At 63.3% G+C, this 112,135-nt stretch carries 112 protein-coding genes, 2 tRNA genes and 1 other RNA gene (2 of these 115 cut by a window edge); 61 read left to right on the forward strand and 54 right to left on the reverse strand.

Annotated features, from left to right (window positions below):
* The 8 genes from phnC to phnG all read right to left on the reverse strand — a co-directional run.
* Positions 1-241: the start of a phosphonate ABC transporter ATP-binding protein gene (phnC, locus tag BSG19_RS06300; RefSeq protein ID WP_092986029.1), read on the reverse strand. 626 nt of this gene lie to the left of the window's left edge; 241 of the gene's 867 nt are visible here — the first part of the coding sequence; the start codon lies at positions 239-241; its stop codon lies off the left edge, out of view.
* Positions 242-364: 123 nt separating this feature from the next.
* The gene (locus BSG19_RS06305) at positions 365-982 is read right to left on the reverse strand and encodes a DapH/DapD/GlmU-related protein (protein WP_092986031.1); all 618 of its coding nucleotides are present in this window, start codon (positions 980-982) and stop codon (positions 365-367) included.
* A complete protein-coding gene (phnL, locus tag BSG19_RS06310) occupies positions 982-1,698 on the reverse strand; it encodes a phosphonate C-P lyase system protein PhnL (RefSeq protein ID WP_092987237.1) in 717 nt (238 codons plus the stop codon). Before phnL ends, BSG19_RS06305 begins: the two co-directional genes overlap by 1 nt.
* 63 nt (positions 1,699-1,761) lie before the next feature.
* Entirely contained in the window at positions 1,762-2,535 is a 774-nt protein-coding gene (gene phnK / locus BSG19_RS06315) for a phosphonate C-P lyase system protein PhnK (protein ID WP_092986033.1), read from the reverse strand.
* Entirely contained in the window at positions 2,532-3,431 is a 900-nt protein-coding gene (locus BSG19_RS06320; protein ID WP_092986035.1) for an alpha-D-ribose 1-methylphosphonate 5-phosphate C-P-lyase PhnJ, read from the reverse strand. Before BSG19_RS06320 ends, phnK begins: the two co-directional genes overlap by 4 nt.
* Entirely contained in the window at positions 3,428-4,531 is a 1,104-nt protein-coding gene (locus BSG19_RS06325; RefSeq protein WP_092986037.1) for a carbon-phosphorus lyase complex subunit, read from the reverse strand. The genes BSG19_RS06320 and BSG19_RS06325 overlap by 4 nt, the downstream gene beginning before the upstream one ends.
* Before the next feature lie 3 nt (positions 4,532-4,534).
* A complete protein-coding gene (gene phnH, locus BSG19_RS06330; protein WP_092986039.1) occupies positions 4,535-5,125 on the reverse strand; it encodes a phosphonate C-P lyase system protein PhnH in 591 nt (196 codons plus the stop codon).
* Positions 5,122-5,583: a phosphonate C-P lyase system protein PhnG gene (gene phnG, locus BSG19_RS06335; protein ID WP_092986041.1), complete on the reverse strand. Its 462-nt coding sequence runs from the start codon at positions 5,581-5,583 to the stop codon at positions 5,122-5,124. The genes phnH and phnG overlap by 4 nt, the downstream gene beginning before the upstream one ends.
* Positions 5,584-5,696: 113 nt before the next feature.
* Here phnG and phnF point away from each other — a divergent pair, with 113 nt between their 5' ends.
* The gene (gene phnF / locus BSG19_RS06340; protein WP_092986043.1) at positions 5,697-6,431 is read left to right on the forward strand and encodes a phosphonate metabolism transcriptional regulator PhnF; all 735 of its coding nucleotides are present in this window, start codon (positions 5,697-5,699) and stop codon (positions 6,429-6,431) included.
* A 10-nt stretch (positions 6,432-6,441) separates the two neighbouring features.
* Here phnF and BSG19_RS06345 read toward each other — a convergent pair whose 3' ends face one another.
* From BSG19_RS06345 to BSG19_RS06365, 5 genes are all read right to left on the reverse strand, one after another.
* Positions 6,442-7,287, reverse strand: coding sequence for a DeoR/GlpR family DNA-binding transcription regulator (locus tag BSG19_RS06345; protein WP_092986045.1), 846 nt, complete (start codon positions 7,285-7,287; stop codon positions 6,442-6,444).
* Positions 7,288-7,609: 322 nt separating this feature from the next.
* Positions 7,610-8,557: a D-ribose ABC transporter substrate-binding protein gene (locus BSG19_RS06350; RefSeq protein WP_092986047.1), complete on the reverse strand. Its 948-nt coding sequence runs from the start codon at positions 8,555-8,557 to the stop codon at positions 7,610-7,612.
* Between the two features lie 130 nt (positions 8,558-8,687).
* Positions 8,688-9,746 carry an ABC transporter permease gene (locus BSG19_RS06355; RefSeq protein ID WP_092986049.1) on the reverse strand — a complete coding sequence of 353 codons (1,059 nt, stop codon included), beginning with the start codon at positions 9,744-9,746 and terminating at the stop codon, positions 8,688-8,690.
* Between the two features lie 2 nt (positions 9,747-9,748).
* Positions 9,749-11,344, reverse strand: coding sequence for a sugar ABC transporter ATP-binding protein (locus tag BSG19_RS06360; RefSeq protein ID WP_092986051.1), 1,596 nt, complete (start codon positions 11,342-11,344; stop codon positions 9,749-9,751).
* Positions 11,341-11,997 carry a DUF2291 family protein gene (locus tag BSG19_RS06365; RefSeq protein ID WP_092986053.1) on the reverse strand — a complete coding sequence of 219 codons (657 nt, stop codon included), beginning with the start codon at positions 11,995-11,997 and terminating at the stop codon, positions 11,341-11,343. The genes BSG19_RS06360 and BSG19_RS06365 overlap by 4 nt, the downstream gene beginning before the upstream one ends.
* An 889-nt stretch (positions 11,998-12,886) precedes the next feature.
* Here BSG19_RS06365 and BSG19_RS06370 point away from each other — a divergent pair.
* From BSG19_RS06370 to BSG19_RS06420, 11 genes are all read left to right on the forward strand, one after another.
* Positions 12,887-14,539, forward strand: a complete 1,653-nt coding sequence (locus BSG19_RS06370) for an FGGY-family carbohydrate kinase (RefSeq protein ID WP_092986055.1) — start codon at positions 12,887-12,889, stop codon at positions 14,537-14,539.
* A 10-nt stretch (positions 14,540-14,549) separates the two neighbouring features.
* On the forward strand, positions 14,550-16,061 hold the full coding sequence (locus tag BSG19_RS06375; RefSeq protein ID WP_092986057.1) for a glycerol-3-phosphate dehydrogenase: 1,512 nt from the start codon (positions 14,550-14,552) through the stop codon (positions 16,059-16,061).
* 10 nt (positions 16,062-16,071) lie between these two features.
* Positions 16,072-17,013, forward strand: coding sequence for a sugar phosphate isomerase/epimerase family protein (locus tag BSG19_RS06380; protein ID WP_092987238.1), 942 nt, complete (start codon positions 16,072-16,074; stop codon positions 17,011-17,013).
* A 147-nt stretch (positions 17,014-17,160) separates the two neighbouring features.
* Positions 17,161-18,120, forward strand: coding sequence for a sugar-binding transcriptional regulator (locus BSG19_RS06385; protein WP_092986059.1), 960 nt, complete (start codon positions 17,161-17,163; stop codon positions 18,118-18,120).
* 146 nt (positions 18,121-18,266) lie between these two features.
* Positions 18,267-19,484 (forward strand): CHASE3 domain-containing protein, encoded by a 1,218-nt coding sequence (locus tag BSG19_RS06390; protein ID WP_170865887.1) that lies wholly within the window; start codon positions 18,267-18,269, stop codon positions 19,482-19,484.
* Between the two features lie 47 nt (positions 19,485-19,531).
* Positions 19,532-20,800: an arsenic transporter gene (locus BSG19_RS06395; RefSeq protein WP_092986063.1), complete on the forward strand. Its 1,269-nt coding sequence runs from the start codon at positions 19,532-19,534 to the stop codon at positions 20,798-20,800.
* 101 nt (positions 20,801-20,901) lie between these two features.
* A complete protein-coding gene (gene abc-f / locus BSG19_RS06400; protein WP_092986065.1) occupies positions 20,902-22,524 on the forward strand; it encodes a ribosomal protection-like ABC-F family protein in 1,623 nt (540 codons plus the stop codon).
* 179 nt (positions 22,525-22,703) lie between these two features.
* Positions 22,704-23,573, forward strand: a complete 870-nt coding sequence (locus tag BSG19_RS06405) for a glycine betaine ABC transporter substrate-binding protein OsmF (RefSeq protein WP_092987239.1) — start codon at positions 22,704-22,706, stop codon at positions 23,571-23,573.
* A gap of 98 nt (positions 23,574-23,671) precedes the next feature.
* The gene (locus BSG19_RS06410) at positions 23,672-24,838 is read left to right on the forward strand and encodes an ABC transporter permease (RefSeq protein ID WP_092986067.1); all 1,167 of its coding nucleotides are present in this window, start codon (positions 23,672-23,674) and stop codon (positions 24,836-24,838) included.
* Entirely contained in the window at positions 24,835-25,773 is a 939-nt protein-coding gene (locus tag BSG19_RS06415; protein WP_092986069.1) for an ABC transporter ATP-binding protein, read from the forward strand. The genes BSG19_RS06410 and BSG19_RS06415 overlap by 4 nt, the downstream gene beginning before the upstream one ends.
* Positions 25,770-26,573 carry an ABC transporter permease gene (locus tag BSG19_RS06420; protein ID WP_092986071.1) on the forward strand — a complete coding sequence of 268 codons (804 nt, stop codon included), beginning with the start codon at positions 25,770-25,772 and terminating at the stop codon, positions 26,571-26,573. The genes BSG19_RS06415 and BSG19_RS06420 overlap by 4 nt, the downstream gene beginning before the upstream one ends.
* A 124-nt stretch (positions 26,574-26,697) precedes the next feature.
* On the opposite strand, the gene BSG19_RS06425 is transcribed toward BSG19_RS06420, so the two are convergent.
* The 6 genes from BSG19_RS06425 to BSG19_RS06450 form a co-directional block, all read right to left on the reverse strand.
* Positions 26,698-26,940, reverse strand: a complete 243-nt coding sequence (locus tag BSG19_RS06425) for a hypothetical protein (RefSeq protein WP_092986073.1) — start codon at positions 26,938-26,940, stop codon at positions 26,698-26,700.
* A 112-nt stretch (positions 26,941-27,052) separates the two neighbouring features.
* Positions 27,053-27,784, reverse strand: coding sequence for a TfuA-like protein (locus tag BSG19_RS06430; protein WP_092986075.1), 732 nt, complete (start codon positions 27,782-27,784; stop codon positions 27,053-27,055).
* A gap of 10 nt (positions 27,785-27,794) precedes the next feature.
* Positions 27,795-28,964, reverse strand: a complete 1,170-nt coding sequence (locus tag BSG19_RS06435) for a YcaO-like family protein (RefSeq protein ID WP_092986077.1) — start codon at positions 28,962-28,964, stop codon at positions 27,795-27,797.
* Positions 28,965-28,969: 5 nt separating this feature from the next.
* Positions 28,970-29,173, reverse strand: coding sequence for a hypothetical protein (locus BSG19_RS06440; RefSeq protein ID WP_092931565.1), 204 nt, complete (start codon positions 29,171-29,173; stop codon positions 28,970-28,972).
* Between the two features lie 100 nt (positions 29,174-29,273).
* Positions 29,274-31,154: a hypothetical protein gene (locus BSG19_RS06445; protein WP_139274736.1), complete on the reverse strand. Its 1,881-nt coding sequence runs from the start codon at positions 31,152-31,154 to the stop codon at positions 29,274-29,276.
* 8 nt (positions 31,155-31,162) lie between these two features.
* Positions 31,163-31,612 (reverse strand): helix-turn-helix domain-containing protein, encoded by a 450-nt coding sequence (locus tag BSG19_RS06450; protein ID WP_092986083.1) that lies wholly within the window; start codon positions 31,610-31,612, stop codon positions 31,163-31,165.
* 817 nt (positions 31,613-32,429) lie between these two features.
* Here BSG19_RS06450 and BSG19_RS06455 point away from each other — a divergent pair.
* The 3 genes from BSG19_RS06455 to xth are packed head-to-tail and all read left to right on the forward strand — an operon-like array spanning position 32,430 to position 34,272.
* Complete coding sequence (locus BSG19_RS06455) at positions 32,430-33,224, forward strand: SDR family NAD(P)-dependent oxidoreductase (RefSeq protein WP_092986085.1); 795 nt, start codon at positions 32,430-32,432, stop codon at positions 33,222-33,224.
* Between the two features lie 60 nt (positions 33,225-33,284).
* A complete protein-coding gene (locus BSG19_RS06460; protein ID WP_092986087.1) occupies positions 33,285-33,464 on the forward strand; it encodes a hypothetical protein in 180 nt (59 codons plus the stop codon).
* A 34-nt stretch (positions 33,465-33,498) separates the two neighbouring features.
* Entirely contained in the window at positions 33,499-34,272 is a 774-nt protein-coding gene (gene xth / locus BSG19_RS06465; RefSeq protein WP_092986089.1) for an exodeoxyribonuclease III, read from the forward strand.
* 57 nt (positions 34,273-34,329) lie between these two features.
* Here the strand turns inward: xth and BSG19_RS06470 are convergent.
* Positions 34,330-34,405, reverse strand: a tRNA-Ala gene (locus BSG19_RS06470).
* Between the two features lie 251 nt (positions 34,406-34,656).
* A complete protein-coding gene (locus BSG19_RS06475; RefSeq protein ID WP_092931577.1) occupies positions 34,657-35,049 on the reverse strand; it encodes a TIGR02300 family protein in 393 nt (130 codons plus the stop codon).
* A 288-nt stretch (positions 35,050-35,337) separates the two neighbouring features.
* On the opposite strand from BSG19_RS06475, the gene cmk reads away from it, so the two are divergent.
* Both cmk and rpsA read left to right on the forward strand, forming a co-directional pair.
* On the forward strand, positions 35,338-35,970 hold the full coding sequence (gene cmk / locus BSG19_RS06480) for a (d)CMP kinase (RefSeq protein ID WP_092986091.1): 633 nt from the start codon (positions 35,338-35,340) through the stop codon (positions 35,968-35,970).
* Positions 35,971-36,107: 137 nt separating this feature from the next.
* The gene (rpsA, locus tag BSG19_RS06485; protein WP_092986093.1) at positions 36,108-37,814 is read left to right on the forward strand and encodes a 30S ribosomal protein S1; all 1,707 of its coding nucleotides are present in this window, start codon (positions 36,108-36,110) and stop codon (positions 37,812-37,814) included.
* A 118-nt stretch (positions 37,815-37,932) separates the two neighbouring features.
* On the opposite strand, the gene BSG19_RS06490 is transcribed toward rpsA, so the two are convergent.
* Positions 37,933-40,251, reverse strand: a complete 2,319-nt coding sequence (locus BSG19_RS06490; protein WP_092986095.1) for a hypothetical protein — start codon at positions 40,249-40,251, stop codon at positions 37,933-37,935.
* Positions 40,252-40,536: 285 nt separating this feature from the next.
* Here BSG19_RS06490 and BSG19_RS06495 point away from each other — a divergent pair, with 285 nt between their 5' ends.
* Positions 40,537-41,919 carry a nicotinate phosphoribosyltransferase gene (locus BSG19_RS06495; RefSeq protein ID WP_092987240.1) on the forward strand — a complete coding sequence of 461 codons (1,383 nt, stop codon included), beginning with the start codon at positions 40,537-40,539 and terminating at the stop codon, positions 41,917-41,919.
* A gap of 125 nt (positions 41,920-42,044) precedes the next feature.
* Complete coding sequence (locus tag BSG19_RS06500; RefSeq protein WP_092986097.1) at positions 42,045-42,386, forward strand: DUF6665 family protein; 342 nt, start codon at positions 42,045-42,047, stop codon at positions 42,384-42,386.
* An 8-nt stretch (positions 42,387-42,394) separates the two neighbouring features.
* Here BSG19_RS06500 and BSG19_RS06505 read toward each other — a convergent pair whose 3' ends face one another.
* Positions 42,395-43,021, reverse strand: coding sequence for a ribonuclease D (locus tag BSG19_RS06505; protein WP_092986099.1), 627 nt, complete (start codon positions 43,019-43,021; stop codon positions 42,395-42,397).
* 154 nt (positions 43,022-43,175) lie between these two features.
* On the opposite strand from BSG19_RS06505, the gene BSG19_RS06510 reads away from it, so the two are divergent.
* Positions 43,176-43,493 (forward strand): hypothetical protein, encoded by a 318-nt coding sequence (locus tag BSG19_RS06510; RefSeq protein ID WP_092986101.1) that lies wholly within the window; start codon positions 43,176-43,178, stop codon positions 43,491-43,493.
* 128 nt (positions 43,494-43,621) lie between these two features.
* On the forward strand, positions 43,622-44,653 hold the full coding sequence (locus BSG19_RS06515) for a hydroxyacid dehydrogenase (RefSeq protein WP_092987241.1): 1,032 nt from the start codon (positions 43,622-43,624) through the stop codon (positions 44,651-44,653).
* Positions 44,654-44,683: 30 nt separating this feature from the next.
* Here BSG19_RS06515 and BSG19_RS06520 read toward each other — a convergent pair whose 3' ends face one another.
* From BSG19_RS06520 to BSG19_RS06545, 6 genes are all read right to left on the reverse strand, one after another.
* Positions 44,684-44,896: a hypothetical protein gene (locus tag BSG19_RS06520; protein WP_139274737.1), complete on the reverse strand. Its 213-nt coding sequence runs from the start codon at positions 44,894-44,896 to the stop codon at positions 44,684-44,686.
* A 64-nt stretch (positions 44,897-44,960) separates the two neighbouring features.
* Entirely contained in the window at positions 44,961-45,170 is a 210-nt protein-coding gene (locus BSG19_RS06525; RefSeq protein ID WP_092986105.1) for a hypothetical protein, read from the reverse strand.
* Between the two features lie 327 nt (positions 45,171-45,497).
* Positions 45,498-45,584: transfer RNA gene (locus tag BSG19_RS06530), tRNA-Leu, on the reverse strand.
* A 121-nt stretch (positions 45,585-45,705) separates the two neighbouring features.
* A complete protein-coding gene (locus BSG19_RS06535) occupies positions 45,706-47,148 on the reverse strand; it encodes a phosphomannomutase (protein WP_092986107.1) in 1,443 nt (480 codons plus the stop codon).
* 130 nt (positions 47,149-47,278) lie between these two features.
* The gene (locus BSG19_RS06540) at positions 47,279-47,704 is read right to left on the reverse strand and encodes a YqaA family protein (protein WP_092986109.1); all 426 of its coding nucleotides are present in this window, start codon (positions 47,702-47,704) and stop codon (positions 47,279-47,281) included.
* Entirely contained in the window at positions 47,701-47,991 is a 291-nt protein-coding gene (locus BSG19_RS06545; protein ID WP_092986111.1) for an Rdx family protein, read from the reverse strand. The genes BSG19_RS06540 and BSG19_RS06545 overlap by 4 nt, the downstream gene beginning before the upstream one ends.
* Positions 47,992-48,208: 217 nt before the next feature.
* Between BSG19_RS06545 and BSG19_RS06550 the strand changes: the two genes are divergently transcribed.
* The gene (locus BSG19_RS06550; protein ID WP_092986113.1) at positions 48,209-48,658 is read left to right on the forward strand and encodes a DoxX family protein; all 450 of its coding nucleotides are present in this window, start codon (positions 48,209-48,211) and stop codon (positions 48,656-48,658) included.
* Between the two features lie 63 nt (positions 48,659-48,721).
* On the opposite strand, the gene infB is transcribed toward BSG19_RS06550, so the two are convergent.
* From infB to rimP, 4 genes are all read right to left on the reverse strand, one after another.
* Entirely contained in the window at positions 48,722-51,382 is a 2,661-nt protein-coding gene (infB, locus tag BSG19_RS06555; protein ID WP_092986115.1) for a translation initiation factor IF-2, read from the reverse strand.
* 106 nt (positions 51,383-51,488) lie between these two features.
* Positions 51,489-52,220, reverse strand: a complete 732-nt coding sequence (locus BSG19_RS06560; RefSeq protein WP_092986117.1) for an RNA-binding protein — start codon at positions 52,218-52,220, stop codon at positions 51,489-51,491.
* Between the two features lie 5 nt (positions 52,221-52,225).
* Positions 52,226-53,848, reverse strand: a complete 1,623-nt coding sequence (gene nusA, locus BSG19_RS06565; RefSeq protein ID WP_092986119.1) for a transcription termination factor NusA — start codon at positions 53,846-53,848, stop codon at positions 52,226-52,228.
* Positions 53,849-53,930: 82 nt separating this feature from the next.
* Positions 53,931-54,566, reverse strand: coding sequence for a ribosome maturation factor RimP (rimP, locus tag BSG19_RS06570; protein WP_092986121.1), 636 nt, complete (start codon positions 54,564-54,566; stop codon positions 53,931-53,933).
* A gap of 308 nt (positions 54,567-54,874) precedes the next feature.
* On the opposite strand from rimP, the gene BSG19_RS06575 reads away from it, so the two are divergent.
* Positions 54,875-56,506 (forward strand): MFS transporter, encoded by a 1,632-nt coding sequence (locus BSG19_RS06575; protein WP_092987242.1) that lies wholly within the window; start codon positions 54,875-54,877, stop codon positions 56,504-56,506.
* A gap of 10 nt (positions 56,507-56,516) precedes the next feature.
* Here BSG19_RS06575 and BSG19_RS06580 read toward each other — a convergent pair whose 3' ends face one another.
* Together BSG19_RS06580 and recR are read right to left on the reverse strand one after the other, a co-directional pair.
* Entirely contained in the window at positions 56,517-57,770 is a 1,254-nt protein-coding gene (locus BSG19_RS06580) for a lytic murein transglycosylase (protein WP_092986123.1), read from the reverse strand.
* A 1-nt stretch (position 57,771) separates the two neighbouring features.
* Positions 57,772-58,377 carry a recombination mediator RecR gene (gene recR, locus BSG19_RS06585; protein WP_092931615.1) on the reverse strand — a complete coding sequence of 202 codons (606 nt, stop codon included), beginning with the start codon at positions 58,375-58,377 and terminating at the stop codon, positions 57,772-57,774.
* A gap of 89 nt (positions 58,378-58,466) precedes the next feature.
* Here recR and BSG19_RS06590 point away from each other — a divergent pair, with 89 nt between their 5' ends.
* Positions 58,467-59,084, forward strand: coding sequence for an MOSC domain-containing protein (locus BSG19_RS06590; protein WP_092986125.1), 618 nt, complete (start codon positions 58,467-58,469; stop codon positions 59,082-59,084).
* A gap of 85 nt (positions 59,085-59,169) precedes the next feature.
* Entirely contained in the window at positions 59,170-59,718 is a 549-nt protein-coding gene (locus tag BSG19_RS06595; RefSeq protein WP_092986127.1) for a hypothetical protein, read from the forward strand.
* Positions 59,719-59,729: 11 nt separating this feature from the next.
* On the opposite strand, the gene BSG19_RS06600 is transcribed toward BSG19_RS06595, so the two are convergent.
* From BSG19_RS06600 to ffs, 3 genes are all read right to left on the reverse strand, one after another.
* The gene (locus tag BSG19_RS06600; protein ID WP_062471082.1) at positions 59,730-60,053 is read right to left on the reverse strand and encodes a YbaB/EbfC family nucleoid-associated protein; all 324 of its coding nucleotides are present in this window, start codon (positions 60,051-60,053) and stop codon (positions 59,730-59,732) included.
* A 58-nt stretch (positions 60,054-60,111) separates the two neighbouring features.
* Positions 60,112-62,043 carry a DNA polymerase III subunit gamma/tau gene (locus tag BSG19_RS06605; protein WP_092986129.1) on the reverse strand — a complete coding sequence of 644 codons (1,932 nt, stop codon included), beginning with the start codon at positions 62,041-62,043 and terminating at the stop codon, positions 60,112-60,114.
* Positions 62,044-62,160: 117 nt separating this feature from the next.
* An RNA gene (ffs, locus tag BSG19_RS06610) (signal recognition particle sRNA small type) lies at positions 62,161-62,257 on the reverse strand.
* 175 nt (positions 62,258-62,432) lie between these two features.
* Here ffs and BSG19_RS06615 point away from each other — a divergent pair.
* Complete coding sequence (locus BSG19_RS06615; protein WP_092986131.1) at positions 62,433-62,840, forward strand: HIT domain-containing protein; 408 nt, start codon at positions 62,433-62,435, stop codon at positions 62,838-62,840.
* Positions 62,837-63,805: an NAD(+) diphosphatase gene (nudC, locus tag BSG19_RS06620; protein WP_092986133.1), complete on the forward strand. Its 969-nt coding sequence runs from the start codon at positions 62,837-62,839 to the stop codon at positions 63,803-63,805. Before BSG19_RS06615 ends, nudC begins: the two co-directional genes overlap by 4 nt.
* 84 nt (positions 63,806-63,889) lie before the next feature.
* Here the strand turns inward: nudC and BSG19_RS06625 are convergent, their stop codons facing one another.
* The 3 genes from BSG19_RS06625 to BSG19_RS06635 form a co-directional block, all read right to left on the reverse strand.
* Positions 63,890-64,951, reverse strand: a complete 1,062-nt coding sequence (locus BSG19_RS06625; RefSeq protein ID WP_092986135.1) for a porin — start codon at positions 64,949-64,951, stop codon at positions 63,890-63,892.
* 176 nt (positions 64,952-65,127) lie between these two features.
* Positions 65,128-65,982, reverse strand: a complete 855-nt coding sequence (locus BSG19_RS06630; RefSeq protein WP_092986137.1) for a prephenate dehydratase — start codon at positions 65,980-65,982, stop codon at positions 65,128-65,130.
* Positions 65,979-66,743, reverse strand: a complete 765-nt coding sequence (locus BSG19_RS06635; RefSeq protein ID WP_092986139.1) for a 3-deoxy-manno-octulosonate cytidylyltransferase — start codon at positions 66,741-66,743, stop codon at positions 65,979-65,981. Before BSG19_RS06635 ends, BSG19_RS06630 begins: the two co-directional genes overlap by 4 nt.
* A gap of 176 nt (positions 66,744-66,919) precedes the next feature.
* Here BSG19_RS06635 and BSG19_RS06640 point away from each other — a divergent pair, with 176 nt between their 5' ends.
* Entirely contained in the window at positions 66,920-67,588 is a 669-nt protein-coding gene (locus BSG19_RS06640) for a c-type cytochrome (protein ID WP_092986141.1), read from the forward strand.
* 139 nt (positions 67,589-67,727) lie between these two features.
* Here BSG19_RS06640 and BSG19_RS06645 read toward each other — a convergent pair whose 3' ends face one another.
* Complete coding sequence (locus BSG19_RS06645) at positions 67,728-68,672, reverse strand: AEC family transporter (RefSeq protein ID WP_092986143.1); 945 nt, start codon at positions 68,670-68,672, stop codon at positions 67,728-67,730.
* A 131-nt stretch (positions 68,673-68,803) separates the two neighbouring features.
* Between BSG19_RS06645 and BSG19_RS06650 the strand changes: the two genes are divergently transcribed.
* Both BSG19_RS06650 and BSG19_RS06655 read left to right on the forward strand, forming a co-directional pair.
* Positions 68,804-69,076 (forward strand): DUF982 domain-containing protein, encoded by a 273-nt coding sequence (locus tag BSG19_RS06650; protein ID WP_170865888.1) that lies wholly within the window; start codon positions 68,804-68,806, stop codon positions 69,074-69,076.
* Between the two features lie 160 nt (positions 69,077-69,236).
* Positions 69,237-69,500: a BON domain-containing protein gene (locus BSG19_RS06655; RefSeq protein WP_244529121.1), complete on the forward strand. Its 264-nt coding sequence runs from the start codon at positions 69,237-69,239 to the stop codon at positions 69,498-69,500.
* Positions 69,501-69,524: 24 nt separating this feature from the next.
* Here the strand turns inward: BSG19_RS06655 and BSG19_RS06660 are convergent, their stop codons facing one another.
* Together BSG19_RS06660 and rsmI are read right to left on the reverse strand one after the other, a co-directional pair.
* Positions 69,525-69,890 (reverse strand): YraN family protein, encoded by a 366-nt coding sequence (locus tag BSG19_RS06660; RefSeq protein ID WP_092986147.1) that lies wholly within the window; start codon positions 69,888-69,890, stop codon positions 69,525-69,527.
* Entirely contained in the window at positions 69,887-70,819 is a 933-nt protein-coding gene (gene rsmI / locus BSG19_RS06665) for a 16S rRNA (cytidine(1402)-2'-O)-methyltransferase (protein ID WP_092986149.1), read from the reverse strand. The genes BSG19_RS06660 and rsmI overlap by 4 nt, the downstream gene beginning before the upstream one ends.
* A 231-nt stretch (positions 70,820-71,050) precedes the next feature.
* Here rsmI and dnaN point away from each other — a divergent pair, with 231 nt between their 5' ends.
* Complete coding sequence (dnaN, locus tag BSG19_RS06670; protein ID WP_062471044.1) at positions 71,051-72,169, forward strand: DNA polymerase III subunit beta; 1,119 nt, start codon at positions 71,051-71,053, stop codon at positions 72,167-72,169.
* A 49-nt stretch (positions 72,170-72,218) separates the two neighbouring features.
* Here dnaN and BSG19_RS06675 read toward each other — a convergent pair whose 3' ends face one another.
* Positions 72,219-73,127, reverse strand: a complete 909-nt coding sequence (locus tag BSG19_RS06675) for an agmatinase (RefSeq protein ID WP_092986151.1) — start codon at positions 73,125-73,127, stop codon at positions 72,219-72,221.
* 192 nt (positions 73,128-73,319) lie between these two features.
* On the opposite strand from BSG19_RS06675, the gene pmtA reads away from it, so the two are divergent.
* The 5 genes from pmtA to BSG19_RS06700 all read left to right on the forward strand — a co-directional run bounded on the left by pmtA (position 73,320) and on the right by BSG19_RS06700 (position 76,643).
* Positions 73,320-73,916 carry a phospholipid N-methyltransferase PmtA gene (pmtA, locus tag BSG19_RS06680; RefSeq protein ID WP_092986153.1) on the forward strand — a complete coding sequence of 199 codons (597 nt, stop codon included), beginning with the start codon at positions 73,320-73,322 and terminating at the stop codon, positions 73,914-73,916.
* Positions 73,917-73,923: 7 nt separating this feature from the next.
* A complete protein-coding gene (locus tag BSG19_RS06685) occupies positions 73,924-74,520 on the forward strand; it encodes a histidine phosphatase family protein (protein ID WP_092931651.1) in 597 nt (198 codons plus the stop codon).
* Positions 74,513-75,226, forward strand: a complete 714-nt coding sequence (gene pyrF, locus BSG19_RS06690) for an orotidine-5'-phosphate decarboxylase (protein ID WP_092986155.1) — start codon at positions 74,513-74,515, stop codon at positions 75,224-75,226. The genes BSG19_RS06685 and pyrF overlap by 8 nt, the downstream gene beginning before the upstream one ends.
* A 37-nt stretch (positions 75,227-75,263) precedes the next feature.
* Complete coding sequence (locus BSG19_RS06695) at positions 75,264-75,551, forward strand: DUF1330 domain-containing protein (RefSeq protein WP_092986157.1); 288 nt, start codon at positions 75,264-75,266, stop codon at positions 75,549-75,551.
* 111 nt (positions 75,552-75,662) lie between these two features.
* Positions 75,663-76,643: a complex I NDUFA9 subunit family protein gene (locus tag BSG19_RS06700; RefSeq protein WP_092986159.1), complete on the forward strand. Its 981-nt coding sequence runs from the start codon at positions 75,663-75,665 to the stop codon at positions 76,641-76,643.
* Between the two features lie 529 nt (positions 76,644-77,172).
* Here the strand turns inward: BSG19_RS06700 and BSG19_RS06710 are convergent.
* Positions 77,173-77,979, reverse strand: a complete 807-nt coding sequence (locus tag BSG19_RS06710) for an undecaprenyl-diphosphate phosphatase (RefSeq protein ID WP_092986161.1) — start codon at positions 77,977-77,979, stop codon at positions 77,173-77,175.
* A gap of 195 nt (positions 77,980-78,174) precedes the next feature.
* Between BSG19_RS06710 and BSG19_RS06715 the strand changes: the two genes are divergently transcribed.
* The 17 genes from BSG19_RS06715 (at position 78,175) to BSG19_RS06795 (ending at position 94,518) form a co-directional block, all read left to right on the forward strand.
* Positions 78,175-78,867 (forward strand): glutathione S-transferase family protein, encoded by a 693-nt coding sequence (locus tag BSG19_RS06715; protein ID WP_092986163.1) that lies wholly within the window; start codon positions 78,175-78,177, stop codon positions 78,865-78,867.
* Positions 78,848-80,023, forward strand: coding sequence for a tRNA epoxyqueuosine(34) reductase QueG (gene queG / locus BSG19_RS06720; RefSeq protein WP_092986165.1), 1,176 nt, complete (start codon positions 78,848-78,850; stop codon positions 80,021-80,023). The genes BSG19_RS06715 and queG overlap by 20 nt, the downstream gene beginning before the upstream one ends.
* Complete coding sequence (locus BSG19_RS06725; RefSeq protein WP_092986167.1) at positions 80,023-80,895, forward strand: SDR family oxidoreductase; 873 nt, start codon at positions 80,023-80,025, stop codon at positions 80,893-80,895. Before queG ends, BSG19_RS06725 begins: the two co-directional genes overlap by 1 nt.
* Positions 80,896-81,291: 396 nt before the next feature.
* The gene (locus BSG19_RS06730) at positions 81,292-81,615 is read left to right on the forward strand and encodes a septal ring lytic transglycosylase RlpA family protein (RefSeq protein ID WP_170865907.1); all 324 of its coding nucleotides are present in this window, start codon (positions 81,292-81,294) and stop codon (positions 81,613-81,615) included.
* A 186-nt stretch (positions 81,616-81,801) separates the two neighbouring features.
* Positions 81,802-83,091, forward strand: a complete 1,290-nt coding sequence (locus BSG19_RS06735; RefSeq protein WP_092986169.1) for an RsmB/NOP family class I SAM-dependent RNA methyltransferase — start codon at positions 81,802-81,804, stop codon at positions 83,089-83,091.
* 161 nt (positions 83,092-83,252) lie between these two features.
* Positions 83,253-84,533, forward strand: a complete 1,281-nt coding sequence (locus BSG19_RS06740; protein ID WP_092986171.1) for an imelysin family protein — start codon at positions 83,253-83,255, stop codon at positions 84,531-84,533.
* Between the two features lie 35 nt (positions 84,534-84,568).
* Positions 84,569-86,161, forward strand: a complete 1,593-nt coding sequence (locus BSG19_RS06745) for a di-heme oxidoreductase family protein (RefSeq protein ID WP_244529122.1) — start codon at positions 84,569-84,571, stop codon at positions 86,159-86,161.
* A complete protein-coding gene (locus tag BSG19_RS06750) occupies positions 86,161-87,294 on the forward strand; it encodes an imelysin family protein (protein WP_092986172.1) in 1,134 nt (377 codons plus the stop codon). The genes BSG19_RS06745 and BSG19_RS06750 overlap by 1 nt, the downstream gene beginning before the upstream one ends.
* A gap of 12 nt (positions 87,295-87,306) precedes the next feature.
* Positions 87,307-88,416 carry a DUF1513 domain-containing protein gene (locus tag BSG19_RS06755; protein WP_092986174.1) on the forward strand — a complete coding sequence of 370 codons (1,110 nt, stop codon included), beginning with the start codon at positions 87,307-87,309 and terminating at the stop codon, positions 88,414-88,416.
* Positions 88,417-88,564: 148 nt separating this feature from the next.
* Positions 88,565-89,017 (forward strand): TspO/MBR family protein, encoded by a 453-nt coding sequence (locus BSG19_RS06760; RefSeq protein ID WP_092986176.1) that lies wholly within the window; start codon positions 88,565-88,567, stop codon positions 89,015-89,017.
* Positions 89,018-89,143: 126 nt separating this feature from the next.
* Positions 89,144-89,596, forward strand: a complete 453-nt coding sequence (locus tag BSG19_RS06765) for a PaaI family thioesterase (RefSeq protein ID WP_092986178.1) — start codon at positions 89,144-89,146, stop codon at positions 89,594-89,596.
* Positions 89,597-89,625: 29 nt separating this feature from the next.
* The gene (locus tag BSG19_RS06770; RefSeq protein ID WP_280142399.1) at positions 89,626-90,255 is read left to right on the forward strand and encodes a 5'-methylthioadenosine/S-adenosylhomocysteine nucleosidase; all 630 of its coding nucleotides are present in this window, start codon (positions 89,626-89,628) and stop codon (positions 90,253-90,255) included.
* Positions 90,256-90,340: 85 nt separating this feature from the next.
* On the forward strand, positions 90,341-91,918 hold the full coding sequence (gene guaA / locus BSG19_RS06775) for a glutamine-hydrolyzing GMP synthase (RefSeq protein WP_092986180.1): 1,578 nt from the start codon (positions 90,341-90,343) through the stop codon (positions 91,916-91,918).
* Positions 91,919-92,212: 294 nt separating this feature from the next.
* Positions 92,213-93,274, forward strand: a complete 1,062-nt coding sequence (locus BSG19_RS06780; RefSeq protein WP_092986182.1) for a succinylglutamate desuccinylase/aspartoacylase domain-containing protein — start codon at positions 92,213-92,215, stop codon at positions 93,272-93,274.
* A gap of 3 nt (positions 93,275-93,277) precedes the next feature.
* Positions 93,278-93,628, forward strand: a complete 351-nt coding sequence (locus BSG19_RS06785; protein WP_092986184.1) for an ArsC family reductase — start codon at positions 93,278-93,280, stop codon at positions 93,626-93,628.
* Between the two features lie 16 nt (positions 93,629-93,644).
* Complete coding sequence (ybaK, locus tag BSG19_RS06790; RefSeq protein WP_092986186.1) at positions 93,645-94,118, forward strand: Cys-tRNA(Pro) deacylase; 474 nt, start codon at positions 93,645-93,647, stop codon at positions 94,116-94,118.
* Between the two features lie 82 nt (positions 94,119-94,200).
* Positions 94,201-94,518, forward strand: coding sequence for a DUF6074 family protein (locus BSG19_RS06795; protein ID WP_092987249.1), 318 nt, complete (start codon positions 94,201-94,203; stop codon positions 94,516-94,518).
* A gap of 5 nt (positions 94,519-94,523) precedes the next feature.
* Here BSG19_RS06795 and BSG19_RS06800 read toward each other — a convergent pair whose 3' ends face one another.
* A complete protein-coding gene (locus tag BSG19_RS06800) occupies positions 94,524-95,078 on the reverse strand; it encodes a 2'-5' RNA ligase family protein (protein WP_092986188.1) in 555 nt (184 codons plus the stop codon).
* Between the two features lie 141 nt (positions 95,079-95,219).
* Between BSG19_RS06800 and BSG19_RS06805 the strand changes: the two genes are divergently transcribed.
* Positions 95,220-97,478 (forward strand): heavy metal translocating P-type ATPase, encoded by a 2,259-nt coding sequence (locus tag BSG19_RS06805; RefSeq protein ID WP_092986190.1) that lies wholly within the window; start codon positions 95,220-95,222, stop codon positions 97,476-97,478.
* Positions 97,479-97,565: 87 nt separating this feature from the next.
* Here the strand turns inward: BSG19_RS06805 and BSG19_RS06810 are convergent, their stop codons facing one another.
* From BSG19_RS06810 to BSG19_RS06820, 3 genes are read right to left on the reverse strand one after another with little or no spacing between them, the layout of a single operon-like run.
* Positions 97,566-98,003 (reverse strand): D-erythrulose-4-phosphate isomerase, encoded by a 438-nt coding sequence (locus BSG19_RS06810; protein ID WP_092986192.1) that lies wholly within the window; start codon positions 98,001-98,003, stop codon positions 97,566-97,568.
* A 35-nt stretch (positions 98,004-98,038) separates the two neighbouring features.
* Positions 98,039-98,806, reverse strand: coding sequence for a triose-phosphate isomerase (locus BSG19_RS06815; RefSeq protein ID WP_092986194.1), 768 nt, complete (start codon positions 98,804-98,806; stop codon positions 98,039-98,041).
* A gap of 30 nt (positions 98,807-98,836) precedes the next feature.
* A complete protein-coding gene (locus tag BSG19_RS06820) occupies positions 98,837-99,595 on the reverse strand; it encodes a DeoR/GlpR family DNA-binding transcription regulator (protein WP_092987251.1) in 759 nt (252 codons plus the stop codon).
* A 237-nt stretch (positions 99,596-99,832) separates the two neighbouring features.
* On the opposite strand from BSG19_RS06820, the gene pncB reads away from it, so the two are divergent.
* Positions 99,833-101,137, forward strand: coding sequence for a nicotinate phosphoribosyltransferase (gene pncB, locus BSG19_RS06825; RefSeq protein WP_092986196.1), 1,305 nt, complete (start codon positions 99,833-99,835; stop codon positions 101,135-101,137).
* Positions 101,138-101,333: 196 nt separating this feature from the next.
* Here the strand turns inward: pncB and BSG19_RS06830 are convergent, their stop codons facing one another.
* A complete protein-coding gene (locus BSG19_RS06830; protein WP_139274738.1) occupies positions 101,334-101,600 on the reverse strand; it encodes a hypothetical protein in 267 nt (88 codons plus the stop codon).
* Between the two features lie 120 nt (positions 101,601-101,720).
* Here BSG19_RS06830 and BSG19_RS06835 point away from each other — a divergent pair, with 120 nt between their 5' ends.
* Positions 101,721-102,380: a TetR/AcrR family transcriptional regulator gene (locus tag BSG19_RS06835; RefSeq protein WP_092986200.1), complete on the forward strand. Its 660-nt coding sequence runs from the start codon at positions 101,721-101,723 to the stop codon at positions 102,378-102,380.
* Between the two features lie 93 nt (positions 102,381-102,473).
* Here BSG19_RS06835 and BSG19_RS06840 read toward each other — a convergent pair whose 3' ends face one another.
* On the reverse strand, positions 102,474-102,860 hold the full coding sequence (locus tag BSG19_RS06840) for a hypothetical protein (protein WP_092986202.1): 387 nt from the start codon (positions 102,858-102,860) through the stop codon (positions 102,474-102,476).
* Between the two features lie 290 nt (positions 102,861-103,150).
* Between BSG19_RS06840 and BSG19_RS06845 the strand changes: the two genes are divergently transcribed.
* A complete protein-coding gene (locus tag BSG19_RS06845; RefSeq protein ID WP_092986204.1) occupies positions 103,151-103,423 on the forward strand; it encodes a DUF2934 domain-containing protein in 273 nt (90 codons plus the stop codon).
* A 240-nt stretch (positions 103,424-103,663) separates the two neighbouring features.
* Positions 103,664-105,121, forward strand: coding sequence for a glycogen synthase GlgA (gene glgA / locus BSG19_RS06850; protein ID WP_092986206.1), 1,458 nt, complete (start codon positions 103,664-103,666; stop codon positions 105,119-105,121).
* Positions 105,122-105,246: 125 nt separating this feature from the next.
* Here glgA and glgX read toward each other — a convergent pair whose 3' ends face one another.
* Positions 105,247-107,337: a glycogen debranching protein GlgX gene (glgX, locus tag BSG19_RS06855; RefSeq protein ID WP_092987253.1), complete on the reverse strand. Its 2,091-nt coding sequence runs from the start codon at positions 107,335-107,337 to the stop codon at positions 105,247-105,249.
* A gap of 398 nt (positions 107,338-107,735) precedes the next feature.
* Here glgX and treZ point away from each other — a divergent pair, with 398 nt between their 5' ends.
* The 3 genes from treZ to BSG19_RS06870 all read left to right on the forward strand — a co-directional run bounded on the left by treZ (position 107,736) and on the right by BSG19_RS06870 (position 111,345).
* The gene (gene treZ, locus BSG19_RS06860) at positions 107,736-109,526 is read left to right on the forward strand and encodes a malto-oligosyltrehalose trehalohydrolase (RefSeq protein ID WP_170865889.1); all 1,791 of its coding nucleotides are present in this window, start codon (positions 107,736-107,738) and stop codon (positions 109,524-109,526) included.
* A gap of 204 nt (positions 109,527-109,730) precedes the next feature.
* Positions 109,731-110,660: a VOC family protein gene (locus BSG19_RS06865; protein ID WP_092986210.1), complete on the forward strand. Its 930-nt coding sequence runs from the start codon at positions 109,731-109,733 to the stop codon at positions 110,658-110,660.
* 82 nt (positions 110,661-110,742) lie between these two features.
* Positions 110,743-111,345: an alpha/beta hydrolase gene (locus BSG19_RS06870; RefSeq protein ID WP_092986212.1), complete on the forward strand. Its 603-nt coding sequence runs from the start codon at positions 110,743-110,745 to the stop codon at positions 111,343-111,345.
* A gap of 4 nt (positions 111,346-111,349) precedes the next feature.
* On the opposite strand, the gene ggt is transcribed toward BSG19_RS06870, so the two are convergent.
* Positions 111,350-112,135 carry the 3' end of a gamma-glutamyltransferase gene (gene ggt, locus BSG19_RS06875; protein ID WP_244529177.1) on the reverse strand. Its footprint extends 915 nt past the window's final position, so only the last 786 of its 1,701 coding nucleotides appear in the window; the start codon falls outside the window, past its right edge; the stop codon is at positions 111,350-111,352.

The raw sequence follows: 112,135 nt of genomic DNA on the forward strand, positions 1-112,135 counted from the left end.
TCATCCGCCCGCCCGCCTGCGACACCGCGCCGAGAATCTCCACACGCCCGCCATCGCCATCGCCAATCTCCAGGCCGGCGATATGGCGAATGAGCGTGCTCTTGCCGGAACCGGAAGCGCCGATCAGCGCCACCATCTCGCCCTGCTCCAGCATCAGGCTCACACCGTTGAGCGCCCGCGTTTCGCCATAGCGTTTCGACAGATTGGTCACGGAAAGCGCGACAGGGGTAATTTCGGTCATGGTTTGATCCCGGGCAGCAGCTCGAAAGCCGACGTCATGCCGGCTGCACGTCCAAAGACTGTGAGTGCCAAGCGATGATGGTTGCGTGACGTTTGCATGAAACTTTTGCGTCAGCCGATCCTATCAGACGGCGTAACGCGCGATGAACGCTTCGCCCGTCAGCGAGCGGAAGTCCTCGAGCGCGGCAAACAGCCGGTCGTGCGGCCAGTCCCACCAGGCGAGCGTCTCCATGTCCTCAGCCGTTGCACGCGTGAAACGTTCGCGGATCAGCCGGGCCGGCACGCCGCCGACGACCGTGTAGGGCGCGACATCGTGCGAGACCACGGCGCCCGCCCCGACGACGGCCCCGTTGCCCACCGTCACGCCCGGCAGAACCGTCGCGCCGTGACCGATCCAGACATCGTGCCCGATGGTGACGCGCCGGGCGCGGCGTGCCGCAAAGAAATCCGCCTCGTCCGCAGCTCCGTCGAAGTAGTCGCCGGCCCTGTAGGTAAAGTGATGCAGCGTGGCGCGCTCCATCGGGTGGTTCGTGGCGTTCAGCCGTACCATGGAAGCGATGTTGACGAACTTGCCGACGGTTGCGCACCAGAGGGCGCAATCCTCCATGACATAGGAATAGTCGCCGAGGTCCACCTCGCCGAGGCGCGATCTCTCGGCGATCTCGACATAGCGGCCGAGGCGGCAGTCGGTCACACGCGCCGTCTCGTGGATCGTGGGGTGATGTTCGGAGAGCTTGGTCATCACGCAGCCTTTCGGGCGGAGAATGCGGAGACGTCGATGGTGCGGGTCGCCACCGCCTCGCGCACCGGCTGGTCGTGGAAGATGCCTAGAATGGCGGTGCCGCGCGCGAGCTTCTCGCCGATCATGGCGGTCACGACATCGCGATTTTCCGCGTCCAGAGAGGCCGTGGGCTCGTCGAGAAGAAGAACGGGGTGATCCGTGATGAAGCCGCGGGCAATATTGACGCGCTGCTTCTCGCCGCCGGAGAAGGTGGCGGGCGGAAGCCCGTGCAGCGTTTCCGGCAGGTTCAGGCGCGTGAGCATGTCGCGAGCCCGCAAGATGGCCGTCGCCCGGTCGATGCCGCGCGAGACGAGCGGCTCGGCGACGATCTCGACGGCGGAGACGCGGGGCACGGCGCGCAGGAACTGGCTGACATAGCCGATGCCGTCATGCCGGATGGCAAGAACGAGACGCGGATCGCCGGCCCCGAGGTCGCGAACCTCGCCGTTTTCCGGGTCCCGCACGAGGACCGAGCCCTCGTCGATTGCGTAGTTGCCATAGACCATCCGCAGGATCGACGACTTGCCGACCCCCGAGGGACCGCCGAGAACGACGCATTCGCCCGGAAAGAGATCGAAGCGGACATTGGCGACCACAGGCAGCACGACGCCATCGCGCAGATGCATCACGAAGGATTTCGCGACATCGCGCACGCTGAGCAGCGCGCCTTCCGGCATGGCAGGATGAGTCGGCGTGATGGAGGAGAGGGACATCGGCGGGCTCCGGTTCGGCATTCGGGCTCAGGATTCGGGGATGGAGGCGACGAGAAGCTGGGTATAGGCGTGGCGGGGATCGTCCAGCACCCGATCCGTCAGCCCGGCTTCCACGATGTGCCCGCCCTTCATGACGATCATGCGCTGCGACAGGAGCCGCGCCACGGCGAGGTCGTGGGTGACGATGACGACGGCGAGCGACAGGTCGGTGACCAGTCCGCGCAGAAGATCGAGCACGCGGGCCTGAACGGAAACGTCGAGCCCGCCGGTCGGCTCGTCCATGAAGATCAGCCGGGGATGGGTAACGAGGTTTCGGGCGATCTGAAGGCGCTGGCGCATGCCGCCGGAAAAGGCGATCGGCTGGTCGTCGATCCGCTCGGCGGCGATCTCCACGCGCGACAGCCAGTCGCCGGCCGTGCGGCGGATGTCGCCATAATGGCGCTCGCCCACGGCCATCAGCCGCTCGCCGACATTGGCGCCAGCCGAGACGCGCATCCGCAACCCGTCCGCCGGGTTCTGGTGCACGAAGCCCCAGTCGGTGCGCATCAGGAAGCGGCGCTCCGCTTCCGAGAGATCGGCAAGATCGGGGAAGCGCCCGTCGCGCATCCGGTAGCGGATTTCGCCTGCGGAGCGTTCCAGCCGGCCGGAGATGCAGTTGAGCAAGGTCGTCTTGCCGGAGCCGGACTCGCCCACGATGGCGACGACTTCGCCCGGCCAGACGTCGAAGGAGACGCCGGTACAGCCGATGAAGGAGCCGTAGCGCTTTTCGAGGCCACGGACGGAGAGGATGGGGTCGGTCATCGCGCGGTCTCCCGGGCTGTCGGTGCTGAGCCGCCGAGCTGCGGCAGGCCCGGACCCTTGTGGCCGTCCGCTTGCCGTGTCTCGCAATTGTCGGTGTCGGAGCAGACGAACATGCGTCCGCCCCGGTCGTCGGTCACCACCTCGTCCATGTAGACGCCGGTCGCATTGCAGAGCGCGCAGGGGCGGCTGAAGGTCTGGACGGCGAAGGGATGGTCCTCGAAATCGAGGCTCGTCACCTGGGTGAAAGGCGGCAGCGCATAGATGCGCTTCTCGCGCCCCGCCCCGAAGAGCTGCAAGGCGGGGGAACGATCGAGCTTCGGATTGTCGAATTTCGGAATGGGCGAGGGGTCCATGACATAGCGACCCTCGACCTTCACCGGATAGGCATAGGTGGTGGCGATATGGCCGTGCTGAGCGATGTCCTCGTAGAGCTTCACATGCACGAGGCCGTACTCCTCCAGCCCGTGCATGACCCGGGTTTCGGTCTCGCGCGGTTCCAGAAAGCGCAGAGGCTCGGGGATCGGCACCTGGAAGACGATGGTCTGGTGCGCTTTAAGCTTCTCTTCCGGAATGCGGTGGCGGGTCTGGATGATGGTCGCATCCGCCGTCTTGGTCGTCGTCGCGACATTCGCGGTCTTGGCGAAGAATGCCCGGATCGAAACGGCATTTGTCGTATCGTCCGCGCCCTGATCGATCACTTTCAGAACGTCGTCGGGTCCGAGAATGGCGGCCGTCACCTGTACGCCGCCCGTGCCCCAGCCGTATGGCATCGGCATCTCGCGGGAGGCGAAGGGCACCTGATAGCCGGGAATGGCGATGCCCTTCAGGATCGCGCGGCGGATCATGCGTTTGGTCTGCTCGTCCAGATAGGCGAAGTTATAGGCGGGCAAGGTCATTCCGCGGCCTCCTGTCGGTCCGTCCCGGCGGTCTTTTCCGCCGCATGTTCCCGCCGCAGCATGCGCAGCAGGTCGAGTTCGGCCTGGAAGTCCACATAATGCGGCAGTTTCAGATGCTCGACGAAGCCGGTGGCTTCGACGTTGTCGCAATGGGAAAGGACGAACTCCTCGTCCTGCGCCGGGGCTGCGCGGTTCTCATCGAACTCGTCGGCACGCAGCGCGCGATCGACGAGGCTCATCGACATGGCCTTGCGCTCCGACTGTCCGAAAACGAGCCCGTAGCCGCGCGTGAAGCGCGGACCGTCCTCGCCGCCGCCCTTGAACTGCGACACCATCTGGCACTCGGTGACGCGGACGGCGCCGATATTGACGGCAAAACCGAGCTCCGGCAGGTCGATCTCCAGATCGACAAGGCCGATGCGCACTTCGCCGACGAAGGGGTGCGTGCGCCCGTAGCCGCGCTGGGTCGAATAGCCAAGCGACAGAAGAAAGCCTTCGTCGCCGCGCGCCAGTGCCTGGAGCCGGAGGTCGCGTCCGGCGGGAAAGCCGGTCGGATCGCGGGTGAGGTCGCCCGGCTCGGCATCGGAGGGGATGTCCGGCTCGATCAGGCCTTCGCCATTGAGGATGTCGGTCACGCGAGGATAGGCGGCATCCTCAGTGACGTCACGCCGGGCGCCGGGCTCGACAGGATGGTCGCCGGCCATGTCGGGGTCGATCAGGCGGTGGGTATAATCGAAGGTCGGCCCCAGCAGCTGCCCGCCGGGAATATCCTTGTAGGTGGCCGATACGCGCCGCTCGATGCGCATCGCCGCCGTCTCTACCGGCCGCGTCGCACCGAAGCGTGGCAGCGTCGTGCGATAGGCCCGGATGAGGAAGATCGCCTCGATCATGTCGCCGCGCGACTGTCGCACGGCCATGGCGGCAAGCTCGGGATCGTAGAGCGACCCTTCGGCCATGACCCGGTCAACGGCAAGCGAGAGCTGGCCCGCGATCTGTTCGAGCGAGAGAGCGGGAACGGAGCGATCTCCCCGACGACGGTCGGCCAGAAGCTTGTGCGCCTTCTTGATGGCGGCTTCACCGCCTTTGACGGCTACATACATGGCTCAGGCCTCCTGAATGTGTGTGGTGCGGGGCAAAGCCAGAGCCTCGCCGCCCGAAACGAGGACGAGGTCGAAGCCGAGCGGGAAACCGGCACGGTTGGCGGCCATCACGTCGAGAAAGCCGGCGCCCAGGCCCTGCGGCGCAATCTCCGTGGTCGTCTCGATGCCCGGCCCGCTGAGGATGAGCCGCCGCCCGCCGCGAAGGGCTTCGAGCGGCAGGAGCAGCGTGGCCGAGCGATCCGGATATTCCGCCGTGCCCACGGCAAAGCGGCTCCAGCCTGTGCAGTCGCCGGTCTCGCCGAGATGCACGAAACGCGCTGCCTGTGCTTCCGTCGTTGCCGTTGCGCCGGTGTGGAAGGCGACCCAGGCCTTGGCGTCCGGCATGTCCGTCTCGAAGAAGACGGGCGTGTCGCCGTCCGCCAGCGCCAGAAGAACCGCGCCCGCGGCCGGTGACATCGGTGCCGGGGGCAGAACGAGGCCGGATAGATCCGCGACGCTGCCCGGTCGCGCAAAGGCATCCATCAGGGCGCGAAAGGCGCGTTGCGATCCGAACACGGGTTCGGCAAAGCCGCCATCGACCATTGCAAGGTTCATCGGTCTTCTCCCCGAACCAGCGTGAAGAAATCGACGCGCGTCGCTTCCGTTTCCTCCGCGCGTTGCTGGCGCGCGGCGGCATCGAGAGCGAGCGCTGGCGCCACCACATCCGTTTCGATCACGGCCTGCCATGCGTCGAGCTGCCCGAGCGCATCGAGATGCGCCACCATGCGGGCCTTTTCGATATCGCGACCGAGAATGATCGCGTGGCCGACCTCGCCGCTTTCGAGCTTCACGGTCGCCCGCGTCACGCTGGCCTCGCCGAGATTGAACGGGGCGCCGCCGCCGCCGATCCGCCCGCGCACCATGACGGCGCCGATTTCGGGGCCACGCACGGGAATGGCTTTCGGCGCCGTCTTCGTGAGTGCACCGTAGCGCGCACCTAACAGGTCGGCCGGCATGGAGGCCATGGCGTCAAGGGCGCGCTTGCGGCCCGATGTTTCGTGTTCTCTGGTCATTTCGGATCCTATTTGTCTATTTGTGTAGACAACTAATCTTGATCCGATTTATAACCCGGAAATCATGACGCCGCTATGACACCGCGCGGCGTTAGAATGGGAAGGAGCCGACATTGGACGGGCATGATGACGGTATTTCACGCTGGCGGCGGGTCGCCGACGGCATTCGCGCCTCGATCATGGAGGCCGCCGTGACCGATCGGCTGCCGCCGGAAACGGAGCTGGCGACGGAGTACGGCGTCAACCGACATACCGTCCGCCGCGCCATCGCGGCGCTGGCGGCAGAGGGTGTCGTGCGTGCAGAGCGCGGCCGCGGCACCTTCGTCAATCCGGTCGAGCCGCGCATCTCCTATCCGATCGGCACGCGGGCGCGGTTCTCCGAAAACATGATGCGCCAGTCGCTCGAGCCCACGGGCCGGCTCGTCGGTTCGCAGAAGGTCGTGGCCGACATGGCCATGGCACGGCTGCTGGGCCTTGCGCCCGGTGCGCCGCTGCACCGGCTCGACCACATGGCCGTGGTGGATGGCGTGCCGCTCTCCCGCTCCACATCGCATTTCCCGGCGGAGCGCTTCCCCGGCATCATTGCGGCCTATGCGCAGGAAGGGTCGATCACCCAGGCGCTCCGCCGCTGCGGCCTTGCGGATTATCGCAGGCGCGAGACGCGGCTGACGGCAGACCGCATCTCGCCGAGCGATGCCGATGCGCTCTCCTGCGCCGGCGATGCCATCGTTCTGGTGACCAATGCGGTGGATGTGGATCTCGATGATCGGCCGGTGCAGGCGATCCGCACCCGCTTCCTTGCCGACCGTATGGAACTCGTCTTCGTCAATCCGGAAAGCGCTGCGTGAGCGGACGTCGCTACCGTGCTGCCTTCGGCCGATCCACCGGTGCGACCATCAGGTTGATGCCCTTGGATCGCATGCGCTCCAGATGCTCCGGGGCGATGTTGTCGTCCACGATGACGAGGTCGAATTCGGTCAGCGCGGCGAAGGAATAGAGCGCCCGGCGCTCGAATTTCGTGTGGTCGGCGAGAAGAATGCGCATGGCGGCGCTGTCGAACATCGCCCGCTTCGTTTCCACCATTTCCGGCGACTGGTGAAAGGCAACGTCGTCGAGAATGGCCGACATCGACATGAACACGGTATCGGCCCTGAGCTTCTCGATCTCGCGGATGGTCATGCGCCCCATGAAGGCGTTGCACCAGTTGTAGAACTGCCCGCCGAGCCCGAGCAGCGTCACGTCCGGCACGGCCTTCAGGTCGTTCATCAGATTGAGCGAATTGGTGATGACCGTCAGCGGCACCTTTTCGGGCAGGTGATGGGCCATTTGCAGCACGGTCGTGCTGTCGTCGAAGAAGATCGCCTGTCCCGGCTCGATGAACGTCATGGCCGCCTGCGCGATGGCGGCTTTCTCGCGCGCCTGACGGCTGGAGCGGTAGACGTCGCTCGATTCGATAAGGCTTGTCGGTGCGGCTGTCACGATGCCGCGCGTCTTGCGAAAGAGACCGCGGCTGACGAGTTCGTCGACATCCCGGTGCGCCGTCATCAGGCTGATGCCGAAACGGTCGGTCAGGTCCTCGATCCGCATCGAGCCCTCGGCCATCACGGCTTCGGCGATCAGCTGGCGGCGCACGATCTGGCGGGCCTGGCGGCTGTCGCTGGGAAGCTCGGACATGAACTGACCGGCGGTTGTCCTGTTCGTCATCCCTTAGCCCCCTCTGTTCGCTCTGCATGCGTCCTAGCGCATAAAACCTCTAACGGGAAACCCGTTCGCAAGGATGCGACCGCCGGGCGTGGGAAGAGAGCGTAAGGAGAAAGAGGGCGCCGCGAGCGGCACCCTCCCGCGGATTTGAGAGTGCCGCATCATCTCCTTCGTCATGCTCGGGCTTGTCCCGAGCATCTGCAATGCCCTGATTTCATCGACGCCGGCAGATCCTCGGCACAAGGCCGAGGATGACGATCGCGAAGGGACCGCTTGTTGGCAAATGACGGCCTTCGCGGGCAGCACGCTGTCTCCTGTCGAAGGCTTACTTGTCGAGCACGAAGGGTGCCGAATACTTGTCGACATTGTCTTTGGTGATGAGCAGGCAATCGAACAGCTGCTTTTCGGACTTGGCACCCGTGGCACCCGTCTTGATGAAGCTGTCGGCCTGCTTCACGGCTTCTTCCGAGAAGACGGCGACCGGCTGAAGCACGGTGTACTGCAATTCGCCGGCCTTGATGGCGGCGACTGCGTCCGGCGAACCGTCGAAGCCGCCGACCTTGACGTTGGCGATCTTGCCGGCTTCCTTGAGCGCCGCGATGGCGCCGAGCGCCATTTCGTCATTGCCCGAGATCACGCCGTTGATATCCGGATTGGCCTGCAACATGGACTGCATCTTGTCGTGGCCCTTGGTGCGGTCCCAGTCGGCCACTTCGGAGGCGACCTTTTCGAGGTCCGGATACTGCGTCAGCACGGTCTCGTAGCCGTTGGAGCGGGTCGCGGCATTGTTGTCGGAGGGCGCGCCGAAAAGCTCGACATATTTGCCCTTGTCGCCGACGGCTTCCACCCATTGGGTCGCGCCGAGTGCCGCACCCTGCGCATTGTTGGAAACGAGCTGCGCCTTGGCGAGGCCTTCCTGGTTGATCTCGGCATTGACGAGAATGACCGGGATGCCGGCAGCGACGGCCTTCTTGACCGCGCCGACGGAGCCGTCGGCATTGGCCGGATCGAGGATGATCGCCACCGACTTGTTGGTGATCGCGGTGTCGATCAGGTTGCTCTCGGTGTTGGTGTCGCCCTTGTGCGCGCCGACGGTCGCGGTGTAGCCGAGCTTTTCGGCAGCGGCCTTCGCCACATTGCCTTCGGTCAGCCAGTAGGGGTTCGACGGGTCGTTGACGATCACCGTCATCAGGCCCTCGGCATAGGCGGTGCTTGCAAACATCGTTGCGGCAGCGGCGGCTGCCATCAGCAGGCGGCTGGCTTTTTTCATCATGGTCTCTCTCCCGGTTGAATTGCGGTCTGGTTATGCCGGTCACCCGGCGGTGCTTGTCCGTGCCGGGCCCCTGCCTCTCCTCGAGAAGGCAGAAAGCCGGGGATGCGGAGAAGGTCGTGTGTCGGTCGCCTTACTTCGGGCGGCGGCCGTACTGGATGCTGTTGAGCAGGACGGCGAGCACGATGACCGCGCCGGTAAAGACGGTCTGCCAGTAGGAGGACACGCCGATGATGACGAGGCCATCCGACAGGAAGCCGATGACGAAGGCGCCGAGCATGGTGCCGCCGATCGTGCCGCGTCCGCCCGTCAGCGCCGCGCCGCCGATGACGACGGCCGCAATCGCCGTCAGCTCGTAGGTCGTGCCGGCCGTCGGGCCCGCCGAGGTCAGCTGCGACGAGAGGACGAGGCCGGCAATGGCCGCAGAGATGCCCGAAAGCACGTAGACGATGATCTTGACCCGCTTGACCGGCACGCCGGAAAGCTCGGCCGCGCGCTCGTTGCCGCCGGACGCATAAAGCCAGCGGCCGAAGGCAGACCGGCTGAGCATGACGAAGCAGAGGATGGCGAGGAGCGCGAGAACCAGAACGCCGATCGGCACGCCGAACAGACGGTTGAAGCCCAGCCAGTCGAAGCCGGTATTGCCAAGCTCGGGGCGGCCGCCGAGATTGTTGAAGGTCAGGCCGTTGGTCATCAGCAGCGCGACGCCGCGCGCGACATAGAGCACGCCGAGCGTCGCCACGAAGGCGGGAACGCGGAGATAGGCGATCAGCACGCCATTCACGGCGCCGACGAAGGCGCCGAGCGCGCAGGTGAGAATGACCACGACCCAGACAGGCGGATAGAGCACCACGCCAAACGTGTTGAGCGTCACGCCCTGCATGAGGTAGCCCGCCACGACGCCGGACAGACCGAGGGTCGAGCCGACCGAGAGATCGATGCCGCCGTTCAGGATGACGAGCAGCATGCCGATGGCGAGGATGCCGAAGATCGCCACATGCGACGACATGATCAGGAAATTGGCGACGGAGAAATAATAGGGCGACAGGAACGAGAACACGACGATGATCGCGATCAGCGCGAAGAAGGCGCGGCCTTCCAGGAGCAGATGGCCGATATTGATCGTCTTCTTCGGGGTCGATGTTTTCTTTTGTGGCGGTCGGGCGGTCGCGGTAGAATGGGTTGCCGACATGATCAGTGTGTCCTCGTTTCGGGCGCTTGCCCATCCGATTCATGGCCGCCGGCTTTCTCGCCGGATGCCGCCATGATGCTTTCCTTGGTGACGTCGGAGCCGAACTCGGCCGAGATGCGGCCACGGCGCATGACGACGATGCGGTGCGCGATGCTCAGGCACTCGCCCACTTCCGACGTGGAGTAGATGACGGCGAGGCCCTGGCGGGCCCGCTCGGCAAGCAGTTTGAACACTTCCGACTTCGCGCCGATATCGATGCCGCGGCTGGGCTCGTCGAGCAGCATGACCTCCGGGTTCGTCGCCAGCATCTTGCCGATGACCACCTTCTGCTGGTTGCCGCCCGACAGCGAGCCGATGGGTGCGGCCCCACCATCCGTCTTGATGTGGACCTTGGCGATCGCGTCCGTCACGAGGCCGGCCTCGCTGCGGCGCGAGGTGAAGATGCCCTTTGTGAAGGCGCCGATGCTGGCGAGCGACAGGTTGCTGCCGACTGTCATCGTCTGTACCAGCCCGTCGCGCTGCCGGTCTTCCGGCACGAGCACGAGCCCGTTGTCGATACGCGCTGCAATCGAGAGCCCGGAGACGTCCTGGCCGTGCAGCATGACGCGACCGGCAGACGGTTGCAGCCGGCCGGCCACGCATTCGAGAAGCTCGGTGCGCCCAGCACCCATCAGCCCGTAGATGCAAACGACCTCGCCGGCGCGCACGTCGAGCGAGAGATTGTCGACCACGCTGTAGCCGGCGCCCGAGGCATCCGGCACCGTGAGGTTCTCGATCGACAGCGCGACCGGCCCGAAGGCATAGCCGGTCGGCGGCGCGCCGAGATCGAAGTTCTCGCCGACCATGTTGCGCACGATCCATTCGAGATCGATATCGCTCCGTCCGGCATAGGCCGTCATCGTGCCGTCGCGCAAAACCACGGCGTGATGGGTGATCTGTAGAGCTTCCTCGAGATGATGCGAGATGTAGACGATGGAGACGCCGCGCGCGGTGAGGTCGCGGATGACCTTGAAGAGCACCTCGACTTCGGAGGCGCTCAGCGCCGATGTCGGCTCGTCCATGATGAGGATGCGGGAATTGACCGACAGCGCGCGGGCGATTTCTACGATCTGCTGCTGCCCGAGGCGAAGCTCCTCGACCGGCGTCAGCGGGTCGATCTCCTCTTCCAGTTCCTCCATCAGCAGCCGCGTCTGCCGCTCTTCCTCGGCGTAATCGACACCGGTCGCGCCCATGATCTCGCGGCCCATGAAGATATTGTCGCGAACGTTCATGTTCAGCGCGAGCGACAGTTCCTGATGGATGATCGAGACGCCGCTGTCGCGGGCATGCGACGAGGAGGAGAACGTGACGGGCATGCCATCGAGCACGATCTGGCCGGAGGTCGGCTGAACGACGCCGGAGAGGATCTTCATCAGCGTCGATTTGCCGGCGCCGTTCTCGCCGAACAGCGTGGTCACCTGGCCGCGACGGATCTCGAAATTCACGCCTTTCAGCGCGTGGATGCTGCCATAGGACTTGGTGATATCGCGCGCTTCCATGACGACGGCGCCATGGTCGCCGGATGTTTTGCGGGCTGTGCTTGCGGTGACGGCGTTCATTTCACGGTCACCGCGACCGGTGTCACCAGCCAGTTCTTGGGGTTGATCAGCTTGAAGACGCCGGTGATCTCCACCGTCTTGCCTTCGAGCGCTGCCGGGTCGATGCTGGCCAGCACTTCCTTCTTCATGGCATTGTTCAGTGCCGAGCCGGCATTCTGGTACTCGATCTGGTTGGTGAACTGGCCGAACTCGATCTCTCCGGTCGCGTCGCGCAGCTCTGTGCCGTTGATGGCCGGGCCGGTCTGGACACGCACCACCGTCCCCTCGGGCAAGCCCGGAACGGCGATCGTGTTGGTGCTCGACTTCCGCTCGCCGACCGTGCCGGTGAACTTGACCGGAATGACCGGGCCGGTGCTGGTGGCGACGCCGTACTTCGTGCCGGCCGCAGCCTTGTCGGCGGCAATCGCGCTGCCAAGTTCGGTCGCATCGACCGCGCGACTGACCACGCTGTCGCGGACCTTGGGGAAATTCTCGGCCCCGAACGCTTCCGGCGAGAACACGTCGGCACGCACGTCATGCTCCGAGCCGATCTGCACCACCTTCGTGTCGTAGACCATGGCGCCGACGAGGATCACCGCGAGCGCGGCTGTGATCGCACGACCGCGGGTCAGGAAAGGGGCATTCAGCGATTTCGTATCGGCGACGGTGCTCATGACGAAAGCCTCACATCTGGAAAAGCCTCTCAAGAGAGGCGCAGGGGTCGAGTGGATGCCGCAATTGCCTGCGGCGGCCCGCGACGGATTTACGGGGCGCGGTGTCAGCTCGGAAGATGAATGGCGTGGAGGTGCGTGCCGGAAAGCAGCGCCTGCCGGAAAAGCAGGTGCGAGCGGCGTAACGGGTTCGCGGTGCTGGTCATGACGTCTCCTCCTTCACGCATCCGCCGACGATCTTCCTCCCGCCGGCCTTCATGCTGGGTGATAACAGATGATAGGTCTGTGTTATCAATGAGACGAACAATGATAGAAATATTTTGAGGTGTCAACGGCTGCCGCTTTCGCAAACGCCATATTTGTAAGCGTGTTATATTCGGGAATGAGAAGGAGTATGCGCTCTGCCGTCTACGCAGACGTCATCATGAATGTTTGGCGTCAGGAGAGGGCACGCGCAGCGATTATACCTCTCTTCAAGTTTAAGTATGAAATTAACATACTGAAAGTAGAAGATTTTTTAATGAATCGACATTTGTCTGTGTACTGCATTCTGCCGCCGAGATTGAGCTTTGGGCTTTCCCTGCGGCTGGACCAAGCGCCGGAATTACAAGGTGCTTCATGGCCAGAGCCGCCTCTGCGACGATCTTGACAAACTTCGTTATCTATGAAAAAAAATGCCGACTGCGAAAATTATTTCGATTTTTGTGTGATGTTTGTGAGATATAACCAGCGGTGGCTGATTGGGGCGGGCAACGAGGTCTGCTTCCCGCTTGGTTTCCGGATTGAGAGTCGCCGGCGCTCTTCGGAGGAGGGTTAGCGAGGATGGGAGGATTTCCGATGAGGCCATGTGCAGGGGCGCGAGCGCGGATCTGGGCGCGCGGGAGCCGGCATCATGCGTGACGGTGGAGATATCATCATCGGTATCGATGCCGGGACGTCGGTCATCAAGGCCGTTGCCTTCGACCTTGCCGGGCGGCAACTGGCCTGCGCATCCGTGCGCAACGTCTACGTAACCGGAGACGATGGTTCGGCGACCCAGTCCCTGACGCAGACCTGGGCAGACTGCGTGTCCGCTCTGAAAGGCCTTTCGGAAAAGCTCGATGGACTGCCCGAGAGAACGGCGGCGCTGGCCGTGACCGCGCAGGGCGACGGAACCTGGCTCGTCGGGGCGGATAACCGTCCCGTCGGCGATGCATGGCTGTGGCTCGATGCCCGCGCCGCGCCGACCGTGCGACGCCTTGCAGGCCGCAGCGAGGATCGCGCGCGCTTCGAGGCGACGGGAACCGGGCTGAATACCTGCCAGCAAGGCGCGCAGATGGCGCATATGGACCGGCACCGTCCCGAACTTCTGGATGGCTCTCAGGTCGCCCTGCACTGCAAGGACTGGCTCTACCTGAATCTGACCGGCATCCGCGCCACGGACCCGTCGGAGGCGAGCTTCACCTTCGGCAATTTCCGCACGCGCGCCTATGACGATATCGCGATCGAAAGCCTCGGTCTTGCGCACCGCCGCAACCTCCTGCCGGAGATCATCGACGGCACTCAGGTGCTGCATCCACTGTCCACTGACGCTGCCCGGGCGACCGGACTTCTCGCGGGAACGCCGGTCTCGCTCGGCTATGTCGATATGGTCATGACCGCGCTGGGGGCCGGCGTGCGCACGCGCTCGACGAATGCCGCCTGTTCGACCGTCGGCTCCACCGGCGTTCATATGCGCGCCAAACCGGTGGACGAGGTGCATCTCAATGCCGAGGGTACGGGCTATGTCATTGCGCTCCCAGTGCCCGGCATCGTCACCCAGGTTCAGACGAATATGGGCGCGACGCTGAACATCGACTGGATTTTGCGGCTGGCAGCCGACCTGATGGCGGATGCGGGCCGGCAGGTCGCGTTCTCGGATCTCGTCGGGCGGATCGAGCACTGGCTGGAAACCACGCGGCCCGGCGCGCTGCTGTATCACCCCTATATTTCAGAGGCGGGCGAGCGCGGGCCCTTCGTCAACGCCAATGCCCGCGCCGGTTTCATCGGCCTGTCCACCCGCCATGGCTTTCCCGACATGCTGCGCGCCGTGGTCGAGGGGCTGGGCATGGCGACGCGCGATTGCTACGCGGCTATGGGCGCGATGCCGGAGGAGCTACGGCTGACCGGCGGTGCCGCCCGTTCCCGCGCATTGCGCGGCGTGCTTGCCGCCTCGGTCGATGCGCCCGTTCGCATCTCCGACCGGGAGGAGGCGGGTGCCGCCGGTGCCGCGATGATGGCGGCCGTGGCGCTCGGCGTCTATCCCGCGATGGATGCCTGCATCGATGAATGGGTAAGCCCGCTTCTGGGGCAGGCCGAAGCGCCCGATCCTGATCTCGCCCGTCATTACGACCGGCTTTACCCGGCCTATGTGGCGGCGCGTCAGTCGCTTGCGCCCGTCTGGGAGACACTCAGCGACGAGCATGGGCATGCGAGCCCCGAGCGCGACAAGACGATGGCCGCTCTGGATCTCGCCGACATGACGACACCCGACGACGCATCCCGTCGTTCCGCATCCCACGTTTGAGGAGCCTGACATGACAGAAGCAAAGACGGTCGATCTCTTCGTGATCGGCGGCGGCATCAACGGCGCCGGCATCGCGCGGGATGCCGCAGGCCGCGGCCTCTCGGTCATACTCTGCGAAAAAGGGGATCTGGCAGAAGGCACGTCGTCGCGCTCCGGCAAGCTCGTTCATGGCGGCTTGCGCTATCTCGAATATTACGAGTTTCGGCTGGTGCGCGAGGCGCTGATCGAGCGCGAAGTTCTCCTCAACTCGGCAAGCCACATCATCTGGCCCATGCGCTTCGTGCTGCCCCACAGTCCGGACGACCGCCCCGCCTGGCTCGTCCGGCTCGGCCTCTTCCTCTACGACCATCTCGGCGGTCGCAAGCGCCTGCCCGGCACCCGCTCGCTCGATCTGCATCGCGATCCCGAAGGCGCGCCGATCCTCGACAAATACACCAAGGGCTTCGAGTATTCCGACTGTTGGGTGGATGACGCCCGCCTGGTGGTGCTGAACGCTCTCGACGCGGCCGAGCGCGGAGCGACGGTGCTGACGCGCACCGCCTGCATCAGCGCCCGCCGGGAGGATGGCGGCTGGCGCGTGGAGACGCGCAACGAGCGCACTGGCGAAATTTCGTCCTTCCGGGCGAAGGTTCTCGTCAATGCCGGCGGTCCCTGGGTCAACGATATCGTCGGCCGGGTCGCCGGCTCCAACAGCAGCCGCAACGTGCGCCTCGTAAAAGGTAGCCACATCGTCGTGCCGAAGTTCTGGGACGGCCAACAGGCTTATCTCGTGCAGAACCACGACAAGCGGGTCATCTTCATCAACCCTTACGAGGGCGACAAGGCGCTGATCGGCACCACCGACATCCCCTATGAAGGCCGTCCGGAAGAGGTGAAGCCCGACGAGACGGAAATCGATTACCTGATCGCCGCCGTGAACCGGTACTTCAAGGAGAAGCTGCGCCGCAGCGATGTGCTGCACAGCTTCTCCGGCGTCCGCCCGCTCTTCGATGATGGCAAGGGAAACCCGTCCGCCGTCACGCGCGACTATGTCTTCGAGCTCGACGAGACCGGCGGCGCGCCGATGCTCAACATCTACGGCGGCAAGATCACGACGTTCCGCAAGCTTTCCGAGCATGCCATCCAGAAGATCGCCGGCTTCTTCCCGAACATGAAGGGCGACTGGACGCGTGGAGCGACGTTGCCCGGCGGCGAAATCCCGAATGCCGACTATGTGCAGTTTGCCGAGCGGATGCGCAGCGACTACCCCTGGATGCCGCGCGCGCTGGTCAACCATTACGGTCGCCTCTATGGCGCCCGCGTCAATCGCATCGTCAAGGGCGTAACATCGCTCGAGGGGCTCGGCCGCCACTTCGGCGGACAACTCTACGAGGCCGAGGTGCGCTATCTCGTCGCCAACGAATGGGCGGAGACCGCCGAAGACGTGCTCGTGCGCCGCACCAAGCAGAACCTGCATCTGACGGAAGCCGAGCGGGCGGCGTTTGCGGACTGGTTCGACGCGCATGTCGCGCTGGCCGCCTGAGGGATCGATCATGAAGCTGACCCTGTCGCTCAACACCAATCCGCTGGTCAACCGGTTCGCAGAGCCGGACGATCTGATCGATACCGTGGCGTGTGAGCTGAAGATCCGGGATCTGCAGCTGACGCACGAGTTCATCAATCCGAGCTGGCCCGCGCCCGTCATCCGCCGCCTGACGCGGGAGATGCAGGCCGCTCTCACGCGCACCGGCGTGCGCGTCACCTCCGGCATGACGGGCCCCTACGGACGCCTCAATCATTTCGGCCATCCCGACAGGGACGTGCGGCGCTATTATATCGACTGGTTCAAGACCTTCGCGGATATCACCGCCGATCTCGGCGGCGTCTCTGTCGGCACGCAGTTCGCGATCTTCACCTATAAGGATTTTGACGACGCCGCCCGGCGCGAAGAGCTCGTCAAGATCGCCATCGACTGCTGGGCCGAGGTTGCCGAGCATGGTAAGGCGGCAGGTCTCGACTACATCTTCTGGGAGCCGATGAGCGTCGGGCGCGAGTTCGGCGAAACGATTTCGGAATGCATTCGCCTGCAAGACCGGCTGACGGCAGCGGATATGGCCATTCCCATGTGGATGATGGCCGATATCGACCATGGCGACGTGACCTCGCCCAATCCCGACGATGTCGATCCCTATGCCTGGGCGCGCGCGGTGCCGAAGCTTTCGCCGATCATCCATATCAAGCAGAGCCTGATGGACAAGGGTGGCCATCGGCCGTTCACCGCAGAGTTCAACGCCCGTGGCCGGGTGCATCCCGAGCCGCTGCTGAAGGCTCTGGAAGAGGGGGGGGCCGAGAACAACGAGATCTGCCTCGAGCTGTCCTTCAAGGAGCGCGATCCGAACGATCGGCAAGTGATCGAACAGATCGCGGAAAGCATCGCCTTCTGGGCGCCGCATATCGACACGGGCGCTGCCGCCCTCAACATCTGGCATGCCTGATGGTTGTAGCGGCGTGAACTGAAAAGACGTGCGAGCAGGCGGAACGCGGTGTATGGCGGATGTGCGGGCGAAACGGATCGGCCTACGGCAGGACGTTGGCGACCAGAAGCCTCGATAGAACGCCTGACAGGACACATGACAGGACACATGGCAGGAAACCGACGCCCCATCGATCCAGAGGAATCGCTCGCAACACGCGCCGCCTGGCTGCACTATGTCGGCGGCATGACACAGGCGGCCGTTGCCAAGATGCTCGGTCTGCCCTCCGTCAAGACCCACCGGATGATCGCCCGTGCCGTGGCCGACGGCATGGTCAAGGTCACCATCGATGGCGACATCGTCGAATGCGTCGATCTCGAGGCCCGCCTCGCCGAACGTTACGGCCTCGAATATTGCGAAGTCGCGCCCGACATGCGCGAGGAGGGCTTGCCGCTGCGGGCGCTCGCCTATGCCGGCGCGTCCTACCTGCGGCGGGAGATCGAGCGGGGCGAGCACCGGATGATCGGCCTTGGCCACGGCCGCACGCTGGCAGCCGCCGTGCGCCACATGCCGCGCCTTTCCGCCACCACGGTCTCGTTCGTGTCCCTTCTCGGCGGCGTGACCCGCAACTATGCCATCAATCCGCATGACGTGATGCACCAGATCGCGGAGAAGACGGGCGCGACGGCCTATGTCATGCCGGTTCCCTTCTTCGCCAACACGGCGGAGGATCGCGAGGTTCTCCTTGCCCAGCGCGGCGTCGGCGAGGTCTTCGCGCTCGCCGAAGGCGCCGACCTCAAATTCGTCGGCATCGGCACGGTGGAACCCGCAGCCCAGCTGGTCGCCTCCGGCATGATCGAGCCGCGCGAGATCCGCGAGATCTCCGGCAACGGTGCCGTTGGCGAATTGCTCGGACATTTCTTCGATGCCCGCGGCCGCCTGCTCGAAACCATGCTGACGGCCCGCACGCTCTCGGTCTCGTTTCATTCCGCAAAGGCCGACCGCATCGTCGCCATCGCCGGTGGTCCGGGCAAGGTGGAGGCTATCCGCGCCGTTCTCACCAGCCGCCGCCTCTCCGGCCTCATCACCGACGAGCGCACCGCGCAGGCCCTGCTCGACGGCGCGTGACATCTATTTGCCTTCATGTGAGGAAATGTTGGAAAAGCGATCCTTTATAAATACGCGGCGGGCGCTTCCCATTCCCCGTCACGAACACATCTATGCAATCACGCGGGGCCACATGGCACGCCCGTGACACTGCTGCGCGAGGGACCATGGCCAGACCGACGGTGAACAAGTTCCTGCTGCAGGCGCGCAACGAAGTGCGCCAGAGCGCGGGGATGATCATCATCGCCATGCTCTTCGTCGCCTTCGCCTCCATCGGTGCCTCCGTCCTCCTGTCCAAGCGCGAGCGCGAGGCGCAGGAGGCCATCGCCCACACGATCGGCAACGAGCGGCGGATCTCCACCCTGCAATCGCTGCTGCAGGATGCCGAGATCGGCCAGCGCGGCTACCTGATCACGCAGGACCGGGCTTATCTGGAGCCCTATGAGGCCTCGATCGCGGAGATCGACCGCAAAATGGAGGAGCTTGCGTCCGGGCTTTCCGACAATACGCGTCAGGATGCCAATGTCGCCGTCCTGCGCTCGCTGATCGTCCAGAAGCTCTCCGAGCTGCGTCAGAGCATCGACCGTCAGCGCGAGGGCGACACGGCAGGGGCGCTTGCCATCATGAAAACCGGCCAGGGCAAGATGCTGATGGACGGCGTGCGCAACGCGCTGAAGACCATGCGGGCCGAGGAAAGCAATCAGCGCATGCAGCGCGTGGCCGACGCCCGTCAGGCCGGCGCCCGCATGGAGATGGTGGTGTTCGCGCTGGCGCTGCTCACGGCCGTCTTCGCGCTTGTGGCCGTGCGCGCCACCGCCCGCCGCGCTCGCTCCGCCGAACTGACTCGCGACGAACTGCTCTCGCGTCTCGATCGTCGTCTCCTTGCGATCATGGCGGCCGATGTCGTCGGTTACTCCCGCCTGATGGAGGGCGACGAGACACGGACGCTGGCAAGTCTCAAGATCGTGCGCGACCGGATCGATCCGATCATCGAACGTCACAGCGGGACGATCGTGACCACGGCGGGGGACAGCGTTCTCGCCGCCTTCGCAAGCGCGCTCTCGGCCATCGACTGCGCGATCGAGATCCAGCAGGCGATGGCGGAGGCGAATGCCCGGCTGGAAGAGGATGCGCAGCTGATGTTCCGGATCGGCATCAATGTCGGCGATGTCGTGGTGCAGGATGGCGATGTCTTCGGCGATACGGTCAATGTCGCCGCGCGGCTGGAAGCGCTGGCCGAACCCGGCGCCATCTGCATTTCCCGCACCGTGCGCGATCATGTCCGCAAGCAGCGTCCGCTGACCTTTGACGATCTCGGCTTTCAGCATGTGAAGAACATCGCCCAGCCGATCAGCGCCTTTCGCGTGCGAGCCCAGGCGGTATAGAAGGCCTCCTGCCGTCCGTCTCAACCCGTCAACACAGCCGGAAATCCATGCTTTCTCCCGTTACGCTCACCTGGGGCATCTCAGCCCTTGCCGTCGCCGGTGTCATCACCCGGCCGTTCCGCCTGCCGGAGGCCGTCTGGGCCGTGGCTGGCGCCGCGGTCATCGCGGCACTCGGGCTCATGCCCTTGTCGGCGGTCTGGAACGGCATAGCGCGTGGCCATGACGTCTACCTGTTCCTCATCGGCATGATGCTGTTGTCGGAACTTGCGCGCAAGGAAGGCCTGTTCGACTGGCTGGCCGCTATCGCGACACGGCATGCGAAGGGCTCGCCGAAGCGGCTGTTCTTCCTGATCTATGCTGTCGGCGTCCTCGTCACGGTGTTCCTTTCCAACGACGCCACGGCTGTGGTGCTGACACCGGCCGTCTATGCCGCCACGCGGGCGGCGAAGGTTGCCAATCCGCTGCCCTACCTGCTGATCTGCGCCTTTATTGCGAACGCCGCGAGCTTCGTGCTGCCGATCTCCAATCCGGCCAACCTCGTCATCTTCGGCGGCGGCGAGATGCCGCCGCTCGGGGAGTGGCTGCGCACCTTCACGCTTCCCTCCATCGTGGCGATTGTCGTGACCTATGCGGCGCTTGCCTTCACCCAGCGCCGGGCCATTGCTTCGGAAACCGTCGCGGCCGATGTGCCGACGCCGATCTTGTCGCCCGCCGCCCGCGTCGCAGGCATCGGTCTTGCCCTGACGGCCATCGGCCTCGTTATCGTCTCCGCGCTCGATCTCGATCTCGGTCTGCCCACCCTCATTGCCGGTATCGCCACGACCCTCCTGATCGTCGTCGTCAATCGCGAACCGCCCATCGAGGTCATCAAGGGTATCTCGTGGAGCGTGCTGCCACTGGTCGCCGGTCTCTTCGTCATCGTGGAAGCGCTCGATGGCACCGGCCTCGTCGGCATGCTGGGCGATCTTCTCGCCCGTAACGCGGCGACATCGCCCGCATGGACGGCCGGTGTTGCCGGCGTCGGCGTCGGCTTTGCGGCCAACCTCGTCAACAACCTGCCGGCAGGGCTCTTTGCCGGCAGCGCCGTGCAGGCCGCCGGCGCGCCCAGCCTTGTTGCCGCGGCCATCCTCATCGGCGTCGATCTGGGCCCCAATCTTTCCGTCACCGGCTCGCTCGCCACCATCCTCTGGCTGACGGCCTTGCGTCGCGAGGGCATCGAGGTCGGCACCTGGGACTTTCTCAAGCTCGGGACGGTGGTGATGATCCCGGCGCTCCTCCTCTCCATCGCCACGCTTATCGGCGTATCGCTCTTGTAAGGCTTCACGGGAGGAGAAGCGTGCGCTGCAGCAAAAAGCCGGGACAACAGGGCCATCCCGTGCCATAAGGCGACCCGCAACGCAGCCGGGCCCGACCGATCATGATCCGCATCGAAAACATCTCCAAGCAGAACAGCCACCGCCTTCTTTTCATCGAGGCTTCGGCCGCGCTGAACAAGGGCGAGAAGATCGGCCTCGTCGGCCCGAACGGCGCCGGCAAGACGACGCTGTTCCGCATGATCACCGGATCGGAACTGCCCGACGAAGGGCAGGTTGCGACCGAGAAGAACGTGACGATCGGCTATTTCAATCAGGACGTCGGCGAGATGTCCGGCCGCAGCGCCGTGGCCGAAGTCATGGAGGGCGCCGGCCCCGTCAGCATCGTTGCGGCCGAATTGCGCGACCTCGAAGCGGCCATGTCCGACCCCGACCGCATGGACGAAATGGACGCGATCATCGAGCGCTACGGCGAGGTGCAGGCGCGCTACGAGGAACTGGACGGCTACGCGCTGGAGGGGCGCGCCCGCGAGGTGCTCGACGGCCTCTCCTTCAGCCAGGAGATGATGGACGGTGACGTCGGCAAGCTCTCGGGCGGCTGGAAGATGCGCGTGGCGCTTGCCCGCATTCTCCTGATGCGGCCCGATGTCATGCTGCTCGACGAACCGAGCAACCATCTGGATCTCGAAAGCCTGATCTGGCTCGAAAGTTTCCTGAAGACCTATGACGGCGCGCTGCTGATGACGTCGCACGACCGCGAATTCATGAACCGCATCGTCAACAAGATCATCGAGATCGACGGCGGTTCGCTCACCAGCTATTCCGGCGACTACGGTTTCTACGAACAGCAGCGGGCGCTGAGCGAAAAGCACCAGCAGGCGCAGTTCGAACGACAGCAGGCTATGCTTGCCAAGGAAATCAAGTTCATCGAGCGCTTCAAGGCGCGTGCGTCCCATGCTTCGCAGGTGCAGAGCCGCGTCAAGAAGCTCGAAAAGATCGACCGCGTGGAGCCGCCGAAGCGCCGGCAGACGGTGGCCTTCGACTTCCTGCCCGCGCCGCGCTCGGGCGAAGACGTCGTCAATATCAAGCAGGTCCACAAGGCCTACGGGTCGAGGACGATCTATGACGGGCTCGATTTCATGGTCCGCCGGCGCGAACGCTGGTGCATCATGGGTATCAACGGAGCGGGGAAATCCACGCTTCTAAAGCTCGTCACGGGCACGACGACACCCGACAAGGGAACCGTCACCGTCGGCGCCAGTGTCAAGCTCGGCTATTTCGCACAGCATGCGATGGATCTGCTCGATGGCGAGAGCACCGTTCTGCAATGGCTGGAGGAGCAGTTTCCGAAGGCCGGTCAGGCGCCGCTCCGAGCCCTGTCGGGTTGCTTCGGATTTTCCGGGGACGACGTGGACAAGCGCTGCCGGGTTCTCTCGGGCGGCGAAAAGGCGCGCCTCGTCATGGCCGCCATGCTGTTCGACCCGCCGAATTTCCTCGTGCTCGACGAGCCGACCAACCATCTCGACCTCGATACCAAGGAAATGCTGATCAAGGCACTGTCGGCCTACGAGGGCACGATGCTTTTCGTCTCGCACGATCGTCATTTCCTGGCGGCGCTTTCCAACCGGGTGCTGGAGCTGACACCGGATGGTATCCATCAGTATGGCGGCGGATATACCGAATATGTCGAGCGAACGGGGCAGGAGGCTCCCGGCATACACGTTTAGGCTGCGCGAAACGAACCGGTCGCATTTTGCCGTGGGGCCGCTCTACTTTTCCGCCGAAGTCGCCACATATGGCAGCCTATGCCGCGACGATCACCGCCATCGCGTGGACGATAGTGTGTCACAAGGGGAGAATTCGCGTGCAGTTCAAGTCTACACTCATTGCGGCTGCAGTCGCTGCCATGTCGTTTGCCGCAACAGCTCAAGCTCAGGTCGTGGTTTCATCCAAGATCGATACCGAAGGCGGCGTTCTCGGCAACATCATCCTGTCCGTTCTGAATGCCAACGGCATCAAGACGACGGATCGCGTACAGCTCGGCGCGACGCCCGTGGTACGCAAGGCAATCACATCGGGCGAGATCGACATCTATCCGGAGTATACGGGCAATGCCGCGTTCTTCTTCGAGAAGGCCGAAGATCCCGCCTGGAAGGATGCCGCCAAGGCTTATGAAGAAGCCAAGAAGCTCGACTACGACGCCAACAAGATCGTCTGGCTGACCCCGTCGCCGGCCAACAACACCTGGGCCGTGGCGATCCGCAAGGATCTCGCCGATGAATCCAAGGTCAAGACCTTCTCCGACTTCGGAAAATATGTCGCCGACGGCGGTACGGTGAAGCTTGCGGCGTCCTCGGAATTCGTGAACTCCGCCGCCGCTCTGCCGGCCTTTCAGACCACCTATGGCTTCACCCTGAAGCCGGATCAGTTGATCACGCTTTCGGGCGGCGACACCGCGGCGACCATCGCGGCGGCCGCCAACCAGACGAACGGCGCTAATGCTGCCATGGTCTACGGCACGGATGGCGGCATCGCACCGTCTGGCCTCGTGGTGCTGGAAGACGACAAGGGCGTACAGCCCGTCTACCAGCCCGCTCCGATCATCCGCGAAGCCGTGCTGAAGGAGAATCCGCAGATCGAAACACTTCTGAAGCCCGTCTTCGAGAAGCTCGACCTCGTGACCTTGCAGGATCTGAATGGTCGTGTGCAGGTGGGCGGCGAGCCGGCCAAGGCCGTGGCGGAGGACTTCCTGAAGAAGAACGGCTTTCTGAAGTAAGCGCACCGCCGGGCGCCTGTGGCTCCCGGCGTCTCCGCCTTCTACCGGCGCCCGATCACATCCGCGGCGCCGGATATCTTCCAAACGTCAGGAGAGGCATGCGCAATCGCTTCGACAAGCTCGGCGTCATGATCGCCATCCTCCTTGGCATCGGCATGGCCTGGGCGCCGTTCGCGACCTTTCGTGCCAATCGCATCGTGCCCGGCAGCCCGCGCTCCATTCTCGAAGCTTTGCCGCCCGCCTGGGGCGCAGCCCTGCTGGTCGCGCTCGGCCTGGCGGCCATCTTCACCATCCTGAGGACGCCAGCGGCCGCAAGGCTGGCCGGAGCCGCCATCTGTCTCATCGCGTTGATGCTGCTGATCGGCATGGCGGGACGTTTCCTCACCCCCGAGGGGAATACCTATGCGCGGGTCTCCCCGGCATCCGGCTTCTGGACGCTTCTCTTCGCCTTCCTGCTGCTTGCCGCCGATGCCATCACGCGCATGAAGCCGAAGCCCGCGGTGAGGGTGCTTCTGCTGGTCGTAACGCTGAGTGGCCTTGTCGCCATCCTTGCCTCCGGCCGATGGGACTCCCTGTCGCTTCTCAAGGAATATTCCGGGCGGGCGGATGTCTTCTGGAGCGAGGCGGGAAAGCACGTGACGCTTGCGATCGGCTCGCTTCTCGCATCCGTCATCGTCGGCTTGCCCCTCGGCATCCTCTGTCACAGGGTGCGCCCGTTGCGGGCAGGTGTTCTGAACGTTCTCAATCTCATCCAGACGATACCCTCGATCGCCCTCTTCGGCCTTCTCATCGCGCCGCTTGGCTGGATCGCGGTCAATGTCCCCGGCGCTTACGCGATCGGCGTGCGCGGCATCGGTGCTGCACCCGCCTTCGTCGCGCTGTTCCTGTACTCGCTGCTTCCCGTCGTCGCCAACACCGTGGTCGGTCTGGCGGGCGTGCCCCGCGAGGCGAACGAGGCGGCACGGGGCATAGGTATGACGGGTGCGCAACGCCTGCTGCGGGTGGAGTTTCCGCTGGCCCTGCCGGTCATTCTCACCGGCATCCGCATCGTTCTCGTCCAGAATATCGGTCTTGCGACCATCGCGGCGCTGATCGGCGGCGGCGGCTTCGGCGTCTTCGTCTTCCAGGGTATCGGCCAGACCGCCATGGATCTGGTGCTGCTCGGCGCCGTTCCGACCGTGCTCCTGGCCTTTTCCGCAGCCATCATCCTCGATGCCCTCATCGACATCAACGCGCCGCTCAACCGCGCAGGCAGGACGACATGATCGAGATCGACGGCATCACCAAGCGCTATGGCGACAATACCGTCGTCAACAATGTCACGATGACCATCAATCCGCGAACCGTAACGGTGATCGTCGGCACGTCCGGCTCCGGCAAGACGACGCTGCTGCGCATGATCAATCGCCTCGTCGAGCCGACCTCGGGCACCATCCGCCTCGATGGCGAGGACAACCGTTCGGTTCCCGGTTTCGAGCTGCGCCGCCGCATCGGCTACGCTATTCAGGGGCATGGCCTGTTTCCGCATCGTACGGTCGCCGAAAACATTGCGACGGTGCCGGTGCTGCTTGGCTGGGATAGGGGGCGCATCAAGGCAAAGGTGGCGGAGTTGCTGGCGTTGTTCCAGCTCGATCCCGATACCTTCGCCGACCGCTTTCCGCATGAACTCTCCGGCGGACAGCAACAGCGTGTCGGCGTTGCGCGGGCGCTTGCCGCAGAGCCGAACGTGCTCCTCATGGACGAGCCCTTCGGCGCGCTCGATCCCATCATCCGCGCCAAGGCGCAAGAGGACCTGCTGGCGATACAGCGGCTGCTCGGCACGACCATCATTCTCGTGACGCACGACATGGAGGAGGCATTCCACCTCGCAGACCGCATCGCCGTGATGGACAAGGGCGAGCTGGTGCAGTACGGGCCGCCAGCCGAACTGGTCGAGCGCCCGGCGACGGATTTCGTCGAGACCCTGATCGGCGCGACCGAGCGCCCGTTCCGGATGCTGTCGATCGAAACAGCGGGCGCCGCTGCGGAACCTGGCGAGGCGCAGGGCAGAGCCATCGCCGCCGCGACGACGCAGCGGGATGCGCTTGCAGAACTTCTGTGGAGCGGCCGCGACGCGGCACCGGTTGCGGGCGCCGACGGTCAGCCCATCGGCCGGATCACGCTCGACGGGCTGGTGCGGCGCGCAGCGAGGCGCCGATGACGATCTCCCGATCGACGCTTCATCACGCCGCAGCGGATCGATCTGCAGCAGGTTCGCGGGCAAGGTCCTGGGTTCCGCTCGCCCTGCGGGCGCTGCTGCTCGTCGCGCTTCTCACCTTCCTCATCGCCCCCTCGATTTTCGAGCCGATCCTGAAGCCGCTCGTGCAGGACAACGCACCGGCCATCTACAATCAGGGGAGCCTCTTCACGCTGACGCTTCTGCACCTGCGCATCGTTGCCATCGCGACGACGGCCGCCATTCTGGTGGCGGTTACGCTGGCCATTCTCGTGACGCGGCCGTTCGGGGCGGAGTTTCTTCCCCTGTCGCGCAGTCTTGTGAATGTCGGGCAGACCTTTCCGCCGGTCGCGGTCCTCGCACTGTCGGTGCCGGCCCTTGGCTTCGGGGAAAAGCCGACGCTGGTGGCGCTCTTTCTCTACGGCTTGCTACCGATCTTCGAGAACACACTGACGGCACTGACGACCCTGCCGCCGGCCGTGATGGAAGCGGCGAGGGGCGCCGGCATGACGAACCGCCAGCGCCTGTTTCGCGTGGAGCTTCCGCTTGCGGCGCCCGTCATTCTGGCGGGGATCCGGCTGTCCATCACCGTCAGCCTTGCCACCGCGACCATCGGTTCCACGGTTGCGGCGCGAACGCTGGGCGAGGTCATCATCGCCGGCCTCCAGTCCAACAATCTCGCCTTCGTCCTTCAGGGCGGCCTCATCGTCGGGGCACTTGCGGTTCTGATCTATGACGGTCTCTCGGCCCTTGAAGCCCGCCTTCGCCGCCGCGCCGGCCTCTGATCGACAACGGGCTCCGCTCTGCAAAGCACGTTCGGACGTCCTGACACGAAAGCCCCGGCAAGGGCCGAGGCAATCATAGCCCGTTCGTGTGCATCTCCGGTCGAAGCGGCAGGGCTACGGTTGGTCAGTGAGCGCGCTGCCTCTGCAGGCCGGGCTCCGGGAAGGAAAGACCATCATAGGTACTGTCGCCTTCCTGCAGAACCGAGCGCAGGGCAAGATCGAGGCAATGCACGGCATTTTCCATATTGAGGTCGATCGCATTCTGCCGGGCGAACACGATCAGTCGGGCAAGCGCCCGTACTTCCTCAGGGTCTCGCTCTGCGTGAGCGACGTCGATCTGTTCCGCATGCGGGTTGCTGAGTGTCATGTTCCAAGCCGTTCCGTTGTCCCGGAATGACTGTAGAGGCTGACGCAAGGAATCGCGCGTGACACAGCCGTGACATGGAAAGCGTGACCTGACATCAGCCCCTGAAGGCTATTCAAAACATAAGTGTTTTTGCATTTTCACGGTCCAGCAGCTCGCGCCAGAGCGTTGTTTCCTGAAAGATCCAGTGGGGCTTCTCCCTTGACCGATCGTCCGGATGCGCGGTCATCGCGGCGACCAGAAGCAGGGCATCCTCGCGCTTGCGGTTGCATGCGCGAGATTTCAGTTCCCGCTCCAGCCTGATGCGAAGTTCCTCGTCCGGTATGGAAACATGATCGAGGATGGCGCGCCATGTCCGGTCCTTGAAATGCAGGTGCCTGGCAGCCGCCTCGATCCGGCTTCGCAGGTCCGGCGTGAGGCTGGCTGGCAGATCGCTTCGCTGCAATGTGGCGATGATGTTGACCAGAGGCTCGGTCAGGCTCGCCCATCCCAGTTCGGCCGGCGCGTGGAGCTGCGCTACATCGGCGTCGTCCACAAGCATGCCATCGGCATAGGCTTGCGCAATGGCGCCAATGGCAATCATACCGAAGGTACGGCACTCCGCTGCCCGCAACGCACCCATGCTGGCCGCACCGAAAACCGTGACGCCTTCCGACAGCGCGTAGAGGATTTCCTTGTGCCAGACCGGCGCCGTGTATTCGAAGCCGCCATCGACCAGCCCGATGATGCCGGCTCCGTCGCGCACGGCGCGATAGAGATCTCCCTGAATGGCCGGCGGACGGATGTTAAGGCCGGGCGCGATCCGTTCTGCGTCCGGCAATGTCGGGCCGATGAACAGAACCTTCATGCATGTCCCTTCATAGCGTCAGAGCCTGTCGAAGTGCACGCGTCCCGTATCGCTGCCGGCGGTTCCCCTCGGGGTTTTCGAGCGCGGGTGCAAGGACCTTGACGACGGAAAAGGGAAGGTCCGGACGAGAAAGCCGCACCGCGATCATCGGCCCTGCACGCCGCGCGTGGAGGTGGTCGATCAGGGTCCCGGGCGTGCAGGCCGGGCCGTCGGCAAGGCTTCGCGCGGCGGGCTTCGCCATCATGAACTGTCGCGTGCTTTCCGCCAGCGGCCTGTCGTAGTCGGCCGGAAACACGTCATCCCGCGCGCCGCTGATATAGGTCAGGCGCGACTGCGCGCTTTCCGTGATGGCCCGAAGCGCTGCCTGCCGGGGAAGGGGATGCGCGCCGGCTCCGAAGGTCACATCCACATGCCGCAATCGCCCCGAGAGATGCGTTCCACCCGGGCCCAGAAACGCGGAGAAACAGGGAATGCCAAGATCGCTTGTCGCATCGAACAGACGCAGTGTCAGTCCCGCCGCCGCGATCTGTCGTTCCAGATCATGCAGGATCGGGCAGTCGAAGCCGGAGGGATCGACGCAGGTGCCCTGTCGCGCCGCCTGCGGGCGCAATTGCCAGAGCGCATGCGCGTCCCGTTCCACCCGCTCCATCAGCCCGTGAAAGATCGCCTCCTCCAGCGTATTACCGGAGGCAAGTCCGTCGGAAGATTGCCAGTACCGGCTCTCCTGGATCGTCCGGTCGAGGACGACGGCGTGCCGGGGCACGAAGACGGTCTCCCCGCTCGCGATATCCTGTCCCTCGACCCACGCCGCGTGCTCGTCTGCCAAAAGGAGATCGTGGCCCGATGCGACCAGCGCCGGGAGCGCATGAAAGGCCAGTCCGCGACGCGTCAGGTCCGCAATGCTCGCCTTGAGGACAGGGATATCGGGATCGCAGGCGACCGCCCGCTCCAATGCTTCCATGACGGCGGATGTCCGCGCATCGGCGTCCGTCGCACCTTTGCCCTGCGCCACGACGATGGATCGCGCATTGGGCGTGTAGGCGCACCAGACGGGAATGCCGATCCGGTCGAGCGACGTGTGCCGCGCGACCCGCGTGATGCCGAATTCGGCGAGAAAAGGTGCACCGCGGTCGAAGGTCTCGGCCGCGGTGCACTGTCTGTCGAAACCGGTAAGGCACAATGGCGTCAGTCGAAGAGGCCGGAGAAGGCTTTGTCGGCCGGATCGAGTGCTACGGCGAAGTCCACGCCGCGGATGAATGGCGCACTGGACGAGCGCAGTTCGCCAGCGCGGCCGTCGGTATCCTCAAGCGGCTTCACCGTGCCCGCCTCGACATCGGCGACATAGAGCTGGCTATCCCCGGGAAAGCCGAAAACGACAGTTTTGGACATGCGATTTCCTTCATGGCGAGAATGAAAAGACAACCGTTTGCGGCTTCAGGTTGAAGACCGAGAACGCTGTCATGGTAGGGCCGAAAAACGATTTCGTCCGTTAATATCCTGCCCGTGAAAGGCCTTCGCGGTAAAGCTCTTTCTGCCAGTTCTCGCGTATGGGTAGAACGGACAGCCATCGATCAAGGTCGAAATGCGGATTTGCCTCGCGGTCCTTGCGCCGGTAGCGTCGCGCCATCGCGGTATCTCCGAGCATGGCGAAGGCCGCCGCTCTCAGGCGGTCGGCCGAGGACTGATGGGCCATCCTGCCGATGTAATCGATGGCGTCCTGATAATGGCCGACGAAGTAGCTTGCCCCCGCCGCGCTCCAGAAATAGTCGTCCGGGCTCAGCGGATTGAGCTCGATCGCCCGCTGGATTTTGCGCAGTCCTTCGTCGGGCCGCGAGGCATGAACGAGCGAATCGGCATAGCTGTAGATCGCATCCGCATAATGCGGGCTGAGGGCTTCCGCTCGTGCCAGGGCTTCGAGGCTTTCGTCGAGATCGCCGAGATAGAGCTTGGCAACGCCGAGTTCCTTGTAGCCGGCCGCGCTCGAAGGGTCCTGCTGAATGGCGAGCCGGGCATGGTCCTCGGCCTTGTGGAGAAGGCTCTTGTCGCCGCGCGCCGTCAGCACCCATTCCAGCGAATAGGTGCGCGCGAGCCCGATGAAGCTTGGCGCGAAATTCCGCCGATACTGAAGCGCCTCGCGAAAACCGCGCCGCGCACCGCGGATCGACGGCAGCGAGAGGTCCTTGGTCTGGCGGGCGCCGGAGAGATAGGCGCGATAGGCATCCGGATGATGTTCGTACTCGACCAGCGGATCCTGGTTGCGCTGCAACTCCGCCGCGATGCTATCGGCAATGATCCTGGCAATCACCTTGCGGTGCGAGGAAAACGGAATGTCGAGCGCGAAGCGCTCCGCCCAGATGACCCTGTCGAGCGGGACGAAGATGACCTGCACCATCAGACCTTCCGCGCAGAGCGTCGTATCCACGAGATAGGAGACGGCATGCGTTTCCAGCATGGCGATCTTGTCGTTGCTCTCCTGGATCCGCTTGGCGGTGTGCGGCGCGACGATCGAGATATTGCGCAGGGTGCAGAGGCTGATGGCGATATCATCGATCAGTGCTTCGACCGTTCCGGTGAGTGTTCTCGATGCGCCGGCCCGAAGGACCGGTGGCAGCAGCGCCAGTCTCGGCAGAGCCGCTGTCACGGTGAGGACGCGTTGCACGCGCGGCACGGCCTGGGCATAGGCAGCCAGGCGCGTGCCGGGTAGTGCTGTGTTGACGGGCGCGGCTTCCCGGTTTCCGGTCGGCAGCGAGTCTAGCCGGTCGGTATTCGAGGCCGTTCCATAGTGTGACGATGGAGCGTTAGCCTCGAGAAGCGCCCGCACCGGCTCGTCATGCACATTGCGTTCGAGGAGCAGGAATGCAGCCTCCCGCAGCGATACGGTCTCCGGGCGGGCCGAGGCCCCGTCCGGCAAGGTCAGAATCCGCTCGCGCAGGCAATGATAATGCATGTCGATCTGCAGATCGACCCAGCGACGCAAGGGTCCGTCTGGCAGCTTGCCGCCGAGAAAGCGTTCCCGGAGCAATGAAAGCATCGTTTCAACGGATGTGTCGTCTCGCCGGAAGCAGGCAGCGTCTACGATCAGCCGCTGCCCGTCATCGCCCAGCGTGATCGATGTTTCATCGATGTCGAGGATCATGCTGTGACAGGCGAATTGCGCCTTGCGAATTCGCGATACCATCTTGCGCAGATTGATGTGCTGCGCCTCCCGGTCGGCCTCCGGCCAGAGAAGGGCGGAGGCTTCGTCGCGTCGCAGAACGGGACGTTCTCCCAGACGCAGCATGCAGACGAGCAACAGCGCCTTTTGCGGAAAAGCGAGGTCTTCACCGCTTCGGGTTGTCAGGGCCAGGTTGCCGAAGGTCTGCAGCCGCAACGGGCACATCAGGAGGCGTTGGCGGACGCCTGCGCGGCGGACGCATCCACCGGCTGCCGGGCAGCGGCCTCTTCGCCCTGCGCCAGCGAGGTCACCAGGGCCACGACCGTTTTGCGGATGTCAGGGCTCTTGATGGAGGAAAACGCCTTGTTCAGCGACAGGCCTTCGCGCGTCGACAGGAACGCGTTGACCGCGTCGAAATCGGCAGCCTCGGGACGGGTCTGGTCGCTCGGATTGTCCTGGAAGAAGTAGCTGATCGGCACGCTCAGAATGTCCGCGGCGGCCTGCAGCCGGCTCGCGCCCATCCGGTTCACACCCTTTTCGTACTTCTGGATCTGCTGGAAGGTGATGCCGAGCCGGTCGCCCAGCGCCGTCTGGCTCATGCCCAGAATAAGCCGGCGCGCACGAACACGACCTCCGACGTAAATATCGATCGCATGGGGGGCCTTCGCGTTCATAGTCGCTCCTGCAGAATACCGGCAAATTTCTCGTTTGCGCGAGAATGTATGATTTTTCAAAAAGCGCAATGAATTTCACGCGGGGTTTCAGCCGCTGGCATCGCACTTCTGTTTAGCAAGCGATAACGTTTTCTGCACCGCTCCGCTACCCTTTTTGCCGAACAAGCAGATCGTTATGTTCAAGGATTGACAGTGACTTCGGCTGTAAACGTACGAAACCGTGCGAACATGGCGGCGCAGACCGATGATGTTGCTTTGCACTCTGGCTCTATATGGGCCAGGAGCGGACGCCACCTGCAAAGATGAAGATTTGGTCAATTTTTCCGGATCAATTCGACCGTTATGCTCCAGCTGCATAGCTGCACTGCAATATACCGACTTTCGGATCATTCGTTTTCGCGTATGATCATTCTCATCGAAGCACGCACCTCCTCCCGCGTCCTTCGAGTTTCAGGGCTCCGATCCTCCTCCCCGGACCCCTGTAGGAATAGCGGCACTCCTCCTCCCAGCCGCTGTTCGGTTCTTTTGGAAAGCCTGCCGCACCTCCTCCCGCGGCAGGCTTTTCAGTTTCTGGAGGAGTTGATCCGAACCGCCTCTTCGATATCCGGTTTCCCTTACGCCGTTGTCCGCCTGGCAACCAATGGAGGCACGTCGGGCATCGCGCCATGAAGAATGACGAGCCCCGGCAGATGCGATCCTGACCGCGACGCTCTCACGCCGCTGGATCAAAAACACTCCCACGCAGTTGGATGGCCTTTTCCGGTCTCGTGCCGCCACGCGCTGGTGGTCCCGTGGACCCGCAGAAGGAGAGAGCATCATGGAAACCTCGAAACGTCCGCTTGCGATCGTCACGGGCGCCTCATCCGGCATCGGTCTGGAGCTTGCCAAGCTTGCAGCCAGCCGAAACCACGATCTCATCATTGCTGCCGATGACGACGACATCGATGTCGCAGCCGATATCCTTCGTTCGATCGGCGTCGATGTAGACGCCATGCAGGTCGATCTCTCCGGCAGGCAGGGGGCGGATGCATTTTGCGACTTCATTGCGGAGCGCGGGCGTCCGGTCGACCTTCTGATGGCCAATGCCGGGCGCGGCCTCGGCAAGGCATTCCTCGACCAGGATCTCGACCGGGCACTGGATGTGGTGGAAACCAACGTCACCGGCACGCTGGCGCTGATCCACCGGATCGGCAACGAGATGCGAACGCGCAGGGCGGGGCGCATGCTCATCACCGGGTCCATCGCCGGCTTTATTCCCGGCAGCTACCAGGCCGTCTACAACGGCACCAAGTCCTTTCTTAACAGCTTCTCCTTCGCTTTGCGGGAAGAGCTGAAAGACAGTGGCGTCACCGTGACCTGCCTCATGCCGGGGCCCACGGAAACGCGGTTCTTCGAGCGGGCGGACATGCTGGATACGGAGGTCGGGCGAGCTGAAAAGGACGATGCGGCGGATGTCGCGAAAGTCGGCTTCGAGGCGATGTTGAAAGGCGAGGGCGATGTCGTCGCCGGCTGGAAGAACAAGCTGCAGACGGTTCTGGCCAATGTCACGCCGGCGCCGCTTCTGGCGAAACAGCACGCGAAGATGGCCGAGCCGACCGGTGCGAAATCCTGAGACGCATCCTTTTGTCGTATGTTGCGTTGTCTTCGGATCAAACGCCGGAAGGAAAAGACCATGTCTAAACGGGAACTGATCGATACGGGAACGGACAAGCGCTATGTCCGCCGGGACGAAGACGGTCGCTTCAAGGAAAGTGTCGATGTCAGCCGCTCCCTGTCGGCCGACGCGCGGCATGACGCGAAGACGACGGCAAAGCCGGGAGAAGGTGACAAGGGCGATCGGCGCGGCCACTAAGTCAGGGCGCACTGGCCCCTGAGCCGGGAAGCACATGCGGATTGCGACGTACAACGTCAACGGTATCAACGGTCGGCTCGACATCCTCCTGCGCTGGCTGAAGGAGAGCCGTCCGGATATCGTCTGTCTCCAGGAACTGAAAGCGCCGCAGGCGGCCTTTCCCAGGCAAGCGCTGGAAAGAGCCGGATACGGTGCCGTATGGCATGGGCAGAAAGCGTGGAACGGCGTCGCCATCCTTGAGCGCGACGGTGTACCGATCCTCACGCGATGCGGCCTTCCCGGACGAAACGATGACGGCGAGAGCCGCTATATCGAAGGCATTGCTGGCGGCGTCATCGTCGGTTGTCTCTATGCGCCAAACGGCAATCCCTATCCCGGTCCGAAATTCTTGCGAAAGCTCGACTGGTTCAAAGCGTTAACGGCCTATGGCGAAACGCTTCTGGAGTTTGGCATGCCGGCCGCTCTTATCGGCGACTTCAACGTCATGCCGAGAGATCTTGACGTCTACAATCCCGCCCGATGGCAGGATGATGCGCTCTTCCGCCCCGAGATCCGCAAGGCCTATCGCGACCTCATCGCCACCGGCTGGACGGACGCCGTCCGCTCTCTGCATCCGGACGAGCAGATCTTCACCTTCTGGAAGTATCTCCGCAACGCATATGCCCGTGATGCCGGCCTGCGCATCGACCACTGCCTGCTCAGCCCCGAGCTTGCACCGCACCTAACCGCCTGCGGCGTCGATCGGCACGTCAGGGGATGGCCGAAGACCAGCGATCACGCGCCAGTCTGGATCGATCTATCGCTGTAACAGAGCGGAGGGATCTCAACGCGCTATATTCAAAGTGTCATTGAATCAGAGAGGATTTGGTGGAGCTAAGCGGGATCGAACCGCTGACCTCTTGCATGCCATGCAAGCGCTCTCCCAGCTGAGCTATAGCCCCATAAAGGGTCCGGCAGGGCCGGTTCCGGGTACCGCCGGCGCTTCGTGCCGGGCAGGTGCGGCTTATTACGTCCGGTTCCCGGAGATGGCAAGCCATAAAATCGGTGCCATCCACATTTTGTTGAAATCCCGACACAAGAGTTCTGTCGAGGCCTCATGTGTTGGTCTTTTGCGCGCAAGGCACGCTTGAAAAGAAAAGGCCTGCCTCTCGCAGGGAGGGGCAGGCCTTCAAATGTCCGATGAAGGAAAGGATCAAACTTCGTCGTCGTCGTCGTTGACGCCGATCAGGTCGGACAGGCCGTCATTGTCGTCGTCTTCGTCTTCCTCGAGGAAGGTATCGTCGTCGTCATTGTCGATCTCGACTTCGTCATCGCCCAGATCCGGGATGTCGTCGCCGTTCGCGCCCTCGTCGGCCTCTTCCAGGGAGACGAGTTCGACTTCCGGGTTCTCGGTGTCGACTTCTGCGACATCCTCTTCCTCGGCTGCAGCCTTTTCCATGACCTTGGCGACGGATGTCTCCTCGAAGAAGGAGAGCGGGTAGGACTTGCCGGTGTACGGAGACACGATCGGGTCCTTGTTCAGGTCATAGAACTTGCGTCCCGTTTCCGGGTCGATGCGCTTGGTTCCGAGTTCCGCTTTTGCCACTGTCGATGCCTCTTGAACGGCCGGACGAACCGGCGTCAGCCGGAATGCCGGCGGTAAACCTAAAATGAATTAGCCGGTCCCCTTAATCGTAAGGGCGGACACTGTCAAAGCCAAAACGTGCATGGGTACGGTTTCATCATGCAGGGAGAGATTGTAAGGGTTGTGAGGGTGAGGCCGGGAAACGACCCCGTAGACGTCTCATTCGAAGGCATCTGTCGAAGAGAGAGACGTGCGGATGCGATCGCGGGGTGGTACGTCACGACGACCATATTCATTTTCAGGTGAAACATGACATTCATTATTGCCATCGACGGGCCGGCTGCGGCGGGCAAGGGCACGCTTTCGCGCCGGATCGCCGAAACCTACGGGTTTCACCATCTGGATACCGGGCTGACCTACCGTGCGACCGCCAAGGCGCTGCTCGATGCCGCTCTGCCGCTGGATGACGAAGCTGTCGCCGAGGCCATGGCGTTCGAGGTCGATCTTGCCGGGCTCGACCGCTCCGTGCTTGCAGCGCACGAGATCGGCGAAGCCGCGTCGAAGATCGCGGTCATGCCGGCGGTCCGGCGCGCTCTGGTGGAGGCGCAGAAGGCGTTTGCCGGCCGCACCCCCGGCACAGTGCTCGACGGGCGCGACATCGGCACGGTCGTTTGCCCGCAGGCGCAGGTCAAGCTGTTCGTCACCGCCTCGCCCGAAGTGCGCGCACGCCGCCGTTTCGACGAAATGACGGGGCACGGCGTGCCGGCCGATTATCTCGCCGTTCTCGCCGACATCATCAAGCGCGACGAGCGCGACATGGGCCGCGCCGACAGCCCCTTGCGCCCCGCAGAAGACGCGCACTTGATCGATACCTCGGAAATGGGTATAGAGGCGGCGTTTTCAGCGGCGAAGTCAGTGATCGACGCCGCGTTAGCGCACTAGCAGTCCGAACCGACCGTCCCCGCGCCGGAATTGTTCCCGATACGATGCCCTATGGGGCAATCGGGAGCGGAGGGTCATCGGATATGATCAACGCAAACCCCCGGCGCCCGTGCCAACTGGCACGACCAGGAGTATTCATGTCTGAAGCACAACCCACCCGCGACGATTTCGCAGCGTTGCTGCAGGAATCCTTCGCCCAGCAGGATCTGGCCGAAGGCTACGTCACAAAGGGTGTGATCACGGCCATCGAGAAGGACGTCGCCATCGTCGACGTCGGTCTCAAGGTCGAAGGCCGCGTCGCACTGAAGGAATTCGGCGCTAAGGCCAAGGACGGCACGCTGAAGGTCGGCGATGAAGTCGAAGTCTATGTCGAGCGCATCGAAAACGCTCTGGGCGAAGCCGTTCTGTCGCGCGAGAAGGCTCGCCGCGAAGAAAGCTGGATGCGTCTGGAAGTGAAGTTCGAAGCCGGCGAACGCGTCGAAGGCGTCATCTTCAACCAGGTCAAGGGCGGTTTCACCGTCGATCTGGACGGTGCCGTTGCCTTCCTGCCGCGCAGCCAAGTCGATATCCGCCCGATCCGCGACGTTACCCCGCTGATGCACAACCCGCAGCCCTTCGAAATCCTCAAGATGGACAAGCGCCGCGGCAACATCGTGGTTTCGCGTCGTACGGTTCTGGAAGAGTCCCGTGCCGAGCAGCGTTCTGAAATCGTTCAGAACCTCGAAGAAGGCCAAGTTGTTGACGGCGTCGTCAAGAACATCACCGATTACGGTGCGTTCGTTGACCTCGGCGGCATCGACGGTCTGCTGCACGTGACGGACATGGCATGGCGCCGCGTCAACCATCCGTCCGAGATCCTGAACATCGGCCAGCAGGTCAAGGTTCAGATCATCCGCATCAACCAGGAAACCCACCGTATCTCGCTCGGCATGAAGCAGCTCGAGAGCGATCCTTGGGATGGCATCGGTGCGAAGTACCCGGTCGGCAAGAAGATCTCCGGAACCGTCACCAACATCACCGACTACGGCGCATTCGTCGAGCTGGAGCCGGGCATCGAAGGCCTGATCCACATCTCGGAAATGTCCTGGACCAAGAAGAACGTACATCCCGGCAAGATCCTGTCCACGACGCAGGAAGTCGACGTTGTCGTTCTCGAAGTCGATCCGACCAAGCGCCGCATCTCGCTCGGCCTCAAGCAGACGCTCGAGAACCCTTGGCAGGCATTCGCGCACAGCCATCCGGCTGGCACGGAAGTTGAGGGCGAAGTCAAGAACAAGACCGAATTCGGCCTGTTCATCGGTCTCGACGGCGACGTCGACGGCATGGTGCACCTGTCGGATCTCGACTGGAACCGTCCGGGCGAGCAGGTCATCGAGGAATACAACAAGGGCGACATGGTCAAGGCCGTCGTTCTCGATGTGGACGTCGACAAGGAGCGCATCTCGCTCGGCATCAAGCAGCTCGGCAAGGACTCGGTCGGCGAAGCCGCCACGTCCGGCGAACTGCGCAAGAACGCCGTCGTTTCGTGCGAAGTCATTGCCGTCAACGACGGTGGCCTCGAAGTTCGTCTCGTCAACCACGAGGACATCACCTCGTTCATCCGTCGTGCCGACCTGTCGCGCGACCGTGACGAGCAGCGTCCCGAGCGTTTCTCGGTCGGCCAGACCGTAGACGCCCGCGTCACGAACTTCTCCAAGAAGGACCGCAAGGTCATGCTTTCGATCAAGGCGCTGGAAATCGCCGAAGAGAAGGAAGCCGTTGCTCAGTTCGGTTCGTCCGACTCGGGCGCGTCGCTCGGCGACATCCTGGGTGCAGCCCTCAAGAACCGTGGCGGCAACGAGTAATCATTGCCCGTTCGACAGTCTGTCGAACATGGTTTGAAACAGAAAGGCCCGCGGCGAGATATCGCCGCGGGCCTTTTGCATGTGATTGTCACGGGCGCGGACCTCTTATCCCTCAAGGTCAGGCAAGGTCCGAAAGGCGCTGGTAGAGATCGTAGGCGTCATGACGTTCGCCATCCGCGTCGCCATCCTCGTCGCCACCCTCGTCGATAGCCGGTTCGGCACGAGACGCCTCGTCATGTTCCGAGGACGAGCCGGAACCCCGTCGCCCGCTTTCGTCCTCGCCTCCGGAAAGTTCGGCCTCGTTCTCGCGGCGCTGGCGACGAGGCTCTTCCTCCTCGACGTCAACGCTGCCGGAATCCGCGACGGCGAGATAGGGCACGAACGGATAGCCGATCGCTTCGCGGGCGATGACGGCCTCCATTCCCCGTGGCAGAAGCGATGCAGGGATCGCATCCTCCACCGGCGCGTGGGGAACGGGCGCCTGCGCGGCGCGATCCTCGTCGATCACCGTCAGAAGGTCCGATTCGACGCTGCTGGTTCCAGGCGGGCGCGGATCGGCGGCATCCTGCTGATTGTCCGGAAAGCTCTGGGCGTCCTGTGGCGTGGTCGCCTCGGCGGTTTCCCCGAGACTGCCGGACAGCATGTAGAACAGTGTCTCCCATTCATCGAGTTGGCCGATCGTATTTGCAACCTCGCGTACGCCCGTCGTTATCAGGGCGATTTCCACCTTGGGCGCGAGATGATCGAGACCGCTGACAATAGAGTCGGTCGAGCTCTGCGGGCTCCGATCCGCATCGCGGGATTCAGTGGGACGCCGCAGCCGTTGGCCGTCGCTGTCTGCGGCCGGTCGTGAGGTTACAGGTAACGTGCCTTCCTGCTGAACGCGTCCAGCCGACAGGTCGGACGCGATTTGGCGAGCCCGGAAAGCGATCGTCTCCTCGATTCCGCGACGTCCTGGCAAAAGGGTCTCGCCGTCCGCCTCTTGCGACGCAAGGAGGCTTGCGGCGGTGGCGGAAGCGGGCACCTTGGTTCCGGCAGATTCACCGTTCCGCATCGGTGGTGGCTCAGCTGGCGCAGTCTGGGTCGTGTGTAACGGCGTCGCGCCGCCTGCGATGTGTTGTGCTGCCGCAGGTACCTGAATTGAGGTTGCTGGTAAGGTTGAAGCCGCTATCGATTGTCTGATCGCGACATCGGCTCGGGATATCTGGCGTTGAGCGGCCGTGTCCTGGCCAGTGATGACGTCATCCCGTTGGTGGAGAGCACTGACAGCGTCAGCGGGTGTCGGCATCCGAGAGCCGGCGCCTTTAGCCGTGATGCCCGACTTCGCAAGAGCGGGCACCTCACGTTCGGATGTCACGTCGCCTGTTGGGGACGTGGGGGGCAGTGAGGCATTGGGTCCTGCCGGATGGGGCTGGTCGCTCGTCGCTTGCTGCAGGCCTGCTGCGGTTGCGAGAACAGGAATGGGCGCGCGACGCTGTGGCGCAAGATGAGCCGGCAGCTCAGGCGTCTCCCCCGGCATTTTGAGGCCTCCCGGAGGCGCGTCGGTTGCCTGGTCCTCGAGGATATCCGGCGATCCGGGTTCTCCCGTCTCGATCCCCGATGTCGGCACATCTGTGGCGGTCCCGTGCTCTTCGACCGGAGGATGATCCGTGACGAGGTCATGTCCCCGGGCGATGGCCACGGCCTGCGCGAGCGCGTGTGCGTCCGAGGCCAGGAAGGCTGCCGCCTCCCGCAACGCGGGCACGGGTTCGTCAGCTGTTTGCAGAAGATTGCCGACCGGATCTGGCGCATCCGCTATGGGGTTTGCAGGAGGGGCAGGGGCGTCGGGCAGCGTCCTCTCGGGAGAGAAGGCCTGCCCCAGCGCCTGCTGCAGATGCGGCGCACCGGGCGCGACGCCGGGAGCCTGCGAGAAGGCCATGCGCGTCGGAAGCGGTGCCTGAATGGTCGGCTGGCGAAAGACCGGCTGCTCATCCTCGTCCGGAAAGAGGGCGGAGACGGGATCGGGATGCCAGAGGCCGTCGCGCGTCAGCGGCAGATCAATCCGCAGATCGAGCACCAGCGCCGGCCGCAGCGTGTCCACCAGCATCTTCAGGGCAGCCAGAAGCGGCTGCTGGTTGAGCTGCTTTTCGATCAGCGCGCGGGCGGCAGGCGGCAGCACGTCCATATGGGCGGCCAGCCGGCGGGTGAAGTCGCGCAGGCTCTCTTGTGGCTGCGGCGGAAGATCGACGATCCGGGCCAGAGCTTCGGTCAGACGCGAAAGTGCCACCCGGGTTGCCGGATCGGCATTCGGCATGTCGCGCAGGACGATCTCGATGACATGAAGGATAGCGTCGAACCGTTTTGTCGCCGCCGCCGGCAGCACATGCCGGTCCTTCGCCGTGCCGCCATCCGTCAATGCTGTGGCGGCACTCCGGGAGATGGCGGCCGATGTCTGCATGGCAGTCTCCGTCCATGATCCGGCCTCGACCGGGTGCGGTTGCTCAAGAGCGCTGCAGGGAACGGGGTGCCCTGCCGGCCGGCGGGTTCAGGCGCGGCGGAAATGCCGGCGTGGTCATGTCGAAGGGCGCGTCATGCGCATGCCCGTCAGGATACACCTGGAGGCAGCAATTGCCGGGAGAAGAGCCGGTCTGGCATGAATGTCTCCAGATTAGCGCAATATGGTTACGATATCGTTACCGCAATGCGGATCACATGCCGCGCGATGGACGGAAGGCCGAACGACATGAACTGGGCGAATCTCATCCTCAACACCGACAGCTACAAGCTGAGCCATTTCCTGCAATATCCGCCGGAAACAGCCGCGATCTCTTCCTATATCGAGACGCGCGGCGGGAGCGATCTGATCGACGTCGTGTTCTTCGGTCTCCAGATCTTCCTGAAAGATGTGCTGAGCCGTCCCGTGACCATGAGCGATGTTGCGGAGGCCGAGGAGGTCGCGCAGGCTCATGGCCTGCCGTTTGATCGTGCTGGCTGGATGCACATCGTAAATGCGCATGGCGGCTACCTGCCGCTCCGGATCGAGGCGCTGCCGGAGGGCACGCTGACGCGGCGGGGCGTGCCGCTGGTGCAGGTCGTCAATACGGACCCTGCCTGCTGGTGGCTGACATCGCATATCGAGACGGCGCTGCTGCGCGCCGTCTGGTATCCCTCCTCCGTGGCCAGCAATGTCCGGAAGGTCAAGCTCGCCCTGCGCGACGCGCTGGAGCGCACGGCCGACGAGCCCGAGCTTCTGTTGCCTTCGCGCCTGCTGGATTACGGCGCTCGTGGTGTCGGCGCGTTCGAGCAGGCCGGCATCGGCGGCGCGGCGCACCTCGTTCACTTCACGGGAACCGACACGCTGTCCGGTGTTCTCACGGCCCGCCGCTGCTATGGTGCCGCGATGGCGGGGCGTTCCATGCCAGCCTCCGAGCATTCGACCATGACCGCCTGGGGCGGCGACCGCGAAGCGGATGCCTACGCCAATATGGTCTCCCGCTTCGCGTCCTCCGGCGCCTTCGCCGTCGTCTCCGACAGCTATGACATCAACACGGCCGTGTCCTTCATCTGGGGCAAGCAGCTGCGCGACACGGTCAAGGCTAGCGGCGCCACCGTCTATATCCGCCCCGATAGCGGCGATCCGATCGAAACGCCGGTGCAGGTGGTGCAGCAGCTCGACTATCGCTTCGGCGCGACACAGAATCGCAAGGGTTTCAAGGTGCTTGACCGTTGCGTCCGGGTGATCCAGGGCGACGGCATCACGCTCGCCGACATGAACCAGATCCTGAACCGGCTGGAGGCCTTTGGCTACTCTGCGGAGAACATGACCTTCGCCATGGGCGGCGGTATTCTCCAGAAGGTCAACCGCGATACCTATGCCTTTGCCATGAAGGCCAATGCGCGGCAGGATACGAGCGGGCATTGGCACGATGTCTGGAAGCGTCCGGCCACCATGAACGTCAAGGCTTCCAAAGCCGGGCGCCAGGCGGTCATATCCGGCATGGCGGGTCTCGAGGCGGTACGGCTCGATGCTCTGGCCGGGCGCGAAAACCACCTGCGGCCCGTCTGGCAGGATGGCCGTCTTCTGAAAGATTGGTCGTTCGAGGAGGTTCGCGCACTGGCGCGGTGACTCAAACGGACCTCTTGCCGGCCGCAGGCGCGATCCCCAAATCCGGAATGTCCGCCTGGTTATCTACGAAGCGGGAGCACGATGGCCGCTTTGCCTTAAAGCTGTCGATAAACAGGAGGTCCGGAATGACGGTCAGGCCGCCACAATCTTTCAGCAATCCGGGTGGTTCGCGCCAGAGCGGCCTCGATATCCTCGAATACGAACTGATGGCCGAACGTGCCGATGCGCTGGGTCGTCACGGGCTCAAGGTGGAAAAGGCCATCGAGGCGCTGATGGAGCTCGATCACCCGGAGACGACGCCGGAGCGCCGTGAAGCGCTGCTGAATGCGGCGGCCGACGTCGTCTGGTCCTTCTTCATCCAGCGCGAGATCTGCGGCCTGCGTTCCAACCGCGATGCCATCGAGCGTTACAGGATACCGAAGGAGGTCGTCGCCCGCCTCGGCGTGGTACGCAAGCCACGGACGTGACGATCCGCTCAGCTGTGCGCGAAAATATCGGTCTCGTTCCAGCCGAGCAGATCGAGCTTTGCGCGGGTGGGAAGAAACGCGAAACACGCTTCCGCATGATCGATCCGCCCATCGCGCATCAGGCGCTGGTTCAGCTTGTCGCGCAGGGCATGCAGGTGCAGGACGTCCGAGGCTGCATAGTCGAGCTGCGCCGGCGTCAGGATCGGCGCGGCCCAGTCGGACGATTGTTGCTGCTTGGAAATGTCGATCTCGAGCATTTCCTTCAGATTGTCCTTCAGGCCATGACGGTCCGTATAGGTGCGCGAGAGGCGTGAGGCGATCTTGGTGCAGAACACCGGTGTCGTGGTCACGCCGAAGGTATGGAAGAGCACGGCGATATCGAAGCGGCCATAATGGAAGATCTTCTGCCGCGCGGGATCGGCCAGCATGGCCACGAGGTTGGGCGCCGATGTCTGACCCGCTGCGATCTGCACGATATCGGCCGTTCCATCACCGGGCGAAAGTTGCACGAGGCAGAGACGATCCCGGCGCGGCACGAGACCGAGCGTTTCGGTATCGACGGCAATCGCGCCGTTGTAACGGGCGGCGTCTTCGGCGGCGATGTCACCTTCGTGAAACCGTATTGTATTCGGCATGAAACTCCCCACATCATCGGCATGTCAGCGGTCAAGGGTATACGATAGTATGCTCGAACGGGTGAAGTGCGCAGGCGGTATAACCCGGAACCGGCTGCTATGCGATAGCATCTGTGACCGGCAATAGAGGGCGTGAGACATGAGGCGAACGAGTATGCGAACCGGGTCGATCGTCCTCCTCGGCATCATCGCGGCACTGGGCTCGATGACGATGTCCGCCGCCGCCGAACCGCGTCGGCCGCTTGTGGCCTTCGAGAGCCTCCCGGGCGTCGAGCCACTCGATCCGATTGGCACGACCAGCAATCTCCAGTGCGAGCAGGTCCTCATCGACCGTGCGCGCGGTAATATCCTGCCAAAGCGCGGGCCACGCTATCACACGGTCAATGTGTGCAGCCGCGACGGTGGCCCGGAGTTCGTCTCTCCACGCCTGCCGCCGTCGAACTATCGACAGCTTCGCGGTTTCAATTATTGACGTAACCGCCCGATTCCCCATGTTCGTTCCCTCTGGTACTGAAGATCGTCTTCAGTTCCGAGAGGTTGGAGACGAGAGCCATATCGCTTCTGTGGCGAGGTGGCCGGGATGATGCGGGAGGAATGAACATGTCCGAGAACGAGAAGCCGCTGGTGATCAGCGCGCCCGAGCCGCGAACGCTCGATCTGATTTTCACGACGGAAGCACTCGGCGTTCTCAACGACCGATATCGGGTGGTCGAGGTGGAGGCGGACACCGTTGCAAGCCTCGATGGGGATCTTCTGGGTGCTGCGCGCTATGTGCTCGGCCAGCCGCCACTCGATGCGGCAACGCTTGCGCGCATGCCGAAGCTGCGCTCCATCCTGAATGTGGAAAGCAATCTGATCAACAACATGCCCTATGACGTCCTGTTCGAACGCGGCATCCATGTCGTTACGACCGGTCAGGTCTTCGCCGAGCCCGTTGCAGAGATGGGCCTTGCCATGGCACTCGGGATCGCGCGGGGTCTTGTCGATGCCGATCTCGACTTCCGCCAGGGCCGCGAACTCTGGGGTGGCGACGGCAACCGCACAGCACGGCTCCTGAGCGGCGCGAACGTCGGCATCATCGGCTTCGGTGACCTGGGCAAGGCGCTGAACCGCGTTCTCACCGGCTTCCGGACGGTCACGCGCGTCTTCGATCCCTGGCTGCCCGCCTCGATCCTGAAGGACAGCGGCGTCATTCCGGCGGATCTCGATACCGTGCTGATCGAGAGCGATTTCATCTTCGTCGTGGCCGCCGTCACCAGCGAGAACCAGGGTTTTCTCGACGCGCAAGCCTTTGCGAAGATGAAGAAGGGGGCAGCCTTCATTCTCCTCAGCCGTGCGAATGTGGTGGATTTCGACGATCTCATGGCAGCCGTGGAGATAGGCCATATCGTCGCTGCGAGCGATGTCTTCCCGGAAGAGCCGCTGCCGCTCGACCACAAGGTCCGCAGCCTGCATGGCTTCCTGCGCTCCGCGCACAGGGCAGGGGCCCTCGACAGCGCCTTCAAGAAGATGGGCGACATGGTGCTGGAGGATATGGACCTGATGGATCGCGGATTGCCGCCCATGCGCTGCAAGCGCGCGGAACGCGAGACCGTGTCGCGCATGCGCTCGAAGCCCGTCACCAACAACTAGAAGAATGATGTCCGATCATATGCCGCCGCATCACGATCCCTCGGGATTGATCCTGCGCATCGCCGCCAGGAGTGCAGCTTCGCTCGTATGGCCCGTCTTGTAGAGGCCCAGCAAAACGGTCGCGACATCGCGGCCGTCCGCACTGTCGATATCGGCGCCGATCTCCTCGCACCAGAGCTCGATCGCCCGATAGACGACCTCGATCTCCGTTTGCTCGAGCGCCATATCCGATAAAAACGACATGAAGGCTCCCTTCTTATGGAGGAGGAGGGCGAACTGTACCTGCCTCATGCCGGTCTCGACATCGCTAGATCTGGGAGGTTGCCTCGCCGCGACGGGAGGCGGCGGACGCCTCCATCAGCGATGCGGCGATCGCCATCGCCAGAAGCTTGCCCTTCGCGCGAACCGCCCCGGTATTTGCATCGCGCACCGAAACGGCAAGGTCCATGCCTTCCCGCATCAGGATCTGCTGCGCCCGCAGCACCGCCCAGTTTTCAATGCTATCGCTTTTCCCCATCACGATATCCCCTTCGCTTGATCATGAAGCTCAACGCGCTTCCTCCGAAGTGCAAAACTGCCGCGCCGCGAATCATGGAAACATGTTCGAGAAGATGCGAAATCTCGCTTGCTGGAAAGCGTGACTTTTGCAGGATGAAAAGTGAGGGTTCTGTAACGCCGCATCCGGGAGAAGGTTTTGGAGGACGTCTTGAAGGCCGACGTCTCCGGTCATCGCTGCGTGAGGACCGGCAGTCGATAACTCAAGGCCGAGAAGGTCGCAAAATTCAAACCCTGAAATGCATAAAGCCCTGCGCGAGCAGGGCTTTATGGGTAGTCTTTGGGAATTTGGTGCCCAGAAGAGGACTCGAACCTCCACACCCTTTCGGGTACCAGCACCTGAAGCTGGCGCGTCTACCAATTCCGCCATCTGGGCGACGAGCGGGGATGTAAAAGGCCGGGCGTCCGGTGTCAACAGCGTTTTTGAAGATTTCACGACACCTTATGCAAGGCCTTGATTTTAATGGCGTTTCATTCTGTCACTTTGCCTGTGTCTATCACAGGTCGGTGCTGTTCGCTTCGGCCCACGAACGAATTCGGGCAAGGCCGGCTGCCAGTAGAGCAAGAGCCTTTGCCTCCGTTTCGGCTTCAACGTAGCAGCGCATTTCCGGTGCATTGCCGGAGGGGCGGAGGTGGACGATGCTATCGTCTTCCAGCGTCACCCTCAGGCCGTCGATGTCGCTGACGGATTCCGGTACGCCGAGCGGCTCCAGAAAGGCCGCAAGCGCTGCAGGGCTGCTCCGGAGATGCGCCATCAAGGCTTGGCTCGTTTCCACCGGAAACCGCTCCAGGCGGTCGCTGAGGGCAATCGGAAGATTGTAACTGCTGACGACAGCGGAAAGTGGCTGGCGACGTTCAGCGGCCTGATGAAGGATGGCCAGCACTGGCAGAAAGCAGTCGCGTGTCGGAAGCGGTGCGAGTGTCGCGCCGTTCACCGTCACCGCGCTCCCGGTGAGCGTTCCGCCGTTCGCCTCGAAGCCGACCACGCGCTCATGTCCGGCCGCTGCCGCCTCCAGCATGCCGGCAATGACGAAGGGAGAGCCGACGCGGGTCCGCAGGATGTCCGCCGTGCCACGCCGCTCCAGCCCGGAATTCGATGTCACCGGCGTCACGGCGATGGTCGCGCCCAGGAATTCGGCGGCGATCAGGCCGAGAAGATCCCCGCGGACCGGTTCGCCGTTTTCATTGCTGACGAGCGGCCGGTCGCCATCGCCATCCGCAGAGACGATCGCGTCGAGGTGGTATTCGCTGGCCCAGCCGCGCAAAGCGGTGATGGTTTCAGGGGAGACGGCTTCGGTATCGACCGGAATGAAGGTTTCCGAGCGCCCGAGGGGCACGACGTCCGCCCCGTAATGCATGAGAACGTCAGCAAAGAGATCGCGTGCGACCGTCGAATGCTGGTAGACGCCGATCCTCAGGCCGGAGAGCGCGCGGTCCGGCAGAAGGCTTACATTGCGGGTAATGAAGAGATCGCGCACCGTCTCCTCGATCGTCGGCACCTCGGCCGGCGTCGCGTCGATCGCGGCCTGCCCGGCACGAAGCGCATCCGCCGCCTCGGTTATCGCCTGTTCGTCAGCCTTGCCGATCTCGCCATCCGGTCGGTAGAATTTGATGCCGTTGCGGTCGGCCGGAATGTGCGAACCGGTGACCATAAGGGCTGCGGAGCGGGTGGCCAGCGCGTGCAGTGCAAGAGCAGGCGTCGGAACGGTGCCGCAATCGAGAACCTTCAAGCCGGCGCGGAGAAGCGCACCTGCGGCGATTGCGGAGATAGCCGGGCTGGACGCCCGAAAATCACGGGCGATGAGAACGGTATCATCGGGCTTTGCCTGACCGGTGGCGAGCAGATAGTGCGCAAAGGCTGTGGCATAGAGCGCGGCCGCCGGACCTTCCAGATCGACGGCAAGGCCACGAAGCCCGCTTGTTCCAAATTTCAGGCTCATCTCACGGCTCTCCTGCGTTTTTCATGTCTTCCAATGTTCTCAAGGCAGGAATATCGCAAACCTGTGACGCGTTATAGATGCGGAGGCGTCGCGCGGTCGGCAAAGCGGAAATGCGGTTACCGGGGCTGCCTCACCCGAAAACCCAGACCAGCACGGTATATCGCGCAGCCTTTCCGATCGTTACGAAGACCAGAAACGGCAGCCATGGCATGCGCAACAGGCCAGCCGCCAGTGTTAGAGGGTCGCCGATGACGGGCACCCAGGAGAGAAGCAGGACGGGTTGCCCGTACTTTTGGAAGATCGCCTCTGCCCGCGCGCGACCTTTCTGCGAGACGGGGAACCAGCGGCGCCCTTCAAACCGGAGGAAAAAGCGCCCGAGGACGAAGTTGACGACGGCGCCGAGCACATTACCGATTGTTGCGACCAGAAAGACGAAGCCGCGCGGCAGGTTCGGATCCTGAAGGGCTGCGATGACGGCCGCTTCGGACAGGCCGAAGAGAAGCGTGGCAGACAGGAAGGCGGCAGCAAAGACGCCGGCGAGGGCTGCAAGGCTCAAGAGGCAGACCGATCGGTATGTCCGAGATCACGCTCTGGCGCGATGATGTCGCGCACGCGCTGCTTGAGCTCTTTGGGCCCAGGAAAGCCGCCATCGCGCTTGCGCTCCCAGATCAGCGTATCATCGACGCGGATCTCGAAGTTGCCGCCTGTTGCAGGGACAAGCGCGACTTCGCCGAGAGCGTCTGAAAAGGTCTGCAGCAATTCCTGCGCCATCCAGCCGGAGCGCAGAAGCCAGTTGCACTGCGTGCAATAGAGAATGGTGACACGGGGTTTGCCCTGACTCATGACCCTGCTCCTTCGACATGACGGTTGCAGACGACGCTTACTGCATTCCTGACGGCGCCGAAATGGCTTCCGGGCAGCCCTCTACATTTCCCGTATGATCTTTCACGTAAATGTTAACTCGTGAGCTCAGGTTTCTCGAGGAGCCGTCTTGCCGTGATGGGAAAGTGCGGGAAGAGGGAGATGGCATTCATCCCCCACGAACCCAGGAGCCATTCCCATGACTGATATCGTTACCGGCCGCCCGCGCGCGGCCTTCCCTGCTCTTCAGCGCCTCTACCGTCCATTCGATACGAGCGCGGAAACGCTCCTGCGCGTCGCCGCCGGCGCTCTTCTCGTCACCCACGGCTTCGGCAAGATCACGAACCCCTTCGGCGCTGTCGGGATGGTCGAGAGCCTCGGTTTCTATCCCGGCATCTTCTGGTCGCCGCTGCTCGCCGCCACGGAGTTCTTCGGCGGCATTCTCGTTGCCATCGGCCTGTTCACGCGACCAGCAGCCTTTGCCTCAATGATCGTTCTGCTGGTCACCGTCTATTTCCACGGCATCGTGAAGGCCGAGGGTCTGGCCGGCGCCGAGAAGTCGATCCTGTGGTCGGCAATCTTCCTTTACTTCGCCGTCCGCGGCTCGAATAGCCAATCGGTCGATGCCAAGCTCGGCCGCCAGATTTGAGGCGACCAGACATGAAAATGGCGGCCGAAGCCGCCATTTTCAGATTTTCAATCCTGCTTCGCCTTACAGCGTGCGGGTAATGTGTTCCACGCGGAAGCACTCGATCGTGTCGCCAGCGCGGATATCTTCGTAGTTCTCGAAGGCCATACCGCATTCCTGACCGACCGGCACTTCGGACACTTCGTCCTTGAAGCGCTTGAGTGTCTTGAGCTTGCCCTCGTGGATGACGACGTTGTCGCGCACCAGGCGGACGCCTGCGCCACGCTCGACCTTGCCCTCGACCACGCGGCAACCCGCGACCTTGCCGGTCTTGGTAATGTTGAACACTTCCAGAATTTCGGCATTGCCGAGGAAGGTTTCGCGACGTTCCGGCGAGAGCAGGCCCGACATTGCTGCCTTCACGTCATCTACCAGATCGTAGATGATGTTGTAGTAGCGGATCTCGATGCCCGAACGCTCGGACGCCTGACGTGCCTGGGTATTGGCACGCACGTTGAAGCCGATGATCGCCGCATCCGAGGATTCCGCAAGCGCGATGTCGGACTCGGTGATGGCACCGGCGCCCGAGTGAACGATGCGGGCACGGACTTCGTCGGTGCCCAGACGATCGAGCGCGCCGATGATGGCTTCCACCGAACCCTGCACGTCGCCCTTGATGACCAGCGGAAACTCCTTGAACCCGGTGTTCTGCAGCTTGCTCATCATCTGTTCGAGCGAACCGCGCTGGCCGGACTGGCGGGCAACCGCCTTGTCGCGCGTCAGGCGCTGGCGATATTCGGAAATCTCGCGAGCGCGGCCTTCGTTTTCGACCACGGCGAAGCGATCGCCGGCAGCCGGTGTTCCCGACAGGCCGAGCACTTCGACCGGCGTGGCCGGACCGGCTTCCTTGACATGATCGCCCTTGTCGGTGACGAGCGCGCGCACGCGGCCCCACTGGTCGCCGGCAACGATGATCTGGCCGGGCTTCAGCGTGCCCTTCTGGACGAGGACGGTCGCAACCGAACCGCGACCGCGGTCGAGCTGGGCTTCGATGACGATACCTTCGGCCGTCCGGCTCGGATCGGCCTTGAGGTCGAGGATTTCGGCCTGCAGCAGGATTGCCTCGAGCAGCTTGTCGAGGTTGACCTTGTTCTTTGCCGACACTTCGACGTCGAGAACTTCACCGCCGAGCGATTCCACGAACACCTCGTGCTGCAGCAGCTGCTGGCGCACCTTGTCCGGGTTGGCTTCGTGCTTGTCGATCTTGTTGATCGCCACGATGATCGGAACATTGGCAGCCTTTGCATGGCTGATCGATTCGATCGTCTGCGGCATGACGCTGTCATCGGCCGCAACCACGAGGATCGCGATGTCGGTCGCCTGCGCACCACGGGCACGCATGGCCGTGAAGGCGGCGTGGCCGGGGGTGTCGATGAAGGTAATCTTCTGGCCGTTCTGCTCGACCTGATAGGCGCCGATATGCTGCGTGATGCCGCCGGCTTCGCCCGAAACGACGCTCGTCTGGCGGATGGCGTCGAGCAGCGAGGTCTTGCCGTGGTCGACATGGCCCATGATGGTCACAACCGGGGGACGCGACACCATTTCGCCGGCGTCGTCCGCCTGGTTGAAGATGCCTTCTTCAACGTCGGATTCCGATACGCGCTTAACGGTGTGACCAAATTCGGCAGCGATGATTTCGGCCAGATCGGCGTCGATGACGTCGCCGGGCTTCATCATCTGGCCGTCCTTCATCAGGTACTTGATGACGTCGACGGCACGTTCGGACATGCGCTGCGACAGTTCCTGAATGGTGATGGTTTCCGGCAGGATGACTTCGCGCATGACCTTTTCACGCGTTTCCTGCATCTGGCTGCGGCGGAACTTCTCCTGGCGACGGCGCATCGCGGCGAGCGAGCGGCCACGGGCATTGCCGTCATCGTCGAGGGCTGCCGTCAGCGTCAGCTTGCCCTTGCGGCGCTCTTCTTCTGTCTTCGGACGAGCCGGAGCCTTGGCAGGCTCGGGACGAACCGGCTTGCCGCGAACCGGAACCGCGCCCGGACGGGCAGGGCGCGTTTCCTCGGCCTCGTTGGTGCGGCGCGTGCGCACGCCATTGGCATCCGTTACGATCACCGGAGCAGGACGCTCGGGTGCCGGCGGAGCAGCAGCGGCTGCGGCGGCCGCAGCCTTTTCGGCTTCCGCGGCAGCGGCGAGCGCCACCTTCTCGGCTTCGCGTTCGGCAGCGGGACGAGCAGCTTCTTCCGCTTCGCGGCGTGCGGCTTCCTCGGCTTCGCGCTTCAGGCGCTCGGCTTCCTCGATCTTCCGCTTCTCTTCGGCAGCAGCGCGCGCCTTGGCTTCCTCGGCATCGCGGATCTGCGCTTCGGCGAGTGCGCGGCGGCGCGCATCGATTTCACCGGCAGACAGCTGATTCAGAACGACGCCGGTGCGCGGACGTGCCGGATCGGGCCTCGGAGCCTGTGGCTGCGGGCGAACCGTGGTCTGCTGCATGGGGCGGGTTTCCGGCGGGCGCGGCTGCGGCGCACGGACGGGAGCCGAGGCGATCGGTGCGACCGGCTTCTCGTCTTCTGGCCGTGTGGGGCGGCGCTTGCGGGTTTCGACCACGACAGCCTTCGTGCGGCCGCGGCCCATGTCCTGGCGGACTGTGCCCTGGCTCACGCCGGAGGGGCGCAGCGTCAGAGTCTTCTTGCCGGCTCCGCTCAGGGTCTTGTCGTCGTTGTTATCGGTCATTCCGTTCCGTTCCTAAGATCGAAGCCGGATGCGTATCACCAGACCCCGTCGTTCGATTGTCGTCTTACCGTATTGCGGTCGTCACGGCCGTGGCCGGTGTCCCGCGTCATAATGTCGGCTGGGAAGCGTCGCCGAAGGCACGGGGGGACATTTCGCCCCGGTATCTTTCCAGCATGTTTGCGCGCTTCACTACACCCTCACCCGCCTGCCCTGCAAGCGCTGCGGCATGGATAAAAGAATTACTTCCAAGCAACGTATCCAATTCCTCTCCGGTGAAGAAGCGGAAGGTGGGTATCTGCTCGCCGTCGTCGGCGACAAAGCTCATGGCCTTGCGCGCCTGATCAATTTTCCGCACACCGTCGGGTGCGGCCGTCGAAGCGTGGAACGTGGCGATGGCCGCCATTCCGCGAACCGCCTGTTCCACCTTCGAAGCCCCGGTGATGAACTGCGCGGCCTTGCGCGCCATGTTCATCATGCCGATCAGCTGGTGGACGAGAAGCCTGTCGACCTCGTCCAGAAGCTCGGGGCCGGGCTTGGCCTCCGCCGTCTTCAGCGCCCGCGCAAAAAGCTTGCGCTTGATCGCCGTTTCCAGAACCGCCCGTTCGGCGGTGACCCAGCAGCCGCGTCCCGGCAACTGGCGTTTCAGGTCCGCAACCACCCGGCCGTCCGGCCCCGCAACGAAGCGGATCAGGCCGTCATCGGCGGGACCGCTCTTTCGGGTGACGATGCACATGCGCCCGTTGAGCGGCAAGCCGTCATCCTCGCTGTCGGAGACGTCCAGATCGGGGACGTTCGCATCGTCCGGTGCCATGTCCGGCTGGTCGGTTACGGAATTCATGAGGATCAGGACGCGGCTTCCGCCTCGTCTTCCTCACTACCTTCCGTTATTTGGAGTGCCTCGGTCTCGCGTGCAAGGTCTTCTTCCGTAATCCAGCCCGCAGCAAGGCGTGCTTGAAGGATCATGGTTTCCGCTTCCGTGCGCGACACTTCCAGCTTAGAGAACAGGCCCTCGAAACGCTTGGTCTCGCCGTCCTTGCGCTCCGACCAACCGACGAGGTCGTCGGCGGCGCAGCCTGCGAAGTCTTCGATGGTCTTGATGCCGTCCTGGCCGAGCGCAACCAGCATCTGCCCGGTCATGCCATTGATCGTGCGCAACTCGTCGGCAACGCCGAGCGCCTTGCGCTTCTCGTCCATCTCGGCTTCGAGCTTGTCGAGATATTCACGGGCGCGGGTCTGGATCTCGCTTGCGGTCTCCTCGTCGAAGCCCTCGATGGAAGCGATTTCGTCAAGCTCTGCATAGGCGAGCTCCTCGACCTGCGCGAAGCCTTCGGATGCCAGAACCTGGCCGACCATCTCGTCCACGTCGAGCGATTCCATGAAGAGGTTCGTGCGCTCGTTGAATTCCTTCTGACGGCGCTCGGACTCCTCGGCTTCGGTCATGATGTCGATGTCCCAGCCGGTCAGCTGCGATGCGAGACGCACGTTCTGGCCGCGACGGCCGATGGCGAGCGACAGCTGCTCGTCGGGCACCACGACTTCGATGCGTTCTGCATCCTCGTCGAGAACGACCTTCGCGACTTCGGCCGGCTGAAGAGCGTTGACGATGAAGGAGGCCGGATCCTGGCTCCACGGAATGATGTCGATCTTCTCGCCCTGAAGCTCGCCGACGACGGCCTGGACACGGCTGCCGCGCATGCCGACGCAGGCGCCGACCGGATCGATCGAGCTGTCATTGGAGATGACGGCGATCTTCGCGCGCGAACCGGGATCGCGGGCAACCGAGCGGATCTGGATGATGCCGTCGTAGATTTCCGGCACTTCCATGGTGAAGAGCTTGACCATGAATTGCGGATGCGTGCGCGACAGGAAGATCTGCGGGCCGCGCTGTTCGCGGCGCACGTCGTAGACATAGGAGCGGACGCGGTCGCCGTAGCGCATGTTTTCACGCGGGATCATCTCGTCGCGACGGATGATGCCTTCGCCGCGGCCGAGGTCCACGATGACGTTGCCGTATTCGACGCGCTTGACCGTGCCGTTGACGATCTCGCCGATGCGGTCCTTGTATTCGTCGAACTGGCGGTCACGCTCGGCTTCCCGCACCTTCTGGACGATGACCTGCTTGGCGGACTGGGCGGCGATACGGCCGAAGTCCATCGGGGGCAGGGGATCGGCGATGAAGTCGCCGAGCTTTGCGTCCGGGTTACGGTCGCGCGCCAGTTCCAGCGGGATCTGCGTGCCGTAGTCCTCGGCGACCTCGACCACTTCCAGCAGGCGCTGAAGGCGGATTTCGCCGGTCTTGGAGTTGATGTCGGCGCGGATGTTGCTTTCCGAGCCGTAGCGCGAGCGCGCCGCCTTCTGGATCGCATCGGCCATGGCGGCCAGCACGATTTCGCGGTCGATCACCTTTTCACGCGCGACGGCATCCGCGATCTGCAGAAGTTCGAGCCGGTTAGCACTGACTGCCATGGGGTAGGTCTCCGTAGGTCGAATAGTCCGGGTGGTGCCTCTCAGGCCACGCTTCCAAGGAGAAGCGCCGGCCGGGCGCGTGTCATTCCTGCGAAGGGGTCTCGTCGTCGCCGTCGAGCTCTTCGAAATTCTCGTTTGCCGCCTCGCGTGCAGCCTTGGCCTTCTTGTCGGCCGTCAGCGCATCGCGGATCAGCTCGTCCGTCAGGATCAGTTTGGCCTCTGCCAGCGCCGAAAAGGGCACGACCACGATCGGGGTCTCGTCCGGGCCCGGCTGGTCGCGCTCGATGGTGAAGCCGTCTGCATCCGCACCAAGGATGACGCCGCGAAAGCGCTTGCGGCTTTCCACCAGCACCGATGTCTCGCACTTGACGACATGGCCGGTCCAGCGGACGAAATCGCCCTTGCGCACCATCGGCCGGTCGATACCCGGCGAAGACACCTCGAGATGATACGCCTTGCCGATCGGATCGTCCACGTCGAGCACAGGCGAGATCGCTGTGGAGACGGCTTCGCAGTCCTCCACCGTCATCGTGCCGTCGGTCCGCTCGGCCATGATCTGAAGCGTCGCGCCGTTCTGGGCCGAAAGCCGCACGCGCACCAGCTGGTAGCCCATCGGGATCAGCACGGGCTCGATGATATCGGCAACGCGGCGATCGATCCCGGTTTCGGTGATCAGGCGCGGTTCCTGCTGCATTTCTGCCGTGTCGATGTCGGACAAGCGATGTCTCCCGTCATGCATGTTCTGTCATGATGGTAATAAAAAAGAGCGGGTCCTGACGGGCCCACTCTTCATCAACCGATCAAGAATTTGAGCGTCATATACGCCCCATCGGCCGCAATTGCAAGCGCCGCGGCGGATGGGTGCTTCCGAGAGAATTTCGACCGCCGATGCGGGTTGCCGCGCGCAGCCATCGGGCTACATTGGTTTCGAGGACCCCGGATAGCCAGACGATGCCGCTCCACACGTGCGGTCGTGGTGCGCCAGATGTATCCGCGGAAAGACTGCGCGTGACGAAGGAGACTGCCTTGCCAGATCGAACATCGCCCTTGGCACCCTTCCGTCACGACACCTTCCGCATCATCTGGATCGCAAGCCTTGCCTCCAATTTCGGCGGCCTCATTCAGTCCGTGGGCGCGGCATGGATGATGACGTCGATCTCGACCTCGGTGAATATGGTGGCACTCGTGCAGGCCTCCGTGACGTTGCCCATCATGTTGTTTTCGCTGATCTCGGGCGCGCTTGCCGACAGTTTCGACAGGCGCCGTATCATGCTGGTGGCGCAGTTTTTCATGCTGGCCGTGTCCGCCCTGCTGACGGCGTTTGCGTGGTTCGGGCTCATCACGCCCTGGCTGCTCCTGATGTTCACCTTTCTCATCGGTTGCGGGACAGCTCTGAACAACCCGGCCTGGCAGGCCTCCGTCGGCGATATGGTCCCGCGCGAGGATCTGCCGGGGGCGGTGTCACTGAACAGCATGGGCTTCAATATGACGCGCAGCGTCGGCCCTGCCATAGGCGGTGTCATCGTGGCGGCGGCGGGTGCGGCGGCAGCCTTCGCCGTCAACACGCTGACCTATTTCGCACTGATTTATGCTTTGTTGCGCTGGAAGCGGACGCCGGCGCTGAATGCTCTGCCGCGCGAGCCGCTGGGGCGTGCCGTCGGCGCTGGCCTGCGCTACGTCGCAATGTCGCCGAATATTCTCAAGGTCATGCTGCGGGGCTTTCTCTTCGGGCTTTCGGCCAGCGCCATTCTCGCTCTTCTGCCGCTGGTTGCCCGCGATCTTGTCGCTGGCGGCCCCCTGACCTACGGCGTCCTGCTCGGTGCCTTCGGCATCGGGGCGATCGGCGGCGCGCTTCTGAGCGCGCGCCTGCGCGAGCGTCTGGCCGGCGAAGCTGTGGTGCGGATCGCCTTCATCGGTTTTGCCCTGTCGGCCGTCATGGCTGCCGTCAGCCGTTCGGAGATCCTGACCGGTCTTGCCATGCTGATGTCGGGTGCCGGCTGGGTGCTCGCCTTGTCGCTGTTCAACACGACGGTGCAGCTGTCAACGCCGCGCTGGGTGGTTGCCCGCGCTCTCTCGCTCTATCAGACGACCACGTTCGGCGGCATGGCGCTCGGCAGCTGGGTCTGGGGTGTAGCCGCGGAGGAATATGGCCCCTCGACGGCCCTCGTCGCCTCGGCGGTCGTGATGGTGTTCGGAGCAGCCGTCGGCCTGCGCTTCGCCCTGCCGGAGTTCAAGGCGCTCAACCTCGATCCCCTCGGCAGCTTCACAGAGCCGATGCTGAAGCTCGACCTGAAGCCGAGAAGCGGGCCGATCGTCGTGATGATCGACTACGAGATCGACCCGGGGGATGTCGAGGCGTTCCTGTCGATCATGACCGAGCGCCGCCGCGTTCGTATCCGCGATGGTGCCGGTCAGTGGACGCTGATGCGCGATCTGGAGCGGCCGGAGATCTGGACGGAGACCTATCATGTGCCGACATGGGTCGAATATGTCCGGCACAACCAGCGCCGTACCAAGGATGATGCGGCAATCCACGAACAGCTTCGCGCGCTCCACCGTGGCGAGAACGCTCCCTATGTCCACCGGATGATCGAGCGCCAGACGATTCTGCCGCATGAATACGAACAGTTCAAACGGCAGGTCGATATCGGTCACTGAGCGCCGGTATTTACCGGAGCTTCGCTTTCAGCCCCGCATCGGGAAAGCACGTTGCGGCAAGGCCGTTCTTCTCCTGCCACTGCCCGAGGGACCGCCGGGTCTTGTAGCCGGCGAGGCCGTCCGCTTTGCCGATGTCGTAGCCCTGCGCTTCCATCCGCTTCTGCATGGCAAGCACGTCGGAGCGCAGCATCTTGCCGACATCGCCCCAGCTGCCTTCGAATGCACCCCCATTCTGGCCGATCCTGTCGGCAAGATTGCCGATGAAGAGGGCGTAGAGGTCGGAGTTGTTGTATTCCTTGATCACGTAGAAATTCGGCGTCACCAGGAATTCCGGGCCGTGTCGCCCGGCCGGCACCAGCATCATGCCGCTGGCCTTCGCCTCGTTGCGGGGAAACGCTTTTCCCGAGATGCGGGTAATACCGGTCGCGGCCCATTGACCGAGTGGCTTTGCAAGGTCCGGCCCTTCCTGCGCGCAGGATACGTTCTGAGGGATCGTCACCTCGAAGCCCCAGTCGCGTCCGCGCTGCCAGCCCTTTTCCGACAGATAATGCGCGATCGAGCCGAGCACGTCCGGAACCGAGTTCCAGATGTCGCGTCGTCCGTCGCCGTCGAAGTCCACCGCATAGGAGAGGAAGCTGGAGGGCAGGAACTGCGGCTGGCCCATGGCGCCCGCCCAGGAGCCGCGCATGTCGGCCTCCCGGACGTCGCCGCTCTCGAGAATATGCAGGGCGGAGATCAGCTCGCGGGTGAAGAGTTCGCCGCGGGTCGACATGAAAGCCTTCGTCGCGAGCACATCGAGAACGGGATGCGGGATCTTCGCCCGGCCAAAACCCGACTCGCGGCCCCAGATCGCCAGAACAATCGGGCCGGGCACGCCGTAGGTCTTCTCGATCCGGCGCAGCGTTCCGGCATGGGCCGATGCAAGGCTCCGGCCGGTCGCGGCGAGACCTTGCAGGCGTTTCTCGGAGAAGTAGGCGCCGGGGGATGCAAATTCCGCCTGGCTCTGCTTCTGCTCACCTTGTGGCCTGGAGCCGGGCGGCACCAGATCCGGCAGGTCCCAGTCGAGCTTCACGTCTGCAAAAGCCTTGTCGAAAGCCCCCTTGGAAATGCCGCCCTTCTGCGCCTGCGGCCAGAGATCGGTCTGGAGCCAGCGGCGGAACTGCGCTTCGGTGTCGGCCTTCGATGCGGCGAACGCGGGAATAGCGGCGGACGTGCAGAGGAGGGCGGCAAGGCCCAGGCGGCGGAGATGTTTCAGGAATGTCATGTCAGATTGCCGTTCTCGCCCGCAAGGCTGCGGTCAGTGTGCCGTCGTCGAGATAGTCGAGCTCGCCCCCAACGGGAACGCCGTGGGCAAGCCGGGTGATGCGCACGTCCAGCCCGTCGAGCTGGTCGGTGATGTAATGCGCCGTCGTCTGGCCCTCGACGGTGGCGTTGACGGCGATGATCAGCTCGCGCACCTCGCCCTTGACGACGCGATCGACCAATCCGCGAATGTTCAGATCGTCGGGGCCGACGCCATCGAGTGGCGACAGCGTGCCGCCCAGCACATGGTAGGCCGTGTTCATGGCGCCGGTACGTTCCAGCGCCCAGAGGTCGGCCACGTCTTCCACGACGATGATGCAGCTATGATCGCGCCGCTCGTCGGTGCAGACACTGCACGGATCGCTCGTATCCACGTTGCCGCAGCAGGAGCAGATCCGGACCTTCCGGTGTGCCTCGACCATCGCATCGGCAAGAGGCCCGAGCAGCTGGTCCTTCTTCTTGACGAGGTGCAGCGCGGCCCTGCGGGCCGAGCGCGGCCCGAGGCCCGGCACCTTCGCCAGAAGCTGGATGAGTTTTTCGATTTCGGGGCCGGTGACTCGCTTTGCCATGAGGCGCGTTGTATCCCATATGCCGTCGGAGTGAAAATGCTTTGCACCGCATATGTCGGATCCGACAGGGCGGATGAAAGGGGGAGGCCATGAAGATCAACGCCGTCTGCATCGGTCACGCCACAGTCATCGGCGGCAAGAACGCAAAGACCGGCATCGTCAAGCATCCGCAGGGCGGCACAGTCATTGTCGATACCGCAGGACTTGCCGGCGATTCCATTTGCAATCGGAAATATCATGGTGGACCGGATCAGGCCGTCTACGGCCTCGGCTCTCTGGATCTGGATGCATGGGCGGATGAACTCGGGCATGCCGTCGAGCCCGGCCTCTTCGGCGAAAACCTTGTGATTTCCGATGTCGATAGCCGGACAATCGCCGTGGGGGACCGGTTCGAGACGGACGGGGTGACGCTGGAAGTCACCTCGACCCGCATCCCCTGCTCGACGCTTTCGCTGCGGTTGAACGATCCCGGTTTTGCCGGGAGGTTCCGCACGATGGCCCGGCCGGGCTTCTATTGCCGCGTGCTGCGACCGGGCATGCTCAGGGTTGGCGACCGGGTGGCCTGTCGGTCTTTCGAAGGCCCCCGCATCACGATGCCGGACATGCTGAGGTCTCTCAAAAGCCTGTCGGACGGGGAGCGGGCGCGCTACCGTGCGGCCCCGATCAGCGAGCGCGTTCGCGCCCAGCTCGATAGCTTTGTGCCTTAACCATTCCTTAAGGAACTGCTTCGTTCGGCGGCCCCTCTCGGCTATGTCATCGGCACGCCGACGGGGCTGGTGACGGAGAGACGCGATGGCTTGGGCAGCTAGGATCAGACAGCAGGCAGGGTGTCTCGCAATCCTCCTTCTCGTTGCAGTGCCCGCAAGCCATAGTCTCGCCAAGACCTGTGCGCCGTCCGGCACGGAGGCCTCCCGTCTCCAGCGCCAGATCGCATCCAACATGGCAATGGCTCGCAGTCATGGTTGTACGATCGGGAGCGGCGGTTTCGCCTGCCGGGAGATTGCCGGTCGTATCGCGCAAGCGCGCGCCAAACTTGCCGCCTTGCCGTCCACGTGCAAGCCCGTCATCCGCACCGTGCGTGGAAACATCAAGTCGAAGCCGAAACGCGTTGTCCAGAAGCCGGTCAGGATCGCGGCCGAAGCGGTGGCCACGCTGCCGGCCATGACGGTCATGGACCCTGAGACGATACCGGCCATCGCGCCGACGGTTGTCGCGGTCCTCGACAACGAGCCGACGACGGGGCTTTTCAAGAATGTCAGCCTGCGCGGCACGAAGACGGATATTCCAAGGTTTCCGCGCAAGGTGCGCATGGTCGGCCCGGCATTTCTGCCGGAACTCTGACCGGAAGTGCTTTAAAACGGCAGCTTCATGCCGGGAGGAATCGGCAGGCCGGCGGTCAGTTCCCGCGTCTTTTCAGCGGTGATGGCCTCGGCCTTGTCTTTGCCGTCCTTGTGCGCGGCAACGATCAGGTCTTCGAGAATCTCGACATCGTCTTCCTTGAAGAGCGAGGGGTCGATCTTGATGCTCTTCAGAGCGCCCTTGCCATCCAGCCGGACCGTGACGAGCCCGCCGCCCGAGGTGCCATCCACTTCGAGAAGAGCGATCTCCTCCTGAAGCTTCTCCATCTTGGCCTGCATTTCCTTGACCTTGCCCATCATACCCATGATGTCGCGCATCGTCCGTCGTCTCCTCTTTCCGGATCCTGTTCGATCCGTGTTTCCCGATCCGAGTGGATCAGTGTTCTATATCGTCGCCGGGAAGGATGTCGCCCTCTTCGGACTCGGCCACGGCAGCGACCTCGGGCGTCTCGTCCAGTTCGACTTCCGACACCTTGATGCGGACATCGACCATTTTTGCGCCGGGAAAGCGGGCGAGGATCGCTGCGACATCGGGGTCCTGACGCGCATCGTTGAAGCGCTGCTCCTTGGCTGCGGCTTCCGTCTCGACCATCGTCGGCTGGCCCTGCTCACGGCTGACGGTCACCATCCAGCGGATGCCGGTCCATTCCTCCAGTTTCCGCTGCAAGTCCGTCACCAGCGTCTTCGGCGCGTCGTCCGCGGTGTTCATCTCCAGCCGGCCCGGCTCGATTCGCACGAGCCGCACGAAATTGCGCACAAGCGTCTTCAAGAGAATGTCGCGGTTCTTCTGGCAGAGATCGACGATATCGGCGACGGACCGCAACGGCACGACCGGCTCGGCCGGTGCCGTTTCCGGCCGGATATCGACCTGTCCGCGCTCCTCAGCGGGGGGAAGCTCGGCTTCGGGCACGGCGCGCAGCATGGCAGCACCATTGGCCGTCATGCGCGAGGGCATGACCGGTTCGCCGGCACGGGCCATAACGCCGCCGCTCTGGCCTTGCAGGTGTCCTCCCTGCGATGAAACGGCGGAGGCTGTGGATCCATTGCCGCCACCATTGCCAGGTGCAGCCCCGCGTGGCGCCGGGCGAGCGGCATCGCCGCCCGACATCTCCAGCAGCCGGCGTGCGGCATCTTCGGGCGAAGGGAGGTGGGCCGCATGCGTCAGCCGGATCAGCACCATTTCGGCCGCACCTGCCGGCCGGGCGGCGTTCTCCGTCTCCGGTATGCCCTTCAACAGCATCTGCCAGATCCGCGACAGGGTGGAGACGGCGACGGCGGCGGAGAATTCCGCGCCGCGAACCCGCTCGACCTCGCTCAGCGACTGATCGTTGGCCGCTTCCGCCGAAAACTTCAGTTTGGTCACGAGATGCGTGAAATCGGCAAGATCGGTCAGAACCACCGCCGGGCTGGCGCCGGCCTCGTATTGCCAGGCGAACTCCTCGAGCGCCGCCTTTACGTCTCCGCGCACGATATGCCCGAAGAGATCGACGATACGGGCGCGATCGGCAAGGCCGAGCATGCTGCGCACGGCGTCGGCTTCCACGATGCCGCCGCCATGGGCGATCGCCTGGTCGAGCAGTGACAGGCCATCGCGGGCCGAGCCTTCGGCGGCGCGCGCGATCATCGCCAGTGCTTCGGCTTGCGCCGTAATGCCTTCCTTGCCGAGAATAGTGGAGAACAGCCCCACCAGATCGGTGGCCGCAATCCGCCGCAGGTCGAACCGCTGGCACCGAGACAGGACGGTGATCGGGACCTTGCGGATTTCGGTCGTCGCAAAGATGAACTTCACATGCTCCGGGGGCTCTTCGAGCGTCTTCAAGAGCCCGTTGAAGGCCTGCGTCGAGAGCATGTGCACTTCGTCGATGATATAGACTTTGTAGCGGGCGGATACGGGCCGGTAACGCACCTGCTCGATGATCTCTCTGATATCGTCGATACCGGTATGAGACGCGGCGTCCATCTCGATCACGTCGACATGCCGGCCTTCCATGATCGCCTGGCAATGCTCCCCGGGCGTTCGAAGGTCGATCGTCGGTGTGTCGATCTCGTCCGTCTTGTAGTTCAGCGCGCGCGCGAGAATGCGGGCGGTGGTCGTCTTTCCGACGCCGCGCACGCCGGTCAGCATATAGGCCTGGGCGATGCGGCCGGTCTCGAACGCATTGGTCAAGGTCCGCACCATCGGCTCCTGGCCCACCATCAGGTCGGAGAAGTCCTTCGGGCGGTACTTGCGGGCGAGCACGCGATAGGCCGCGGGCTTCTCGGCCGGGGCGGACGCTGTCTCAGAAGATGTGGTGGTGATGTCGTTCATGCGCCCCGCCGCTGGTTCCGTCTGTCCGGACAGTCGGCAAGCTTTCGACGCGGCGGCGAGCTTGCGAACGGGCGGCCCTGGTCTGATGGTTCAGGATCCTTCACGAAGACCCTGAGGGTGGGAGGCTGGCACGATGACCCGTGCCGGGCTCGTTGGGGCTGCTTCCTTCCGGACCTGACCCGGTTGGCGAGTGGCTCGTCCACCACCAACCTCCCGATCTCCATATCGGCAATATCGAAACGGAATGCAAGTCGGCGCTTGGAAGAATCTGGGATCCCTGTCAGAAGAGGAGCTCTCTTCCACCCCTTCCCAATCGTCAAAACGCGGATGCGGCAAGGGAGCTGAAAGAAGCGAGCCGGAAGAGGCGAGAAGCAGAAGAAGGAGGAACCGTGACCCCGTTCGACCTCGATCCGCGCCTTGCGCGCGACAGCGACCTCGTTATGCATCTCGATCTCTGCCAGCTTCGGCTGAGCCGCGACGCCCGGTGGCCGTGGCTGATCCTCATTCCCGAGCGGAACGTCGTCAGCGAGACGTTCGAGCTGTCGCCCGACGCGCAGGCAACGCTTTCACATGAGACCAACCGCGTCGCCGCCGCCCTGAAACAGGTGACGGGAGCGACCAAGATCAACATCGGCGCGCTTGGCAATATCGTCCGCCAGCTCCATGTCCATATCGTCGCCCGCACCGAGGGAGATGCGAACTGGCCAGGCCCGATCTGGGGTTTCGGCACGGCGCAAGCCTGGGACGTGGGCAAGCGCGACGATTTTCTCAACCGCCTGACGGAATCCCTGACATGACCCACTCGATTTTCGACCTCAAGGGGCCCCATCCCGAACCGAGCTCGCTCGTTGCCTTTGCGGAGAACCACCTCGTACGCGATAGCGAGCACCGAAGCGACGATTGCCTGGAAGAGGCGCTGAAGACCGAGGGCGCGCATCTCTTCGCCTTCGCGGATGGCAAGCTGGTCGTGAAGCATGACGAGAATGTCATCGACCCGCTGTTTGCACCTTATGAGATCGCCGCTCTTCAGCCCGATCTCGATGCCGCCATCCTTCTCGGACGGCTGCCCTCGGGAGAGCCGCGGATCGCGGTACCGGTCAACCGGACGGAGGCGACGCTGGAGGAACCCTTCAAGCTTGCCGACGGCCGCAGCCTCTACCGCCAGGCGATGCTGCCCGACGAACTCCTCGGGCAATTCGCGCAGGCCGCGAGCCTGATCGCCTGGAACGCCGCAAACCGCTTCTGCGGCAAGTGCGGCAGCCCCATGGAGGCCAAGGGCGGCGGGTACAGGCGGGTATGCACGGCCTGCGGCCACCTTGCATTCCCGCGCACCGACCCCGTCGTCATCATGCTGACCATCGACGTGCAGCGCGATCTCTGCCTGCTCGGGCGCAGCCCGCATTTTCCGGAGGGCATGTATTCCTGCCTTGCCGGCTTTCTGGAGCCGGGAGAAACGATCGAGAATGCCGTGCGCCGCGAGACGCTGGAAGAATCCGGCATCCGCACGGGCCGCGTGCGCTACCATGCCTCGCAGCCCTGGCCCATGCCGCACAGCCTGATGATCGGCTGCTATGCGGAAGCGCAGTCGAGCGATATCCGGATGGACGATCTGGAACTGGAAGACTGCCGCTGGTTCACCCGCGAGGAGACGCGCGCCATGCTCGCCCGCAACACGGGTCAGGATGCAAACCACCATTCCACCCCGCCCAAGGGCGCGATCGCCCACCAGCTGATGCGCGACTGGCTGGACTGGCCGGCCTGACAGAAACGCCAGAGCTGGAAACGAAAGAACCGGCGCGGGCGCCGGTTCTTGGTACGTGTCGATATCGCTTGAAGAGAGGCGTGATCAGAAGTCGCGCTGAAAGCGGATCGTGCCGCCGAACGCATCGCCATCGCCACGCGTGCCGTCGAACTTGGTGTAGTTGAATTCCGGCTGAACCTTGAAGTTCTCGACGATCATGTACTCCATGTTGAGAGCCGTCGCGAGGGTGCCGTCTTCTTCATAGGCGACCTGACCATTGATGGACGTCTTCTCGTTGACCGTTGCGGTAAAGCCGCCCCACGCTGCCCAGTCGCCATTCCACGGGCCGTAATAGTTACGCTTGCGTGTGTCGCCCGGGCCCTTGTCATTGTCCCAGTCGGACTGGTAGCCGGCCATGATGAAGACTTTGAACACGTCGTTGAAGACAACGTCGGCGCGGACCTTGCCGCCGAAGGCGTCGGCTTCCGTATCGTAACCGCCGATGACGAACAGGCCGCCCCAGTCTTCCTGGATCCGCGCGCCGGCCAGCGGATGCGCGCCATCGTAATCTTCGCTCGGCCGCCCGGCGAAGCCGGTGTCGTAGGTGCCGCCGCCTTCTTCCACACCGATGAACGCCGCAAAGCCCTTGTCGCCGCCCCACTGGTAGCTGACCTGGTTGGTGCGGCTGCCGGTATAGTCGATGACGTCGTCGTTGATGATGTTGCCGGCCGAGTTGAGAAACAGGTCGTAGCGTGAATCGTTGAAGCCGGCCATGAAGCCGCCGAGCGTGATGAAGGCGGAATTGATGTAGGTCGTCTTGTCGCCGTCGCTGACTTCCCCACGCAGCTCGATGAAGGAGCGCAGCTGGCCGAACTCCGTATCGTTGCGGGCGTCGAGCGTCAGCGTGGCACGCGTAAACGCCGACCAGCCGAGATCTTCGCCGTCATAGGGGCTATCGCCGAGATTGTTGTCGAAGCGGACGTAGCCGCCGATTTTCAGGCAGGTTTCCGTGCCGGGAATGTAGAAGAAGCCTTCGCCGAAGGCGTCGCAGACACGAACATAGTCCATGGCTTCCGGTTCGGAGGCAACGATCGCATCGGCCGCCTGCGCGCCGGCGGTCATGGAAAGCGTTGCCGTCGAGGCAAGGAGAAGAGTTCTGATGATCACGGTCGGCGTCCTCCGGATGCCGCCTCTTCCGGCGGCTGTCGAAACAAGAGGCGCGTGCGTCGTTGCCGCAAATCAGTCGCCTCTTCGCCGTACGCAATCACTTTTGCGTCGTGAACACTACCCCGGAAATCAGGTCCGCCCGTCCGTGCGCGCGGGATTTCAAAGTGGCGCGACTTTTATAACACGCGTCGCATCGGATGCGCCGGGTACGAGCCGAGGATCCGGACCTTCTCGGAGAAGAACCGCAGTTCCTCCAGCGCCCGCTTGACGTTCGCGTCATCAGGATGCCCGTCGATATCGGCATAGAACTGGGTTGCGATGAACTTTCCGCCGATCTGATAGCTCTCCAGCTTCGTCATGTTGATGCCGTTCGTGGCAAAACCGCCGAGCGCCTTGTAGAGCGCTGCCGGGATGTTGCGGACATTGAAGACGAAGGTCGTGACGATGAGATCGCCCTCGGCTTCGCGCCGGATGGGCTTTTCATCGCGTGACAGCACGACGAAGCGCGTCACGTTGTTCTCCGTGTCCTCGACGTTTTCGGCAACGATGTCGAGCTTGTAAAGGTCTGCCGCGAGCCGCGGCGCGAGGGCGGCCATCGAGCGGTCGCCTGTTTCGGCCACGAGTTTCGCGGCACCGGCGGTATCCCCGGCCACGACCGGCTTCCAGCCGTTGGCCCGCACGATCTTGCGGCACTGGCCGAGCGCATGGATGTGGCTGTGCACCGTGCGGATCTCGCTGCGCGCCACGCCCGGCAGCACCATGAGCTGGAACCGGATCGGCATGAAATATTCGCCGATGATGTGCAGGCGCGATTCCGGCAGGAGGTGATGGATATCGGCGACGCGGCCGGCGATCGTGTTCTCGATCGGGATCATCGCAAGGTCCGCCTCGCCGTTCTCGACGGCAAGAAACGCATCCTCAAACGTCTGGCAGGGCAGGGGATCCATCGTCGGGAACATGTCCCGCGAGGCCATGTCGGAATTGGCGCCGTACTCGCCCTGAAAGGAGATGCGGTTCGTCACGGGTATCATGATGCGGCTCCGGTGCGGGTCGAGAGCAGGCGGCGTGCGGCCTCGAGATCGGCAGGCGTATCGACGCCGAGCGGGATGGAGCTGACGATTTCCACGTCGATGCGCATGCCCGCCTCGAGCGCCCGCAACTGTTCGAGCGATTCGCGCTTTTCGAGCGTCGAGGGCTGCAGGGCGACGAACCGTTCGAGAGCGGACCGGCGGTACGCGTAAAGGCCGATGTGATGGTAGAGCGGCCCGGCCCCATGCGGCGCCGTGGCGCGTGTGAAGTAGAGCGCCCGCATACGGTTTTCGGAGAGCGGCGCGCCGACGACCTTCACGACGTTCGGATTGGTCTTTTCGGCCTCATGGACGATCTCGACGGTCAGCGTCGCGATATCCACGGCCGGATCTTCCAGCGGCCGCAAGGCTGCCCGGATGGTCTCCGGCTCGATGGTCGGCAGGTCGCCCTGCACGTTGATGATGGTCTCCATCTTGCCGTCGGGGTCGCACAGGGTCAGCGCCTCGTAGATGCGGTCGGAGCCGGACTGGTGATCGGTGCGCGTCATCACGGCCTCAAAACCGGCCGTCGTCACGGCGTCGAACGTATCCTGGTGGTCGACGGCAACGACGATACGTCCGACCTCGGCATCGCGCGCGCGCAGCGCTACCTGCACGATCATCGGGAGCCCGCAGATGTCGGCCAGCGGCTTGCCGGGAAGCCGGGTGGAGGCCATCCGCGCAGGGATCAGCACGAGTGTTCTGGCCAAATTGTCGCTTTTCATGCCGAGCCCTTCAAAACGCACGCGAAAAGTGCCAGAAGTGGTTCGTCCGGCCTGGATATCGCTGTTGCAACGCTTGGTCAAAAGACATAGCTTCCGCGCGATTTCAAGGTGTCGCGGCAGATTGTTCATATCGGCGGCACAGATGCTTGAAGCCGGACGCAAGGGGAGGTGTGTTGATGAACTCGCATGTTAATATGGCCGTGGGAGCCTTTCTCGGAACGGTCTTCGTGCTGATGTCCGTATCGATCGCCTCCGAAGGCATCTTCCATTCCGAAGCACCTGAAAAGCCGGGCTTTGCCATCATCGCCGAGGAGACGGCGGGCGAAGCGGGAGCGGGTGCAGCCGCCGAAGCCGAAGTTGACATCAAGCCGCTGCTGGCCAGCGCCGATGCGAGTGCAGGCGAAGCCATTTTCAAGAAGTGTGGCGCCTGTCATACCATCGAGAAGGGCGGACCGAACAAGGTCGGCCCCAATCTCTGGGGTGTTGTGGAACGGCCGATCGCCTCGCATGAGGGCTTCGCCTATTCGGCCGGTATGAAAACCTTCGCCGAAGCCAACAAGACCTGGACCTACGATCATCTGAGCTACTTCATCGAAGCACCGAAGAAGCACGTGCCGGGCACCGCCATGGGATTTGCCGGCGTGAAGAAGCCGGATGAGCGCGCAAACCTCATTGCATGGCTGCGTGGCCAGGCCGATGCACCGGTTGCGCTTCCCGCAGCTTCGGCCGCCGCCGCGCCGGCCGAAGGAGCAGCCCCGGCAGCTCCCGCTGCCCCGGCTGAAGGCGGCGCAGCTCCGGTTGCACCCGCTCCTGCTGCGCCCACTCCGGCTGCGCCAGCGAACTGATCTGGGCATCTCAAGCGTCAATCCCCGCTAAGCCCGGCTCACGCCGGGCTTTTTCTTGTCGCGATGGCCGCCATTAGCGAGAGCATTTCCAGCCGAAGCGTCATCGCTTCGGCGTCGGATAATGCGGAAAAACAAAAGACTAGAGCAGCACATATGCCCAGGCGGAGACGGTGACGAAGCCGAGCGCCGTGGTCAGTGTGATGGTCGATGATGCAAGGCCGTGGCCGACGTTGAAGTGGTTGGCGATCAGCCAGGCATTGACGCCGGTGGGCACGGCGGAGGTCAGCACCAGCGCCGCCGTCCAGTCACGGTCGAGGCCGAGCAGATGGCTGGCACCGAAGACGCAGGCGGGCAGCACGACAAGCTTCAGCGCGCTGGTGAAGGCTGCAAGGCCGAGATTGCCGGAAAGGCCGTACTTGTCGAGCGCCATGCCGATCGAGATCAGCGCGGCGGGACCGGCGATGGCCGCGATCTGATCGACGGCGATCTTGAGCGGTCCCGACAGCGGCAGGTTCGCCGCATGCATCAGCGCGCCGCAGACCAGCCCGATCACGAGAGGGTTCCGCACGAGGTTGCGAAGGATGCCGCGGGCGAGCGCAAGCGGGCTCTGCGCCACGCCGCCATTGGTTTTGCGCTCCGCACGCTCCATGAGGATCGTGCCGGCGATCATCATGACCGGAAGATGGACCGAAATGAGGAGCGACAGCGCAACGACGCCGGCATCTCCGACATTGCGCGAGACGAGCGGCAGCCCGATGAAGATCGTGTTGGCGAAAGCCGAGGATACGCCGGCAAGGACACCGATGCGCGGGTCCCGACCGAAGCCAAGTGTTGCAACAAGATGGCCAAGTGTCCAGACGACCGCAACGCCGGAGAAATAGGCGACCCAGAGCGGCCACGGCGAGCCCTCCGTGAAATCCGCCGTTGCAATGGTGCGAAACAGCAGGATCGGCACGGAAACCTTGAAGACGAAGTCGCCGAGCGCATCGCCCACCGCCGGCTTCAGATAGCCCGTGCGCACGATCAGCCAGCCGGCGAAGATGAGAACGAAGAGGGGAAGGACATTGATCAGGACGTCAGACATGAGGCTCTCCGTGCCTCTATCGCATAGACTTTTTCGGACAGGCTCCGCAACCTTCCCGTTGCCAACGCAATGCCAGCGTAAGTTTCGGCTGTCATAACACCCGCTGGTCACCCGCAATGAAGGGATTGGACATGGCGGTCAGCGAAAAATGGTGGCAGCAACCTGTTCTGCTCGAACTGGACGGCATCGGAGACTATCGCGCCGTCCGCAACACGCGGGAAGCGGCGGAGGTCCTGCTCGACAGATGGCCGACCCATGAGGGTGCTGCCTACAAGGCAGCGATCCGAATGTGCCGCTATGTCCTGAACGGCGAGCAACCTGCCGACTACGCCCGGGAAGATTTCATTGCTGCGGCGGTTGAGGCGTTCATCCATGTCGATGAGAGCCGTCCCTCGGCCTCCTGACGTGTGTTTTCCAGCACATGACGGCCGTCTGGCCAGCCGAAGGCAAATGGAACATTGAGACGATACCCTGCGTTTGCACATCACCTGAAACGCTGATCGGCAACAGGCCCGTACGGGTCGGGAGCGGGAGGCGGCCAGCGAAGCAACAGGGGATGCGGGCATGCCGATGGACAAGCAGATGTACTGCCGACGCGACGACGAACCGCATCTGCGGGACGACGATCTCGCGGGCAAGGTTTCCCGCTACATCCAGTATGTCGCACTGGTGGACACCACCAACCTGAATGTCATCGCTATCGGACGAACCATCATTCTCTCGGGTTTCGTATCGAACGAAGCGGAGGTGGGCTGCGTGGAGCAGGCGGCGGCATCCGTCATTGGCGTCCATCTCGTCGAGAACAACGTCAGTGTCCGCCATCATTGAAAGTGATCGACAGCATGGTCGTTGCTAGAAAGCATCCCTGATGTGAACCGGCCACCGCCACGGCCTGACAGAGATGATGTCGTAGCGAACGGAAAGCCGGTGCGCATCGGACTGCCTCTGTAGCCACAGGTCGCTCGCCTTGCGAATGCGCGCCTTCGATTGGTCGCTGACAGCGAAGATCGCCGCATCGACCGAGTTTCGCGCCTTCACCTCGACGCAGGCGACAAGATCGCCACGGCGGGCGATGATGTCGATCTCGCCGAGCTTCGTGCGATGGCGAAAGGCAACGATCCGGTAGCCATTCAATAGAAGCGCCAAGGCGGCGAGATACTCCGCAAGTGCGCCCTTTCGAACCGCCTGCAGTCGACGCGGATCGGCCGCTCCCGTCACGGCTGCTCCTTCAGCGTCAAAAGCCGGTCGTAAAGCGTCCGCCGGTTCAGGCCTGTCACCTTTGCGGCTTCGGTTGCCGCCTTGCCGGCGGGCATCTCCGCCGACAGCCGGGTGAGCAATGCGTCCACATCCCGCTCGTCCGGCGCCGCCTCTTCCGGTGGCGGGCCGATGACCAGCACGATCTCGCCCTTCACGACGACATCGCCGCCATAGTGGTCGGCAAGGTCGCCGAGCGTTCCCCGCCGGAATTCCTCGAAGGTTTTGGTCAGCTCCCGGCAGACAACGGCGGCGCGCTCGCGACCCAGTGTTTCTGCCGCGCCGACCAGCGTCGCGCCGATCCTGTGCGGCGACTCGAAGAAGATGAGCGTAGCCGGCACGCGCGAGAGTTCGCCAAGCCTGTCGCGTCGCGCCTTGTCCTTCGATGGCAGGAAACCTGCAAACAGGAAGGCCTCGTTGGAAAGGCCGGAGCCGACGAGGGCTGCCAGCGGCGCGGAGGGGCCGGGAAGCGGCACCACCCGATGGCCCGCCTCGATGGCCGTCTGGGCAAGGCGGTAGCCGGGGTCGGAGACCAGCGGCGTGCCCGCATCCGAAACGAGCGCGACGGAGCGGCCTGCATCGAGCGCAGCAATCAGTCGCGGGCCGGCCTCGTTGGCATTGTGCTCGTGATAGGCATAGGGACGGTTGGCGATGCCGTAGCGGTCGAGCAGCACGCGGGTGACGCGCGTGTCCTCGCAGGCCAGCACATCCGCCCCGGCCAGCGTTTCCAGCGCCCGCAACGTGATGTCTCCCAGGTTGCCAATGGGCGTGGCCACCAGATAGAGCGCCGGCTCGATCGGCCGCGCCTCGACGATCGTGTCGTGGACGCGGTAGCTGCGCTGCCGTGTGCCGGCATCCGGTGCCGCATCCCGTTCTGTTGTCTTGTCCTTCATGCGGTCTTTATGGGCGAGCCGGCTCTTGCCCGCAAGCCGGTGCACTGAACGATAATGGTGGGTAGTTCGGCATCAGGTCGGGCTTGGCCCTTGCACTTCGCCACAGTGTAGTGCCATTTTGCGCGTCCATATCCACGCCGCCCTTCGGCCGCCCGCGGCCCGGTGGCCGAGGCGTTCAAGAGTTCATGCCGGGAGGCGTCTTCCGGTCCTGATGGAAAGCGACAGCATCACATGCGCATTACGATCGAGCGGTCCAATCTTCTCAAATCGCTGAACCATGTCCACCGGGTCGTCGAGCGCCGGAACACCATTCCGATCCTGTCGAACGTGCTTCTGCGGGCGGATGGCGAAAGCCTCGACATGAAGGCGACCGACCTCGATCTCGAGATCACCGAGGCGACGCCCGCCCAGGTCGAGCAGCCCGGCGCCACCACCGTGCCCGCCCACCTGCTCTACGACATCGTGCGCAAGCTGTCGGACGGTTCGGAAGTGCGGCTTTCGACCAATGCCGAGGGCACGGCGATGACCGTCGCCTCCGGCCGTTCGAAGTTCTCGCTCCAGTGCCTGCCGCAGTCGGATTTCCCGGATTTGAACGCGGGCACCTTCACGCACAAGTTCACGATGAAGGCGACCGACCTCAAGATGTTGATCGATCGCACGCAGTTCGCGATTTCGACCGAGGAAACGCGCTATTATCTGAACGGCATCTACATCCACACGATCGAGAGCAAGGGCGACCTGAAGCTGCGCGCTGTGGCCACCGACGGTCACCGCCTCGCACGTGCCGATCTGGAGGCGCCGTCCGGCTCCGAAGGCATGCCTGGCATCATCATTCCGCGCAAGACGGTCGGCGAACTGCAAAAGCTGGTGGACCAGCCGGATGCGACCGTGACGCTGGAACTCTCCGACGCCAAGATCCGCATGAGCATCGGCTCCATCGTCATGACATCGAAGCTGATCGACGGCACCTTTCCGGATTACCAGCGCGTCATTCCGGCGAACAACGAGAAGGAACTGCGGATCGACTGCCAGTCCTTCGCGCAGGCCGTGGATCGCGTCTCCACCATCTCTTCCGAGCGTGGCCGCGCCGTAAAGCTCGCGCTGGCCGACGGGCAGCTGACGTTGACCGTGAACAATCCCGACAGCGGCAGCGCGACCGAAGAACTGCCGGTCGGCTACGACAACGACCCGCTGGAGATTGGCTTCAACGCCAAGTACCTCCTCGATATCACGGCCCAGCTCTCCGGCACCGAAGCCGTCTTCATGCTCGCGGATGCGGGTTCGCCCACTCTCGTGCGCGACCTTGCCGGCGAGGATGCGCTGTATGTGCTGATGCCGATGCGGGTTTAGTCCCTAGCTCCTGCGGCAAGCCGATGTCCGCAATCGGAAGCCGGGGCGATCACCGTTGCCGGATGATCGTGCCGATGGCGTTGGCCACAAGGCGCGATGCCGTCAGCGCCGAGAGGCCTGCAACGTCGGCCGGTGGAAAGAGTTCGACCAGATCGAACCCGACGATCCTGCCACGCGTGCCCACCCCGGCAATGATGTCGATCACCTGCGGGTAGGTCAGCCCGCCCGGCGATGGCGCGGCCACGCCCGGCATGATGCCCGGGTCGAGCCCGTCGCAATCCACCGTCATGACCACCCTCGCTCCTTCCGGAATATGCCGGAGGGCTGCCGCGGCCCCTTCGGAATGAACTTGCCGCGCGGTAACGAGCCGGCTGCCGAAGCGAAGTGCATCCTCTACCTCGACACGGCGCGCGCTACCAATACCGCGCATGCCCACCTGAACCATGCCAGCGACATGCGCCATCTCGCTTGCTCGCCGCATCGGGCTCGAATAGCCGTATCGCTCGCCGTGCAGGGTGTCTCGCCAGTCGATATGCGCATCGATCTGAACGATCCATATCGGTTCACGGTTGGAAAATCCCGAAAGGAACGGGATCACCACGGAGTCGTCGCCACCGAGAAGTATCGGAACGGCGCCCGTTGCAAGAACCTCCCGCGTCGTCGCTTCGATGGACGCCCTGTTGCCGGCATTGTCTCCCATCTGCGTCGACACGTTGCCGAGGTCGATGCAGCAATGCGCACCTTCATCGAACAGCGGTCCGCCAAGATCGAAATCCCAGTGGTCGATCAAACCAGCGTCCTCCCGGCTCGCGGCCCGAACGGAATCGGCGGCAAGCGCATAGCCGCTGCTATCCTTGCCCGGATAAGTGCTTCCATATGCGGCACCGAAAACAGCGGCGACAGGCTTGATGTGCGGAAGAGTATCCGGAAATCCGAGGAAGGACGAGATAGTGTTCATTCTGGAGCCTCAATTGATCTGAATGACAGTCTAAACGATGACGCGGTTCTCCTTCCAGCCGTGTCATCCGGCAAGCCGGCATGTGTAGCGCCAGCAATCAAATGACGCAAAGAGGACGGTTTTTGTCGCGTTGGGTTTTAGGATGCGGTATGACAGCAAGCGCTCAAGCAGCGAGTCGGAGTGGAGACGAGTATGAATTTGCGTTTGAAAGAGCGGTTCGGCAAGAAATTCGATGAGGAAATCCGGTTCTTCAAGGGCTGGCGCAGCAATATGCGCGCCGTGGGCGCGATTACGCCGACCTCGTCCATTGCTGCGCGGCGGATGGCAAGCGTCATCGACAATGGCTCAGGGCTCCCGGTTCTCGAGCTCGGCCCGGGTACGGGCGTGATCACAAAGGCGATCCTTGATCGTGGCGTGGCGCCCGAGCAGCTGGTCTCGGTGGAGTATTCGACCGATTTCTACCATCAGCTCCTGAAGCGGTTTCCCACCGTCGAGTTCATCAATGGCGATGCGTTCAATCTCGATACGACGCTCGGCCGACGCGCCGGCGAGCAGTTCGATTGCGTCATCTCGGCCGTACCTCTCCTCAATATGCCCATGCAGAGCCGTGTCGCGCTGATCGAGGATCTGCTGACGCGGGTGCCCGTCGGCCGCCCCGTGGTGCAGATTTCCTACGGCCCGCGTTCGCCCGTCGCCAGCATGCCGGACCGGTTCCGCACCGAACAGCTCGACTTCATCATGCGCAATATCCCGCCGGCGCGGCTCTGGATTTATCGCAAAACCCACTGAGGTTGTCATGTTCGGCCTCTACATCAGCCACCCGGAGGTTGCGATCGATCCGGACGTGCCGATTCCGCGCTGGGGCCTTTCCGAAAAGGGGCATCAGCGCGCTCGGGTCGCAGCCGCGTCAGGCTGGGCGCGGGGCCTTGGTCGTATCGTCTCTTCGGACGAGACGAAGGCGCTGGAGACGGCGGCTCTCCTTGCCGAAGCATCCGGAGTGCCTGTCGAGGTGTTGGCGGACAGCGGCGAGAATGACCGCTCGGCGACCGGCTTCCTGCCGCCAGCCGAGTTCGAAGCCGCAGCGGACAGCTTCTTTGCCGAACCGGCTGTGAGCTTTCGTGGTTGGGAAACGGCGGACCACGCCAGGGCCCGCATCGTGCGCGCCGTTACGTCCGTGCTTGACGCGCATGATCCGTCGATCCCGATCGCCTTCATCGGCCATGGCGGCGTCGGCACGCTGCTCTTCTGTCACCTCTCCGGCATTCCCGTTTCGCGGGCGCACGACCAGGGTCCGGGCGGCGGGGGCAATCTCTTCGCATTTTCCCTTGCCCGCAGGCGCCCGGTATGCAAGTGGACCCGCATCGAGGACTGGCAGGGGTGGACGGATGGCTGAGGCAGCACACGACAGGTTGATCATCGGCCTCGACGTTCCCACGATCGCGGAAGCTCAAAGCATCGTCGATGCCATCGGCGACGACGGGCAGTTCTACAAGATCGGCTACCAGCTGGTCTTTGCCGGCGGTCTGGAATTTGCGCGAGACCTCGCCGCGTCCGGCAAGAAAATCTTCCTCGATATGAAGCTTCTCGACATCGACAACACGGTGGCCAAGGGCGTCGAGAACATCGCGCGCATGGGCATGACCATGCTGACGCTGCACGCCTATCCGAAAGCCATGATTGCTGCTGTCGAAGCAGCAAAAGGCTCCAGCCTCTGTCTGCTCGGCGTGACCGTGCTGACCTCGATGGATGCGGACGATCTCGCAGCGGCCGGCTATGCCGACGATCCCCGTGCGCTGGTGCTGCGCCGGGCGGCGCAGGCGCGGGACGCGGGGATGGGCGGTGTCGTCTGTTCCGCCGAGGAAGCAGCGATCGTCCGCGAGGTCGTGGGTCCCGACCTCGCCGTGGTCACGCCCGGCATTCGCCCCGTGGGGGCCGACAAGGGCGACCAGAAGCGGGTCATGACCCCGTTCGACGCGATTTCGGCCGGTGCGAGCCACCTCGTCGTCGGGCGACCGATCGTCAAGGCGGAAGATCCGCGCGCCGCAACGCGCGCTATTCTGGGCGACATGCGCCGCGCCGCCTGGCCCAGCAACGACTGACACTTTCAAGATCGAACGCTTCAAGAAGGAGATCGCCATGGCCAAGGGATACTGGATCGCGCGCGTCGATGTTCGCGACGCCGAGCGTTACAAGGACTATGTATCGGCTGCAAAGCCCGCATTCGAGAGATATGGAGCAGTTTTCCTCGCGCGTGGCGGACCGGTGGAAAAGCTCGAAGGCAACATCCGGGCGCGCAACGTGATCATCGAATTCCCGTCGATGGAGGCCGCCGTCGCCTGTTACAATTCACCGGAATACCAGATCGCGGCAGCCATCCGCCAGGAGGTCGCGGATGCCGACATGCTGGTGGTCGAAGGCATCTGAGCCGCGCTCTGCATCTGCGACATGTTGCGCCGCATGATACCTTCCCGTACGAGGCGAGGTAAGCTATATCGCATGATTGATCATGCCTGAAAAACACCGGAGCGCCGTTCCATGACCCTGTCCAATCTTCCCCCGCTCGTCACCGTCTTCGGCGGATCGGGATTCGTCGGGAGGCACGTGGTGCGCGCGCTTGCTCGACGTGGTTTCCGCATCCGGGTCGCTGTGCGCCGCCCGGATCTGGCGGGCTTCCTCCAGCCGCTCGGCAATGTCGGCCAGATCTCCTTCGTTCAGGCAAACCTGCGCTACCGCCAGTCGGTCGATGCCGCCGTTCAAGGCAGCGATCACGTCGTCAACTGTGTCGGTATTCTGTTCGAGGCAGGCCGTAATACGTTCGACGCCGTGCAGGATTTCGGCGCGCGCGCCGTCGCCGAGGCCGCGCGCAGCGTCGGCGCGTCGCTGACCCATGTCTCGGCCATCGGCGCCGATGCCGGCAGCGCGTCCATCTATGCCCAGTCGAAGGCGAAGGCGGAAAAGGCCGTGATGGAGATCAAGCCGGATGCGGTCATCCTGCGTCCCTCGATCGTCTTCGGTCCGGAAGACGGCTTCTTCAACAAGTTTGCCCAGATGTCGCGCTTCTCGCCGGCCCTGCCGCTGATCGGTGGCGGGAAGACGGCGTTCCAGCCCGTCTATGTCGCGGATGTCGCGGAAGCCGTCGCCAAGGCGGTCGAAGGCAAGGTCGAGAAGGGCCGGATCTACGAACTCGGCGGCCCCGAAGTGCTCACCTTCCGCCAGTGTCTTGAAATCATGCTGAAGGCGATCGACCGCAAGCGCGCCCTTGTCTCGCTGCCGTTCGGTGCCGCATCCCTGATCGGCAGCATCGCCTCCATGGTGCCGCTGATCGCGCCGCCGCTGACGACCGATCAGGTGACGCTGTTGAAAAGCGATAATGTCGTCTCGCCGGCAGCAGAAGCAGAGGGCCGCACCTTCAAGGCCTTCGTCATCGAGCCGACGCTCGTCGAGGCGATCATCCCGAGCTACCTCGTGCGCTACCGGCCGCAGGGCCAGTACACGCGCTCCGGCAAGGCTGCCTGAGCGCCGTCCCAAGCCACTTTTCGAGCGGTGAAATGACGGAGCCGCCGGTGATGAGCCGGCGGCTTTCGTTCGTCCGGAAAGTGCGGCGTTGCAGTTCTGCCGCACTGCACATTTGCCGTCGGCCTTTACCGGCGATTCAACATGTTGCGTTATTGCTTGTGCCGGTGCTGGAGCATAGACAGCAGCCGCGTGCTTTTGTCAGGATCACGGCACGCCATTCCGACATCTCGAAAGGCTAGAGAGTAAATGGGTAAGTCGATCGCAATCTTCTTTGCGTGCGCGGCATTGGTCATCGTTGCAGGCTCGTTCGCCGCTCCGAAGACCGTGGCAGGCAGCCACGATAACTGTGCGCCGGCTTATGGCGTCGATCCTTGCACGACATCGTCGATCGGGCTCGTTTCCGGTCGCTGACGTCGTCTTGCAGCCGTGAGGTTTCATCGGCTGGCGATATGAATTTCTGAGGGTATGGCGGGGGCCAGGAAACCGCATGCAGACCGTGATCCGGCTGCATGCGGTTTTTTCTATGGGGTTAGCCGAAAACGGTGAGGCCGATAAGGCCTGCCGTGCCGACGATGATGCGCCAGATGGCGAACGGGGCAAAGCCTCGGCTGGACACGAAGGCGAGCAGCGAACGCACCACGACCAGCGCCGAGACGAAGGCGGCAATGAAGCCGACCGCAATCAGCGATGCGTCGTTGAAGTCCAGCACGTCGCGGTTCTTGTAGAGATCGAGAACCGTGGCTCCGAGCATGGTGGGGATGGCGAGGAAGAACGAGAATTCGGCCGCCGACCGCTTGTCTGTGCCCATCAGGAGCGAGCCGGCAATGGTCGCGCCGGAGCGGGACGTGCCGGGGATCATGGCGAGGCACTGGAACAGGCCGATCTTCAGAGCCAGCGCCGGCGTGTAGTCCATCATGTCGTGGTAGCGCGGCTTCATCGGCATGCGGTCGATGGCGTAGAGGATAATGCCGCCGACGATCAGCATGATGCAGATCAGTTTCGGCGTCTCGAACAGCACGTTCTTGATGAAGTCATGGGCGAGAAACCCGATGATCGCCGCCGGCAGGAAGGCGAGCAGGATGAGAAGCACGAAGCGTCGTGCCCGTGGATCGCTTGGCAGGGCGATCAGGATCGACCAGAGCCGCTGGAAATAGACGGTGAGGATGGCAAGGATCGCGCCGAGCTGGATGATGATCTCGAAGGTTTTTCCCTTCGACTCAAAGCCCAGAAAATGCCCTGCAAGCAGGATATGCGCCGTGGAGGACACGGGAATGAACTCGGTCAGGCCTTCGATGAGGCCCAGAATGAGCGCACTGAAGATCGAATGTTCGGGCATGAGGTAAAGTTTCCTTTAAGCAAAGGAGTTTAAGGGTTCACGAACCGGGGGAGGGCCGATTCGCTTGAGTTCGGGAAAGCTTGCTTCTATAGCTGCGACGAGCGCTGTCTTATAGCTGCCTTCTCTCTGCCATTGCCAGACGAAACCACGCCCCGCGATCCAACCTTGAAAACCTGTTCCGAGACAGACGCATCGATGCCCACACTCTATCATCACCCCATGTCCACAGCGTCCCGTTTCGTCCGGCTCATCCTGTCGGAATACGGCTACCAGACGGATCTGACGGAAGAGCAGCCCTGGGAGAAACGGCGCGATTTTCTGGCGCTCAATCCCGCGGGCACGCTGCCGGTCTATGTGGATGACAGCATGCGTGCGCTCTGCGGCGCGGCCGTCATCTCCGAATATCTCGACGAGACCAATGGTGTGCTGAAGCGTGAGCGCCGGCTTCTGGCGGAGGACCCGTTCCAGCGCGCGGAAATCCGCCGCCTGACGGAATGGTTTCTCCTGAAGATGGAAGCCGACGTGACGCGTCCTCTGGTGCGCGAGCGGATCTTCAAGCTGCAGATGACGGCCGAGCAGGGCGGCGGCGCGCCGGACTCGAAGATGCTGCGCCTGTCGCGCGCCAACATCCGCCAGCATATGAAATACCTGTCTTGGCTCGCCGGATCGCGCACCTATCTTGCGGGCGATCGCCTCTCCTATGCGGATCTTGCCGCGGCCGCCGCCCTCTCCGTGCTCGACTACATGGGAGAGATCGACTGGACGAAGGCGCCTGCCGCCAAGGACTGGTACCAGCGCCTGAAGTCGCGTCCCTCTTTCCGCCCGCTGCTGGCCGAGCGCGTGCGCGGCCTGACCCCGGTATCGCATTATGCGGACCTCGACTTCTGAGCCGCAACGCCGCGCGGACGGCGCAACCCTGCGCCGCCGTGCGAGCCTCACGGCCTTCCTGAAGGCCGAAGCACGCGACAAGGGCTTCGACGTCTGCCGTGTCACGACGCCGGATACGATACCCGACGCGCCGGTTCGCCTCGCGGATTTCCTCGACCACGGCTATCACGGCACGATGGACTGGATGGCCGAGACCGCCGAGCGGCGCGCCGACCCGCGCACGCTCTGGAGCGAAGTCCGCTCCGTCGTCATGTTCGGCATGAACTACGGCCCAGATCACGACCCCCGCGCCGTGCTCGATCTGAAGGATCGTGGCGCCATTTCCGTCTACGCCCAGAACCGCGACTATCATGACGTCATCAAGGGCCGGCTGAAGGAGGTCGCAACGCGCTTTGCCGCGCGGGCGGGTGCTGACGTCAAGGTGTTCGTGGACACCGCGCCGGTGATGGAAAAGCCGCTGGCCGAGCAGGCAGGCCTCGGCTGGCAGGGCAAGCATACCAATCTCGTCAGCCGCAGCTTCGGCTCCTGGCTCTTCCTCGGCAGTCTGTTCACGACGGAGGATCTGGAGATCGATGCACCCGAGCGGGATCATTGCGGCTCGTGTCGCGCCTGCCTCGATGCCTGTCCGACGGATGCTTTTCCCGCACCCTACAAGATCGATGCGCGCCGGTGCATCTCCTACCTCACGATCGAGCACAAGGGCCCGATTGACCCCGCGCTGCGCCCGGCCATCGGCAATCGCATCTATGGCTGCGATGACTGTCTCTCGGCATGCCCGTGGAACAAGTTTGCGACCGCCGCAAGCGAGATGAAGCTGAAGGCCCGCGCCGATCTTTCAGCGCCTTCGCTCGCTCTCCTTCTCGCGCTCGATGATGCGGGTTTTCGCGCGCTTTTCTCCGGCTCTCCTGTCAAGCGCATCGGGCGCGACCGCTTCGTGCGCAATTGCCTGATCGCCGCCGGGAATTCCGGCGACCCTGCGCTGGTGGCCCCATGCCGCGAGCGGCTGACGGATGCCGCACCCGCCGTGCGGGGCATGGCCATCTGGGCGTTGTCCCGGTTGATGTCGCCCGATGCTTTCAGGGAGCTTGCGGAGCGTCGACCGCTGGAGGATGACAGCGAGGTTTTGGAAGAATGGACACGAGCAGGAGCAGCATGATGAACGTTCTCATTCTGGGTGCCGGTTTTTCCGGAGCCGCCATTGCACGCCGTCTTCTGCCGGCGGCAGCCTCTGTGACCGGCACCACCCGGTCAGCAGAGCGACAGAAGGCGTTGGCCGATATAGGTCTCGAAGCGCTGATCTATGACGGCGAAACGATCTCCGCCGAGCTTCGCGCCGCGATGCAGCGAACCACGCATCTCGTGCAATCCATCGCGCCCGGCAAGGCCAGCGATCCGCTGATGCGCCCGGATAGGCCCGACGTCATCAGCCTCATGCCGAACCTGCGATGGGCGGCTTATCTATCGACCGTCGGCGTTTACGGCGACCATAAGGGAGCATGGGTGACCGAGGATGCGCCGCTCGATCCTGTTTCGGACCGATCGAAGGAGCGCGTGGAGGCGGAAGAGGCGTGGCTGGAGCTTGGGCAGGCCGCAGGCGTTCCGATTGCCGTTCTGCGTCTGTCGGGCATTTACGGGCCGGGCCGCAATGGCTTCTGCAATCTTGCCAATGGCACGGCGCGGCGACTGGTCAAGCCGGGGCAGGTTTTCAACCGCATCCGCGTCGAGGACATCGCAGGCTCCGTCGCGTTTCTGAGCGAAAGCGGCACGGGCGGCATCTTCAACGTCACCGATGACGAGCCCGCCCCGCCGCAGGATGTCGTGCTGGAAGCCGCGCGCCTGATGGGCGTGACGCCTCCGCCGGAAATCCCTTTCGAGACGGCCGAACTCTCGCCGATGGCGCGCACATTCTATGGCGAGAACAAGCGCGTCTCGAACGCGAAACTGCGCGCTGCTGGATATACCTTCCTTCATCCCGATTATCGCCAGTCTCTTCGTCAGATGTGGAACGAGGATTGCTGGAAATCCTGACGTAAGGGGCACATTTCCTTTCGCCGGCGATACAACTTTTTCGAGAATATTAATTTTTAAGATACCGCAGAGCGGCCTGCTTTTCGCGATTTCAAACTTTTAATCTCATTTTATCTGGCCTGTGGAAAAATCATTCCACAAAAAGCCGTATTTCATGAATCGTTTTGATTCCACGCGCTTTTTTCGTGGCGACAATGATTTTTCAAATTTTTAAGAAAATTCAACAAGCCTCAGGGATAGTAAACCCTAACCGTTGCTTAACGGTTGAAGCACTTTTCCGCCATTTTTGCCCCGGACAAGCCGTCTCGTTCGCTGAAAAGCAAGACGATACGACGAAGGGGTACCTTGTTGACGAGACTGAAACTTGCCAATGTCGCACTGGCGGCATGCGTTGCTTTGGGGGCAACTTTCACATCCATCACACCATCTCAAGCAGCGGGAGCCGGATGTGGCGGCGCTTCCTGGTATGCGCTCTCATCCCGGACGGCTTCCGGCGAGAGAATGAACGCATCCTACCTGACCGCCGCTCATCGCAGCCTGAAGTTTGGCACGCGTGTCGAAGTCACCAACAAGCGCAACGGCAAGAGTGTCGTCGTTCGCATCAATGACCGCGGTCCGTTCATTCGCGGTCGCGTTCTGGACCTTTCCAAGGCCGCCGCATCGCAGGTGGGCATGGTGAGTTCCGGTCACGCCAGCATCTGTTATCGCGTGGTCGGTTAAAGCCCGGCGCTGAAAAAGGTTCCGGAAAAATTCGGGATCGATGATGAGACCTCCTCCACGACACGGGACTGTGGAGGCAGAGACAGAGGCCACAAAAGGCCTTCCCGCTTGCTCTTCGCCTTCATCGCCGGTACAGCGCCACGATAAACGATGGACTTTCTGCCACGGGCCGATGGAGTGTGACCGATGCGACTGGGTGGACGACTTGCCGGTGCGATCGATGTCCTCTCCGATATCGAGACGCGAAAGCGCCCGGTTGCAGATGCGCTGAAGGACTGGGGCCTTGCCCATCGGTTCGCCGGCTCCGGAGACCGCGCCGCGATCGGCAATATCGTGTACGACGCACTCCGCCGGAAACTCTCTAACGCCTATCTGATGGACGACGACAGCGCGACGGCGCTCGGCTACGCGGTCATGCTGCGCCAATGGGGCCAGACGCCGGAAACGCTGGCGGCAAGCCTTGAGGGCGACCGCTTCGCGCCGCCTCCGCTACCGGAGGAAGCATCGGCCGCCTTCCGCAGCCGCGACCTCGGACAAGCCCCGGCGCATGTCCAGGGCGATATTCCCGAATGGGTGGTGCCCTCTTTCCAGTCGGTCTTCGGCGACCGCTGGCTCGAGGAGGCCGCAGCGCTGGCCGAGCGTCCGGCGCTCGACCTGCGCGTCAACACGCTGAAGGCCGATCGCGCGAAGGTTCTGAAGGCGCTCGATGAGGCCGGTGTGCGGCCGACCGAAACCGCGCGACAGGGCCTGCGCGTCGCGCCCGGCGAGGGTCCATCAAGGCTCCCGAACGTCACGGCCGAGTTGTCCTTCCAGAAGGGCTGGTTCGAGGTGCAGGACGAAGGTTCGCAGATTGTCGCCGATCTGGTCGGCGCCACGGGCGGCGAGCAGATCCTCGATTACTGTGCCGGCGGCGGCGGCAAGACGCTGGCTCTGTCCGCGACCATGGACAACAAAGGCCAGGTCCACGCCTTCGACACCGATCGCAAGCGGCTTGCGCCGATCATCGAGCGGCTAAAGCGGGCAGGTACCCGCAACGTTCAGGTTCACGACCGGGCGCAGGCGCTCGCCAATCTCACGGATCGTTGTGATGCCGTGCTGGTGGATGCGCCCTGCACGGGCACGGGAACATGGCGCCGTCGTCCGGATACGAAATGGCGCCTGAACGAGCGCAACATCGAGGAGCGGCAGGGCCAGCAGCGCGAGGCGCTGGCGGAAGCCGCGCGCTATGTCCGTCCCGGCGGGCGGCTCGTCTACGTCACCTGTTCCGTCCTGCCGGAAGAAAACGACCAGCAGGTCGATCGCTTCCTTGCCGAGAACCCAGCCTTTGCACCCATGGTAGCGCTCGATAGCTGGAATGCCCTGTTCGGCACGGCCGGTCGCCGGCCGGTCACACGGGATGGCCACACGCTGACGCTGTCGCCGGCATCCACCGCGACCGATGGCTTCTTCTTCGCCATGCTGCAAAGGCAGGCGTGACAGCTTCAAAGCGTTCTAAACTATACGCTTTGACACAAGTTTAGTTTTGGTTCATGAGGTTCGAACGGGGGGGCGCGCTGGACGTGCGTTCGGTCCCGGATCCGTTTCACGCGTGCGGTACCCCTGCCCGGATCCCGGTCGGGCTCCGCCGAGGAGAGGTCATGACCGTATCATTCCTTCGTACCGCCGCTCTGGCGCTGGCAACCGCCACCTCTGCGCTGGCCATCCAGCCGGCCGCAGCTGCGACCGATGCCGCCGCCGTGCTCAAGCATTACTCCGACGTAGCGCATGCCAAGTTCGAGGACGCGCTGACGACCGCGCAGGCGCTCGACAAGGCCGTGGACGCGCTGATCGCGACGCCGAGCGAGGCGACGCTGAAGGCCGCGCGCGAAGCCTGGCTCGCCGCCCGCAACCCCTATCAGGAAACGGAAGTCTATCGTTTCGGCAACCCGATCGTCGATGAATGGGAAGGCAAGGTCAACGCCTGGCCGCTCGACGAAGGCCTGATCGACTATGTCGACGCAAGCTATGGCAGCGAGAGCGACGAGAACGCGCTCTTCACAGCCAACGTCATCGCCAACAAGACGATCTCTATCGATGGCAAGACGATCGATGCGTCGAAAATCACGCCGGAATTTCTGTCGGGCACGCTGCAGGAAGCCGACGGCATTGAGGCGAACGTAGCGACCGGCTACCACGCCATCGAGTTTCTGCTCTGGGGGCAGGATCTGAACGGCACCGGTCCGGGCGCTGGCAACCGCCCCTATACCGACTACGACACCAAGGCCTGCACCAACGGCAATTGCGATCGCCGCGCCGCCTATCTCAAGGCCGCAACCGATCTGCTCGTTTCCGACCTGAAGGACATGGTTGCCAACTGGACGCCGGACGGCGCGGCCACCAAAAATGTCGAAGCCGATCCGAAGGCCGGGCTCACCGCCATTCTGACAGGCATGGGCTCGCTGTCCTACGGCGAGCTTGCCGGCGAGCGCATGAAGCTCGGCCTGCTTCTGCACGATCCGGAAGAGGAGCATGATTGCTTCTCGGACAACACCTACAACTCGCATCTTCATGACGCGATCGGCATCGAGCAGGCCTATCTCGGCACCTATACCCGCACCGACGGCACGAAACTGACCGGGCCCTCCCTCTCGGAACTCGTCGCCGCCAAGGATCCGGCTGTCGATGCGGAGATGAAGGAAAAGCTTGCTGCAACGGTTTCGGCCATGCAGGCCATGGCGAAGCGCGGCCAGACGGTCGAGGCCTACGACCAGATGATCGCGGAAGGCAACACCGAAGGCAACGCCGTCGTTCAGAAGGCGATCGACGGGCTCATCGCCCAGTCGAAGACCGTCGAGCGTGTGCTGACCGCGCTCGATCTTGGCAAGATCGAACTCGAAGGATCCGACAGCCTCGACAACCCGAACGCTGTCTTCAAATGAGACCCGCGTCCGGACGCAGCAAAGCCTGAACCGCAATGACCGCCCGGACCACCTCCCGTTTCGTCATGCCCATCGCCGCCGCGAGCCTCGCGGCGGCTTTTGCTGTGACATGGGCAGGTTGGCGTCTTTCCGTAGAGGATATCGCGGTTACCACGCCCCTGTCTGTGCTGGCCGTCCCGCAGAACGGCGAAGCGCCTGAGAGAACCGACCTGTCGGATAAGGACAGGCGCCGCGTTGCCGAGGTGACAAGGCCGACGCAGGATTTTTCCCGCCCCGAACCCTTCGAAGCCATGGCCGGTGGCGCCGGCACATCGAGCGCAAAGCCGGACCGGGCCGGTCTCACCTATCCCGCGGGCAATCTGGATGCAGGCGGCGAGCAGAGTTTTCGCCTCGGCAGCGCCCTCTTCGAAAAGCTCTGGGTGTCCTCGCCTTCCTCTACGCAGGCGTCCGACGGCCTCGGTCCGCTCTACAATGCCCGCTCCTGCGAAACCTGCCATGTGAGGGACGGGCGAGGACGCCCGCCGGCCGGTGCCGCCGGTAGTCCCTCGCTGGTCATGAAGTTCTCCTTCCCCGATGCCGCGCGAGCTGGTGCGGGAGGCGATCCCGTCTATGGCCGGCAATTGCAGGATAGCGGCGTTCCCGGTCTGCCGGCCGAGGGGCATCTGGCGCTCCATGACGAAGAGATACCGGTAACGCTTGCGGGCGGCGAACGCGTCAGCCTGCGCCGTCCGGTCTACGACATTCAGGACCTCGCCTATGGCCCGCTCGATAGCGCCACCCGCCTGTCGCCGCGCCTTGCGCCACCGATGACCGGCCTCGGCCTGCTGGAGGCGATCGATGTTGCCGATATTCTCGCCCATGCAGACCCCGATGATCGCGATGGCGACGGGATCAGCGGCCGGCCATCCTGGCTGACATCAGGGGCAGGTGGCGTGTCCGTTCTCGGCCGGTTCGGCTGGAAGGCGCAGGCCCCGACCGTTCGCGCTCAGGCAGCGGACGCCTTCGCGACCGATATCGGAATCTCCACGCCGGACGATATGAGAAGCCACGGCGATTGCACCGACCGGCAGCCGAAATGCCTTGCCATGGAAGACGGCGTGCAGCCAAGATTGGGGACGAGCGAGGCGCCCGATCCCGTGCTCGATCTCGTCGCCTTCTACGCCCGTCACCTCGCGGTGCCGGCGCGGCGGAACGTCGCGGCACCCGCCGTGCTCATGGGCAAGCGGCTCTTCTCCGAGGCCGGTTGCGCCTCCTGCCACGTTCCGAAATTTGTCACCCGCCGCGATCCAACCTCGCCATCCACGGCTTTCCAGCTCATCTGGCCCTATTCCGACCTCCTGCTGCACGACATGGGCGAGGGTCTATCCGATACCGTCCCGGGGTCCGGCGGCGGAGATGCGGACGCGGCAAAGCCGCTGCCCGGGGAATGGCGCACGCCGCCGCTTTGGGGTATCGGTCTTGCACAAACCGTCGATGCGCGGACGGGCTTCCTGCATGACGGCCGGGCGCGGACGCTGACCGAAGCCGTTCTCTGGCACGGTGGTGAGGCGCAGGCCGCGCGCGATCGTTTCGTTTCCCTCGACGCCGCGGATCGCCGGGCGTTGCTCGCCTTTCTGGAGTCGCTCTGATGCGTCTATGGACAGCCTTTCTGCTCACCGCTGCGCTTGCCTCAGCCACGCCCGCCTTCGCGCAGGAGACGGACGACGATGTCGGCGCTGCCCCGTCGAGCGGTCTGGTGGCAGAGGCCGTGCCCACGGCCATGGCGCGCGCCGTCGATGGCTTCATCCGCCCCGGTTATCGCGACCTTGTAGAGCGAACGGGCGCGCTGGCCGATCACCTTCGCCCGCTCTGCCATCGCCCATCGCCCCAGTCGCTCGGCCGCGCCAAGCGCGCGTTTTCAGAGGTGACCGCCTCCTGGTCGCGCATCGAGATCGTGCGCGTCGGACCGGTGCTCGACGATAACCGGTTCGAGCGTGTCCTCTTCTTCCCCGACCGCAAGAGCACGGGCCTGAAACAGGTTCAGCGCATTCTTGCCGAAAACGACGAGACCGCCACGATCGCGACTTCGCTTCGCGGCAAGAGCGTCGCGGTGCAGGGGCTCGGCGCGCTGGAATATGTGCTGTTCGGCACCGATGCCGACGAATTGCTCGACGCGCCCGATGGCTTCCGTTGCCGCTATGCGCGGGCCATCGCCGAAAACCTGACAAGCGTTGCCGCGGAACTGAGCGCGGCCTGGGAAAACCCGCGCGGCGTTCAGGTCGCGTGGAAGACGCCGGGGCCGGACAATCCTTTGTACCGGACGGAGGGCGAGGCCGCGACCGAGCTTCTCGGCATCCTCGTCCACGGCGTGGAGAGTCTCCGCGACCAGCGCCTGCGCCCGATTTTTGCCGGAGCGATCACCCCGGTGCCCTCGCCAGGCCACCCGAAGCTCGCCGTCTACTGGCGCTCCGGCGAGACGATGGACGCGGTTGCCGGCAATGCCCGTGGCCTCAAGGCCCTGTTCGACACCGCCGGCATGCGCGCGCTTCTGCCACCCGACAAGCAGTCGATCGCCGACTCGATCGACATCGTCTTCAACGACCTCATCGCCTCGGCCGATGCCGTCCATCAGCCGATCGACAAGGCGCTGATGGACCCCGCCGAACGCGTGAAGCTGCTTCTCGTTCTGCGCAACGCCAACGATCTCCTGCAACGGCTGAATATGGATTTCGGCGCTGCGATCGGGCTCGGCGCCGGTTTCTCCTTTGCCGATGGCGACTGACGGGGCTGAGCGATGACGCCTTCCGGCAGACCGGCGCAATCCATGCTTCTCGACAGGCGGGCCTTCCTCTCCATGGCGGGCGCCGCCTGGGCGGCATCCCTCGCGCCTGCGTCCGCGACAGCCCTCTCGCGAACGGACGCCGTCTTTGCCTCCGCTTTCAGGGCTGGCGATGGTTCCTACGGCATCGCCACCGTCTCCGAGGAAGGCGAGGTCATCGATCGTCACGTCCTGCCGGATCGCGCTCACGGATTGGCGCATTCGCCGGTATCGGGCCGCACCGTTGCCTTTGCCCGGCGCCCCGGAACCTTCGCCATGATCCTCGACGGGGCCGCGCGCACGGAGCCCGTCGTCATCACGGCCAGCGAGGGACGGCATTTCTTCGGGCATGGCTGCTTCTCGGCGGACGGCCGACTGCTCTACGCGACAGAGAACGACTTTGCCGCCAATCGCGGCATGATCGGCGTCTATGACGGCACGGATGGCTTCCGCCGCGTAAGCGAATTCCCGACCCATGGCATCGGCCCGCACGATATGACGCTGTCACCGGACGGGCGCCTTCTGGTGGTCGCCAATGGCGGCATCGAGACGCATCCCGACTTCGGGCGGACCAAGCTGAACCTCGATCACATGGAGCCATCGCTGACGCTCATCGAAACGGCGACCGGCCGGCTGGTGGAGCGTCATGTCATGCCGCCGCATCTCCGGCAGCTCTCGACGCGCCATGTGGACATCGATGCCAAAGGCCGCATCTGGTTTGCCTGCCAGTACGAGGGCCCTCGCAATGAGCGCCCGCCCGTTGCCGGTGTGTTCGCCCCCGGTGAGGACATCCGCTTTCTCGACCTGCCGGAGGAAGCCTCCGTGGCGCTCGCCAATTATGTCGGCGCCATCGCCGTCCATCGCGGGCAAGGGCTGGTCGGTCTCACCTCCCCGAAAGGCGGCGCTGTCGTCACCGTCGATGCCCGCACCGGCGCCCTGGTCCGGCTGGACCGGCTTGCCGATGCCGCCGGCATCGCGCCGGCACGAGGCCCGGCTTTCGCCGTCTCGTCCTATGATGGCAGCTTTGCAGGAAGGACCACGCCGATCGCTTGGGACCAGCACATCGTCCGCACGCGGCCGACCTGACCGTCGCTATGCCGCGCCTCACTGTAAAACACCGGGCTCCGCTCTACGTTTTCGTCGCCCGGCTTGCCGAAACCTCAAGCCCAGTTTCTCAGCTGTCCGGTTCCCAAGCCTTCACGCTCCAGCCGGACATGCCCATGATCGGACCCTTATGCGCCCTCTCCTGACCTATGCCTTCTTTATCGTCGCCGTCGTCGCCTGCGGTTTGCTGATCGGAATCAACAATATCCCCGGCGAATGGTACCAGTCCCTCCAGAAGCCGCCGTTCAATCCGCCGAACTGGATCTTCGCACCGGTCTGGACCACGCTTTACATCATCATCGGCTTTGTCGGTGCCCGTATTTTCTTGCGGTATCCGCGCTCGCGTGCCATGCGGTTCTGGGGCGCCCAGATGGTCTTCAACTTCGCCTGGTCGCCGCTGTTCTTCGGATTTCACGAGATCGCCCTGGCGCTGATCGTCATCCTCGCCCTGCTGATCTCAGTCTACGGTTTCATCGCCGTATCCTGGCGACAGGATCGCCTCTCGGCATGGCTCTTCGTGCCCTATGCCGCCTGGGTCTCTTTTGCGACCCTGCTCAACGGCTCCATTCTGCTTCTCAACTGAGGATCGGATCGGGAAGCCCTTGCGGGGGAGGGGAAGCGCGTGCCAGTCTCCGCCCGTTCTGAAGGTTCGGCCAGCCGCACAGGTTTGCCCACGGGCCGGATCGGGTTAGGCAGAGGTGGTGTTGACATGGCTGAGATGACGGAACCGGACTTTCGCGCCCGTGTCCGCCGGAGTTTCGACCGGCAGGCCTTCATGCGGACGATCGGCGCGGAACTGACGCGGGTCGAGCAGGGAATGGTGGAAATCGAGCTTCCCTTCGATGAGATGATGACGCAGCAGCATGGCATTCTTCATGCCGGTATCATCTCGTCCGCGCTGGAAACCGCCGGCACCTATGCCGGTTACTCGGTGCTGGAACCCGATGCGGGATTGCTGACCATCGAGTTCAAGGTCAACCTTCTCTCGCCCGGCCGGGGCGAGCGATTTCTGTTTCGCGGCGAAGTGACCAAGCCCGGCACCACCATCATCGTGTCCGACGGCCGCGCCTATGCCATGTCGCAGGATGCCCCGCCCAAACTGATCGCCTCGATGACGGCCACCAAAATGGTGGTGCGCGGCCGCGAAGGATTTGCAGAGTGAGCGAGACGGTAGACACGACACCCGAGCAGCTGCTCAAGCGGGTTGGTGACAAAGCCATCCTCTATGTCATGGCGGCTGAGGCCGAGTACGGCCCGCATCTGAAAACGCGGATGACGCCGCTGATGACCGGGGTCGGACCGGTGGAGGCCGCTGTGGCGGTCACACGCGCTTTGTCGCGGTTATCCGTCGCAAACAGGCTTCCGGCACTCGTCGTCTCTCTCGGCTCGGCAGGTTCCGCCTCGCTGGAGCAGGCGGAGATCTATCAGGCCACCTCCGTTGCCTATCGCGACATGGATGCCTCGCCGCTCGGCTTCGAGAAGGGCGCGACACCCTTCCTCGATCTGCCCGTCACGGTTCCCTTGTCCCTGCGCATTAGGGGTCTCGCCGAAGCGAGCCTCTCCACCGGCGGCAATATCGTGTCCAGCACTGCCTATGCCGGGATCGCCGCCGAGATGGTGGATATGGAAACCTTCGCCGTGCTGCGCGCCTGCCAGGCCTTCGGCGTGCCGCTTGTGGCGCTGCGCGGTATTTCCGATGGCAAGGCCGAGCTTCGCCATGTCTCCGACTGGACGGCTTATCTCCATGTCATCGACGAGAAGCTTGCAGCCGTCGTCGACAGGCTGGAAACGGCGATGGCAGAGGACAGGCTTGGCCTTTGAACGGCCCAAAAGCGGGTTAGACGTTGCACTTGTCGGCCTGTTTATTTAAAGGCTCGGAATGATCCCGCGCGTGAAAAGGCCAGGCATGACCGAGATAGCCCATCCCGACAGCATCCTCATCATCGATTTCGGCAGCCAGGTGACGCAGCTCATCGCGCGCCGGGTTCGCGAAGCCGGTGTCTATTGCGAGATCCATCCCTTCAACAATGCCGAGGAAGCCTTTGCCCGCATGGGTCCGAAGGGCGTCATCTTCTCCGGTGGCCCGGCCTCCGTTACGGCGGAAGGCAGCCCGCGCGCGCCGCAGGCCGTGTTTGACAGCGGTATCCCGCTGCTCGGCATCTGCTACGGTCAGCAGACGATGTGCACCCAGCTGGGCGGCACCGTCGAGGGCGGTCATGCCGCCGAGTTCGGTCGTGCCGATGTCGAGATCAAGGCGGCAAGCCCGCTGTTCGAAGGCCTTTGGGAGGTCGGTGGCCGTTATCCGGTGTGGATGAGCCATGGCGACCGCGTGACGCAGCTGCCGCATGGTTTCGAGGTCATCGCCACCTCCGAGAACGCGCCGTTTGCCATCGCGGCCGACGAGGGTCGTCGCTACTACACCACCATGTTCCACCCCGAAGTGGTGCACACACCGGATGGCGCCAAGCTCCTCTCCAACTTCGTGCACAAGATCGTCGGCCTGAAGTCGGACTGGACCATGGCCGCCTATCGCGCCGAGATGATCCGCAAGATCCGCGAAGATGTTGGTGACGGCCGGGTGATCTGCGGTCTTTCCGGCGGGGTCGACAGCTCGGTCGCCGCCGTGCTGATCCACGAGGCCATCGGCGACCAGCTGACCTGCGTCTTCGTCGATCACGGCATGATGCGCCTCAACGAGGCGGACGAAGTGATCAAGATGTTCCGCGATCACTACAATATCCCGCTCGTGCACGTGGATGCTTCGGACCTGTTCCTGACCGAGCTTGCGGGCGAAGTCGATCCGGAGGTCAAGCGCAAGACCATCGGCCGCCTGTTCATCGACGTGTTCGAGGCTGAAGCCAAGCGCATCGCCGAAGACGGCAAGGGTGCTCCGGCCTTCCTCGCACAGGGCACGCTCTATCCCGACGTCATCGAAAGCGTGTCCTTCTCGGGCGGCCCGTCCGTCACGATCAAGAGCCACCACAATGTCGGCGGTCTGCCGGCGCGCATGAACATGAAGCTGGTCGAGCCGCTGCGCGAACTCTTCAAGGACGAAGTGCGCGTGCTCGGTCGCGAACTCGGCCTGCCGGAGCGCTTCGTCGGTCGCCATCCCTTCCCGGGTCCGGGCCTTGCCATCCGCTGCCCCGGCGGCGTGACGCGCGAGAAGCTCGACATCCTGCGCAAGGCCGATGCCGTCTACCTCGACGAGATCCGCAAGGCCGGCCTCTACGACGTCATCTGGCAGGCCTTCGCCGTGCTCTTGCCCGTGCAGACCGTCGGCGTCATGGGCGATTATCGCACCTATGACTTCGTCTGCGCCCTGCGCGCCGTCACCTCGGTCGATGGCATGACGGCCGACTTCTACCCCTACGACATGAACTTCCTCGGCCGCACGGCAACCCGCATCATCAACGAAGTCCGCGGCATCAATCGGGTCGTCTACGACGTGACGTCGAAGCCGCCCGGCACGATCGAGTGGGAATAGGACAAACAGGCCGGCGCGAAACCGAAGGGTGACGCGCTGGCTTTTCTGCATGTTTGTGGCCAAAGCGCTTCAAACGCGCGAGGCATTGCTCATCCGAAGTCGGATATGTTTCCGCTGAACGCCTCCGCGTGATGCGGGCCTGCGTGATGGCTTCACAGGTAAGCCAGTTCGATCGCTTGAAGATCCCCGTCTTTTGCGCCATTCACAGTTTTCAGACCATAGAGCTATCGTTCCCTTTTGTTCCTGAAGGGCGCGATGGTTCGGCTATCGTCGCGCGACAGACTGGAGGCCAGAGTGAAGCAGAACGCAATCGTCATTCCCGGAGATACACCAGGGGTTAGCTGGCGGGTTCCGGTGCTCGAATTCTCCGGCACCGAGGCAGCCACCAAGCCGAAGACCTATATTCAGGCTGCCTTGCATGCCAACGAGCTTCCGGGCGTCGCGACGCTGCATCGTCTCTGCGCCCGTCTCCGCGAAGCGGAAGCTGCAGGAGCGATCCTGGGTGACATCACCATTGCGCCGCAGGCCAATCCGATAGGAGCGTCCCAGTCGCATTTCGGCGAGATGCAAGGCCGTTTTGATCTGGGCTCCCGCGGTAACTACAATCGCGATTTTCCGTTGATCGCGGCCTCCGCTCGCGACGCGCTATTGGTCGATCTAGACCACTATTGCGCGCCGGACCGTCTGAAGCGGGAACTGCTTTTCCGCGCTCTCGGCGCCGATCTCGTGCTCGACCTGCACTGCGATGACGAATCGCTATCCTATGCCTATATCGACAGCGCCTTCTGGCCCGAAGCCTCCGACTTGGCGTCTGCCCTGCAGATGGAAGCCGTCTTTCTTTCCGACGGTGAAAGTTCGGCTTTCGAGGAGGCCGTCTCCTACGCCTGGAAGCAGGACGAGGGCGGTAAAGGTGTCTCGCTGCCCGGTCGCCTCTCCGTCACGGTGGAACTGCGCGGGCGCCGCGATGTCGGTCCGGATGTCGCACAGCGCGACGCCGATGGACTTTGGGCCTTTCTTAAAGCACGCGGCATCGTTGACGGCGGATCGCCGGCACTTTCTCCCTATGCCGGGTCTGCCTTTGCGCTCGATACGATTGAAATGATCAAGGCGCCGATCCCCGGCACGATCCTCTTTCATCGCGATATCGGAGATCGTGTCGAGGCCGGGGATCTCCTGGCCGTGATCGTTCCGCATCCCGGTTTTCCCGAGGATGACGTGGAGGTGCGCGCACCGCAGGCCGGGCTGGTCGTCACACGGTCGTCGGCACGTTTCGCCCGCCGCCGCGACGATCTTATGAAGATCGGCTGCGCCGCGATATCGAGAGCGGGCCGCAGGGCCGGAACGCTGGAGGACTGACCCATGTCCACGACCCTTTACGGCATCCGCAACTGCGACACGATGAAGAAGGCCCGCACTTGGCTGGATGCTCATGCGGTCGAGTACCGTTTTCACGACTACAAGATCGAAGGCATCGACCGCGCGCATCTATCGGGCTGGTGTGTCGCTCTGGGATGGGAAGCCGTGCTGAACAGGGCAGGGACCACCTTCCGCAAACTACCGGACGCGGAACGAGAGAACCTCGACGGGGAAAAGGCGATTGCCCTGATGCTGGCCAACCCCTCCATGATCAAACGGCCGATCCTCGACCGCGACGGTGCCCTGACGGCGGGCTTCCGACCGGAGATCTACGAGACGCTTTTCGGGAACTGAGCCAGGGAAACAGGCCATGTCGAAGACGACGCGCGCGACGCAGATGCTGACCAAGGCGGGAACGGCCTTCACCGTCCATAGCTATGATTACGATCCCTCGGTGGACCGTATCGGCATGGCTGCGGCGCAAGCCATGGGGGAGGCGCCGCAGCGGGTGTTGAAGACGTTGATGGCGGAGGTCGATGGCAAGCCGGTCTGCGTGGTCGTGCCGTCCGATCGCGAGGTCAGCATGAAGAAGCTCGCCGCTGCCGCTTCGGGCAAGTCTGCCGCGATGATGAAGCCGGCCGCCGCCGAGCGACTGACCGGTTACCATGTCGGCGGTATCAGCCCTTTCGGGCAGAAAAAGACGGTGCCGACATTTGTCGAGGAGACCGCGCTTGCCGAGCCGCTCGTCTATATCAATGGCGGGCAGCGGGGCCTGCAGGTCCAACTTTCTCCCACTGACGCGTTCACGGTTCTCGGCGCGATCGCTGCACCGCTCGTGACATAAGAGAACAGCAACAAGGCGTTGGAAACGAAGCGTTAACCAAAATCTCCTTACATCGTGTGGCAGAAGGAGAATCGGTGTGAACATGAAAGCAGGACAAGACGCCCGGGAAATGCATGGCGCGATCATCGCATTTCCGCTGTCCGGACGGACAAACCTGATCCGCCGTTGCGCGGCCGAACTGGAGGCCGTCCATGGTGAAGCTGCCGTGGCCTACTGGCGTACGGCCTGCCGCAGCCTTGCCGATGATCTCGGTGCACTCGGCTGCGATGAAGACGATATCCACCATCAGGTCATGGATTTCCAGACCGAAGTTCAGCTTGAAATGATGCGCCGCTACACCGAGCGTCTTGAAGCCGGTGCAGATACCGACCCGGAAGCCGGTCACCGCGCCCGCACCTGACAATGTCAGATGATTGGAAAGTCGGCCGCCTTCTCCCAGGGGCCGCCGTCATAGCGCCAGAGACGAAGCCCCGTGACGGTGAAGCTCCAAGGCATGAAGTCTGCGGATAGTTTCGTCTCAAGCGCACGCGCCGTTTCGGACGAAACCTTGTTCTGAACAGTGACGTGCGGCCTAAATCCCTGCTGATCCTGCCGCGTCAGCCATGGCTGAAAACGTCGAGCGAGCGAGGCGCGCAGGCTCTCCAACGCAGGGCTCGACAGCGAAAAGGCGACGCCGTTACCGAGGACGCGCACGCTCTCGACCGTAACGGTGAGCGGCCTCAGCCCGGAAGACGCCTGCGCAAGATGCTGCTCGACGGTCTCCCGTTCCTTGCCCGGCAGGGCATGAAACAGCGTGATATGCGCCGATAGCCAGTTTCGCTCCGATGGAAAATACTGCTGTCGGAGGCAATCAAAATGATTCTGCGCCGCGTTCTCCATGCCGGCGGTGACAATCAGGGGCCGAAGATCGGTATCCGCTGCGCGACCCTCGTTGCTCTGTCCGTTTTCGCTTTCGGCCATGGTCTCCCCTATCCTGTCGCCACCTGTTTTACGCCCGCTTGCCCGACCCGGATGCACGAAACGTATGTTCCGTCATTTTGTGCCTTGCAGCTCTAGTCGCTAGAGCCTTTACAAGGGCTCCATCAGGTTATGGAGATGATGATGGGCGCGTTGCAGCAGACGAGGTTTCAGGTTTCGGGCATGGATTGCGCCTCCTGCGCGTCCAAGATCGATACGGCCGTCCGGCGCCTTCCCGGCGTCTCCGACGTCGCGGTCTCCGTCACGACGCAGGCCATGACCGTTCACCATGACGAGACGACGGACCTGCCTGCTCTGGCACGCAAGGTATCGGGTCTCGGCTACGAGACTGTGGTGGCGAACCGGGTGGCGACAAAACCGCTTGCGCAGCCATCGACCTGCTGCGGTGGTCATGCCCATGACGACAGTCATCATGACGACCATGCACATGGCGACCATGATCATGGCCGCAATCCGGCCGCGGCAAAGGCGGCTGCCGCTGCTTCCCCCGGCCTGCATGGTCACGATCATGGACCCATGTCCGGGCCCTGGTGGGCTTCCGATAAGGGTCGTTTGACGCTTCTGTGCGGCGGTGCTCTCGTGGCTGCCTATGCCGTTGGGCACCTCTTTCCTCAGTTCGCCTCGGAGGCCTTCCTCGTCGCGCTGCTGGTCGGCCTCGTGCCGATCGGCCGGCGCGCCATCATGGCGGCACTGGCGGGAACGCCATTTTCCATCGAAATGTTGATGACCATCGCGGCGATCGGCGCCGTCGTCATCGACGCGGGCGAGGAGGCGGCAGCTGTCGTCTTCCTGTTCCTCGTCGGTGAACTGCTGGAGGGCGTTGCGGCCAGCCGGGCGCGGCGCAGCATCCAGGCGTTGTCGGACCTCGTACCGAAGACGGCTTTCCTCGATGACAACGGCGCGACACGCGAGGTTCCGGCCGACACGCTCGTTCCCGGCAACATCATCCGCATCCGCCCCGGCGACCGCATTCCGGCCGATGGCGACATTATCTCCGGCGAAAGCGCGATCGACGAGGCGCCAGTTACCGGCGAGAGCGTGCCTGTCCGCAAGACGGTCAACGATGCCGTCTTTGCCGGCACGGTCAACGGCGAAGGCGTGCTGCGGGTCACGGTAACGGCGGCAGCGGCCGACAACACCATCGCCCGCGTCGTCCGCCTCGTGGAGGAAGCGCAGGAGGCAAAAGCGCCGACCGAGCGCTTCATCGACCGTTTCTCGCGTTACTACACGCCGGGCGTGGTCGTGGTCGCCGCGCTGGTCGCCATCCTCCCGCCACTTCTTGCCGGCGGGTCCTGGTCGGAATGGGTCTATAAAGGCCTTGCCATCCTGCTCATCGGCTGCCCTTGCGCGCTTGTTATCTCGACCCCTGCCGCCATCGCCGCCTCTTTGTCCGCAGGTGCGCGCAGGGGGCTGTTGGTGAAGGGCGGCGCCGTCCTCGAAAAGCTCGGCACCGTGGATACCGTCGCTTTCGACAAGACAGGCACGTTGACCGAAGGACGTCCCGTCGTCACCGATATCATCGCCTTCACAGTCGAGAAGAGCGACGTCCTTCGGCTCGCGGCGGCCCTCGACGCCGGCTCGAGCCATCCTCTGGCATTGGCTATTCTGGCTCGTGCCGAGGCGGATGGGATCGCCTATCCCGCAGCCGAGGCGTCGTCGGCGCTGGGTGGCAAGGGCGTCACGGGCATGGTCGGCCAGCAAAAGCTGTTCTTCGGCTCGCCGCGTGCCGCAAGCGAGATCGCAGCGCTCTCCGCTGAGCAGTCGGGCGCCATTCAGTTGCTCAATGATGACGGCAAGACCGTATCGGTGCTCGTCATCGACGCTCAGGTGGCAGGCGCCATCGCCATGCGCGACGAACCGCGCAAGGATGCTCGGCAGGCTCTCGCCGCACTGAAGGCAGGCGGCATCCGCACCGTCATGCTGACCGGCGACAACAGCCGCGTTGCCGAGGCCGTCGGACGCGATCTCGGCATCGACGTGCGAGCCGAACTCATGCCCGAGGACAAGCAGACCATCGTGCGCGAACTGAAGGCTGAGGGTGCGATCGTCGCCAAGGTCGGCGACGGCATCAACGACGCGCCGGCGCTGGCGGCGGCCGATATCGGCATCGCCATCGGCGGCGGTACGGATGTCGCGCTGGAAACGGCCGACGCCGCCATTCTCCACGGGCGCATCGCCGATGTAGCGGCATTGATCGATCTGTCGAAGCGCTGCATGGCGAATATCCGTCAGAACATCGCCGTTGCCCTCGGCCTGAAAGCCGTTTTCCTCGTCACGACGGTCGTCGGCATCACCGGCCTCTGGCCGGCGATCCTGGCGGATACCGGCGCGACCGTGCTTGTCACCATCAACGCCTTGCGCCTCCTGCGGGTCCGCGCCTGATCTCCACACACAAACGCCCGGCATCGCTGCCGGGCGTTTGTCTCCGGGGTCGCGAGGGAGGATCTGCGCGACCGGCGGAAGGGGATGCTACTTCGCTGTATCGAGGCGGTCGATCGCCTTGACATTGTCGGCGGAGGAGCCGTTCGGGTCGAATTCCGAGGCAAGCCAGGTGTCGACGATCGCCTTGGCGAGTTCCGGACCGATAACCCGTGCACCCATGGTGATGATCTGGGCATTGTTCGACTTTGCGGCGCGCTCTGCCGAGTACGTGTCATGCGTCAGCGCCGCCCGGATGCCGGGGACCTTGTTGGCTGAAATGCTGACGCCGATGCCGGTGCCGCAGAAGAGGATGCCGCGCTCGTTGTCGCCATCCACAATGGTCTGTGCAAGCTTCTGCGACAGGTCCGCATAGAAGCCCTGCTGACTAAGATCCGTCACCTGGATATCATTGCGGGTCGCAAGATGCTTGGCGATGACGTCGAGTAACGGTTTGCCGGCGCTGTCGGCTCCAATGGCGATTTTCATGGCTGTTTCCTTTCAGGCTTTTGTTGATTTTGGTATCAGAGAGCGGATGAAACGCGGGTCAGGATGTCGAGATAACCTGTGACATCCCAGGCGGAACGGCCGATGAAGAGGCCGTCGATATGGGGCTTGGCGATCAGCTCCGCGCAGTTGCCGGGATTGACGCTGCCGCCATAGAGAACGGGCACGGAAACGCCGAGACAGGCCTTCGCCACCTCGGCGATGCGGGCGTGGCGGTCGTCGGCATAATCGGCGGATGCGGGAATGCCGTTGACGCCGATGGCCCAGACGGGCTCGTAGGCGAGAAGCACCGGCTTTTCCCTGTCCGCACCCTGAAGGCCCGCAAGCGCGCCCTCGACCTGCCGCTTCAAGACGGCATCCGCCTCGCCGGCCTCGCGCTCGGACAGCGTCTCACCGATGCAGATCAGCGGCGTCAGGCCGTGACGGACGGCGGCTGCCGTTTTCAGGCCGACGGTCCGGTCGGTCTCGCCGAAGTGCTCGCGCCGCTCGCTATGGCCGAGCTCCACGAGGTCGAGGCCGCAATCGGTGAGCATCGGCGCGGAAATCTCGCCGGTCCATGCGCCGGCATCGTCCCAATGCATATTCTGCGCGCCCACCTTGACGCTCGTGCCGGACAGATGCTGCTTGACCTCCCGCACGGCGGTGAAGGGCGGAATGACGAAGCGCTGGATGCGCGGATCCCGGGCCGCATCGCTTGCAGACAGCCCCTCGGCGAAGCTCATCGCTTCGCGGAGCGTCTTGTTCATCTTCCAGCTCGTTCCCACCCAGATATCGTTCGTTTTCACTACATGCTCCTCGTCGTGACGTCCCGGTCTTCAGACCTTGATGATCGATATGCCGGCATCGCTCAGTGCCGTCTCGTGACCGGCATCGATGCGGTCGCTGGTGACGACGGCGCTGAAACCGTCCAGTCCCGTCAGGAAGTGCAGGGCCGGCTTGCCGAATTTTGCGTGATCCACCATGAGGTAGCTGCGGCTGGCCGACCGCATCATCTGCCGCTTGGTCTTCACCACTTCCTGGTCCTGGTGATAGGCCGCCGCACCCTGGATGGCGGAGGAGGAGAGAAAGGCGATGTCTGCCCGCAGCGACGACAGCGTCTCCTCGGTGACGATGCCGAAGAAACCGTTGAACTTGCGGCTGTACTGGCCCCCGAGCGAGATGACCTCGATGCCGGGGATGGCCGTGAGCTTGACGATGACGGAGAGGTTATTGGTGATCACCGTCAGAGGCCTGATGGTCGCGATATGATCGGCGAGCCCACCGGCTGTCGAGCCGTCATCGATGATGATGATCTGCCCGGGCTCGACCAGCGTCGCGGCATGGGCTGCGAGCTGTCGCTTCTCCTCGGACGCCATCTTTTCGCGGTAGCGAAAGTCGCTTTCGAACTGCGCGCTTGACTGAATGGACGCTCCGCCATGCACCTTGCGCAAAAGTCCGGCCTGTTCGAGATCGTCGAGATCGCGATGAACGGTCATCTTGCTGACGGCAAAGCGTGAGGCAAGATCTTCGACGGACGCAGAACCTGCCTCCATCAGAATATCCATGATCTCCTGCCGCCGATCGTCCGGTTTCAAAGCCACCGAAATCTCCATCCTCGCGATGATATAAACAGTATCGCGCAAAGATACAACATTCATGATGAGATTTTGTGACGATCGAATGTTATCTTTCCATAGATTTTGATGCTTCGTCCGTGTTGCAGGCAGCGGCATGGCATGGCATGAAGATGCAGCTCGTTGCGCCATCAAGAGTGCAGCGCCGGAGGAATATCCGCTGCGGTTTTGCCGTTCACGCGGATGCGAGGATACGGCATGACGAAGACGGATATTGCGCGGCGCGTCTACGACAACGCCTGGAAGCTCGATCCCGTCGTGCGCAGCCTTCTGGATACGGACTTTTACAAGCTCCTGATGTTGCAGATGATCTGGCGTCTTTACCCGGATGTCGATGCCACCTTCTCGTTGATCAACCGCACCAAGACGGTGCTTCTGACGGAGGAGATCGACGAGCAGGAATTGCGCGAGCAGCTGGATCACGTCCGCACGGTGCGCTTTACCAAGAAGGAAATGATCTGGCTCGCCGGTAACACCTTCTACGGCCGCAAGCAGATCTTCTCACCGGATTTCCTTGCGTGGCTCGCAGACTTCCAATTGCCGGATTACGAGCTTTCGCGCCGTCACGGCCAGTACGAGCTCACTTTCCCCGGCAAATGGACGCATACGAGCATGTGGGAAATTCCCGCGCTCGCCATCGTCAACGAGTTGCGCTCGCGCACGGCCATGAAGGGCATGGGGCCCTTCGCGCTCGATGTGCTCTATGCCCGCGCCAAGGCGAAGATGTGGTCGAAGGTGGAACAGCTCAGGGCGGTGCCCGACCTGCGCATCTCCGACTTCGGCACGCGCCGCCGGCACTCGTTCCTGTGGCAGCGCTGGTGCGTCGAGGCTTTGAAGGAAGGGATCGGCGAATCCTTCTCGGGAACCAGCAACGTGCTCCTTGCCATGGATACCGATCTTGAAGCGCTCGGCACCAATGCCCATGAACTGCCGATGGTGGCGGCAGCCCTTGCCAAGACCGATGCCGAACTTGCGGAAGCGCCCTACAAAGTCCTGCAGGACTGGAACCGGCTTTATGGCGGCAATCTGCTGATCGTCCTGCCGGACGCCTTCGGAACGGCAGCCTTCCTCAAGAACGCGCCGGACTGGGTCGCCGACTGGACAGGCTTCCGCCCCGATAGCGCCCCGCCGATCGAGGGTGGAGAGCGCATCCTCGACTGGTGGCGCGCCCATGGTCGCGATCCGAAGGAAAAGCTGTTGATCTTTTCCGACGGGCTGGATGTGGATATGATCATCAAGACCTACCGGCACTTCGAGGGGCAGGTTCGCATGAGCTTCGGCTGGGGCACCAACCTGACCAACGATTTCGCCGATTGCGCGCCGACCGAAATCAGTGGCCTCAACCCGATCTCCATCGTCTGCAAGGTCACAGACGCCAATGGTCGTCCCGCCGTCAAGCTGTCCGACAATCCCCGCAAGGCAACGGGTGACCCGGCCGAAGTGGAGCGTTACCTGAAGTTCTTCGGAACGCAGGATTTCGAGGAACTCGCCGTCCGCGTCTGACGCTGTCATCCGATCTGACACAAAACCCGGCCGGAGGAGGTCCTTCCGGTCGGGTTTTCATGTCGCCCGGGAACAGGGCGTGGCTCACAGGCTCGTTTGAACGAAACCAGCCCGCGAGACGGATATGTTCTATTCTCTTGTTTTCTCCGCATTGTCCGACGCCGAAGCGATCCCGCTTCGGCTGGAAATGCTCAGCCTAGTAGCAGGCAGCGCAGGCGGAGCCGGTGCGTATCGCAAGCGGATGCACCATGGCGAGCAGGCGGCGTTTCGGCGCGGCCAGAAGCTTGGCCGCATGGGTGCGGGCGCCGCCGGGTTCCGGCTTGGCATGCTCCAGCGCGTTCGCTGCCGAGTAGAGCAGCGTTCTGAACTGCGAGGAGGTCACGCCATCAGCCCGCATCACGGCGCGGATCATCGGATCGGTCAGCACCTCGTCCAGGGTCAGATCGTCATGTGCCATGTTCATGGCCTTCTCCTTCGTATCGTCCACAGTCGAGGGCAGGCTGGGTTGGGCCTGTCCTTGACCGAAATGCTTTAGCGTGTTACCGGTAAGTAACACGTCACTTGTTACCGAACGGTCACACCCATGTCAATCGCTGTCGTGAATAAAAACGCCAAACGTGGCTCTACTGTGAAGCCGGACCGGGAATCGACATCCACCCCTGGTTCGTCGTCCACAAAGGTCGCCCCGCGGGACAGGATCGTCACCACCGCCTGCGAATTGTTTCGCCAGCATGGCATTCGCGGCATTGGCGTCGATGCCATTGCCGAGGCGGCATCGACCAACAAGATGACGCTCTACCGGCATTTCGGCTCCAAGGACGATCTCGTCTGCGAGACCCTTCGCGTAAACTCCGAAAAGAGTGGCGCGATGTGGGCGGACATCGAGACGCGCTTTCCCGACGATGCGAAGGCTCAGCTCGGGGCCTGGGTGACGGCTTTGTCTGACTGTCTGCAGCGCGAGCCGTCCGGCTGCGACATCGCGAATGCCGCGGTGGAGCTGAAGGAGGCCGACCATCCGGCCCATGCCGTTATCGAGAACTTCAAGATCCTGCAGCGCGGAAAGCTGACGGATCTCTGCCGCCGGACCGGCACGCAGGAGCCGGAGACCCTTGCCGATACCTTGCTGCTTCTGCTCGAAGGCGCCCGCGTCAGTCGCCAGGCATCGGGTCTCGAAGGCCCGGCCCAGTGTTTCCAGCGCGCCTGCCGCAACACGCTGACCGCCTTCGGCGTCAGTACGGCCTGAGCTGCCTCGTCAGTTGTATGTCGTCCTATAAGAAAGAGCCATCGCGACACTGCCGCGATGGCTCTTTGCATTGGGATCAGAAACGGTTCCGGTTCACAGCCCGTCGCGCTTGAGGAGGGCGCGAACCTCGTCGAAGCGGCGCTTGTTCGCCTCGTTGCGCTCGTTCGGGCCGTAGCATGTGCTGGATACGCAGAAGCGCTGCAAATTGAAGGGCGCGGCCGTGTTCTGGAATTCACACTCGATGGAATCCACCATGTCCTTCTTCTCCACGCCTTCGCGGGTCGAGAAGGTGAGGCGGGCGCCCGGTGGCTTCAGTTCCGGAAAGGACTGGATGACGCCGGTCTGGAACGTCTCGGCAAGAAGCAGGTGCTTTGCGACCTGTACGCAGACGTCCTCGATCTTGGGCGTTTGCGCGGCGGCTGGCGACAGGCCGGCAAAAGCCGATGCAGCGGCAATGGCTAGAACAATCCGTTTTCTCATGACACACTCCGGAAAGCCGCATGTTGCGGCAGTGACTTGGCGGATTCTGCGCGTTGGCACAAAGAGCCTGCGCCGAGACGATCCGTGAGCGCTAGATAGGGCGGTTTTGACCGTCATCCAGCCGTCTTGGCAACCTTACCGTGCCGAGCGGACATCCTGTCTCCGAGGACACCCGTCGCTCATTCCTTCAGGAGCGCCGGAATACGGAAAATTTCCATCCTGATCTGGAACCAAATCGATCCTCCCTGATTTGGGAGTGGCGGTAGTCCGATTATCAAAGGGAGAAGGCCATGACCGAGAAAGACGAAGACCTGATCAAGAAGCGGGCCTATGCCTTGTGGGAGTCCGAAGGTCGACCGGAAGGTCGGCATGACGAGCATTGGAGCAAAGCTTATCAGGAGCTTGCCACTGCTGAAAACACCTCCGTGCTGGGTGAACCCGAAGAGAATGCCGCGCCTGTTGACGAGCCAGCAAAAGCCGACAAGACGAAGCCTCCCCTGTCGGTTCTGGAAGGTGGCGCCGCCGGAAATCCCGGCGCCAAGCGCAAGCGAAAGACGGTCTGAGACCGCACAGGCACCGGCTACGCCCGGTGCCTGATCCTCCCGGCGCGGTAGCTTCTGTCCGAGGTCCCGGCACCCGGTGCGCCGTCATCGCACTGCACAAGTTTCTCACCTGCTCCGCAATATTTGTGCGGACACGGGGTTCGCTTTCCTCCATCATTGGAGCAAGAGGTGTTTCGCTTTTCCCCCGACCTCCATTTCAGCCGGCAATCCCACCGGATTGCAAAGAGGAACGTGACCTGCGTGAACGTACTGTCTGTGACGTCGGAAATCTTCCCCCTGATCAAGACCGGCGGCCTTGCCGACGTGACCGGGGCACTGCCGAAGGTCCTTTCTGCACGCGGGTACCGCACCCGCAGCCTGATCCCCGGCTATACCTCCGTACTCGCCGAAGTGAGCGATGCGCGACCCGTGCATTTCTTCCCCGATCTCTTTGGCAACCCGGCCTGGTTGCTCGAAGCGGAGTGTCAGGGTCTCGATCTTCTCGTCCTGAACGCGCCGGCGCTCTATGATCGCCCGGGCGGCCCCTATGTCGGCGAAGACGGTATCGACCATCCCGACAACTGGAAGCGGTTCGCCGTTCTCTCCTATGTCGCTTCGGCAGTCGCAGGCGGACTCCTGCCTGAGTGGACGCCCGATCTCGTGCATACCCACGACTGGCAGACGGCGCTGACCTCCGTCTACATGCGCTATTCCAGCAATGCGCGGACGATCCCTTCGGTTCTGACCATCCATAACCTCGCATTCCAGGGCCAGTATTCGGCCGCGCATCTAAAAGATATCGGTCTTCCGCCCGAGGCGATGTCGATCGATTGTCTCGAATATTATGGGGACATGAGCTACCTCAAGGGCGGCATCCGCACCGCGAGCGCAATCACGACCGTCAGCCCGACCTATGCCCGCGAGATCGTCTCGCCTGAACTTGGAATGGGTATGGAGGGTGCGCTTCTGTCGCGTCTCGATACGTTCACCGGTATCGTCAATGGCATCGACAGCGAGATCTGGGATCCTGCAACCGACCCCTATCTGCCGGCGAAATACGATGTCCGTCACATTCGCAACCGCAGCATCAACAGGGCCCGCCTGCTCGAAACCTTCCGGCTCGAGGCGGCACCGGGACCGGTTTTTGCCGCCGTTACCCGTCTCACCTGGCAGAAAGGCGGCGACATGCTGGCCGAAGTCGCCGAGGAGATCGCGGCGCTGGGCGGCAAGCTGATCGTGCTCGGAAAGGGCTCCAAGGACATCGAGACCCAGCTGCTCCTCGCTGCCGGGCGACATCCCGGCAAGATCGGCGTGCGCATCGGTTACGACGAGGAGACGGCGCATCTGGTGCATGGCGGCACGGATATCATCGTCCAGCCCTCCCGCTTCGAGCCGTGCGGACTGACGCAGCTTTACGCCCTTCGCTACGGTGCCGTGCCTGTGGTGTCGCGCACGGGCGGATTGTCGGAAACGATCATTGACGCCAACGACGCCGCCATGTCGGCGCGCGTCGCCACCGGCTTCCAGTTCCACCCTGCGACGAGCGACAATCTCCGTCTCGCCATCCACAGGGCGTTCCACGCCTATCGCGACCCAAAGAAGTGGGCTCGCTTGCAGAACCAGGGCATGAAGGCAAACTTCTCCTGGGAACGAAGCGCCGAGCAATATGCGGAACTGTATGGCCGGGTCATTGCGAAGGCGCAGAAGGCGACAGCCTGATCCTGTTTCAATAGGTTCTCGCATGAACGAAAACACCCGGCCTGACATTCCGTCAGGCCGGGTGTTTCTATTTCAATTGACAGAACAATAGACCGGCCCGCGAGATGCGAGCCGGTCCGAAAGCTTCACGCCGGACGAAAGACCGCCAGGCTCCGCGCCTGCATGTCGAACGCCTCTGCCGTATCCACAGGCTTTGCTTCGACCTCTGGATCATCCGTTGTCAGTTCCAGCACCCAGCCGCCGCTTGGCGATTCGGGGAGAGCAAAGGGAACGACGCCATCGTGCGGATTGAAGATCATCAGGATATGCGACCAGATGCCTTCCTTGCCGACAAGGTCTTCGCGGGAGATGAGGGCGCCGATGGTGGTGCCGCCGCCGTCCTGCCACTGTTCCTCCGTCTGTTCGCCGCCGCCAGCGTTCAGCCAGGTGATGACCATGCCATCACGCCAGTTTTCACGGTGCAGCAGCGGCTGGGCGGCGCGCAGCGTCGTCAGACGGCGAACGAAATCGCGCAGGACATCGGCGCTTGGCGGCAGATCCTCCCAGTGGATCCAGCTGATATCGCTGTCCTGGCAGTAGCCATTGTTGTTACCCATCTGGCTACGGCCGAACTCGTCGCCGCCGAGAATCATCGGCGTTCCGTGCGACAGCAGAAGCGTGGCGAGGAAGTTGCGCTTCTGACGTTCGCGGGTCGCGTTGATGGTTTCATCGTCCGTCGGACCCTCTGCGCCGTAGTTGAAACTACGGTTGTCGCCATGACCGTCCTTGTTGTCCTCGCCATTCGCCTCATTGTGCTTCTCGTTGTAGGAAACGAGATCGTTGATTGTGAAACCATCATGCGCAGCAACGAAGTTGACGCTGGCCCAGGGGCGGCGGCCACGCAGGTCGTAGATATCGCCCGAGCCGAACAAGCGCGCTGCGAAGTCCGGCGCCGTGCCGTCCGTGTCCATCCAGTAGTCGCGGACCGTGTCGCGATACTTGTCGTTCCATTCGGCCCAGCCAGGCGGGAAACCGCCCACCTGATAACCGCCCGGGCCGATATCCCAGGGTTCGCCCACGAGCTTGACCTTGGAGAGGACCGGGTCCTGCGAGACCGCGTCGAAGAAGCCGCCCCGCTCGTCGAAGCCTTCCGGCTCGCGACCGAGAATGGTGCCGAGGTCGAAGCGGAAGCCGTCGACATGCATCTCCTCGACCCAGTAGCGCAGCGAATCCGTCACCATCTGCAGCACGCGGGGGTGCGAGGTGTTGACCGTATTCCCGGTGCCGGTATCGTTGATGTAGTAGCGGTGATTGTCCGGCAGGGTGCGATAGTAGGAAAAGTTGTCGATGCCCTTGAAAGAGAGCGTCGGCCCAAGTTCATTCCCTTCGGCCGTGTGGTTGTACACCACGTCGAGAATGACCTCGAGCCCGCCATCATGCAAAGCGCGAACCATATCGCGGAAGCCGTCGAGGGCTCGGGGGCCGTAATAGCGCGTGGCGGGCGCGAAGAAGCCGAGCGTGTTGTAGCCCCAATAATTATGCAGCCCCTTGTCGACCAGCATGCTGTCGTCCGGGAAGAAGTGGGTCGGCAGCAACTCCACCGAAGTGATACCGAGGCTCTTCAGATAATCGACGGCGGCCTTATGGCCCATGCCGTCGAACGTGCCGCGCATGTTTTCCGGAATGGCCGGATGCAGCTTCGTGAAGCCCTTGACGTGCGTCTCGTAGAAGATGGTTTTTGACCAGGGAATCGTCGGGCCGCGGTCGCCCTTCCAATCGTAGGTCTTCGGGTCGATGATGCGGCCCTTCGGCGTGACCGGCGCGCTGTCGAGTGTGTTGAACGTCAGATCCTTGTCGGTCTCGGCATCCATGTCGTAGGCAAAGTGCGCCTTCGACCATTCCACATCGCCAACCAGTTCGCGGGCATAGGGGTCCACCAGAAGTTTGTTCGGGTTGAAGCGATGGCCATGCTCCGGATCGTACGGGCCATGGACGCGATAGCCGTAGAGTGCACCGGGTTTCAGGCCGGGTATGTAGCCGTGCCAGATCTCGTTCGTATATTCCGGAAGCTCGATGCGGGCAACTTCGACCGCTCCACTGTCATCGAACAGGCAAAGCTCCACCCGTTCGGCATGTGCCGAGAAAATCGCGAAATTGACGCCGTCCTTGTCGGGTGTCGCACCGAGCGTATGCCACGATCCCTGTTCGATCGCGTACTGATTGACTTTGGCGTCCATGAAATCGTCCCCTGTGTTGATCAGACCAGAAATTGTGCGTCGCATCATTTTGTTCCCTACCGGACCGGAATTCTTCCGTCTTCAGCATGTCCAAACACGTCCGGGTCTACCAATCCGAGACGCATTACGAGCTTGATTGCGATGGTCAGCACATCTGCCCTGCTAACTGGCGGAGAATGAACAAGTTCAATCGGCAATAAACATTGCGTGTCCGCCCCGTCATGCACTGGATTTCAGCAGCTTGCGCCGCATCTTCTTCGCAATGCAGCAGACGGTCATCGCGATCGGAACCTTTGCCCGGATCCGGTTGTTGAAGGGCGGATCGCAGAACCCGCCGGACACGTGGATGCGCCGGAACCGATACCCAGAACCGAGACGAGGACAGGATGGACTCCCTGATGACCACCGAGAGCGCACGATCTTCCGCAAGCAGGCAGACGACAGCCTGGGGACCCGAGCTTTTGTCCGCGGGCGGCGCGCGGTTTCGCCTCTGGGCGCCCGGCGAAGATACGCTGACCTTGCGACTGGATGGCAATGATCATGCCATGCAGAAGGCGGGCGGGGGATGGTTCGAGGCGGTTGTTTCCGATGCGAAACCGGGTGCCATCTACGCCTTCGTCCTGCCGGATGGAAAGGTGGTGCCGGACCCGGCGGCGCGTGCGCTTGCGGAAGATGTTCACGGCCCGGCCGTACTGGTCGATCCCGACGCCTATCAGTGGAAGCATGCCGGATGGACGGGTATGCCCTGGGCGGAAACGATCCTTTACGAATTCCATGTCGGCACGTTCACGCCGGAAGGCACCTTCCGCGCGGCCATCGACAAGCTCGCCGATATCGCGGAAACCGGTATCACGGCGGTCGAGATCATGCCCGTTTCGCATTTCGGCGGCACGCGGGGTTGGGGCTACGACGGCGTCTACCCCTACGCGCCGCATAACGCCTATGGCTCGCCCGACGATCTCAAGGCCTTCATCGATGCGGCACATGGACATGGGCTGATGGTCTACATGGATGTCGTCTACAATCACTTCGGGCCCGATGGGAACTATCTGAGCGCCTATGCACCGGATTTCTTCCGCGAGGGTAAGAAGACGCCCTGGGGCGCGGCCATCGCCTACGACAAGCAGCCGGTGCGCGATTTCTTCGTCGAGAACGCGCTCTACTGGCTGCGCGAGTTCCGGCTTGACGGCTTGCGCTTCGACGCGATCGACATGATCTTCGATGACGCGGAAACGCACGTCCTGATCGAGATCGCAAGGCGCGCTCGCTCGGAGTTCGAAGGCCGCCATATCCACCTCGTCACGGAAGATCCGGCAAACCACATCGAACTGCGCCGCAGCGACGACAATGAAGCGCTGCTTTATGACGCCGACTGGAACGACGATTATCACCACGCGGCCCATGTGGTCGCCACCGGCGAAGGGAACGGCTACTACGGCAAGTTCATCGACAAGCCGGTCGAGAATCTTGCCCGTGCGCTCACCGAAGGCTACATCTATCCGGGTCAGGAACCGGTTGAGATGAGCGAGCCGATGCCGATGGAAGCCTTTGTCGGCTTTCTGCAGAACCACGACCAGATCGGCAACCGGGCATTCGGGGATCGGCTGATCACGCTGACGACGAAGGAAATGCTCAAGGCGTTGACCGTCGTCACCATGCTCGCGCCGCATATCCCCATGCTGTTCATGGGCGAGGAATATGGCGAGACGCGCCCCTTCCTGTTCTTCACGGATTATGACGGCGAGCTTGGCAAGGCTGTTCGCGAAGGACGCCGTACCGACATGGATAATTTCGGCGGCCTGCCGGAAGGCAAATCGGTCGAGGATGTGGCCGACCCCAACGCGATCGAGACGATGGAGAACACGCGCCTCGACTGGGCCAAGGCCGAGACGGAGGAAGGACAGGCCTGGCGGGCGCTCTATCGCGAGCTGATCGCCATCCGCAAACGTGCCATCATCCCTCTGCTGGTTGCCGCGCCGAATACGCTTTCGGCCGGCACGGTTCTGACAGCAGAAGGCCGGCTGCTTGCCATCGATTGGCAACTGGGTGACCGACGCCTGCAACTGCGCGCCAATTTCGGTGAGGCACCTGCGGATCTGCCGCCCGCGACGGGTGAGACGCTCTACGGCACGCACAGCACACAGGGCATGGCGCCTTTCTCCGTCCTGTTCGCTCTCGACCGCGCGTAAGGAATGGAGGGCAATCGACGGCGGAGAGGCTCTGCCGTCGAAGTCGTGGAAGTGAACGACGAAACGGGATTGTTCTGCAAATTGAGAACAATCCGTCCTGCATCGATCCTCTATCGCAACCCGCCCTTCTGCACCATCTTGACCTCATCAGACGCCCGACAGCCCACATAGCGGCAAACCATTCGGGCAGGAAAGGATGAGATCATGATCGACCAAATCAGGGGCCTCCATCACGTTACGTCGATGGCAGCGAGCGCGCGCGTGAACAACGCGTTCTTCACGGATGTTCTCGGCCTCCGCCGCATCAAGAAGACGGTGAACTTCGATGCGCCCGACGTCTACCACCTCTATTATGGCGACGAGATCGGAACGCCCGGCACCGTCATGACCTATTTTCCGTTCCCCCACATCGCACGTGGCCGTCCCGGAACCGGTGAAGTGGGAACTACGGTCTTTGCTGTGCCGCAGGGCTCCCTTCCTTATTGGGCCGATCGCCTGACCAAAAAGGGTGTGACCGGCGTGACGCCGAGCGAGAGCTTCGGCGAAAAGCGGCTTTCCTTTACCGGGCCGGATGGCGATGGCTTCGCGCTGGTCGAGACGGCCGACAATCCGCGCACGCCATGGACGGAAGGTGGCATCAGCGAGGATTATGCCATCCGCGGCTTCCACTCCGTCGCCCTGCGGCTGCGGGATGCCGGCGCCACGTCGGAACTGCTCGGCTTCATGGGCTACGACACGCTGGAAACGCGCGATGGCGTCACACGTCTTCTCGTACCCGGCGCGCAGGCAGCAGGCGTCCTCGACATCGAGACCCTGTCGGATGCACCCGGTAGCCGTCAAGGAGCAGGGTCCGTTCACCATGTCGCCTTCGCCGTCGACAACCGGGCGGCGCAGCTGGAGGTCCGCAAGGCTCTGATGGACACGGGCTATCAGGTAACCCCGGTCATCGACCGTGACTACTTCTGGGCGATCTACTTCCGCACGCCGGGCGGCGTCCTGTTCGAAATCGCCACCAACGAGCCGGGCTTCGAACGAGACGAGGAGAGGGCGCATCTGGGCGAAGCGCTGAAACTGCCGCAGCAGCACAAGCACCTGCGGCCCATCCTGGAGCAGAAGCTGGAAAAGCTCGACTGAGCGCTCCGATCCAGCAATCAAGAACCACACGGAACCGGGGCCGCCGCAGGAAATGCGGTGGCTGCACCGGAGGAGTTTTGTCATGACCGATACGGATTACAAGCACCTGATCAAACACGGCGAGACAGGCGGGCCGCTGCTCGTGACGCTGCACGGCACGGGCGGAGACGAGAACCAGTTCTTCACCTTCGCGAGCCAGCTGCGTCCCGACGCAACCATACTATCGCCACGCGGCGATGTCTCGGAACACGGCGCGGCCCGCTTCTTCCGGCGCACCGGCGAGGGCGTTTACGACATGGCGGATCTCGCACGTGGGACGCAGAAGCTGGGCGACTTCGTGCGAAAGACGGCCGAGACGGTGGGCGCGTCGGAGATCTTCGGTCTCGGCTTCTCCAACGGCGCGAACATTCTGGCAAATGTGCTGGTGGAGTTTCCCGATCTTTTCGACCGGGTGGCGCTCCTGCATCCGCTGATCCCGTTTCAGCCGAAGCCTGCGCCGGGTCTCTCCGGCCGTCGGATTCTGGTCACGGCCGGTGAGCGCGATCCCATCTGCCCGACGCCGCTGACCATCGCGCTCGCCGACTACTTCACGGCGCAGGGCGCAACGACCCAACTCGCATGGCACAATGGCGGCCATGATATCCGCGAGAATGAAATAGAGGCGATGCGCACGCTGTTTGCGTGATCGCTCAATATCCCCGCGCCGCGCCCGATGCGGCGCGGCTGTCCATGGCGCCGTAATAGCGTGCGCCTGTCGAACCCTTTGCGGCTTCCGCCGCGGTTTTGCCGCCGACGAGGATGCCGGCGGCCTGGCCCCAGACGGGCCAGTTCTTGTCCAGGCCCACATCATGCCCCATGCCCTGAAGCACTTTCAGGGTGTCGGCGGAAAGAGCGAAGGGCTCGATCGCCACCGAATCCGGCATCCATTGATGATGCAGGCGAGGGGCGTCGATCGCCTCTTGTAGCGTCATGCCGTGGTCGATGACGTTCAGGATGGCTTCGAGCGTGATGGTAATGATGCGCGCGCCACCGGGGCTGCCAATGACCATGAAGGGTCTGCCGTCCTTCGTGACGATGGTGGGGCTCATGGAGGAAAGCGGTGTCTTGCCCGGTGCAATCGCATTGGCCTCGCCCTGCACCAGCCCGTAGAGGTTCGGCGCACCGGGCTTCGAAGTGAAGTCGTCCATCTCGTTGTTGAGCAGGATGCCGGTGCCCGGCGCCACGACGCCGGCGCCGAAGGAGCCGTTGAGCGTGTAGGTAACCGAAACCGCGTTGCCCTCCGCATCCATGATTGAATAATGCGTCGTCTCATGGCTTTCGCCGAGCCCCTTGGGCGCTAGCTCGGCGGAGACGCCGGCCTTGTGGAGGTCGATCTTGCCGCGGATCTCCTGCGCATAGGCCTTGTCGAGCAGCTTTTCGACCGGGTTCTTGACGAAATCCGGATCCCCGAGCGCCGAATTGCGATCGACATAGGC

This window comes from Rhizobium sp. NFR03 (genome assembly GCF_900111275.1).
Classification (GTDB): Bacteria; Pseudomonadota; Alphaproteobacteria; order Rhizobiales; family Rhizobiaceae; genus Ferranicluibacter.

Bases quoted from the DNA above. Each gene is read 5' to 3' on its own strand.
- BSG19_RS06320 (WP_092986035.1), bottom strand. From the start codon at position 3,431: ATGACCTTGCCCGCCTATAACTTCGCCTATCTGGACGAGCAGACCAAA.
- BSG19_RS06715 (WP_092986163.1), top strand. From the start codon at position 78,175: ATGCCCACACTCTATCATCACCCCATGTCCACAGCGTCCCGTTTCGTC.
- BSG19_RS06725 (WP_092986167.1), top strand. From the start codon at position 80,023: ATGAACGTTCTCATTCTGGGTGCCGGTTTTTCCGGAGCCGCCATTGCA.
- BSG19_RS06745 (WP_244529122.1), top strand. From the start codon at position 84,569: ATGACCGCCCGGACCACCTCCCGTTTCGTCATGCCCATCGCCGCCGCG.
- BSG19_RS06700 (WP_092986159.1), top strand. From the start codon at position 75,663: ATGACCCTGTCCAATCTTCCCCCGCTCGTCACCGTCTTCGGCGGATCG.
- treZ (WP_170865889.1), top strand. From the start codon at position 107,736: ATGACCACCGAGAGCGCACGATCTTCCGCAAGCAGGCAGACGACAGCC.
- BSG19_RS06490 (WP_092986095.1), bottom strand. From the start codon at position 40,251: ATGCAGACATCGGCCGCCATCTCCCGGAGTGCCGCCACAGCATTGACG.
- BSG19_RS06545 (WP_092986111.1), bottom strand. From the start codon at position 47,991: ATGAGTCAGGGCAAACCCCGTGTCACCATTCTCTATTGCACGCAGTGC.
- BSG19_RS06630 (WP_092986137.1), bottom strand. From the start codon at position 65,982: ATGATACCCGTGACGAACCGCATCTCCTTTCAGGGCGAGTACGGCGCC.
- BSG19_RS06785 (WP_092986184.1), top strand. From the start codon at position 93,278: ATGTCCACGACCCTTTACGGCATCCGCAACTGCGACACGATGAAGAAG.
- BSG19_RS06765 (WP_092986178.1), top strand. From the start codon at position 89,144: ATGGCTGAGATGACGGAACCGGACTTTCGCGCCCGTGTCCGCCGGAGT.
- BSG19_RS06345 (WP_092986045.1), bottom strand. From the start codon at position 7,287: ATGACGAACAGGACAACCGCCGGTCAGTTCATGTCCGAGCTTCCCAGC.
- BSG19_RS06755 (WP_092986174.1), top strand. From the start codon at position 87,307: ATGACGCCTTCCGGCAGACCGGCGCAATCCATGCTTCTCGACAGGCGG.
- rsmI (WP_092986149.1), bottom strand. From the start codon at position 70,819: ATGAAGGACAAGACAACAGAACGGGATGCGGCACCGGATGCCGGCACA.
- BSG19_RS06370 (WP_092986055.1), top strand. From the start codon at position 12,887: ATGCGTGACGGTGGAGATATCATCATCGGTATCGATGCCGGGACGTCG.
- BSG19_RS06760 (WP_092986176.1), top strand. From the start codon at position 88,565: ATGCGCCCTCTCCTGACCTATGCCTTCTTTATCGTCGCCGTCGTCGCC.
- BSG19_RS06835 (WP_092986200.1), top strand. From the start codon at position 101,721: ATGTCAATCGCTGTCGTGAATAAAAACGCCAAACGTGGCTCTACTGTG.
- pyrF (WP_092986155.1), top strand. From the start codon at position 74,513: ATGGCTGAGGCAGCACACGACAGGTTGATCATCGGCCTCGACGTTCCC.
- abc-f (WP_092986065.1), top strand. From the start codon at position 20,902: ATGATCCGCATCGAAAACATCTCCAAGCAGAACAGCCACCGCCTTCTT.
- BSG19_RS06750 (WP_092986172.1), top strand. From the start codon at position 86,161: ATGCGTCTATGGACAGCCTTTCTGCTCACCGCTGCGCTTGCCTCAGCC.
- recR (WP_092931615.1), bottom strand. From the start codon at position 58,377: ATGGCAAAGCGAGTCACCGGCCCCGAAATCGAAAAACTCATCCAGCTT.
- BSG19_RS06410 (WP_092986067.1), top strand. From the start codon at position 23,672: ATGCGCAATCGCTTCGACAAGCTCGGCGTCATGATCGCCATCCTCCTT.
- BSG19_RS06805 (WP_092986190.1), top strand. From the start codon at position 95,220: ATGGGCGCGTTGCAGCAGACGAGGTTTCAGGTTTCGGGCATGGATTGC.
- BSG19_RS06415 (WP_092986069.1), top strand. From the start codon at position 24,835: ATGATCGAGATCGACGGCATCACCAAGCGCTATGGCGACAATACCGTC.
- BSG19_RS06305 (WP_092986031.1), bottom strand. From the start codon at position 982: ATGACCAAGCTCTCCGAACATCACCCCACGATCCACGAGACGGCGCGT.
- BSG19_RS06810 (WP_092986192.1), bottom strand. From the start codon at position 98,003: ATGAAAATCGCCATTGGAGCCGACAGCGCCGGCAAACCGTTACTCGAC.
- phnK (WP_092986033.1), bottom strand. From the start codon at position 2,535: ATGACCGACCCCATCCTCTCCGTCCGTGGCCTCGAAAAGCGCTACGGC.
- BSG19_RS06375 (WP_092986057.1), top strand. From the start codon at position 14,550: ATGACAGAAGCAAAGACGGTCGATCTCTTCGTGATCGGCGGCGGCATC.
- BSG19_RS06695 (WP_092986157.1), top strand. From the start codon at position 75,264: ATGGCCAAGGGATACTGGATCGCGCGCGTCGATGTTCGCGACGCCGAG.
- cmk (WP_092986091.1), top strand. From the start codon at position 35,338: ATGACATTCATTATTGCCATCGACGGGCCGGCTGCGGCGGGCAAGGGC.
- BSG19_RS06675 (WP_092986151.1), bottom strand. From the start codon at position 73,127: ATGAACACTATCTCGTCCTTCCTCGGATTTCCGGATACTCTTCCGCAC.
- BSG19_RS06495 (WP_092987240.1), top strand. From the start codon at position 40,537: ATGAACTGGGCGAATCTCATCCTCAACACCGACAGCTACAAGCTGAGC.
- BSG19_RS06390 (WP_170865887.1), top strand. From the start codon at position 18,267: ATGGCCAGACCGACGGTGAACAAGTTCCTGCTGCAGGCGCGCAACGAA.
- BSG19_RS06360 (WP_092986051.1), bottom strand. From the start codon at position 11,344: ATGAACGCCGTCACCGCAAGCACAGCCCGCAAAACATCCGGCGACCAT.
- queG (WP_092986165.1), top strand. From the start codon at position 78,848: ATGCGGACCTCGACTTCTGAGCCGCAACGCCGCGCGGACGGCGCAACC.
- BSG19_RS06500 (WP_092986097.1), top strand. From the start codon at position 42,045: ATGACGGTCAGGCCGCCACAATCTTTCAGCAATCCGGGTGGTTCGCGC.
- BSG19_RS06365 (WP_092986053.1), bottom strand. From the start codon at position 11,997: ATGAGCACCGTCGCCGATACGAAATCGCTGAATGCCCCTTTCCTGACC.
- BSG19_RS06420 (WP_092986071.1), top strand. From the start codon at position 25,770: ATGACGATCTCCCGATCGACGCTTCATCACGCCGCAGCGGATCGATCT.
- BSG19_RS06870 (WP_092986212.1), top strand. From the start codon at position 110,743: ATGACCGATACGGATTACAAGCACCTGATCAAACACGGCGAGACAGGC.
- BSG19_RS06795 (WP_092987249.1), top strand. From the start codon at position 94,201: ATGAAAGCAGGACAAGACGCCCGGGAAATGCATGGCGCGATCATCGCA.
- BSG19_RS06635 (WP_092986139.1), bottom strand. From the start codon at position 66,743: ATGAAAAGCGACAATTTGGCCAGAACACTCGTGCTGATCCCTGCGCGG.
- glgX (WP_092987253.1), bottom strand. From the start codon at position 107,337: ATGGACGCCAAAGTCAATCAGTACGCGATCGAACAGGGATCGTGGCAT.
- BSG19_RS06325 (WP_092986037.1), bottom strand. From the start codon at position 4,531: ATGTATGTAGCCGTCAAAGGCGGTGAAGCCGCCATCAAGAAGGCGCAC.
- nudC (WP_092986133.1), top strand. From the start codon at position 62,837: ATGACCCACTCGATTTTCGACCTCAAGGGGCCCCATCCCGAACCGAGC.
- BSG19_RS06450 (WP_092986083.1), bottom strand. From the start codon at position 31,612: ATGAACGCGAAGGCCCCCCATGCGATCGATATTTACGTCGGAGGTCGT.
- BSG19_RS06800 (WP_092986188.1), bottom strand. From the start codon at position 95,078: ATGGCCGAAAGCGAAAACGGACAGAGCAACGAGGGTCGCGCAGCGGAT.
- BSG19_RS06710 (WP_092986161.1), bottom strand. From the start codon at position 77,979: ATGCCCGAACATTCGATCTTCAGTGCGCTCATTCTGGGCCTCATCGAA.
- BSG19_RS06535 (WP_092986107.1), bottom strand. From the start codon at position 47,148: ATGAGCCTGAAATTTGGAACAAGCGGGCTTCGTGGCCTTGCCGTCGAT.
- BSG19_RS06740 (WP_092986171.1), top strand. From the start codon at position 83,253: ATGACCGTATCATTCCTTCGTACCGCCGCTCTGGCGCTGGCAACCGCC.
- BSG19_RS06560 (WP_092986117.1), bottom strand. From the start codon at position 52,220: ATGAATTCCGTAACCGACCAGCCGGACATGGCACCGGACGATGCGAAC.
- BSG19_RS06865 (WP_092986210.1), top strand. From the start codon at position 109,731: ATGATCGACCAAATCAGGGGCCTCCATCACGTTACGTCGATGGCAGCG.
- BSG19_RS06350 (WP_092986047.1), bottom strand. From the start codon at position 8,557: ATGATGAAAAAAGCCAGCCGCCTGCTGATGGCAGCCGCCGCTGCCGCA.
- dnaN (WP_062471044.1), top strand. From the start codon at position 71,051: ATGCGCATTACGATCGAGCGGTCCAATCTTCTCAAATCGCTGAACCAT.
- BSG19_RS06520 (WP_139274737.1), bottom strand. From the start codon at position 44,896: ATGTCGTTTTTATCGGATATGGCGCTCGAGCAAACGGAGATCGAGGTC.
- BSG19_RS06525 (WP_092986105.1), bottom strand. From the start codon at position 45,170: ATGGGGAAAAGCGATAGCATTGAAAACTGGGCGGTGCTGCGGGCGCAG.
- BSG19_RS06650 (WP_170865888.1), top strand. From the start codon at position 68,804: ATGGCGGTCAGCGAAAAATGGTGGCAGCAACCTGTTCTGCTCGAACTG.
- BSG19_RS06735 (WP_092986169.1), top strand. From the start codon at position 81,802: ATGCGACTGGGTGGACGACTTGCCGGTGCGATCGATGTCCTCTCCGAT.
- BSG19_RS06430 (WP_092986075.1), bottom strand. From the start codon at position 27,784: ATGAAGGTTCTGTTCATCGGCCCGACATTGCCGGACGCAGAACGGATC.
- BSG19_RS06840 (WP_092986202.1), bottom strand. From the start codon at position 102,860: ATGAGAAAACGGATTGTTCTAGCCATTGCCGCTGCATCGGCTTTTGCC.
- guaA (WP_092986180.1), top strand. From the start codon at position 90,341: ATGACCGAGATAGCCCATCCCGACAGCATCCTCATCATCGATTTCGGC.
- BSG19_RS06425 (WP_092986073.1), bottom strand. From the start codon at position 26,940: ATGACACTCAGCAACCCGCATGCGGAACAGATCGACGTCGCTCACGCA.
- BSG19_RS06640 (WP_092986141.1), top strand. From the start codon at position 66,920: ATGAACTCGCATGTTAATATGGCCGTGGGAGCCTTTCTCGGAACGGTC.
- BSG19_RS06595 (WP_092986127.1), top strand. From the start codon at position 59,170: ATGGCTTGGGCAGCTAGGATCAGACAGCAGGCAGGGTGTCTCGCAATC.
- phnG (WP_092986041.1), bottom strand. From the start codon at position 5,583: ATGACCAGAGAACACGAAACATCGGGCCGCAAGCGCGCCCTTGACGCC.
- BSG19_RS06505 (WP_092986099.1), bottom strand. From the start codon at position 43,021: ATGCCGAATACAATACGGTTTCACGAAGGTGACATCGCCGCCGAAGAC.
- nusA (WP_092986119.1), bottom strand. From the start codon at position 53,848: ATGGCAGTCAGTGCTAACCGGCTCGAACTTCTGCAGATCGCGGATGCC.
- BSG19_RS06645 (WP_092986143.1), bottom strand. From the start codon at position 68,672: ATGTCTGACGTCCTGATCAATGTCCTTCCCCTCTTCGTTCTCATCTTC.
- BSG19_RS06580 (WP_092986123.1), bottom strand. From the start codon at position 57,770: ATGACATTCCTGAAACATCTCCGCCGCCTGGGCCTTGCCGCCCTCCTC.
- BSG19_RS06460 (WP_092986087.1), top strand. From the start codon at position 33,285: ATGTCTAAACGGGAACTGATCGATACGGGAACGGACAAGCGCTATGTC.
- phnL (WP_092987237.1), bottom strand. From the start codon at position 1,698: ATGCCGGAAGGCGCGCTGCTCAGCGTGCGCGATGTCGCGAAATCCTTC.
- BSG19_RS06600 (WP_062471082.1), bottom strand. From the start codon at position 60,053: ATGCGCGACATCATGGGTATGATGGGCAAGGTCAAGGAAATGCAGGCC.
- BSG19_RS06830 (WP_139274738.1), bottom strand. From the start codon at position 101,600: ATGAACATGGCACATGACGATCTGACCCTGGACGAGGTGCTGACCGAT.
- BSG19_RS06845 (WP_092986204.1), top strand. From the start codon at position 103,151: ATGACCGAGAAAGACGAAGACCTGATCAAGAAGCGGGCCTATGCCTTG.
- BSG19_RS06655 (WP_244529121.1), top strand. From the start codon at position 69,237: ATGCCGATGGACAAGCAGATGTACTGCCGACGCGACGACGAACCGCAT.
- rpsA (WP_092986093.1), top strand. From the start codon at position 36,108: ATGTCTGAAGCACAACCCACCCGCGACGATTTCGCAGCGTTGCTGCAG.
- BSG19_RS06685 (WP_092931651.1), top strand. From the start codon at position 73,924: ATGTTCGGCCTCTACATCAGCCACCCGGAGGTTGCGATCGATCCGGAC.
- BSG19_RS06355 (WP_092986049.1), bottom strand. From the start codon at position 9,746: ATGTCGGCAACCCATTCTACCGCGACCGCCCGACCGCCACAAAAGAAA.
- BSG19_RS06380 (WP_092987238.1), top strand. From the start codon at position 16,072: ATGAAGCTGACCCTGTCGCTCAACACCAATCCGCTGGTCAACCGGTTC.
- BSG19_RS06590 (WP_092986125.1), top strand. From the start codon at position 58,467: ATGAAGATCAACGCCGTCTGCATCGGTCACGCCACAGTCATCGGCGGC.
- ybaK (WP_092986186.1), top strand. From the start codon at position 93,645: ATGTCGAAGACGACGCGCGCGACGCAGATGCTGACCAAGGCGGGAACG.
- BSG19_RS06605 (WP_092986129.1), bottom strand. From the start codon at position 62,043: ATGAACGACATCACCACCACATCTTCTGAGACAGCGTCCGCCCCGGCC.
- BSG19_RS06405 (WP_092987239.1), top strand. From the start codon at position 22,704: ATGTCGTTTGCCGCAACAGCTCAAGCTCAGGTCGTGGTTTCATCCAAG.
- BSG19_RS06395 (WP_092986063.1), top strand. From the start codon at position 19,532: ATGCTTTCTCCCGTTACGCTCACCTGGGGCATCTCAGCCCTTGCCGTC.
- infB (WP_092986115.1), bottom strand. From the start codon at position 51,382: ATGACCGATAACAACGACGACAAGACCCTGAGCGGAGCCGGCAAGAAG.
- xth (WP_092986089.1), top strand. From the start codon at position 33,499: ATGCGGATTGCGACGTACAACGTCAACGGTATCAACGGTCGGCTCGAC.
- BSG19_RS06440 (WP_092931565.1), bottom strand. From the start codon at position 29,173: ATGTCCAAAACTGTCGTTTTCGGCTTTCCCGGGGATAGCCAGCTCTAT.
- BSG19_RS06385 (WP_092986059.1), top strand. From the start codon at position 17,161: ATGGCAGGAAACCGACGCCCCATCGATCCAGAGGAATCGCTCGCAACA.
- phnH (WP_092986039.1), bottom strand. From the start codon at position 5,125: ATGAACCTTGCAATGGTCGATGGCGGCTTTGCCGAACCCGTGTTCGGA.
- BSG19_RS06455 (WP_092986085.1), top strand. From the start codon at position 32,430: ATGGAAACCTCGAAACGTCCGCTTGCGATCGTCACGGGCGCCTCATCC.
- BSG19_RS06515 (WP_092987241.1), top strand. From the start codon at position 43,622: ATGTCCGAGAACGAGAAGCCGCTGGTGATCAGCGCGCCCGAGCCGCGA.
- pmtA (WP_092986153.1), top strand. From the start codon at position 73,320: ATGAATTTGCGTTTGAAAGAGCGGTTCGGCAAGAAATTCGATGAGGAA.
- BSG19_RS06550 (WP_092986113.1), top strand. From the start codon at position 48,209: ATGACTGATATCGTTACCGGCCGCCCGCGCGCGGCCTTCCCTGCTCTT.
- BSG19_RS06510 (WP_092986101.1), top strand. From the start codon at position 43,176: ATGCGAACCGGGTCGATCGTCCTCCTCGGCATCATCGCGGCACTGGGC.
- pncB (WP_092986196.1), top strand. From the start codon at position 99,833: ATGACGAAGACGGATATTGCGCGGCGCGTCTACGACAACGCCTGGAAG.